The following is a 111,407-nucleotide window of genomic DNA, read 5'->3' on the forward strand; positions in this document are numbered from 1 at the left end:
GCCGTGCAGATGGGCCTGATCTACGTGAACCCCGAAGGTCCCAACGGCAATCCCGATCCGGTGGCCTCGGCCCATGACATTCGCGAAACCTTTGGCCGCATGGCCATGAACGACGAGGAAACCGTCGCCTTGATCGCCGGTGGCCACGCCTTCGGCAAGACCCACGGTGCGGGCCCGGCCACCAGCGTCGGTGCCGAGCCGGAAGCGGCCGACCTGGAACAGCAGGGCTTCGGCTGGCAGAACAGCTATGGCACCGGCAAGGGCGCCGACACCATCACCAGCGGCCTCGAAGTGACCTGGACCTCCACGCCGACCCGCTGGAGCAACGAATACTTCGAGAACATGTTCAAGTTCGAGTGGGAGCTGTTCAAGAGCCCGGCCGGTGCCCACCAGTGGCGGCCCAAGGACGGCGCTGGTGCCAATGCCGTGCCCGATGCCCACGATCCCAGCAAGCGTCACCAGCCGACCATGCTGACCTCGGACCTGGCGCTGCGCTTCGATCCGGCCTACGAGAAGATCTCCCGCCGCTTCCTGGAAAATCCGGACCAGCTGGCCGATGCCTTCGCCCGTGCCTGGTTCAAGCTGACCCACAGGGACATGGGGCCGCTGGCCCGTTACCTGGGCCCGGAAACCCCGGCCGAGGAGCTGCTCTGGCAGGACCCGCTGCCCAAGGCTGAAGGCGCGCCCCTGGGCGAGGCCGAGGTCAAGGCGCTCAAGGATAAGCTGGCCGCATCCGGCCTGAGCGTGTCCGAACTGGTCGGCACCGCCTGGGCGGCGGCTTCCACCTTCCGCGGTTCCGACAAGCGCGGCGGGGCCAATGGCGGCCGGCTGCGCCTGGCGCCGCAAAAGGACTGGGCCGTCAACCAGCCGGCGCAACTGGCCAAGGTGCTGGGTGTGCTGGAGGGTATCCAGCGTGACTTCCAAGGGCAGGGCAAGCAGGTGTCCATCGCCGACCTGATCGTGCTGGCCGGTAACGTCGGGGTGGAAAAGGCCGCCCAGGCGGCGGGGCACTCGATCAGCGTGCCCTTTACCCCGGGTCGCGTGGATGCCTCCCAGGAACAGACCGATGTGCAATCCTTCGGGCACCTGGAGCCCTGGGCCGACGGCTTCCGCAACTACGTGGGCGGGGAGTTCAAGGTCAAGCCGGAATTCCTGCTGGTGGACAAGGCGCATCTGCTGAATTTGACCGCGCCGGAACTGACGGTGCTGCTGGGCGGCCTGCGCGTGCTGGACATCAACGTGGGCGGCGCCAAGCACGGCGTCTTCACCCAGCGGCCGCAGACCCTGACCAACGACTTCTTCGTCAACCTGCTGGACATGGCCACCGAATGGAAGGCCACCGGTCCGGACAAGGCCACCTTCGAAGGTCGCGATCGCAAGACCGGGGCCGTGAAGTGGACCGGTACCCGGGTCGATCTGGTGTTCGGCTCCCACGCCCAGCTGCGCGCCCTGAGCGAGGTCTACGGCAGTGCCGACGCCCAGGAGAAGTTCGTCAAGGACTTCGTCAAGGTCTGGACCAAGGTGATGGAGCTGGATCGTTTCGATCTGCGCTGATCGCCATGCGGTGACGGAAAACGCCTCCTTCGGGAGGCGTTTTTTTTTGGCCTCGCCAGCGACCCGCCGTCCATCCCCGATCAGTGGCGAGTCTCGCGAAGGCCACAGCCTGGAGCCATTCCGGCGCCCCCAGCGCGAGGGGCCGCCAGCCTTAAGCAAACCCTAAGCGCCCCTTAAGGAGCGCGTAACCCGGGAGATACAAACTGCGCTAAACACCCAGAGGCTGTCCCCCATGGAAGCGCTTGCCGAACTCTCCCTCAGTCTGGTCGAAGGCCCCATCCGCCCCGATCTGTGCCGCGATGAAGTCCTCGCCGATCTGTTCGAGGCCACCGCGGCGCGGGCGCCGGAGCGACCCGCCCTGCTCGAAGGCGAGCGCAGCCTGAGCTACGGTGAACTGAACGCCTGGGCCGACCGCGCCGCCTCGCGGCTGCTGGCCGCCGGCGTCGGGCCCGGTCGCGTGGTCGGCCTCTGGCTGCCGCGCGGCATCGAGCTGCTGGTGATGCAGCTGGCCATCGCCAAGACCGGCGCCGCCTGGTTGCCCTGCGATGCCGAAACCCCGGCCGACCGCGTGGCCCTGTGCCTGGAAGACGCCCAGGCGGTAGGCGTGATCACCGGGGCGCCCTTCGCCGATCTGCTGGCGCGCCCCGGGTTGCACTGCTGGACCCCCGACGCGCTGAGCGTCGCCCTGGGCAGCGGCGAAACCCTACGCCGGCGCGGCCTGGTCTCTCCGGACAATCTGGCCTATCTGATCTACACCTCCGGCTCCACCGGCAAGCCCAAGGGCATCGGCATCCGCCAGGACAGCATCTGCCACTTCCTGCGCAGCGAGAATTCGCTGCTCGGTATCGAAGCCGGCGATCGGGTCTACCAGGGTTTCTCGGTGGCCTTCGACATGTCCTTCGAAGAGATCTGGATCAGCTACCTGGTGGGCGCCACCCTCTGGCTGGCCCCGCGCGAGATCACCGCCGATCCCGAGGCCCTGGCCCGCGCCCTGAGCGCCAATCGCATCAGCGTGCTGCACGTGGTGCCGACCCTGCTGGCGCTGCTGCCGGAAGACGTCCCCAGCCTGCGCCTGATCAACCTGGGCGGCGAGATGTGCCCCGAGCCCCTGGTGGCGCGCTGGAGCCGGCCGCAGCGGCGGCTGTTCAACACCTATGGCCCCAGCGAGGCCACTGTCTCGGCGAGTCTGGCGCAGCTGCAACCGGGCGAGCCGGTGACCATCGGCCGGCCGCTGCCCAACTACAGCCTGCTGGTGGTGCCTGCCGATGCCAGCCAGCCACTGGCGCTGCTGCCGCGCGACCAGGTGGGCGAACTCTGCATCACCGGTCCCGGCGTGGCCGATGGCTACCTGGGCCGCCCGGAGCTGACCGCCGAGAAATTCCTGCCCAATCCCTGGAGCACCGGCAGCCACGACCTCAAGCTCTATCGCACCGGTGACCTGGCGCGGGTCGACGAACACGGCCAGGTGCACTGCCTGGGCCGGGTCGATGACCAGGTGAAGATCCGTGGCTATCGCGTCGAGCTGGGCGAGATCGAAGCCACCCTGGCCCGGCAACCCGGGGTCGGGACCGTGGCCGTGGTGCTGCGCGAAGAGGCCGGCGTGGAGCAACTGGTGGCCTTCCTGGTCGGCGATGGCGGCCCGCTGCCACGCAGCGACCTGCTGCGCACCGAGCTGGCCGGCTGCCTGCCGCTGTACATGGTGCCCAGCCGCTTCGAATGGCTCGGCGAGATGCCACGGCTGAATTCCGGCAAGATCGATCGCAAGCAACTGCGGGCCCGGCCCCTGGCCATCGCTGCCGTGGCGCCGGTCGCTCCGGCCAGCGGCGCCCTGGGTGCGCTGCTGGCGGCCACCGCCGAACTCTTCCCCGGTCAGCCGCTGCACGCCGAGATGGATTTCTTCGACGACCTGGGCGGGCACTCGCTGTTCGCCGCCCGGCTGGTCTCGCGCCTGCGCCAGGATCCGCGCTATGCCAGTGCCACGGTCAAGGCGGTCTATGCCGGCCGCACCCTGGGCGCCATCGCCGAGGCCCTGGAGGCCGACGCCGCCGAAGCGGGCGCAACGACGGCCACCGAGGCCTGGGCGCCACCCAGCCGCTGGCGGCGCTGGCGCTGTGGCCTGGCCCAGGCGGTAGCCCTGCCGCCGCTGCTGACCCTGCGCCTGGGCCGCTGGCTGGCGCCCTTCCTGGCCTTCCCGCTGCTGATCCATTCCGGCACCGCGCTGCCCCTGGCGATGCTGACCGCCCTCAGTCTGTTCGTCCTGGCCATCGGCCTGGAATTCGCCGTGGCCGTGGTGGGCAAGCGCCTCACCGGCCGCCTGCAGCCCGGTCGCTATCCGCTCTGGGGACTGACCTACTACCGCTGGTGGCTGGGTGAGCGTTTCCTCGCTCTGGCGCCGGCCTACCTGCTCAGCGGCTCGCCCCTGGCGCGGGGCTGGCTGCGCCTGCTTGGCGCACGCGTCGGCGCCGAAGCCTTCGTCGGCACCCTGACCCTGCGCGTCCCCGAGTTGCTGACCCTGGGGCAGGGCGCCAGCCTGGGCAACGGCGTCAATTTCGAAAACGCCCGGGTGCTGCGCGGCGAATTGCTGCTCGGCGCCGTGACCCTGGGGCGCGAAGCCCAGGTCGGCTCCTATGCCATCCTCGAAGGCGACACCGCCCTCGGTGACGGTGCGCGCCTGCAGGCCCAATCCGCCCTGCGCAGCGGTCAGCGCATCCCGGCCGGCCGCCACTGGGGCGGCGCGCCGGCCCGCGATCAGGGTGCCGCCGGTGCCCGCGTGCTGCCGCCGGCCCCGGTGTCCCGTGCCCAGCGTGCCCTGCTCAAGGGCCTCTATGCCCTCAGCGGCCTGGTGGTCTCGGTGCTGTTCTTCATGCCGCTGTTTCCCCTGGCGCTGCTGATCGACGAACTGGAAAGCTTTGGTGGACTACCCTGGTGGCACACCTCTTCGCTGCTGCTCGATGCCCTGCAGTACGGCGTACTGGCCCTGCCGCTGGGCGTGGTCAGCGTCGCCCTGACCCTGCTCGGCTGCGCCCTGGCGCGGCGGCTGATCCTGCCACGCCTGGAAGAAGGCCAGTGGTCGATCGACAGCCTCTTCTACTGGCGCAAGTGGCTGGCCAACCTGATCCAGGAGTCGGCGCTGCAAAGCTTGCAGGGCCTCTATGCCACCGTCTATTCGGCGCTCTGGTATCGCCTGCTGGGTGCCCGGGTCGGTCGCGATGCCGAGATATCCACCGCCCAGGGTCCGGTCTCCTCGTTGCTGGAGCTGGGCGCCGAGACCTTTATCGCCGATGCCGTGATGCTCGGTGACGAACAGGTCGCCCAGGGCTGGATGACCCTCAGACGCACCTCCATCGCCCGGCGCAGTTTCGTCGGCAACGGCGCCTATGTCGCCGACGGCTGCCACATCCCCGAAGACGCCCTGATCGGTGTCCTGGGTCGACTCGACGAGGGTGTGCCCCTGCGCCAGGGCGAAACCTGGCTCGGCTCGCCGGCGGTCCGGCTGCCGGCGCGGGAAACCCTGACCGGCTACCCGGAAAGCCTGACCTTCCGCCCGGCCCCCTGGCGCCGGGTGGCGCGTGGCCTGATCGAAGCCCTGCGCATCGTGCTGCCCACCGGCTTCACCGTGGCCGCCGGCTGCGCCATCGCCGAGGCCTTGGTGCCGCTGTGGCAGCAGGGCGCCTGGCTGCAGCTGCTCGGCGAGACCCTGCTGGCCGGCAGCGCCTTCGCCCTGGCCAGCTTCCTGGTCGTGCTGGGGCTCAAGTGGCTGGTGGTGGGCCGTTATCGTCCGCGTTCGGCGCCCATGTGGACCTTTTTCGTCTGGCGCAGCGAAGCCATCACCAGCCTCTACGAAACCCTGGCGGTGCCCAATCTGCTCGGCACCCTGCGCGGCACGCCCTGGCTGCCGCTGGCGCTGCGCCTGCTCGGCGCCCGCCTGGGTCGCGGCACCTACCTGGATACCACCGACCTCACCGAATTCGACTGCGTGCGCCTCGGTGACTACGGCGAACTCAACGCCCTGGCCGGTCCCCAGACCCACCTGTTCGAAGACCGGGTGATGAAGGTCGGCGAGGTGGAGCTGGGCAAGGGCGTCAACCTGGGGCCGCGCAGCGTGGTGCTCTATGGCGCCCGCGTCGGCGACGACGTGGAACTGGGTCCGCTGTCGCTGGTGATGAAGGGCGAAACCCTGCCGGGTCGCTCGCGCTGGGAGGGTAACCCCGTTCAGCCCCGGCGCTAGCACTGTCACACAACCATAAAGACAGCCCCGGATACTCCGCCCCGTACAACAATGACGGGGCAAGGCGATGACGGCGTGGGTACGACGGATCAGGATCGGACGGACCGGCTGGCTGCTGGCCTTGGCGCTGCTGCTGGCACTGGGGGTGACCCAGGGCCTGCGCAGCAGCCATCTGGACAGCCAGTTGCTGTTCTGGCTCGGCCAGCAGTGGCAGAGCGAACCCCGAACCTCCCTGGAACTGGGTCGCTACCGGGTGGCGGTGGAAGCCAAGACGGTGGCCGGGGTCACCGAGAATCTGTCCGACCTCAGCTACGACCCGGAGCGGGATCGGCTCTGGGCGGTGGTCAACAATCCGCCGGAGTTGCTGGCCCTGAGCCGTGACGGCGAGCTGCTGCAACGCCATCGCCTGGAAGGCTTCGACGACGTCGAAGGCGTGACCTATCTGGGCAACGACCGCCTGCTACTGGCGGAAGAGGGCGCCAACGCCCTGACCCTGGTAGGCATCCCCGAAGGCGACGACGTGCTCCGGCGCAAGGACTATCGCAGCCTGACCCTGGATCTCTTCCCCCGCGCCAACCAGGGCTTCGAAGGCCTGGACTACGACGCCGCCCGCGATCGCCTGTTCGTGGTCAAGGAGCACTCGCCGCGCAAGCTCTATGAAATCCGGGGCCTGCTCAGGAGCTTCGACGGCGACTTCGCCCTGCGCTTCATCGATCGCCAGGCCTGGCTGGACCAGGCGCCCAGCACCGGCGACCTGTCCGCGGTCCATGTCGATCGCCGCACCGGCCACCTGCTGCTGCTCAGCGACGAGTCGCGGGTGCTGATCGAGCTCGATGACCAGGGCCATACCCTGGATACCCGTTCCCTGGTGGCGCCCTTCGGCGGCCTGTCACGGCGGATCCGCCAGCCCGAGGGCGTCACCCTGGATACCGCCGGCAACCTCTATGTGGTCAGCGAACCCAATCTGTTCTATCGCTACCAGAAGCGCTGATCAGACGCCGCCCAGTCGCTCCAGCACGGCAGGGGTGTCCTGGGCGCCCATGGCGCGGGCCACGCTCAGCGCCGTGTTGCCGGCGGCGTCCCGGGCCTTGGGGTCGGCGCCGCGGGCGACCAGCAATTCCACCATCTGCACGTGATTGAACATGGCCGCCATCATCAGTGCGGTCTTGCCGTCGGGCATGGCGCCCTCCACGGCGGCGCCGTGCTCCAGCAGCAGTTCGGCCATCGGCAGGTTGTTCTTGAAGGCCGCCCCGGCCAGGGGCGACTGGCCCATGTCGTTGGCGAGGTTCGGATCGGCCCGGTGCTCCAGCAGGACGCGACTGGTCTCCAGGTGACCGTGGTAGCTGGCCAGCATCAGCAGGCTGTCGCCCTTGTGATTGCGCAGATTGGGCGTCAGCCCCTTTTCCAGCACCAGGGCCAGCACCTCGGCATTGCCGGTGCGCGCGAGGTTGAACACCTCGGTGGCGAATTCCTGGGCTTCTTCATCGGTCATGCGCTGGGGACCGTCTGCGGTCATGGGGTTCTCCTGGGCTAAAGGCGGGCGGGACCCTCGGGGTCCCGGACGATAGGAGGGCAGACCCGAACGGCAGGAGGGAGTTCTCTCGCGGCGGCGAAACAAGGCCGCCGCAAGAGCATGAGTCGGTTATAAAGCGTCGCGAGCGGTTGTCAGACAGGTGTGTGCGGCGCGCAGGAACCGGACCGGGCTCGCGTACGAGTGTACGAGTAGTACATGAGGATTCCGAGCACCGCACGTGCCTGTATGGCGGACGCGCAGTAGTTTTATAAGCGGCTCTCAGCCGAAGGTGGCGTGGGTCTCGGCATAGGCCTGCAATTCCGCCACGCTGTAGTTGCCGACCATCAGCACCGGGCCATGGGCCGTGCCGATCTGCGCCGGCAGGGTGTCCAGAAAACCACCGGTAGGGGTCACCCCGAGGTTGGTGTATTCGGCGGCCGGCAGATGGAATTCGGCGATCAGGCGCGCCGCTTCGGCGATTCCGGCGGCCACGCTGAGCGGATGCAGGGCCGCCCCTAGCAGATTGACCTGGCCACCGTTGTCGCCGTTGAACAGATGGCCGACCTTGGCCGCCGCCTGGGTCAGGTCGTGCTGGTCGGCCTGGGCACCGATCAGGAACAGCGAGCCATAGTGCGGCAGGCTGCCGCCACCCTCGGCCTGGCTGACGAAGCTGGGCGCGAAGGGCTGTTCGCCGCGGATGTCGGAGCTGTAGTTGGCTACCGGATCGCCCAGGGTGACCACATTGACGAAATTGCCCCCATGGCCCACGGCCCGAGCATCGCGGGGAATGCCCGAGGCCTCGAAGCTGATGCCGCCGAGACCGGTCTGCTGGGCGACGTAGGCCGCCGAGATGCCACCCAGGGAGTGGCCGGTGACGAAGATGTCCTGGGTGCCATAACCCTGCTTGGCCGCCGCCTCGATCACCTGGTGGGCGAAGTCCAGCGACTGCCGCTGGGCGCTGGAGACCTGCTGGCCGAGGATCTGCAGATCGCTCAGCAGGCCACCGGCGGTAGAGAGGGGATCGATCAGCAGATTCTCGCCTCTGGTGGTGCCGGCATAGGTGATGAGCACCTGGTTCTCGGCGGTGATCCAGGTGTGGGCCGTGGCGCCGTTGAGCGAGTTGTGCAGCGTCAGCTGATGGCCATCGACGAGGAACGGCCGCATGCCGTCGGGCGTGCCACCCAGTACGTACTCGCTGATGGCGCCGTTGAGGAATTCGCTGACGGTGGGGGTGCTGGCCGAGTGGGTCTGCGCCAGCGGCGTGGCCGCGGCGCTCTTCAGCGTGTGCAGGTAGGTGAAGTTGCCGAGGCTGACGATGTCGCTGTTGTCGAGCAGGCCATCGCTGGCCCAGAGGGAGGATTTCTTGGACATGACGGCACCTTTGTTATTTTCGTGAGGTGGACGTGGTGGCCAGGGCCCTCCACGCCAGGACCGCGGCAGGTGGCTGGGAAGAGCCCGCGAAACCATCCTAGGACGGGCTCTGGCACGCGGCAAACCGGGAACCCGGGGGTCATTTCCGGACGCCCCGGGTCCGGGTTCGGGCCGCTCTCTCCCAGGGCGGGACGAGCCTGCGGCAGTCCGGCGCCCCTGGTCGACCCGCCGCGGGTTCGGGCTACACTGGGGGTCGACTCGACCCAAGAGGCTCCCATGACCGCCATCCGCCTGCCGTCCATCGACCGCCTGCTGCGCCATCCCGCTTCGCGTCCGCTGGAGGAACGCCACGGTCGCGAGCAGGTCCTTGGCGGCTATCGCTCGCTGCTGGACGATCTGCGCGAGGCCTTGAGGGCCGGCACCCTGACCGCGGTGGAGGTGGAGGAGGGCGTGCTGGCCGGGCGCCTGGGCGAGCGGCTGGCGTTGCACAGCCAGCCGCGGGTGCGGCGGGTGTTCAACCTCACCGGCACGGTGCTGCACACCAACCTGGGGCGGGCGCTGTTGGCGGAAGAGGCCATCGCCGCGGTAGCCGAGGCCGCGCGTCAGCCGATGAATCTGGAATTCGACCTGGCCACTGGCAAACGCGGCGATCGCGACGACCTGGTCGCCGACCTGGTGCGCGAACTCACCGGCGCCGAGGCGGTGACGGTGGTCAACAACAACGCCGCGGCGGTCCTGCTGGCCCTGCATGCCATAGGCGCACGCAAGGAAGGGGTGCTGTCCCGCGGCGAGCTGATCGAGATCGGTGGCGCCTTCCGCATCCCCGACATCATGGCCCGCGCCGGGGTCAAGCTGGTGGAGGTGGGCACCACCAACCGTACCCATGCCCGCGACTACGAAGCCGCCATCGGCCCGCGCACCGCGCTGCTGATGCGGGTGCACACCAGCAACTACAGCGTCCAGGGCTTTACCGCCAGCGTGGCTACGGCGGAGCTGGCCGCCATCGCCCGCGCCCATAAAGTGCCGCTGTTGGAAGACCTGGGCAGCGGCACCCTGGTGGACCTGACCCGTTGGGGACTGCCCGCCGAACCCACGGTGCAGCAGGCCCTGCGCGACGGCGCCGACCTGGTGACCTTCAGTGGCGACAAGCTGCTCGGCGGCCCCCAGTGCGGCCTCATCGTCGGTCGCCGCGACCTCATCGAGCGCATCAAGAAGAATCCGCTCAAGCGGGCGTTGCGGGTCGACAAGCTGACCCTGGCCGCCCTGGAGGCGACCCTGGCGCTCTATCGCGATCCGGATCGACTGGCCGAGCGGTTGCCCAGCCTGCGCCTGCTGTCGCGCCCGGCCGAGGCCATCACCACCCAGGCCGAGCGGCTGCTGCCGGCCTTCGCCGCCGTGCTGGGCACGACCTATGCGGTCAGCGTGGAGCCGGCGCTGGGCATGATCGGCAGTGGCGCCCAGCCGGTTGCCCGCCTGCCCGGGGCGGCGCTGTGCTGTCGCCCCCAGGTCAGCAAGCGCCTGCGTGGGCGCGCCTTGCGGCAACTGGAAGAAGGCCTGCGCCAGCTACCCATCCCGGTGGTGGGGCGCATCGACGCCGATGCGCTCTGGCTGGATCTGCGCCAGCTCGACGATGAAGCCGCCTTTCTCGCGCAATTGCCAGCGCTGCTGCTGCCGAAGATTCGTTAACGGACGACCCAGCGCTGCCGGGCCCAATTGCTCAGCAGATCCACGCCCAGCACCAGCACCAGCATGCCGAGGATCACGGTGGCGGCCTGGGCCTGCTGGAACAGGCTCAGGCTGAAGTACAGCTGCTGCCCCAGGCCACCGGCGCCGACGAAGCCGAGGATGCTGGCCATGCGGATATTGTTTTCCCAGCGATAGAGCAGATAGGCCAGCAACTGCGGCCAGACCGCCGGCAGGGTGCCGTAGAGAAAGGCCGCCAGCGCGCCACCGCCGGCCAGGCGAATGGCTTCGGCGGGGGCCTTGGGCGTGTTTTCCAGGGCTTCGGCGAACAGCCGGCCGAGCACCCCGGCGGTGTGCAGGGCCAGGGCCAGGGTACCGGCGTTGGGTCCCAGGCCGGCGGCCAGCACCATCAGCGCCGCCCAGACCAGTTCCGGCACGGCGCGCAGGGCATTGAGCAGCAGCCGCGCCAGCGCCAGGGCGCCCAGGCCTAGGCGCCCGGCCGCCGGCAGCGCCAGCAGGATGCCGAGCAGCCCGGCGAGCAGGGTACCCAGGGCCGACATGGCCAGGGTTTCCACCGTGCCGTGGGCCACGGCCGACAGCTGGGCGAGGGAGAAGTCCGGCTGGAGAAAGTCGGCCAGGAAGCTGCCCATCTGCGCCAGGGCGCGGGCGCTCAGCAATTCGCCGAAGGCGGTGCCCAGGTAGCTGGCGGACGCCACCAGGGCGGCGCCCATGGCCAGCACCGTCAGAGTGCCCCGGCCCCGGCCCTGACCGCGCTCCACCTGGCGCAGCAGGCGACTGAGCACATCGGCCAGGAGCACCAGCACCAGGAAGGTCAGCAGCAGGCTGGCCACCTCGCCACCGGCAAACATGCGCAGCGACAGATCGACCTGCTGGCCCAGGCCCCCGGCGCCGACGAAGCCCATCACCACCGAGGCGCGAACGGCGCACTCCCAGCGATAGACGCTGTAGGAAATCATCTCGCCCGCGGCGTTGGGCAGCACGCCATAGACGAAGGCCTGCAGGCGACCGGCGCCCTGCAGTAGCAGGGCCCGCGCCGGGCGGGGATCGACCGATTCGAAGATTTCCGCATAGACCTTGCCCAGCATGCCGCCGTAGGTGATGGAGATGGCCAGCACCCCGGCGGTGGGACCCAGGCCCACGGCGCGGACGAACAGCAGCGCCCAGACGATCTCCGGCACGCTGCGCAGGACGATCAGCACCCCGCGCACCAGTCCGCGGAGCAGGCGCGGCAGGCGGCCTGGACGTCCGCCGCGGGGCAGGGCGGAGATCGACAGGACACGGGTGGCGAGCAGGGCGGCGGGCAGGGCGATCAGCGCCGCCAGGGCCATGCCCAGGGTGGCGATGGCCAGGGTTTCCAGGGTGGCGCGCCCGAGCACGGCGAGAAAGTCGGCGTCATGGGCGGGCGGCCAGAAGCCGGCGAGAAAGTTGCCCATGGTGCGGGCGTTGTCGCCGGTGAAGAGACCCAGCAGATCGAATTCCGCCAGGCGCAGCGTCGGCCAGGCCAGCAGCAGGGCCAGCAGGGTGAGCAGCAGTCGGGACCGGGCGGCCGGGTCCTGGCGGGGTGAGGTCAGCATCGCGGCAGGTCGAGCGGTGTCTCGGCTGGGGCCGGGGCGGCAGGCTTGAGGGTGGTGCTCAGGCCTTCATTGGCATAAAGGTCGGCGAGGTCGGTCGGGGTGACCGCGCTGGCGGGCTTGTCCCACAGCAGCCGCCCGGCCCGCAGACCGAGGATGCGCGGAAAGCGCTGCAACGCCAGTTCGACGTTGTGCAGGCTGGTGACCAGGGTGGTGCCCTGGCGCGCCGCGGCGTCGCTCAGCACCTCCAGGGTATGGGCGGCCAGCACCGGGTCCATGGCCGACACGGGTTCGTCGGCGAGCAGCAGCTGCGGCTGCTGGTAGAGCGCCCGGGCGATGCCGATGCGCTGCAACTGGCCACCGGACAGCTGATCGCAGGAGGAGTAGAGGCGATCGGCGAGATCCAGCGGCGCCAGGGCCGCCGCGGCGCCGGCGCGATCCAGCGGATGCACCAGGCTGACCAGGCTGCGCGCCAGCGACCACTGGCCGAGACGGCCGGCAAGCACTGCGGTGATGACGCGCTGGCGCGCCGGCAAGGGCGGCGCCTGGTGGATCAGGCCGATACGGGCGCGCAACTGACGCCGCGCCCGGTTGCCCAGGCTCCAGGGCTGCTGGCCGAGCAGCTCCAGCTCACCCGCGAGCGGCCGCAGCCCGGTGGCCAGCAGGCGCAGCAGGCTGGTCTTGCCCGCCCCGGACGGACCGATCAGCGCGACCTGCTCACCCTGTTGCAGGTTGAGGTCGAGATCGGCCAGGGCGGGCGAGCCGTCGGCGTGTACCAGCGTCACGCCCCTGAGGGCGAGACTCACTTGAGCAGGCCGGCCGCCAGGGCGGAAGCCTCGATGCTCTTGTAGTTGTCCGGCGAGGTCGGCACGAAGCGGCTGGCCGCCTGCAGGTCGAGGATCGCCTTGTCGGCCGGCTTGGCCGGATCCAGGTCGAGGAAGGCCTGCTTGATCTTGGCCGCCAGTTGCGGATCCAGATTGCCGCGCACCGTCCAGTTGTAGTCGTAGTAGGCCGGGGTGGTGGAGATGACCCGGACCTTGCTGGTGTCGACCTTGCCGGCGTCGACCAGCTTCTTCCACACCGAGGCGTTGAGCACGCCGGCATCGGCCTTGCCCGCGGCGACCCAGGCGACGGTGGCGTCATGGGCGCCGGAATAGGCCACCCGCGAGAAGAACTGCTCGGGAACGATGCCGTCCTGCTGCATGAAGTAGCGCGGCATCAGGCTGCCTGAGGTGGAAGAGACCGAACCGAAGGCGAAGGTCTTGCCCTTGAGGTCCTGCAGGGTCTTCACGGCCGGGTCGGCGGTGATGAACTTGCTAGTGAACTGCTGATCTTCTGCGCGCTGCACCAGGGGGGTCATCGGCGCCTTGCGCTGCGCCTGGACGAAGGTGAAACCGCCGAACCAGGCCAGGTCCAGGCGATCCGAGGCCATGGCTTCCACCACGCCGGCATAGTCGGACACCGGGACGAATTTCACCGGCATGCCCAGGCGCTGCTCCAGGTATTCACCCAGCGGCTTGAACTTGCGGATCAGCTCGGTGGGCGCCTCGTCGGGAATGGCCGAGACGCGCAGTTCGTCGGCGGCGTGGGAGAGCAGGGAAGTCAGGGACAGGGCCAGGCCTGCTGCCAGGGCCAGCGAACGCTTGAGCATGGGTTTCTCCGGTTCAATAGCGGAAAAAAAGGGGCTGCAGTATAGGGGGTGGCGCTGTTTTGCGCAGCCGTCACGCGGCGGCAGGCCTTGCGGGATGCAGTTTGTCGAAAGGCGCGACGGCTCTGGGAAGCGGGCATGCAGCGGACGCGACTCGGCGTGCGGGTCCGCTGCGGTGGTGTCAGGACGGGTCGGCGAGCACTCAGGTCTCGTCGAAGAAACGCTCGTTCCAGTCCACCAGGGGTTGCGGCGAATTGAGCTTCTGCCCGTAGATCACCGCATAGGCCAGCACGTTCTGCACGTATTGCCGCGTCTCGTCGAAGGGAATGGTCTCCACCCAGACATCGAAGGCCAGGTGGCGGGCGCCCGTCAGCCAGCGCTTCACCCGCCCCGGGCCGGCGTTGTAGGCGGCCGAGGCCAGCACCCGGTTGCCGTTGAACTGGGCATGGACCATGGACAGATAGGCGGTGCCCAACTGGATGTTCTTCTCCGGGGTCAGCGCCTGTTGCGGCGAGGCCAGGGGAATGGCGAACTTGCTGGCGGTATGGCTGGCGGTGGCCGGCATCAGCTGCATCAACCCCATGGCGCCCACCCCGGAGCGTGCATCGGCCATGAAGCCGCTCTCCTGGCGGGTGATGGCGAACACCCAGCTGCTGTGCAGACCGCGGGTCTGGGCCTCGCGCACGAAGCTTTCGCGATAGGCGATGGGGAAGCGGATGTCCAGGTCGTCCCAGTACTTGGCCAGGCTGATGGTGCGAATCGCCGGGAAGTACCACTGCATGTCGTAGGCCATGCGGGCCTGGGCCACCAGTTCGTCACGGTTGAAGTGACGGCTGACATAGAACCACTCGCGGCGAGCATTGATCGGCTCGCCACGGGCGATGAATTCCAGGGCCCGCTGCACGCCGGGGGTGTTGCGCACCTTGCGCTTGAGGGCGTCGCTGAGCATCAGCGGCTTGTTGTTGAGCTGATAGGGCGCCTTGCTGCGGTCGGCGGCAAGGAAGCCATAGTAGTCGCGCTCGCGACTGACCTCGGCGTATTCCCGCAGCACCGCCGGACTCTGCGGCTGCATCAGCTCCAGGGTCCGGGCGCGCCAGTATTCCCAGCGATTGGCCTTGGCCAGGCTCGGCGGAAAGCGCTCGATCAGCGCATGGGCATCGCTCCAGCGACCCAGGCGCAGCAGCAGGCGGGCGCGCCATTCGCTGACGTCGTCGTCCCGCAACTCGGGATCATAGCGCTCCATCAGCGGCAGGGCGCGCGGATCGAAGTTCTTCGCCAGGGTCAGGCCGATCTGGCGGGCGATGGCGACCTTTTCATCGCGGGTGAAGGGCATGCGCTGGCTGTAGATTTCGAGCAGGCTCATGGCCTGTTCCGGATCCTGGCGCGCCAGCTTGCGCAGGCCCAGGCCGACCACGTCGGCGAGACTCTCGCTGGCCGGGGCGAAGGCCTGGACATTGGCGATCTGCTGCGGCTTCTGGGCCACGTCGATCAGCCGCTGGGCCTGGCCGGACAGCGTCGGCAACTGGGCGGACAGGGTGCGCACCAGGCCGTACTCGCCCTTGTCGGCGGCCAGCTTGGCACGCTCCCAGACGCGCTCCTCGGTGAGTTGCCCGCGCGCCGCCCAGGCCTGGAACAGGCCGTCGCAGGTGGTCGGCTGGGCCTTGCCCACCAGCCAGTATTTCTCCGCCAGTTTGAAGCCCTCGCTGGCATTGCCCTGGGCGATCAGGTACTGGCCGTGCAGGCAGTCCAGCTCGGTGAAGTTGAAGTCCGGCGAATAGTATTTCTCGAAGCGATTCCAGTCGCCGCGATCGGCCAGGCTGCGCAGCCAGCGCAGGCGCAGCCAGTTGGACTGCGGCAGATCGCCGTGCTCGGCGAGAAAGGTCTCGATCTCGGCATCGCTGGCCCCGGGAACGCGCTTGATCAGCTCGTCATAGGCCAGGTAAGGCTCCAGCGGATAGGTGCGCAATTCACCGCGATTGGCCAGGTAGACACTGGCATCGCCGCGGTCCAGCGCCGCCTTGGCCTGGTCGTAGAGTTGCCGCTGCTGCTCCAGGGGAGCGGCTTGCGAGGTGGTGGAGCCGATCAGGGGAGCGAGGAGCAGGGGCAGGATGACGAACAGGCGACCGCGCATGGGAATTCCGTAAAAGCTGGATGCGGAGGGGGCGGCGCGCACTGCGCAAGGCAAGCGGCCGACCGTCACGGGGCAGTCTAGCTTACGTGCCGGCGCCAGGCGGCGAAAGCGTCGGCCATGGCCTGCCGTCGGGCGGTCCGGGCGTTTCGCCGGCTCGTGTCGACCGGCGCCGGGGTGGGCGTCTCTGCTAGACTGGCTGGCCTTTTTCGCGGAGAAACCCATGGCGCTGCTCAAGTTCACCAACGTATCCCTGGCCTTTGGCGTCACCCCCTTGCTGGACGGGGTGTCCTGGCAGATCGAGCGGGGCGAGCGGGTATGCATCATCGGCCGCAACGGCACCGGCAAATCCAGCCTCCTGCGCATCGTCAAGGGCGAGCAGCAGGCCGATGACGGCGAGGTCTGGCGCGCCCCGGCGCTGAAGATCGGCGAACTGCCGCAGGAATTGCCGCGCGCCGACGACCGCTCGGTGTTCGACGTGGTGGCCGCGGGCCTGGCCGGCGTCGGCGAATTGCTCGCCGAGTACCATCACCTGACCCAGGACACCAGCGGCGAACTGGATATGGAGCGGCTCATGCACGTCCAGCAGGAGCTGGAGGCCCGCGATGGCTGGCGCCTGCAGCAACTGGTGGAAAGCACCCTGAGCCGGCTGCAGCTGCCGGCGGAAAAGACCCTCGCCGAACTGTCCGGCGGCTGGCGGCGGCGCGTGCTGCTGGCCCAGGCGCTGGTGGCCGAGCCGGATCTGCTGCTGCTCGACGAACCCACCAACCACTTGGACATCGGCGCCATCGCCTGGCTGGAAGACGCCCTGCGCGGCTATCCGGGCGCCGTGCTGTTCATCACCCACGACCGTGCCTTCCTCCAGGCCCTGGCCACCCGCATCCTCGAACTGGATCGCGGCAACCTGATCGACTGGCAGGGCGACTACGCCAGCTTCCTGGTGCACAAGGAGCAGCAACTGGCGGCCGAAGAGACCGCCAACGCCCTGTTCGACAAGCGCCTGGCCCAGGAAGAAGTCTGGATCCGCCAGGGCATCAAGGCCCGGCGTACCCGCAACGAAGGTCGGGTCCGTGCGCTCAAGGCCATGCGCAACGAACGTAGCGAGCGCCGCGAACGCCAGGGCAAGGCCAATCTGCTGCTGGAAACCGCCGACAAGTCCGGCAAGCAGGTCATCCTCGCCGAGCACATGAGCTATGCCCATCCCGGCGGCGAACCCCTGATCCGCGACCTGACCCTGCTGATCCAGCGCGGCGATCGCATCGGCCTGCTCGGTCCCAACGGCTCGGGCAAGACCACCCTGCTCAAGCTGCTGCTGGGTGACCTCCAGCCCACCGCCGGCAAGATCCAGTACGGCACCAAGCTGGAGATCGCCTATTTCGACCAGCTGCGCCTGCAACTGGAACCGGAAAAGACGGTGATCGACAACCTCGCCGAGGGTCGCGAATTCATCACCATCAACGGCCAGGATCGGCATGTGCTGAGCTACCTGGGCGACTTCCTGTTCAGCCCCCAGCGTGCCCGCACGCCGGTCAAGGCGCTGTCCGGTGGCGAACGCGCGCGCCTGCTGCTGGCCAAGCTGTTCAGCAAGCCGGCCAACCTGCTGGTGTTGGACGAACCCACCAACGACCTCGACGTCGAGACCCTGGAGCTGCTGGAAGAGGTGCTGCTGAGTTTCGAGGGCACGGTGCTGATGGTCAGCCACGACCGGGCCTTCCTCGACAACGTGGTGACCAGCACCCTGGTGTTCGAGGGGGAAGGGCGGGTCCGCGAATACGTCGGTGGCTACCAGGACTGGCTGCGCCAGGGCGGCTCGCCGCGTCTGCTCGGCGTGCAGACCCGGGAGGACAGCAAGCCGGCGCCGGCCAAGGCCGAACCCGCGTCCGCTGCGGCACCCGTGGCCGCTGCCGCCGCGCCGGCCAAGCGCAAGCTCAGCTACAAGGAACAGCGTGAGCTGGACGCCCTGCCAGGCGCCATCGAAACCGCGGAGATCGAATTGGAGGCCCTGCAGACCGCCATTGCCGATCCGGGCTTCTACCAGCTGCCGAACGAGGTCACCCAGGCCAAGCTCGCCCGAATGGATGCGCTGCAGGCCGAACTGGATCGCCTCATCGAACGCTGGGCCGAACTGGAATAATCCAGCCCGGCCGCGGGATCAGGCCTTATCTTTCTTCAAGGCTACCGCCAGGGTATCGCAGGGCGCGCCGTGCAGCAGGTCGTTGGACGTCGAGCCCAGCAGCAGCGCCAGGCCGTGACGACCGTGGCTGCCGACCACGATCAGGTCACAGCCCTGTTCCTTGGCCATGCGGTGGATTTCCTGGCGCGGTTGGCCGTAGGCCAGCACGCAATTGCCGGCCAGCTCCGCATACTGGGTAGTGAAACCGTCCAGTCGCTCGCGGGCCTGCTCGATCTGCTGCTGCTGCAGCGACGACAAGTCCATGGGCACGTCGCCGCCAAAGGCCATGGCCATGGGCTCGACCACGTGCACCAGCGACACCTTGCTGCCACAGCACTGACCCAGGGCAACCGCACGGCGGATCACCGGCTGGCAATCTTCGGTCAGGTCGACGGCAACCAATATGTGTTGGTAGGCCATACACATCTCTCCTTCATGATGGGGCGCCAGACCGTACCGTGGCTGGCGCTCGATTCGCAGGCTCTAGCCCACTTGTAGTTTCGACTCCAGGAGTCGGGGATAGCTCCACGGCTATCTTGCACAGAAGCGCGCCAAGCTCAAGCGCCCGCCACGCGAACCCCGCTCGCGCTTTCCCCGTGCGTCCCAATTGACAAGCGCCCGCTTTTGCCAGAAGGTTGTGCGAGCCGTTCAAACGGTTGTATGAATTTTCGCCCCGGCCCGGCCGGTGCCCTCCACAGAACAATATCGGGGCTGGCGATTCTCGGCTTCCACCCAAGCCGCCGCCCGCTTCGCGACCAGGACTCAAGGGAGACCCGCTGATGATTTTCGAAGGCAAAGCCCTTTCGGTGCGCGACGTGGAGGACGGCATCGCCGAACTTCGCTTCGACCTCCAAGGCGAATCGGTCAACAAGTTCAGCGCCATCACCCTGCGCGAATTCCGCCAGGCCGTGGATGCCCTGAAAGCCCACGCCGGCCTGCGCGGCGTCATCGTCACCAGCGGCAAGGACGTCTTCATCGTCGGCGCCGACATCACCGAATTCGTCGAGATGTTCGGTCGGCCGACCGAAGAGCTGCAGGCCGGCATCGCCGAGATCAACCGCATCTTCAACGATTTCGAAGACCTGCCGGTGCCCACCGTGGCCGCCGTGGGCGGCATCGCCCTGGGTGGCGGTTGCGAGATGACCCTGGCCGCCGACTACCGGGTGCTGAGTACCGCAGCGCGCATCGGCCTGCCGGAAGTCAAGCTGGGCATCTATCCGGGCTGGGGTGGTACCGTCCGCCTGCCGCGCCTGATCGGCAGCGACAACGCCATCGAGTGGATCGCGTCCGGCAAGGAAAACGACGCCGCCACCGCTCTCAAGGTCGGCGTGGCCGATGCCGTGGTCGCCCCCGAGCACCTGTTCGACGCCGCCCTGGACCTGGTCCGCCGCGCCGCCGCCGGCGAGCTGGACTACCGCGCCAAGCGCAAGCCCAAGCTGGAAAAGCTGCAGCTCAATGCCATCGAAGCCATGATGGCCTTCGAATCGGCCAAGGGCTTCGTCGCCAGCCAAGCCGGTCCGCACTATCCAGCACCGCTGGAAGCCATCAAGGCCATCCAGAAGTCCGCCAACTACGGCCGCGACAAGGCACTGGAAGTCGAAGGCGCCGGTTTCGCCAAGATGGCCCAGACCTCGGTCTCCGCCAGCCTGGTCGGCCTGTTCCTCAATGACCAGGCGCTCAAGCGCAAGGCCAAGGTGTTGGAGAAGCAGGCCGCGCCGGTCAAGCTGACCAGCGTGCTGGGCGCCGGCATCATGGGTGGCGGCATCGCCTACCAGTCCGCGCTCAAGGGCACCCCGATCCTGATGAAGGACATTCGCGACGAAGCCCTGGAGCTGGGGCTGAGCGAAGCCAGCAAGCTGCTAAACAAGCGCGTCGAGAAGGGCCGCCTGGAGCCGGCGAAGATGGCCGAGGCGCTCAATCGCATCCGCCCGACGCTGTCCTATGGCGACTTCAAGAGCGTCGACCTGGTGGTCGAAGCCGTGGTCGAGAATCCCAAGGTCAAGCAGGCCGTGCTGGCCGAGGTGGAAGGCCAGGTGCGCGAGGACGCCATCCTCACCTCCAACACCTCCACCATTTCCATCAGCCTGCTGGCCCAGGCGCTCAAGCGTCCGGAAAACTTCTGCGGCATGCACTTCTTCAACCCGGTGCACATGATGCCCCTGGTCGAGGTGATCCGCGGCGAGAAGACCAGCGAGAAGGCCATCGCCACCACCGTGGCCTATGCCCGCCAGATGGGCAAGAACCCCATCGTGGTCAACGACTGCCCCGGCTTCCTGGTCAATCGCATCCTCTTCCCGTACTTCGGCGGCTTCGCCGCGCTGCTGGCCCAGGGGGCCGATTTCCAGCGCGTCGACCGGCTGATGGAGAAGTTCGGCTGGCCCATGGGTCCGGCCTACCTGATGGACGTGGTCGGCATGGACACCGCCCACCACGCCCGCGACGTCATGGCCGAGGGTTTCCCCGAGCGCATGAAGGAAAGCCGCAAGACCGCGGTGGACGCCCTCTACGAAGCCCAGCGCTTCGGCCAGAAGAACGGCAAGGGCTTCTATGTCTACGAGACCGACAAGAAGGGCAAGCCGAAGAAGGTCGCCGACCCGGCCGTGGCCGAGGTGCTGGCACCGGTCACCTACGAGCAGCGTGAATTCACCGACGAGGAGATCGTCGAGCGGATGATGGTGCCGCTGTGCCTGGAAGCCGTTCGCTGCCTGGAGGACGGCATCGTCGAGAGCGCCGCCGAGGCCGACATGGGCCTGATCTACGGCATCGGCTTCCCGCCCTTCCGCGGCGGTGCGCTGCGCTACATCGACAGCCTGGGCGTGGCCGAATTCGTCGCCATGGCCGACAAGTACGCCGACCTCGGGCCGCTGTACCACCCGACCCCCAAACTCCGCGAAATGGCCGCCGCTGGCCAACGCTTCTTCGGTTGAGCCTGGAGTAAAGAAATGAGTCTGAATCCGAGAGACGTCGTCATCGTCGACTTCGCCCGCACGCCCATGGGTCGTTCCAAGGGCGGCATGCACCGCAACACCCGCGCCGAGACCCTGTCCGCGCGACTGATCGACGCGGTCCTCGACCGCAATCCCCAGGTCAATCCGGCCGAGGTGGAAGACGTGATCTGGGGCTGCGTCAACCAGACCCTGGAGCAGGGCTGGAACATCGCCCGCATGGCGTCGCTGCTGACCCGCATCCCGCACACCAGCGGCGCCCAGACGGTGAGTCGCCTGTGCGGCTCCTCCATGAGCGCCCTGCACACCGCCGCCCAGGCGATCCAGACCGGCAACGGCGACGTCTTCGTCGTCGGCGGGGTGGAGCACATGGGCCACGTCGGCATGATGCACGGCGTCGACCCGAATCCCCAGCTGTCGCTGCACGCCGCCAAGGCCTCCGGCATGATGGGCCTGACCGCCGAGATGCTGGGCAAGATGCACGGCATCACCCGCGAGGCCCAGGACCAGTTCGGCTATCGCTCGCACCAGCTGGCCTGGAAGGCCACCCAGGAAGGCAAGTTCAAGGACGAGATCATTCCCCTGGAAGGTCACGACGAGAACGGTTTCCTCAAGGTCTTCAGCCATGACGAGACCATCCGTCCGGAAACCACCCTCGAAGGCCTGGCGGCGCTGAAGCCGGCCTTCAACCCCAAGGGCGGTACCGTGACCGCCGGTACCTCTTCGCAGATCACCGACGGCGCCTCCTGCATGCTGGTCATGTCGGCCCAGCGCGCCCAGGACCTCGGCCTGCAGCCGCTGGCCAGGATCCGCGCCATGGCCGTGGCCGGTGTCGATCCGGCGATCATGGGCTACGGTCCGGTCCCGGCTTCGCAGAAGGCGCTCAAGCGCGCCGGTCTGACCATCGCCGACATCGATTTCATCGAACTCAACGAAGCCTTCGCGGCCCAGGCCCTGCCGGTGCTCAAGGACCTCAAGGTGCTCGACAAGATGGAGGAAAAGGTCAATCTGCATGGTGGTGCCATCGCCCTGGGTCACCCCTTCGGTTGCTCTGGCGCCAGAATTTCAGGCACGCTGTTAAATGTCATGAAACAGAATGACGGCACCTTCGGCCTGGCCACCATGTGCGTGGGTCTCGGCCAGGGCATCACCACGGTGTTCGAACGCCTGCGCTGATCCGCCGCAGCGTGCGTCATCCGACCGGGGCGCCCCCAGGGCTGCCCCGGTTTTCTTTTTTCGAGGTGGAACATGGCATTGCAGACGGGACTCTACCGGCACTACAAGGGTCAGCAGTATCGGGTACTGGGCGTGGCCCGGCATTCGGAGACCGAGGAAGAGCTGGTCATCTATCAGGCGCTGTACGGCGAATACGGGCTCTGGGCCCGGCCTCTGAGCATGTTTCGCGAGAGCGTCCAGGTCGATGGCGAGCAGGTGCCGCGCTTCGCACTGATCAGCGTCGAAGCCGATCCCTTGGGTCTGGATGCCACGCCGCAGCCTTGACCTTGCCGACATCGCCACTATATATAGCGGTGCCGCGTTGGCCGACCGCCCCCGGCGCACCAGACTGAAGACGTTCTGGTCCTCCATTCGCCGTTCCGGCGCTCGCCTTTCGCTCGCTCATCGCTTTCAAGCAGGAATCTGACTCTCCCATGGGTAAATCGCTGGTCATCGTGGAATCCCCGGCCAAGGCCAAGACCATCAACAAGTACCTGGGCAACCAGTACGTGGTGAAGTCGAGCATCGGCCACATCCGCGACCTTCCCACCAGCGGCGCCGGCACCGCCAAGGAGCCCGCCGCCAAGACGCGCAAGACCGCCGCCGAGGCGCCCGCGCTGTCACCCAAGGAAAAGGCCCGGCGCCAGCTGTTCGCCCGCATGGGCGTCGATCCCGAGCACGGCTGGAAGGCCCACTACGAGATCCTGCCCGGCAAGGAAAAGGTGATCGAGGAGCTGCGCCGCCTGGCCAAGGACGCCGACACCGTCTATCTCGCAACCGACTTGGACCGCGAAGGGGAGGCCATCGCCTGGCACCTGCGGGAAGCCATCGGTGGCGACGACTCGCGCTATAAGCGCGTGGTCTTCAACGAGATCACCAAGAAGGCCATTCAGGAAGCCTTCTCCCAGCCCGGCGAGCTGGACATCAATCGCGTTAACGCCCAGCAGGCGCGGCGCTTCCTCGACCGCGTGGTCGGCTACATGGTCTCGCCGCTGCTGTGGTCGAAGATCGCCCGTGGCCTGTCCGCCGGTCGGGTGCAGTCCGTCGCGGTCAAGCTGGTGGTAGAGCGCGAGCGCGAGATCCGCGCCTTCGTCCCCGAGGAATACTGGGAGATCCATGCCGACCTGGCCACGCCGAAAAAGGCCCAGGTGCGCTTCGAAGTGGTGCGCGAGAAGGGCGAAGCCTTCAAGCCGCTGAACGAAGCCCAGGCCAAGGCCGCCCTGGCCAAGCTGGAAAAGGCCGCCTATCGCATCGCCAAGCGCGAAGACAAGCCGACCAGCAGCCGGCCCTCGGCGCCCTTCATCACCTCCACCCTGCAGCAGGCGGCGAGCAATCGCCTGGGCTTCGGGGTGAAGAAGACCATGATGATGGCCCAGCGTCTCTATGAGGCCGGCTACATCACCTACATGCGTACCGACTCGACCAACCTGTCGGGCGATGCCATCGCCATGGCCCGCGGCTACATCGAGAGCGAATTCGGCAAGCAGTACCTGCCGGAAAAGGCCAATGTCTACGGCAGCCGCGAAGGCGCCCAGGAGGCGCACGAGGCCATCCGCCCGTCCGACGTCAACGTCAAGCCCAACAGCCTGTCGGGCATGGAACGTGACGCCGAGCGCCTGTACGAACTGATCTGGCGCCAGTTCCTGGCCTGCCAGATGCCGCCGGCCGAGTACCTGTCCACCACGGTGACCGCCGCGGCGGGTGACTTCGAGCTGCGTGCCCGCGGCCGCATCCTCAAGTTCGACGGCTACACCCGCGTCCTGCCGCAGCAGAGCAAGCCGGGCGACGACGACGTCCTGCCCGAGATGAAGCAGGGCGAGGACCTCGGCCTGGTCAAGCTCGACCCGAGCCAGCACTTCACCAAGCCGCCGGCCCGCTTCTCGGAAGCCAGCCTGGTCAAGGAACTGGAGAAGCGCGGCATCGGCCGACCCTCCACCTACGCGGCCATCATTTCCACCATCCAGGATCGTGGCTACGTGACGGTGCACAACCGCCGTTTCTATGCCGAGAAGATGGGCGACATCGTCACCGATCGCCTCAACGAAAGCTTTGCCAACCTGATGGACTTCAGCTTCACCGCCAACATGGAAGGCAACCTGGACAACGTTGCCCAGGGCGAGCGGGACTGGAAGAACCTGCTCGACGAATTCTATGGCGACTTCAAGCAGAAGCTGGAGACCGCCGAGGCCGGCGAGAAGGGCATGAGGGCCAACCAGCCCACCCTGACCGACATTCCCTGCCAGGTCTGCGGCCGGCCGATGATGATCCGCACCGCGTCCACCGGGGTGTTCCTAGGCTGCTCGGGCTATGCCCTGCCGCCCAAGGAACGCTGCAAGGCCACCATCAACCTGGTGCCGGGCGACGAGATTGCCGAAGACGACGAGGGCGAATCCGAGTCCCTGGTCCTGCGCGGCAAGCACCGTTGCCCCATCTGCAGTACGGCGATGGATGCCTACCTGATCGACGAGCACCGCAAGCTGCACGTCTGCGGCAACAACCCGGACTGCCCGGGCTACGAGATCGAAGAGGGCAGCTATCGCATCAAGGGCTATGAAGGCCCCTCGCTGGAATGCGACAAGTGCGGCAGCGAGATGCAGCTCAAGACCGGGCGCTTCGGCAAGTTCTTCGGCTGCACCAATCCGGCCTGCAAGAACACCCGCAAGCTGCTCAAGAACGGCGAGCCGGCCCCGCCGAAGATGGACGCCGTGCCCATGCCGGAGCTGCGCTGCGAAAAGGTCGACGACACCTATGTGCTGCGCGATGGCGCCTCGGGGCTGTTCCTGGCTGCCAGTGGCTTCCCGAAAAATCGCGAGACCCGCGCGCCGTTGGTCAGCGAATTGCTGCCCCATCGCGACGAGATCGATCCCAAGTACCATTATCTGCTCAGTGCCCCGGTGAAGGACTCTGAAGGCCGTCCGGCGGTGATCCGCTTCAGCCGCAAGACCAAGGAGCAGTACGTGCAGACCGAGGTCGAGGGCAAGCCCACCGGCTGGAAGGCCTTCTACGACGGCAAGAAGTGGCAGGTGGAAGAAAAGCGCTAGGAGTCCTGGCGCCAATGGCAGACAGGAGGCCGGCGTGAGCCGGCTCCAGGAGAAGGGCATGGCCAACGAGCGTTATACCCGCACCAACCAGAAGCTGTACTTTGCCGGTCTGGCCCTGGAAAGCTGGCGCCTGGCCCAGGCTGCGCCCGCCGCGCAAAGCCAGGGGCGCATCATGGCCGAGCGCGAAGCCTGCCTGTTCCACCTGCACGGCGCGCTGCTCGGTCTCTGCCAGGAGGTGGCGGGTTTTTACCGGCACCCCACCATGGAGGCCACTTCGCTGGCGGTGCTGCTCGCGCCCGCCGCCCTGGATGAGGCACCCAGCCCGGAGATGGGCGAGCTCGTCGAACTGGCCGGCAATCCGGAGACCTGGCTGGCGCGACTGATCGCCGAGTACCAGCGGCTGCTGCAGCCGCCCCAGGCACCCCGGCGACCCAAGCAGGATCCGACGCTGCCGTTGATCGAGGCGGTCAGCCTGGAGCCGGCCGAGCCGGAGCTGGGTCTCGAAGAGGTGGAAGCCTGGCGTGAAAGCCTCAAGCAGACGGCGCTCAGATTCCGCGGCGCCATGACCGAGTGGTAGGGTAGTTCTCGCTACAATGCCGTAGAGGCCGTCAGGACGATGGCCTTGCAGACCGTCGAAAAAGGCTCAGGCAAGTCAGCCTCTCAGACCCCACGCTGTTACACTGTCCGCTTAGCTGTGGAGATACTGAATGACTACTGCCTACCTGGAAATCGTTGAACTCTCCGATGGTCGCATCGTGTTGCGCCGTGCGGACGACGAGGAAGCCCTCGTCACTCTGGAGTTTTCCAGCGATGCCAAGGATTTCCTGCATGGACAGCAGATAGAGGTGGCCAAGGCCATGTTCAACCTGGGTGTGCAGATGGCCGGGCGCCTGGCCGAAGGCGATAGCCTCCAGCGCGACGATCAACCGCGCGTCCTGCACTGATTCTTTTCCAGATCCGGCATTCCGTCCTGGAATGCCGCCGCTACACCCCGTCCCGCCGCCTGCTTCCTACGCGAATCTGACGTTCAGACTCTGGCTGTTGCCCTGGGCCGCGGCACGTGCCAGCTGCTGCTTGCCCGCATCGCTCAGGTCGTGCAACCAGCTGATCACCGTATGGCTCTGCCCCTTGCGCAGCACCTCGCAGGCCAGTTGCAGCGTCTTGGCAGCGCTCGGCGTCTGCAGTAGCAGTACGCGCTCCGGATTCAGATGGGTACTGCGCAACCAGGCGTTGCTGAGCAGCGACGGCGGGGTGACCAGGGTCAGCCAGCGGGCATCGTCCTTGTCGCTCAGCTGGCGCAGGATGGGCGCCAGCAACTGCAGGCACTGTTCCTGGCTGCCGTGCAGGGACATCTCGCTGAAGGTGTCCGGCAGTGGAGCGGCGGGCAGTTCCCGGGCCGGCTTGCCAGGCTTGGGCAGAAAGGCGGTCAGCTCCTGCAGCAGGAACTCCGGTGCCAGATCCAGCTCTTGAACCGACGAGCGCGGCGCATCGAACATCAGGGGAAATTGCATGGCGACCTCCTGGAGGCGACTCGATCAAATCCACACGAGATCATGTACCACGGATACATGACGTCACCGTGCTCAGCCTGGTCTTGAGCGCTTTCCGGAGCGCGAACAGATACCCCCGATCAAGACTTCGGCGTAAGGCATAAAGGCGTGATAACGGCTGGCCCGAGGGCCAGCCTTAGACGTTAGCGGCGGATGACGCCAACGCTTAACCCTTCGATGGCGAATTCCTGGGTGGAAAGATCGACTTCGATAGGGGAGAACTCGGGATTTTCCGCCAGCAGAGTGACCTGGTTGCCCGAGCGCTTGAATCTCTTCACGGTGACTTCGTCGCCCACCCGGGCCACGACGATCTGGCCGTTGTGCACTTCGCGGGTCACATGGACGGCCAGCAGGTCGCCATCGAGGATGCCGACGTCTCTCATGCTCATGCCCTTGACCTTGAGCAGGTAGTCGGCACGCGGCTGAAAGAAGGCCGGGTTGATGGCGCAATTTTCCTCGACGTTCTGCTCGGCCAGGATGGGGGCGCCCGCAGCGACCCGACCGATGACCGGCAGGCTCTCGTCGGCCTTGCGCGAGGTGTCCAGACCCGGGATGCGGATGCCCCGGGAGGCGCCCGGCGTCATCTCGATGGCACCCTTGCGGGCCAGCGCCTTGAGGTGCTCCTCGGCCGCATTCGGCGATTTGAAACCAAGCTCCTGCGCGATCTCCGCGCGGGTAGGCGGAAAGCCATTGGCTTCGAGGCAACGCTTGATGAAGGCCAGGATCTCGGCTTGTCGCGGTGTCAGTTTCAGCATGATGCACGTCGCGTCGTCTAATGATGCTGTGATTATATACAGTAACTCCGGGTGGTAGGCAAGGCCGCCGACCTCGACTTGGGACGATAGGCCGCGATCGTGACCAAAAGCCCGCAGAGGGTGGAAAGCCACGGCTTCCAGGCCTTCAGCTGGCCGCTCGCCGGCCGAACCGCGATTGACTTCGATAGCGTTTGAAACATATGTTTCAAACGGAATTCATCTATCGGGGAAGGTCATGGCGCAGTCGGATACCGTGGAGCGCATTTTGGATGCGGCCGAGCAACTGTTCGCCGAGCGCGGCTTTGCCGAGACCTCGCTGCGACTCATCACCACCAGAGCCGGGGTCAACCTGGCGGCGGTCAACTATCACTTCGGTTCCAAGAAGGCCCTGATCCAGGCGGTGTTCTCGCGCTTTCTCGATCCCTTCTGCTTCAACCTGGAGCGGGATCTGGATCAGTGGCAGCCCAGGAATGGCGAGGAGGTGAGCCTGGAGGCGCTGCTGAATCTGCTGGTGGATCACTCCCTGGCCATCAAGCCGCGGCATGGCAATGACCTCTCGGTGTTCATGCGGCTGCTGGGCCTGGCGTTCAGCCAGAGCCAAGGGCACCTGCGCAAATACCTGGAGCAGACCTATGGCCGCGCCTTCCGCCGCTTCCTGCTGCTGGTGAATCGGGCCGTTCCCGAGATTCCGCCCCTGGAGCTGTTCTGGCGCGCCCACTTCATGCTGGGGGCGGCGGTGTTCAGCATGTCCGGCATCAAGGCGCTGCGGGCGATTGGCGAGAACGACTTCGGCGTCGATACCCACACCGACCAGGTGCTGCGGCTGATGGTGCCCTTCCTCGCCACCGGCATGCGGGCGCCCACGGCGATGCACGCACCGGAACTGGCCCAGGCCCAGTATCGGCCGCGGCGGCCGGTCGCCGTGGAGACGGCCGAGACCTACTAGGCTGCGGCATCAAGGGTGGCTGGGGTAAGCTTGCGTCCCTTTCACGGCGCCGTGCGCCGGAGCATTCGGACGAGGTACCCATGCAAGGCTCCCTGATGGTCGATATCGCTGGCACCTGGCTCACCGCCGAGGATCGCCAGCTGCTGCGTCAGCCGGAGGTGGGCGGACTGATCCTGTTCGCCCGCAACATCGAAACCCCGGGCCAGGTTCGCGAGCTATGCCGTGCCATCCGCGCCCTGCGGCCGGAACTGCTGCTGGCCGTGGACCAGGAAGGCGGTCGCGTGCAGCGCCTGCGCCGCGATGTGGTGCGGCTGCCGGCCATGGGGCAACTGGGCGGTCGCGCGGACAGCACGGAACTGGCCCGCCTCTGCGGCTGGCTGATGGCGACCGAGATCCTGGCGGTGGGGCTGGACTTCAGCTTCGCCCCGGTGCTGGACGTCGACCATGGACGCAGTCAGGTCATAGGCGCACGCTCCTTCGGCAAGGCCGAGCAGGTGATCGAACTGGGTGGTGCCTTCATCGCCGGCATGGGCGACGCCGGTATGGCCGCGACCGGGAAGCATTTCCCCGGCCACGGCTGGGCCGAAGCCGATTCCCACTATGCCATTCCCACCGACGAGCGCGATCTGGACACCCTGCTGCGCACCGACCTGCGCCCCTTCCAGGCCCTGTTGCCGACCCTGGGTGCGGTGATGCCCGCTCATGTCATCTATCCCGCGGTGGATCCCCAGCCGGCCGGCTTTTCCCGGCGCTGGCTGCAGGACATCCTGCGCGGCGAACTGGATTACCAGGGCGTGATCTTCAGTGACGACCTGTCGATGGCGGGCGCCCACGTGGCGGGCGATGCCGGCCAGCGCGTCGAGGCCGCGCTCAGCGCCGGCTGCGACATGGGGCTGGTGTGCAATGACCGCGCAGCGGCCGAGCTGGCCCTGACGCGGGTGCAGCAACTGGGCGTCTCGCCCGCGCCGCGGCTGGCCAGCATGAGGGCCCGCCGTCACGTCGATCTCGATTACCGGCAGCAACCGCAGTGGAGTCTTGCCCTGCGGCGGTTGCGCCAGGCTGACCTCATCTAAAGGACATTCCCATGACTACCTACGCCATCATCGGCGGTACCGGCCTCACCGCGCTCGCGGGTCTGGAGCTGGACCAGGCTCAGACCTTCGAGACGCCCTGGGGCGCGCCCTCGGCGCCCGTGCAGCGCGGCCACTATGCCGGGCGCCCGGTGCTGTTCCTGGCGCGCCATGGCCATCCCCATCGCATTCCGCCGCATCAGGTCAACTACCGCGCCAATCTCTGGGCGCTCAAGGAGGCCGGTGCCGAGGCCATCGTCGCGGTGAACGCCGTGGGCGGTATCCATGCCGCCATGGGCAGCGGCCATCTGTGCGTGCCCCATCAACTGGTGGACTACACCTGGGGGCGCGGCCATACCTTCTTCGAAGGGACAGACCTCGAGCACGTCACCCACATCGACTTCAGCTTTCCCTACGATGAGCCCCTGCGGCAGCGTCTGCTCGGCGCACTGCGCAGGCTGCAACTGCCGCACAGCGACCATGGCGTCTATGCCGCGACTCAGGGGCCGCGCCTGGAGACGGCGGGGGAGATCGTCCGGCTGGAGCGCGACGGCTGCGACATCGTCGGTATGACCGGGATGCCGGAGGCGGCCCTGGCCCGCGAATTGGGCCTGCCCTACGCCTGCCTGGCGCTGGTGGTGAATCCGGCGGCCGGCAAGGTGCAGCGGGAAATCACCATGGCCGAGATCGAAGCCGTCCTGGCCAGCGGCATCGACGAGGTGCGGCAGGTGCTGGCCGAGGTGCTGGCGGACTGATAGCGCTCAAGCCGCTCCCGGGATTGACCGGGAGCGGCTCTTCGATCAGCTGGCGGCGGGCGTCAGGCGGTCGAACAGGGCTTCCAGGACGTTGAAGCGCTCTTCCGCCCGCTCCATGGGTACCTGGAACTTGAACAGGGTCGCGCCTTCCAGCCGGTACTTCTTCGGCTGCGCCTGGATCATCTTCACCAGCACCAGCGGATCCACCTGGGTGTCGGCGGCGAATTCCAGCCGTCCGCCCTGAGGCCCGGCATCCACCTTGACGATGCCCAGGCCTTCCGCACGCAGCTTGAGCAGCGTCAGGCGCACCAGGTTCTTGGTCGGTTCCGGCAGGAGCCCGAAGCGGTCGATCATCTCCACCTGCAATTCCTTGAGGGCGTCTTCGTCCGCCGCCGAGGCGATGCGCTTGTAGAGGATCAGCCGCGCATGGACGTCGGGCAGGTAGTCTTCCGGGATCAGCGCGGGCACGCGCATGTTGATGTCCGGACCGCCGCCCAAGGGTTGCTCCAGGTTGGGCTGCTCGCCCTTGCGGATGGCCTTGACCGCGCGCTCCAGCATTTCCATGTAGAGGGTGAAGCCGACCGCCTGGATCTGGCCGCTCTGGCCTTCGCCGAGCAGTTCGCCGGCGCCGCGGATCTCCAGGTCGTGGGTCGCCAGGATGAAGCCTGCCCCCAGGTCCTGGGCACCGGCGATGGCTTCCAGGCGCTTCTCGGCGTCCGGCGTCATGCCCTTGCGCGGCGGGGTGAGCAGATAGGCATAGGCCTGGTGGTGACTACGGCCGACGCGGCCGCGCAGCTGGTGCAGCTGGGCCAGACCGAACTTGTCGGCGCGCTCGATGATGATGGTGTTGGCATTGGGCACGTCGATGCCGGTCTCGATGATGGTCGAGGCTACCAGCACGTTGAATCTCTTGTGGTAGAAATCGCTCATCACCTGTTCGAGATCGCGTTCGCGCATCTGTCCGTGGCCGATGCCGACGCGGGCCTCCGGCACCAGCTCGGCCAGTTCGCGGGCCCGCTTCTCGATGGTCTTGACCTCGTTGTGCAGGAAGTACACCTGGCCGCCGCGCAGCAGTTCGCGCAGCAGGGCTTCCTTGATCACCGCGTTCTGCTCCTCCATGACGAAGGTGCGCACCGAGAGACGCCGAGCCGGCGGGGTGGCGATGATGGACAGGTCGCGCATGCCGGCCACGGCCATGTTCAGGGTGCGCGGGATCGGCGTGGCGGTGAGGGTGAGGATGTCCACCTCGCTGCGCAGCGACTTGAGCTGTTCCTTCTGGCGCACCCCGAAGCGGTGCTCTTCGTCGATGATGGCCAGGCCCAGGTCCTTGAACTTCACGTCGCCCTGCAACAGCTTGTGGGTGCCGATGATGATGTCGATCTTGCCTTCGGCCAGCTCGCGTGCGGCAGCGGCGACTTCCTGGGCCGACTTGAAGCGGCTCATCACCTCGACACGTACCGGCCAGTCGGCGAAGCGATCGCGGAAGCTGTTGTAGTGCTGCTGGGCGAGGAGGGTGGTGGGTACCAGCACCGCCACCTGGCGGCCACCGTGCACGGCGATGAAAGCCGCGCGCATGGCCACCTCGGTCTTGCCGAAGCCCACGTCGCCGCAGACCAGGCGATCCATGGGCGTGCCCGCCAGCATGTCCTTGTGCACCGCCTCGATGGCGGCCTGCTGGTCCGGTGTCTCCTCGAAGGGGAAGCCGGCGGAGAAGGTGGCGTAGTCCGCCGCCGGGTCCTTGAAGGCATAGCCCTTGCGCGCGGCGCGCCGGGCATAGATGTCGAGCAGTTCGGCAGCCACGTCGCGCACCTGTTCGGCGGCCTTGCGCTTGGCCTTCTGCCAGGTCTCGGACCCCAGCTTGTGCAGCGGCGCCAGGGCGTCGTCGGTGCCCGAGTAGCGGGCGATCAGGTGCAGGTTGGCCACCGGCACATAGAGCTTGGCGTCGTCGGCGTATTCGAGCAGCAGGAATTCCTGGGGCTGGTCGTCCAGCTCCAGGGTGATCAGGCCCATGTAGCGGCCGACGCCATGGTCGATGTGCACCACCGGCGCGCCTTCGCGCAGCTCGGTGAGGTTCTTGATGACATTCTCGCCGGCGTCACGGCCCTTCTCGCGCCGGCGGCGCTGCATGATGCGCTGGCCGAACAGCGGATTCTCCGGAATCAGGGCGACGCCGGCGTTATCCAGCACCAGGCCTTCGTCCAGCGGCGCCAGGGCGATGGCGATGCGCTCGGCGCTGGCCTGGAAGGCTGCCCAGCCGTCGACCTGGCCAGGGCGCAGGTTCAGTCGGGCGAGCAGCTCCAGCAGCACCTCGCGGCGACCGGCGCTTTCCGCGGTGAACAGCACGCGACCGGGGAAATCGGTGATGAAGTGCTCCAGGGCCGCCAGCGGCTGGCTGGCCTTGGCGTCGATGGCCAGGTCCGGCAGGGCGCGTGCGGCGAAGCGCTCGCGGCCCACGCCGGCTTCCAGGTCGTCCGCGCCGATGACCACCCGCGGCCAGGCCTTCAGCCGGGCGAAGCAGTCTTCCACCGGCAGGAAGACATCGGCCGGCGGCAGCAGCGGCCGCTCCGGATCGACCCGGCGGTCTTCGTAGCGATTACGGACATCGGTCCAGAATTGCTCGGCGGCCTGTTCGATACCCGGCAGGGAAAACACCTGGGTGTTGGCCGGCAGATAGTCGAAGAGGGTCGAGGTCTCGTCGAAGAACAGCGGCAGGTAGTACTCGATGCCTGCCGGGGTGATGCCGCTGGCCAGATCCTGATAGATGGGGCAGCGGCGATAGTCCACGTCGAATCTTTCGCGGAATCGCGCACGAAAACCGGTCACCGCCTCTTTATGCAGCGGGAATTCCCGCGCCGGCAGGAGACGGATGCTGTCGACCTTGTCGATGGATCTCTGCGTTTCCGGATCGAAGGTACGCAGCGTCTCGATCTCGTCGTCGAACAGGTCGATCCGGTAAGGCAGGTTGCTGCCCATGGGAAAGAGATCGATCAGGGCGCCGCGCACGGCGAATTCGCCGTGTTCGTACACCGTATCCACATATCTATAGCCGGCCGCTTCCAGGCGCGCGCGGGTGGCTTCCACGTCCAGCCGCTGGCCGACGTCCAGCACCAGGCTGCTGCCGAGCAGGAAGCGCGTGGGCGCCAGGCGGTGTAGGGCAGTCGCCAGAGGGACTACCAAAATGCCGTGGGACAGCTCCGGCAGCCGATAAAGGGTGGCGACACGCTGGGAGATGATGTCCTGGTGGGGCGAGAAGACATCGTAGGGTAGCGTCTCCCAATCGGGAAAATTCAGTACCGGAAGTTCAGGGGCGAAGAAGCGCAGTTCCTGCTCCAGGCGATCAGCGGTCTGGCTGTCCTGGGTGATCAGCAGGGTGAAGCGGCGGGTCGCGGCCTTGGCGGCTTCAGCGATGGCGAGGGCTAGCGCGGCGCCGGGCAGATTGCCCCACTGCTGGCGGCCGGCGGTTTCAGGAATTGACGGGGTACGCAAAACTGACACGCGGGCGGAACTCCGGTGGATTTCGGGAGGGTTGGGATTGTAACGACCGGGCTTTCACGCTGTCAGTGCAGCGACGCGCGTAGATTGCCTGGGACAGGCAGCGCGGTCATAATGTAGTTCCTTTTTTCAGCTCCTACATAGGGAAGGATTTGTCGTGAGTCAGAAGCCTGAGCAGTGCCTTGAAGAATGGATCGATCGCGAAGCGCTCGCCGAGGCCATGATTCCCCTGATTGGTCAGCTGTACCGTAACAACAATGTTGTGACCTCCATTTACGGTCGCGGTTTGGTCAACCGTTCGGTGATCTCCATTCTCAAGGCCCACCGGTTCGCCCGCCAGATCGACAACGTCGAGCTGTCCGTGCAGGACACCTACCCGCTGGTGAAGGCCCTGAGCGAGCTGGAACTGGGCGCCGCCTCCATCGACCTCGCCCGCTTGAGCCTGAAATTCAAGGCCGAAGGCGCCGGTCGCGACCTCAAGGACTTCCTGCGCAGCGAGCTGTCCGCCGTGGTCGGCAAGCAGGGCGTCGAGCAGCGCAAGGGCAAGGACGTCGTCCTCTACGGCTTCGGTCGCATCGGCCGCCTGCTGGCGCGCATCCTCATCGAGCACCAGGGTAGCGGCGACGGCCTGCGCCTGCGCGCCATCGTCGTGCGCAAGGGCGCCGACAACGATCTGGTCAAGCGTGCCAGCCTGCTGCGTCGCGACTCCGTGCACGGTTCCTTCGACGGCACCATCACCGTCGACGAAGCCAATAGCACCCTGTGTGCCAACGGCACCCTGATCAAGGTGATCTACTCCAACGATCCCACCACCGTCGACTACACCCAGTACGGCATCCAGGATGCCATCGTGGTCGACAACACCGGCAAGTGGCGCGATGCCGAAGGCCTGGGCCAGCACCTCAAGTGCAAGGGCGTTTCCCGCGTGGTGCTGACCGCACCCGGCAAGGGCAGCCTGAAGAACATCGTGCATGGCATCAACCATGACACCATCACCGCCGAAGACACCATCGTCACCGCGGCCTCCTGCACCACCAACGCCATCGTGCCGATCCTGAAGGCGGTCAACGACAAGTACGGCATCGTCAACGGTCACGTCGAGACCGTGCACTCGTACACCAACGACCAGAACCTGATCGACAACTTCCACAAGGGCGATCGCCGTGGCCGCAGCGCCGCGCTGAACATGGTCATCACCGAGACCGGCGCCGCCAAGGCCGTGGCCAAGGCACTGCCGGAACTGGCTGGCAAGCTGACCGGCAACGCCATCCGCGTGCCGACGCCCAACGTCTCCATGGCGATCCTCAACCTGAACCTGGAAAACGCCACCAGCAAGGACGAGATCAACGAGTACCTGCGCGAGATGGCGCTGCACTCGCCGCTGCACAAGCAGATCGACTTCGTGAACTCGCCGGAAGTGGTGTCCAGCGACTTCGTCGGCTCCCGCCATGCGGGTGTGGTCGATGCCGGTGCCACCATCGTCAGCGACAACCGTGTCGTCCTCTACGTCTGGTACGACAACGAGTTCGGCTACAGCTGCCAGGTCGTGCGGGTGCTGGAAGAGATGGCGGGCGTCAATCCGCCGGCCTTCCCGGCCTGAGTCTTGCGTCCTAGGCAAGGCTGACTTGCAAGAAAAAACGGGAGCCCGCGTGGCTCCCGTTTTCGTTTTGACCGGGTTTTGCGCCACAATAGCGACCCGTGACAAGAGGTCGCAGCCCCCTGGGGCGATCTCGCGCCGGATCCGACCTCTCGCGAGGCGGTCCGGCTCCAGCCGTCGCCTGCGGACGGCTAACCTTCTGAGGAGAAAGCATGGCGGTCTATAGCTACGACGTGGTGGTACTGGGTTCGGGACCGGCAGGCGAGGGCGCGGCGATGAACGCCGCAAAGAATGGCCGTCGCGTGGCGGTGGTGGACAATCGCCAGGTGGTCGGCGGCAACTGCACCCACCTGGGCACCATTCCCTCCAAGGCGCTGCGTCATTCGGTCAAGCAGATCATCCAGTTCAACACCAACGAGATGTTCCGCTCCATCGGCGAGCCACGCTGGTTCTCCTTTCCCGACGTGCTGCGCAGCGCCGAGCGGGTGATCGCCCGCCAGGTGTCGTCCCGCACCAGCTACTACGCGCGCAATCGCGTCGACCTGTTCTTTGGCACCGCCAGCTTCGCCGACGAGAACACCATCGAGATCGTCAACCTGCGTGGCGATCTGGAGCGCCTGGTGGCCAAGCAGGTCGTCATCGCCACCGGCTCGCGACCCTATCGCCCGGTGGACGTAGACTTCAGCCATCCGCGCATCTACGACAGCGACACCATCCTGTCGCTGACCCATACCCCGCGCCGGCTGATCATCTATGGCGCCGGGGTGATCGGCAGCGAGTACGCCTCCATCTTCAGCGGCCTCGGCGTGCTGGTGGACCTGATCGACAACCGCGACCAGCTGCTCAGCTTCCTCGACGACGAGATCTCCGACGCCCTGAGCTATCACCTGCAGAACAACAATGTGCTCATTCGTCACAATGAGGAATACGAGCGCATCGAAGGCCAGGAAAACGGCGTCGTCCTGCACCTGAAGTCCGGCAAGAAGCTGCGCGCCGATGCCCTGCTGTGGTGTAACGGCCGGACCGGCAACACCGACCAGCTGGGCCTGCAGAACGTGGGCATCTCGGTCAACAGCCGGGGCCAGGTCACCGTCGACGAGAACTACCGGACCTCGGTCGCCAACATCTATGCGGCGGGCGACGTCATCGGCTGGCCAAGCCTGGCCAGTGCCGCCTACGACCAGGGGCGTTCGGCCTCGGACAATATCCTGCATGACAACAACGGGCGGGTGGTCAACGACATTCCCACCGGCATTTACACCATTCCCGAGATCAGTTCGCTGGGCAAGACCGAGCGCGAGCTGACCCAGGAGCGGGTGCCCTACGAGGTCGGCAAGGCCTTCTTCAAGAGCATGGCGCGGGCGCAGATCTCCGGCGAACCGGTGGGCATGCTGAAGATCCTCTTCCACCGCGAGACCCTGCAGGTGCTGGGCGTGCACTGCTTCGGCGACCAGGCCTCGGAGATCCTGCACATCGGCCAGGCGATCATGAACCAGGAAGGCGAGGCGAACAGCATCCGCTATTTCGTCAACACCACCTTCAATTACCCGACCATGGCCGAGGCCTACCGGGTAGCGGCTTTCGATGGCTTGAATCGGTTGTTTTGAGTCGGCCCAGGTTGAGCGGACGGAGGCGAATGTCCGCTCGGCTAGCCCCCCTCTCCCCTCGGGAGAGGGCTGGGGTGAGGGTGCTCCCCGTAGCAGTCTCCAGTGGAAAAGGCTGCGCCGTTTTCCACGCTACGGAGTCGGCTCGCATCACGGCCATGGCGGTCCACCGCTGCGGCCGCTCCTACGGGTGTTTGCCTAGAGGTAGGAGCGCGGTCTTTATCGCGGTCATGGGCCGCTCCTACGGTTACATCGAGCCTGTAGGAGCGGCCCATGGCCGCGATCAGTGAAGCATCAGAGTCCCGCAGAGGCGGCCGCAGCGACGGACCCCATGGCCGCGACTGCTGGGGCAGGCAGGAGCCTACCCCAGCGTTCGCCGCGCCAGGCTCGGAAAATCGGTGATCAGACTGTCCGCGCCGAAGTCGGCCAGGCGGCGCATCAGGCTGGCGTCGTTCACCGTCCAGACCGAGACGTGCAGGCCCTGGCGCTGAGCCTTGAGCAGCCGTTCCGGGGTGCACAGCGTCCAGTTCAGCGCCAGCAGGTGGCAGTCGTAGTGAGCGGCCACCTTGAGCGGATCCAGCCAGGCGTATTCCGCCACCAGTCCACGCGCCAGCTGTGGGGTGTCGCGCTGCAGGGCGCGCAGGACCTCGCGCGAGGAACTGGTGACGGTCACCTTGTCCTGCAGGCCGAATTCCTCGACCAGCTGGGCGATGGCTCTCACGGTCTGCGCCGCCCGCACTCGCGAGGCGCTCTTCACCTCCAGCTGCCAGTGTTCGAAGGAACACTTCTCGAACAGCTCGCGCAGGGTCGGGATGGGGCAGGGGCGCGGCCACACCGGTCCGCCCTGGCGGGCATCCAGGGCGATTAGATCGGCGACCGCCTTTTCGCTGACCTTGCCGCCACGACCGGTGGTGCGTTTCAGGGTCGGGTCGTGGATCACCACCAGCTCGCCGTCCCGGGAGAGGTGCAGGTCCAGCTCGCAGCGCGTGACGCCCAGTTCCAGGCACAGCTCGAAACCAGCCAGGGTGTTTTCTGGGGCTTCGCCGCGGGCGCCGCGGTGTCCGTAAATAAGGGTCATGAGGGCTCCTTGGCGCTAGGGTGAGGGGACCGGGCGCCGCGGTTCGCGTACCGCGTCCAGCACCCGGTCGTTTTCGAAATAGACGCTGAAATCTCTGTAGTCCCAGCGGCGGATGGGCGGCCGACCGACCGGCGGGTGCTCCTGATCGGGCAGGCCGAAGCGTTCCAGGACCTGGCTGCGGCTGTCGCCGCGCAGGGGTAGCGGGGTACTGCCATCGCCCTGCTGGCCCAGCGGGATCTGCAGGGTCTCGGCCCAGCCGGGCAGGGCGGCGCCGAGCAGCAGGAGCGCCAGCCAGGGGCGTTTCACGCCTCGTCTCCGCGGTCGGCGCGGCGCACCCGGGCCTGCTGGCGCAGGACGTGGCGCGCCAGCAGCTGGCGCTGGGCATCTTCCAGGTCGATGAAACTGGTGCCGATCTCGTACCCGCCCTTGACGGCCTGGCAACCGGTCACCTCGGCCAGCACCTGCAGGCCCAGGCCCTGGGGCGGCAGTGCCATGCGCAGGTCGAGGCGGGTGCCCAGGGCATAGGGCTCGGCATCGACGAAGGCCAGGCCGCCTTCGGACAGCACCACGTCGCGGGTGGCGCCGCTGTCGTGCAGGAGATTCCAGGTAAAGGCCTGGCCGAGCAGGTCCAGGCGCTTGTGCACCAGGCGCAGGCAGGCGGTGACGGCGCGGTCGCGCTCGTCCAGATTGCGCAGCAGGTGACGGGATTCGAATTCCAGCTGATGCAGTTCGCTCAGGAGTGCGAACAGCGGCGCGGTCTCGCCGGGGACCCCGTCGGCAGGGCTGATTTGCAGTGCGATACGGTCGGTGATGCGATAGTATTCCCGCCGTTCACGCGCGTCTGGGGTGGTCATGTCGGGCCGCTCCGTGGGTGATGGCCCCGAGTGTAGCCGGCGAGCCGGCACGGTGTCGCCGTCCAACCCGCAGGGCGCCTACGTCTTTCCGCCGTGCAAGCGAGCCTATGTTCAGACCCCTGCCGATCTACCTTGGCCTGCGTTACGTCCGCGCCAAGCGCCGCAACCATTTCGTCTCCTTCATCTCGCTCACCTCCATGATCGGCCTGGCCCTCGGCGTGGTCGTGATGATCGTGGTGCTGTCGGTCATGAACGGCTTCGACCGCGAGATGCGCGATCGCGTCCTCGGCATGATTCCCCATGCGACGGTGGAGTCCTACCAGCCGGTCAACGACTGGCGCAGCGTGCGCGAATTGGCGCTGCAGAACAGCCAGGTGGCCGCGGTGGCGCCCTTCACCCAGTTGCAGGGCATGCTGGCCCACGACAAGGCGGTGCAGACGGTATTGCTCAACGCCATCGATCCGGCCGAGGAGCCCAAGGTCTCGATCATCCCCAGCTTCATGCGCGAGGGCCGGCTCGACGACCTCAAGCCGGGCGAATTCGGCATCATCATCGGCTCTCTGGCCGCCGAGAAACTGGGCGTCAAGGTCGGCGACAAGCTCACCTATATCGCCCCGGAAGTGGCCGTGACCCCGGCCGGCATGTTTCCGCGCATGAAGAGATTCACCGTGGTGGGCATCTTCAGCGTCGGCGCCGGCGAGCTGGACGGCTCGGTGGGCCTGATCGACATCGAGGACGCCGCGCGGCTGCAGCGCTGGCCGGCGAACGCGGTGCAGGGCGTGCGCCTCAAGCTGCACGACCTGTTCCAGGCGCCGGACGTGTCCTGGAACATCGCTCGCCAGCTGCCGGGCAACGACTGGTACGCCCGCGACTGGACCCGCACCCACGGCAATCTCTACCAGGCCATCGGCATGGAAAAGACCATGATCGGCCTGCTCCTGCTGCTGATCGTCGCCGTGGCCGCCTTCAACATCGTCTCCACCCTGGTGATGGTGGTGACCGACAAGAAATCCGACATCGCCATCCTGCGCACCCTGGGCGCCACGCCCCGGCAGATCATGGCGGTGTTCATGGTCCAGGGGACCTTCATCGGCGTCATCGGCACCGCCATCGGCTGCCTGCTGGGCGTGCTCGCCGCGCTCAACGTCAGCGCCGCCCTGGCCTGGGTGCAGCGGGTCACCGGGCACCAGTTCCTCAACGCCGAGGTGTACTTCATCGACTACCTGCCGGCGCAGCTGCAGCTGCACGACGTCCTGCTGGTCTGCGGCGCGTCCTTTGCCCTGAGCTTCCTGGCCACGCTCTATCCCTCCTGGAGCGCCGCCCGTACCCAACCCGCCGAGGCCCTGCGTTATGAATGATCGAGCCGTTTTGCGTTGCCAGGACCTGGGCAAGCGCTACGAGGAAGGCCCCCAGACCGTCGAGGTGCTGAGCAACGTCCAGCTGACCCTGCAACCGGGCGAGCGGGTGTCCATCGTCGGCAGTTCGGGGTCGGGCAAGACCACCCTGCTGAACCTGCTCGGCGGCCTGGATACCCCCAGCAGCGGCAGTGTCTGGCTCGACGGCGAGGAGCTGTCGGCGCTCAACGAGAAGGCCCGCGGCCTCCTGCGCAATCGCGCCATGGGCTTCGTCTACCAGTTCCACCACCTGCTGCCCGAATTCAGCGCCCTGGAAAACGTCTGCATGCCTCTGCTGATCGGCAAGGCCTCCATCGGCGAGGCCCGCGAGCGCGCCGCCAAGCTGCTGGAGCGGGTCGGTCTCGGCCATCGCCTGGGCCACAAGCCGGCCGAGCTGTCCGGTGGCGAGCGCCAGCGCGTGGCCATCGCCCGGGCGCTGGTCAACCAGCCCAAGCTGGTGCTGCTCGACGAACCCACCGGCAACCTCGACCAGCACACCGCCCACGGCATCCAGGATCTGATGCTGGAGCTGTCCACCTCGCTGCGCACCGCCTTCCTGGTGGTGACCCACGACCAGGTGCTGGCCGGCCAGATGGACCGGATGCTGCGCCTGGACGAAGGCCATCTGGTCGACGCCACGCCGGCCCGGCAGGTCTGAGGTCGCCATGTTCAGACCGCTTTCGCTGTTCATCGGCCTGAGATACACCCGCGCCAAGCGGCGCAAGTCGTTCATCTCCTTCTTCTCGCTGGTCTCCATGTTCGGCCTGGCGCTGGGCGTGCTGGCCATGATCCTGGTGCTGTCGGTGATGAACGGCTTCCAGGAGGAAATGCGTGGCCGCATCCTTGGCATGGTGCCCCATGCCTTCATCAGCGCGGCCCAGCCGCTGGACGACTGGCGCCCGCTGGCGGCCAAGGCCGAGCAGCAGCCCCATGTGCTGGCGGCGGTGCCCTATACCCAGTTGCAGGGCATGCTCTCGGTACGGGGGCGCATGCAGCCGCTGCTGGTGGACGGCATCGATCCCGCCCAGGAAAAACGCGTGTCCATCGTCGGCGAGCGCATGACCCAGGGCAGTCTTGACGCCCTCAAGCCCGGCGAATTCGGCATCGTGCTGGGCGAGATCGCCGCGCGGCGCTTCCAGCTGGAGCTGGGCAGCCAGGTCACGGTGATCATCCCCGAGGTCGGCGCCACCGGCAGCATCACCCCGCGGCTGCGGCGCTTCACCGTGGTCGGCACCTTCAAGGTCGGCGCCGAACTGGATGCCTCCCTGGCGCTGATCAACGTCGCCGATGCCGCGCCGCTCAAGGGCTGGCAGCCGGGCCAGGTGGAAAGCATCCGCCTGGCGCTGGACGATCTGTTCCAGGCGCCGCGCATTTCCCGTGACGTGGCCAAGGCCCTCGGCGACGGCTACCAGGCGCGCGACTGGACGATCTCCCAGGGCAGCCTGTTCCAGGCCATGCAGATGGAAAAGACCATGATCGGCCTGCTGCTCTTGCTGATCGTCGCCGTGGCCGCCTTCAACATCATCGCCACCCTGATCATGGTGGTGGCCGACAAGAAGGCCGACATCGCCATCCTGCGCACCCTGGGCGCTACGCCCGGGCAGATCATGGCGGTGTTCATGGTGCAGGGCACGGTGATCGGCCTGGTCGGTACCCTGATCGGCGGCGTGCTGGGCGTCATCGCGGCGCTCAACGTCAGCAGCTGGATCGCCGCCCTAGAGCGCCTGGTCGGCCACAAGCTGTTTGGCGGCGACATGTACTTCATCAGCAACCTGCCGTCGCGGCTGGAGCTGGAAGACGTGGTGCTGATCGCCGTGGCCGCCCTGAGCATGAGTTTCCTGGCGACCCTCTATCCCGCCTGGCGCGCCTCGCGCACCTCACCGGCCGAAGCCCTGCGCTACGACTGATTCCTGCCGGGCCAGGTGGCGCCATGCCCCTGGTCCTGTAGTGTCCAAACTGCTCTAATCCGCGCTTCTGAAGCCCTTTCGGCTCTCCATGGATGGAGTCCTGATGCGCGCCGCTCTGCTGTCCTTTGCCCTGGGCGTGCTGCTCCTGCGCGCCTTCGCCACGCTGCCGTCGCTACCGCTGCTGGCGGCCCTCGCGGCCGTGGCCCTGGTGCTGCTGTTCACCCGCCTCCTGGCGCTCGGTGCCCTCGGGCTGGGTCTGGCCTGGGCGTTGCTCAATGGCCACTGGGCGCTGGACGATCGCCTGGATCCGGCGCTGGAACAGCGGGTGCTGTGGATCGACGGCCAGATCAGCGGGCTGCCCACGGTGGACGCCGATTCGGTGAGTTTCGTGCTCGCCGGGGCGACCAGCCGCCGCGCGTTTGAGCTGCCGGCGCGGATCCGCCTGAGCTGGCACGGCGGGCCGCGCCCGCTGGCCGGCGAACGCTGGCGCCTGGCCGCGGAATTGCGCGGCCCCGCCGGTCTGGTCAACCCCCTCGGCCAGGATCGCGAAGCCTGGCTGCTGGCCCAAGGCATAGGCGCCACCGGCAGCGTCAAGGATGGCCAGCGCCTGGCCGCCGCCAGTGGCCTGGCGACCTGGCGCGACGGCATCCGGCAATACCTGCAGAGGCGCGATCCGGCCGGGCAGGGCGGGCTGCTCGCCGCCCTGGTGGTGGGCGACGGCTCGGGCATCACCGATGCCCAGTGGCAGCTGTTCCAGGACACCGGCACCGTGCACCTGATGGTCATCTCCGGGCAGCACATCGGCCTGATCGCCCTGGGCGTCTATGCCGGAGTGGTCCTCCTGGCGCGGCATGGCTGCTGGCCGCGCCGGCTGCCCTGGCGCCTGTCCGCGGCGGCGCTGACCATCGCCACCGCGCTGGGCTACGGACTGCTGGCCGGCTTCGAGGTGCCGGTGCAGCGGGCCTGCGTCATGGTCACCCTGGGCCTGGTCTGGCAACTCGGGCGCCAGCAGGTGCGGCTGGCGGATGCCGTGCTGCTGGCCCTGGTGCTGGTGCTGGCCGCCAATCCGCTGGTCAGTCTGCTGCCTGGATTCTGGCTGTCCTTTGGCGCCGTTCTGTTGCTGCTGTGGAGCTTTGCTGGCCGCCTGGGCCGCCTGCCCTGGTGGCTCACCCTCGGACGCGCCCAGTGGTGCATGGCCGTGGGCCTGGCGCCGCTGCTGCTGGCGCTGGGCCTGCCCCTGAGTCTGAGCGGCCCGCTGGCCAATGCCCTGGCCGTGCCGCTGATGGACCTGGCCATCGTGCCCCTGGCCCTGGCGGGGACGCTGCTGTCCCTGCTCTGGTCGCCGCTGGGAACTCCGGCCTTGCTGCTGGCGGGTGGCCTGCTGCAGGGACTGCTTTGGCTGCTGGGCGGCGTGGCGCACCTGGGGGCGGCCTGGCAACCGGTATTGGCACCGACTTGGGCGCTATGGCTGGCGGGGCTGGGCGCGCTGCTGGCCCTGCTGCCCGCGGGGGTGCCGCTGCGAGTCTTCGGCGCGCTGCTGATGCTGCCGGGGCTGTTTCCCCCGCCACCGCTACCCGCGGAGGGCCTGGCACGGATCACCGTGCTGGACGTGGGGCAGGGCCTGGCAGTGCTGGTCCGCACCCGTGACCATGCACTGCTCTATGATGCCGGTCCGCGCCAGGGCAGCTACGACAGCGGCGCCCGGGTCGTCCTGCCCAACCTGAAGGCCTTCGGCATCGGCAGCCTGGACGTCATGCTGCTCAGTCATGCCGATGCCGACCACGCCGGTGGTGCGCCGGCCGTGGCCAGGGAACTGCCGCCAGGACAGGTGCTCAGTGGCGAGGCGGGACGCCTCACGCCGGAACTGCACGCCCGGGACTGCACGGATGGGGCCGAGTGGCGCTGGAACGAGGTCGCATTCATCACCTGGTGGCATCCCGCTGCGGATTCCAACGCGTCCTCCTGCGTGCTCAGCGTCGTGGCCAGGGGCGAGCGCCTGTTGCTGACCGGCGACATCGACGCCCGCCGTGAAGCCGAACTGCTGGCCAGCGGTGTGCCCGTGGCGGCGGAATGGCTGGTCGCGCCGCACCACGGCAGTCGCAGCGGCTCCAGCGCCGCCTTCATCGACGCCGTCCAGCCACGTGGCGTGCTCATCTCCCGAGGGCTGAACAATCGCTATGGCCATCCCCATCCCCAGGTACTGGCGCGCTATCGCGAGCGCGGCGTGCTGCCCTACGACACCGCCGAGCGGGGCGCCCTGAGCTGGACCCTGGGTCGCTGGGAGGCACCACGCGGGCAACGCCAGGTGCGGCATTGGTGGCGGATAAGCCCGCCGACACCCTGATAGCCTATTCAAAGGCTGCTGCGCGTCGGCCAAACCGCGTTGAAAAGACCTTCGGAATGCTCATTTACCATTCGTAAACTCCGCTTCCTCAGGTCTTGTCGCCTTGTTTGTCTCTAGCTCGCGAGCCCTTGAACAGGCTCTCCGGCGTTCGTGCTAGAGTGGCCGCATTTTGCGGCAGGGGTAACGGTCTCGTGTTCGAAATGGTCAAAGCGGGCGGCTGGATGATGCTGCCGATCATTCTCAGTTCCATCCTGGCCACGGCCATCATCGCCGAGCGGCTGTGGACCCTCAGGCGCAGCCGGGTCGCACCGCCGACGCTGCTCGCCCAGGTCTGGCGCTGGATCCAGGACAAGCAGCTCAATGCCGAGCGGCTGCGCGAATTGCGCGCCGGATCGCCCTTGGGCGACATCCTCGCCGCGGGCCTGGCCAATTCCCGCCATGGCCGCGACATCATGAAGGAAGCCATCGAGGAAGCCGGCAGCCGCGTGGTGCACGATCTCGAGCGCTACCTCAACACCCTCGGCAGCATCGCCGCCCTGGCGCCCCTGATGGGTCTGCTGGGTACGGTGTTCGGCATGATCGACATCTTCAGCGCCTTCATGAACGACGGCATGGCCAATGCGCCCATCCTCGCCGGTGGCATCTCCAAGGCCCTGGTCACCACCGCCACCGGCCTGCTGGTGGCGATTCCCGCGGTGTTCTTCCATCGCTACCTGCTGCGCCGGGTCGATGAGCTGGTGGTGGGCATGGAGCAGGAAGCGGTCAAGCTGGTGGACATCCTTCACGGCGATCGCGAGGTGGACGTCCGCGAAGGAGCCCCGGCGTGAAATTCCGTCGCCGCGCCGGGGGCGCCGCTCGCGAAGAGGTCTATATCAACCTGGCGTCCTTCATCGACGTCATCTTCGTCCTGCTGCTGTTCTTCGTGGTGACCGCCACCTTCAGCAAGCCCAGCCAGCTGAAGATCGAACTGCCCGAGGCCGATAGCGCCGCCGCGGCCGCCAATCAGGGCAAAATCCTGGAAATCAGCATCACCGCCGAAGGCCAGATGGCGCTCAACGGCCAGACCCTGGCGCGCAACGACCTGACCGGCCTGACCACCGCGCTGCAGCGGGAATCCGGCGGCGACAACAGCCTGCCGCTGGTGATCACCGCCGATGGCCGCGCCACCCACCAGGCGGTGGTCATGGCCATGGACGCCGCCGGCAAGCTGGGTTTCAGCCAGTTGCGCATCACCACCCTCGAGGCCCAGGCGAAACGGCCGTGAGCCTGGGCGAGCGCCTGGTCCGCGCCTGGTACCAGGGGCATCCGGCCCTGGGCCTGCTGGCGCCGCTCGAAGCCCTCTATCGCCGGGTCGCCCGGCGCAAGCGCCAGCGTTTCCTGGCGGGGCAGGGCAGCATCCATCGCGCGCCGGTGCCGGTCATCGTGGTGGGCAATCTCACCGTGGGCGGTACCGGCAAGACGCCCATGATCCTCTGGCTGATCGGCCACCTGCGCGCCCGTGGGCTCAAGGTCGGGGTGGTCAGCCGCGGCTATGGCGCCACGCCGCCGAGTCTGCCCTGGCGGGTCCGGGCCAGCGACACCGCCGCCGTCGCCGGCGACGAGCCGCTGCTGATCGTGCAGCGCACCGGGGTGGCGCTGGTGACGGATCCCGACCGCGGTCGCGCCGTCGAACGCCTGCTCGCCGAAGAATCGCTCGACGTCATCCTCAGCGACGACGGCCTGCAGCACTATCGCCTGGCCCGCGACCTGGAGCTGGTGATGGTCGATGCGGCGCGCGGCTTCGGCAACGGTCGCTGCCTGCCGGCCGGCCCCCTGCGCGAACCCCTGGAGCGCCTGGCCGAGGTGGACGCCGTGATCCACAACGGCGCCGCGGTCGATCCGGCCGACGGCTTCGGCCTGACCCTGCAGCCCAGTGCCCTGGTCAATCTGCGCAGCGGCGAGACGCGACCGCTGGATTTCTTTCCGCCGGGGCAGCGCCTGCACGCCCTGGCCGGCATCGGCAACCCCGGGCGTTTCTTCGCCACCCTCGAAGGACTACACTGGCAGCCGTTGCCCCATGCCTTCGCCGATCACGCCACCTACAGCGCCGCGGACCTGACCTTCACCCCCGCGCTGCCGCTGGTGATGACCGAGAAGGACGCGGTCAAGTGCCGGTCCTTCGCCGCCGCCGACTGGTGGTACCTGGCGGTGGACGCCCAGCCCTCGGCCGCCTTCGTCGCCTGGCTGGACGGGCGTCTCGACCGACTCCTGCCCGAACACTCTCACTGACGGAACCTCTGCCCATGGATCTCAAGCTGCTGGACATCCTCGCCTGCCCCCTGACCAAGAGCCCGCTAATCTTGAGCGACGACAAGACCGAGCTCATCAGCAAGGCCGCCGGCCTGGCGTTCCCGATTCGCGACGGCATCCCGGTGATGCTGGAAAGCGAGGCGCGCATCATCACCACGGACGAGCGTCTGGATAAATGAGCGCCGCCTTCACCGTCGTCATTCCGGCGCGACTGGCCAGCACCCGGCTGCCCAACAAGCCGCTGCTCGACATCGCCGGCAAGCCGATGATCCATTACGTCTGGGAGCAGGCCCGCCGCAGCGGCGCCGAGCAGGTGGTGGTGGCGACCGACCACGACGACATCCTGCGTGCCTGCGAAGGCTTTGGCGCCCGGGTCCTGCTGACCCGCGCCGACCATGCCTCGGGCACCGATCGCCTGGCCGAGGTGGCCGAATTGCTCGGCCTGGCCAGCGAGGCCCTGGTGGTCAACGTCCAGGGCGACGAGCCGCTGATCCCGCCGGCGGTGATCGACCAGGTGGCGGGCAATCTCGCTGCCCATCCCGAAGCCGGCGTGGCCACCCTGGCCGAGCCGATCAGTGACGTCGACAGCCTGTTCAATCCCAATGTCGTCAAGGTGAGCACCGACGTGAACGGCCTGGCACTGACCTTCAGCCGGGCACCGCTGCCTTGGGCGCGCAACGCCTTCGCCAGCGATCGCGCGCAGCTGCCCCAGGGCTTTCCCTATCGTCGCCACATCGGCATCTACGCCTACCGCGCCGGCTTCCTCGCCGATTTCGTCAGCTGGGGTCCCTGCGCCCTGGAAGAGACCGAAGCCCTGGAGCAATTGCGCGCCCTCTGGCACGGCGTGCGCATCCATGTCGCCGATGCCCTGGAAGCGCCCCAGGCCGGCGTGGATACCCTGGAAGACCTCGAGCGCGTCCGTCGCCTGCTGGGAGCCTAGATGACCCTGCGCATCCTGTTCGTCTGCATGGGCAACATCTGCCGCTCGCCCACCGCCGAAGGCATCCTCAGGGCCAAGCTGGACGCCGCCGGCCTTGCCGAGGCTGTGGAGCTGGACTCGGCCGGCACCGGCGACTGGCATGTCGGCAAGGCACCGGATTCCCGGGCCATCCAGGCCGCGGCCGGTCGCGGCTATGACATCGCCGACCTGCGCGCGCGCCAGGTCGCTGAGGACGATTTCCAGCGCTTCGACCTGATCCTGGCCATGGACCAGGACAACCTCGCCTGGCTGGAGCAGCTGCGTCCGGGTGCGGGCGCGGTGCCCGAACTCTTCCTGGCGCGCCAGGGCCTGGCGGTGGACGAGGTGCCCGATCCCTATTACGGCGGCGCAGCCGGCTTCGAGCGGGTCCTCGACCTGCTGGAAAGTGCCTGCGATGGCCTGGTCGCCGAGGTGGCTACCCGTCATGGTCGCTGAGCTGCAACAGCAGGTCCCGCTGCAGGGGCTCAATACCTTCGGCCTGGTGGCAGAAGCCGACCGCTATCTGGAAGCCGCCAGTGACGTCGAGGTCCGCGAGGCCCTGGCGCTGGCCCGGCAGTTGGGCGTGCCCCTGCGGGTGCTGGGCGGTGGCAGCAATCTGGTCCTGCCCGAGCGGGTCGAGGGCCTGGTAGTGCGACTGACCTCGCGCGGCATCCGTCTGCTGGCGGAGGAGGGCGATGCCCTGCTGGTGGAAGCCGAAGCCGGCGAGCCCTGGCACCCCTTCGTCATGGCCACCCTGGCCAATGGCTGGTACGGCCTGGAAAATCTCAGCCTGATCCCGGGCACCGTGGGCGCCTCGCCGATCCAGAACATCGGCGCCTATGGCGTCGAACTGAAGGACAGATGTGCGGGCGTCACGGCGCTCGACCGCCACAGCGGCGAACTCCATGACCTCAACCCGGCCGATTGCGCCTTCGCCTACCGCGAGAGTCGCTTCAAGGCCGAGACTGGTCGCTGGATCGTGCTGCGGGTGCGCTTCCACCTCAGTCGTAAGCCGCAGCTGGTGCTGGACTACGGCCCGGTGCGCCAGGCCCTGACCGAGGCGGGCGTCACGCAGCCGACCCCCGAGGCCGTCAGCGCGGCCATCTGCAGCATCCGCCAGAGCAAACTGCCCGACCCGGCGGTGCTGGGCAATGCCGGCAGCTTCTTCAAGAATCCGGTGGTGACCGCTGCCGAAGCCGCCGCGCTGCAGGGCCGCTATCCAGGTCTGCCGACCTATCCGCAGGCCGATGGCAGCGTCAAGCTGGCCGCCGGCTGGCTCATCGACCAGGCCGGCTGGCGCGGTCATCGCGATGGCGCCGTGGGGGTGCATGCCGCCCAGGCGCTGGTGCTGGTCAACTTCGGCGGCGCTCGCAGTCGCGACGTCCTGGCCCTGGCCGAGCGCATCCGCGCTTCGGTGCGCGAGCGCTTCGGCGTGACGCTGGAGATGGAGCCGGGAAGCCTGACGTGACCGACGATGCCCCCGATACCCAACGCCGCCGCCTGCTGATCGCCACCACCTCCGCCGTCGGCGGCCTGGGACTGGTGGCGGGTAGCGTGCCCTTCGTCTGCGCCCTGCGGCCCAGTCGTTCGGCGGAGGTGGCGGCGGCGCCGGTCGAGGTGGATCTCAAAACCCTGCGCGAAGGCGAGCAACTCACGGTGCAGTGGCGCGGCCAGCCAGTCTGCGTGCTGCGCCGCAGCGCGGCGGACCAGGCCCGGCTGTTGGCCGACCAGGCCGGCCTCGCCGACCCGGATTCCCGGGAATCCAGCCAGCCACCCTATGTCGATCCACGGCTGAGATCGCGGCGGCCGGACATCTTCGTGGTCACCGCTATCTGCACCCACCTGGGCTGTATTCCCTCCCTGGACACCGCAACGACGAACCAAGGCTATCTCTGTCCCTGCCATGGCTCCCATTTCGATCTCGCTGGGCGGGTCTATCGCGACCAGCCGGCACCCCTGAATCTGGCCGTGCCTCCCTATCACTTCAAAGGCGAGAGCCTGCTGGTGATCGGCAGCGACGGGGAGGGCGTGGCATGAGGGACAGGGAGCCCGGCTGGCTGGAGCGACGGCTGCCGATCGGCGCCTTCTGGCGCCGGCACCTCAGCGACTACCGGGTGCCGCGCAACCTCAACGTCTTCTATCTGTTCGGCTCGCTATTGCTCTTCATCCTGGCGCTGCAGGTGCTGACCGGACTCTGGCTACTGTTCGGCTATGAACCCACCGTGAAGGGTGCCTTCGCCTCGGTCCAGCTGTTCATGCGCGAGGTGCCCTTCGGCTGGCTGATCCGCTATCTGCATGCGGTGGGCGCCTCGGCGCTGTTCGTCTGCCTCTATCTGCACATGCTGCGCGGCCTGCTCTATGGCTCCTATCGCGCGCCACGGGAGCTGGTCTGGAGCTTTGGCGTGCTGCTCTATCTGCTCCTGCTGGCCCAGGCCTTCTTCGGCTATCTGCTGCCCTGGGGACAACTTTCCTACTGGGGCGCCCAGGTGTCCCTCAGTGCCGTCGAGGGCGTGCCCCTGATCGGCCCGACCCTGGCCGACCTGCTGCGCGGCGGGATAGTGCTGTCCGATGCCAGCCTGCGCCGCTTCCAGGCCCTGCATGTGGTCGGGCTGCCACTGCTGATCCTTGCACTGGTGAGCCTGCACGTCGTCGCCCTGCGCCAGACCGGCTCGAACAATCCCGAGGGTAACGAGCGCGAGGTAAGCGGTGCCGCCGGGGTGCCTTTCCATCCCTATCTGACGCTCAAGGACCTCTGCGGCCTGGCGGTCTTCCTGCTGGTCTTTCTCGCCGTGGTGCTGCTGGCGCCGGACCTGGGCGGACTGGTGCTGGAACCGGCCAACCAGCAGCCGGCCGATCCGCTGGTGACTCCCGCACATATCGCGCCGCCCTGGTACCTGGCCCCCTTCTATGCGCTGCTGCGCGCGGTGCCGAGCAAGGCCGGCGGTCTCGGCCTGGCGGCCCTGGCCATCGCCCTGCTGTTCGTCTTGCCCTGGCTGGATCGCAGTCCGGTCCGCTCGGTCCGCCGCAAGGCCTGGCCGGCGCGACTGGGGCTGTACCTGGCCTGCCTGGCCTTTGTCGCCCTGGGCGTGCTGGGCGTGGTCGCCCTGACCGATGGGCGCCTGCTGCTGGCGCGTCTGGCGGCGGGTGTCTATTTCATCGGCCTGCTGGGCATGCCCTGGTACAGCAGGCTGGGTCGTCCGCGTACGCCAGCGGAGTCCCGGTCATGAGTCGCGTTCTGCTGCTGGTCCTGCTGCTGTGCAGTGGTCTGGCCATGGGCACCGAAGGCGATCCCCGGGCCGGTGCCATCAGCTTCGGCCGCTATTGCCTGGCCTGCCATGGCCAGGAGTACCAGCGCTTCGACCGGGTCGCCGCCGATCTTCACCTCGACCTCGCCAGCTGGGCGCCCGGACGCACCCCCAGCGCGCCCATGCTCGGCCTGCTCAAGCCCGAGGACGCCCGGCGTGCCTTTGGCAGCGTGCCGCCGGATCTCACCCTGATCGCCGCGGTGCGCGGCGAGGCCTGGCTACGCGCCTTCCTGCAGGAATTCTATGTGGCGCCCGGGCGGCCGCTCGGGGTCGACAACCTCAGGGCACCCGGCACGCGCATGCCCGATGTCCTGGCCACCCTGCGCGGCCGCCAGGTGCGCGACTGCAGCGCGGGGCGTTGCGTGCTGCGCCTGGAACCCGGCAGCGGCGCCCAGACGCCCGAGCAGTTCGCGCGCACCGTCGACGATCTGGTCGCCTACCTCGGTTATTCCGCCGCGCCCGAGCGCAGCCTGGCCTGGCGCCTCGCGCCCTGGGTGCTGGGCTATCTGCTGCTGTTCGCCGTCCTGGCCTTCTGGCTCAAGCGCGAATTCTGGCGGCGATTGCCCGACAGTGAGCGATGAGACTAGGTGGCGGGCGGCAAGGTGCGAGATAATCCCTCCTTTGCAGCTTCGCCCCCAACGGGGGAGGGACCCATGGGCGCCATAACCCGCCTGACCTGTTTCCATGATCCCGAGGATCACTACAGCCATCGGATCCGTCTGATCCTGGCGGAAAAGAACGTCGAGTGCGAGCTGATCGCCGTGCGCCGGGGCGAGTGTCCGCGGCAGCTGGCCGAGCACAATCCCTATGGCACCGTGCCGACGCTGATGGATCGCGACCTGGTGCTCTATGGCACCGAGGTGCTCATGGAGTACCTCGAGGAACGCTATCCGCATCCGCCGCTGCTGCCGGCCTATCCGGTCACCCGTGGCCAGTCGCGACTGCTGATGCACCGCATCGGCCGTGACTGGTGCAGCCTGGTGGACGCCATCCTGCAGGCCGCGCCGGGCGCCGACCTCGCCACCGCACGCAAGGAATTGCGGGAGAGCCTGACCGGCGTGGCGCCGATCTTCGCGGAAAAACCCTTTTTCCTGAGCGACGACTTTTCCCTGGTGGACTGTTGCCTGCTCCCCCTCCTGTGGCGCCTGCCGCGCCTGGGCGTCGAATTGCCCCGGGCCGCCAAGCCGCTGCAGGACTACATGGATCGCATGTTCGCGCGCGACAGTTTCCGATCCAGTCTTTCGGTCACCGAGCGTGAGATGCGCTAGAGGAGAACCCCATGAATTCCAGTCGCCCCTACCTGGTCCGCGCGCTCTACGAGTGGATCGTGGACAACGACTGCACGCCCCATCTGCTGGTCAATGCCGACTACGCCGAGGTGCGCGTGCCGCCGGGCTATGCCAACGACGGCCAGATCGTGCTGAACGCCTCGCCCAGTGCCGTGCGCGACCTGCACATGGACAACGAGGCGGTGAGCTTCAATGGCCGCTTCGGCGGCGTGGCCTACAACCTCTACGTCCCGATCGGCGCCATCCTGGCCATCTACGCCCGGGAGAACGGCCAGGGCATGGTCTTCGACAGCGAGCCCAGCCCGCCGGATGACCAGGGTCCGGACACTGGCGGCAGCAAGCCCGAGGCGCCCAAGCCGGCACCGGCGCGGCCGAGTCTGAAAGTGGTCAAGTGATCCTGCCGGCCTGCCGCGAAGTCTCTTTGCGGCAGGCAAGAAAAAGCCCCTGTCGGCATTGCCGGCAGGGGCTTTTTCGTAAGCCAGGCGAACTCAGCGCTTGAGCGAGGCCGGCAGGTGCGGCTGGATCTGGGTCAGCAGGCCGCGGAAGCACTTGGGGTTGCCGGCGACGATGTGGCCCTTCTCGAGGAAGTCGTGGCCGCCGTTGAAGTCACCGATCAGGCCACCGGCTTCCTGCACCAGCAGGGCGCCTGCGGCCATGTCCCACTCCGACAGACCCATTTCCCAGAAGGCGTCGAAACGACCGGCGGCGACATAGGCCAGGTCCAGGGCGGCGGAGCCGGCGCGGCGGATGCCGGCGGTCTGACCGATCAGGCTGCGGAACATGCCCAGGTAGTTGTCCAGGTGATCGATGTCATTGGCACGGAAGGGGAAGCCGGTACCCAGCAGGGCACCTTCCAGGCTGCGCCGGTTGGTGACGCGGATGCGGCGACCGTTCAGGGCGGCACCGCGGCCACGGCTGGCGGTGAATTCTTCCTGACGCACCGGATCCAGGACCACGGCGTGCTCCAGGCGGCCCTTGTACTTGCAGGCGATGCTCACCGAGAAGTGCGGGACGCCACGGAGGAAGTTGGTGGTGCCGTCCAGCGGGTCGACGATCCAGACGTAGTCGGCGCCTTTGCCTTCGCCCGCCAGGTAGCCGGATTCCTCACCGTAGAAACCATGGGTGGGGTAGGCCTTGCGCAGGGTGGCGAGGATGGTCTGCTCGGCGGCCCGGTCGACTTCGGAGACGAAGTCGTTGGCGCCTTTTTCGTCGACGGCGATCACGTCCAGGCGCTCAATCGAACGGAAAATCAGTTCACCGGCGCTGCGGGCCGCGCGCAGTGCGATGTTCAGCATGGGCTGCATGGATAAATCACCTGGGTTGTATAAGGAAAGCCGGCAATGATAGCAGACTTCGCGGCACTGGAAGGGGTATTCGTGGCAAGCGGGCGCGTGTGGGCGTAGTATACGGCGCCGATTTCCCGCGTCCGCTCGAGGATAGCCACGTGCTGAACAACATCCGCGTCGTTCTGGTCAATACCAGCCATCCCGGCAACATCGGCGGTGCCGCCCGGGCAATGAAGAACATGGGCCTGTCGCGCCTCTATCTGGTCGATCCCGAGGACTTTCCCAGCGGCGAGGCCAATGCCCGCGCCTCCGGGGCCAACGACGTGCTCGACGCCGCCATCGTCGTCGACACCCTGGAAGAGGCCCTGGCCGGCTGCAGTCTGGTGCTGGGCACCAGCGCCCGCGATCGCCGCATCCCCTGGCCGCTGCTGGATCCGCGCGAATGCGCCACCACCTCCCTGGCCCAGGTGGAGCAGGGCGGCGAGGTGGCCCTGGTTTTCGGTCGCGAATACGCCGGCCTCACCAACGAGGAGCTGCAGCGCTGCCACTACCATGTGCACATCCCCTCGGACCCGGCCTTCGGCTCGCTCAACCTCGCCGCAGCGGTCCAGGTGCTGGTGTACGAGGTGCGCATGGCCTGGCTCGCGGCGCAGAACCAGCCGACCAAGATGAACAAGGTCGAGGCCACCGCCATGCTCAACACCCAGCCGGTGACGGTGGAGGAGCTGGAGCTCTATTACGAGCACCTGGAGCAGACCCTGGTGGAGATCGGCTTCCTCGATCCGGCCAAGCCGCGTCACCTGATGAGTCGCCTCCGCCGCCTCTATGGCCGGGCCGGCATCAGCAAGCTGGAGATGAACATCCTGCGCGGCATCCTCACCGAAACCCAGAAGGCCGCCCGGGGCGAATCTCATCCGCGGACTATCCCCCCGATAGATAATGCCTGAGTGATTTGGTCGGTTTTAAAGTTGACCTTTTTTGTCGGGAATCCGATAATCGGGGTCATCCGATGCAACCCGCTCGAGTTCGTCATGAGACTGACCACCAAAGGCCGCTATGCCGTAACCGCCATGCTCGACCTGGCGCTGCATGCCCAGCGGGGCCCGGTGTCGCTGGCCGACATTTCCGAGCGGCAGGGTATTTCGCTGTCCTATCTGGAGCAGCTGTTTGCCCGGCTGCGCCGCGGCTCGCTGGTCAACAGCGTACGCGGTCCCGGCGGCGGCTATCAGCTGGCGCGCGACATGGGCGGTATCCATGTCGCCCAGGTGATCGATGCCGTCAACGAATCCGTGGATGCCACCCGCTGCCAGGGCAGCGGGGGGTGTCACCAGGGTGATACCTGCCTGACCCACCACCTCTGGTGCGACCTGAGCGATCAGATCCACACCTTCCTCAGTGGCATCACCCTGGCCGACCTGGTCGCCCGCAACGAGATCCAGCAGGTTGCCAAGCGTCAGGACACCAAGGTCTGTGCCAGCAAGCAATCGCCTTTAACGGTCGAAAAAATCGAAGCGTCCACCATCGACTGAGCAGAGACGCCCGTCTGATTAGGAGTAACCGATGAAATTGCCGATCTACCTAGACTATTCCGCCACCACGCCCGTCGATCCGCGCGTCGCTCAGAAGATGAGCGAGTGCCTGCTGGTGGACGGCAACTTTGGCAACCCCGCATCGCGCTCCCACCTGTTCGGCTGGAAGGCCGAGGAAGCCGTGGAAAACGCCCGTCGTCAGGTGGCCGAACTGGTCAATGCCGACCCGCGCGAGATCGTCTGGACTTCCGGTGCCACCGAGTCCGACAACCTGGCCATCAAGGGCGCCGCGCACTTCTACCAGAACAAGGGCAAGCACCTGATCACCTCCAAGATCGAGCACAAGGCGGTGCTGGACACCACCCGCCAGCTCGAGCGCGAAGGCTTCGAGGTCACCTACCTCGAGCCGGGCGAAGATGGCCTGATCACCCCCGAGATGGTCGCGGCGGCCCTGCGTGACGACACCACCCTGGTGTCCATCATGCACGTCAACAACGAGATCGGTACCGTCAACGACATCGCCGCCATCGGCGAGCTGACCCGCTCCCGTGGCGTGCTCTTCCACGTCGATGCCGCCCAGTCCACCGGCAAGGTCGAGATCGATCTGGAAAAGCTCAAGGTCGACATGATGTCCTTCTCGGCGCACAAGACCTACGGTCCCAAGGGCATCGGCGCTCTTTACGTCCGCCGCAAGCCGCGCGTGCGTATCGAGGCCCAGACCCATGGTGGCGGTCATGAGCGTGGCATGCGTTCGGGTACCCTGGCGACCCACCAGATCGTCGGCATGGGCGAAGCCTTCCGCATCGCCAAGGAAGAGATGGTCCAGGAAAATGCCCGCATCAAGGCCCTGAGCGATCGCTTCTACCGGCAGTTCGAAGGCCTGGAAGAGGTCTACCTGAACGGCAGCCTGATCCACCGTGTGCCGCACAACCTGAACCTGAGCTTCAACTACGTCGAAGGCGAGTCGCTGATCATGGCGCTCAAGGACCTGGCGGTCTCGTCCGGTTCGGCCTGTACCTCGGCCTCCCTGGAGCCGTCCTACGTCCTGCGCGCCCTGGGCCGCAACGACGAGCTGGCGCACAGCTCCATCCGCTTCACCTTCGGTCGCTTCACCACCGAAGAAGACGTCGACTATGCCGCGAGCAAGGTCACCGAAGCCGTCAACAAGTTGCGTGAATTGTCTCCGCTGTGGGACATGTTCAAAGAAGGCGTAGACCTGAGTCAGGTCGAGTGGCAAGCCCACTGACCCACCCCCTGATGAGTGAGGATTGAACCATGGCATACAGTGAAAAGGTCATCGACCACTACGAAAATCCGCGCAACGTCGGCAAGTTCGACGCGGCTGATCCGGATGTCGGCACCGGCATGGTCGGCGCTCCCGCGTGCGGCGACGTGATGCGCCTGCAGATCAAGGTCAACGAGCAGGGCATCATCGAAGATGCCAAGTTCAAGACCTACGGCTGCGGCTCCGCCATCGCCTCCAGCTCCCTGGCCACCGAGTGGATGAAGGGCAAGAGCATCGAGGAAGCGGCGTCGATCAAGAACAGCATGATCGCCGAAGAACTGGCCCTGCCGCCGGTGAAGATCCACTGCTCGGTACTCGCCGAAGACGCCATCAAGGCGGCGGTCAGCGACTACAAGCAGAAGAAAGGCCTGCTCTGAGGAGGAACCATGGCGATCAGCATGACCGAGTCCGCCGCCCGCCACGTGCAGCGTTCCCTCGACGGACGCGGCAAGGGTGAGGGCATCCGCCTGGGCGTTCGTACCACGGGCTGCTCGGGACTGGCCTACGTACTCGAGTTCGTCGATGAATTCGCGGCCGAGGACCAGGTGTTCGAAAGCCATGGCGTCAAGGTCATCATCGACCCCAAGAGCCTGGTCTACCTGGACGGCACCGAGCTGGATTTCGTGCGTGAAGGCCTCAACGAGGGCTTCAAGTTCAACAATCCCAACGTGCGTGGCGAGTGTGGCTGCGGCGAAAGCTTCAACATCTGAGGCCCGCCATGGGTAAGCCCTGTCACTTCGCCCTGTTCGAGATCAGGCCCGCCTTCGAGATCGATCAGGCGGGTCTGGCCTCGCGCTATCGCGATCTGGCCCGCACGGTCCATCCGGATCGCTTCGCCGATGCGCCGGAGCGCGAACGGCGCCAGGCGCTGGAGCGGTCGGCCGAGCTCAACGAGGCTTATCACGTGCTGCGCGCTCCGTCGCGCCGCGCGCGCTATCTGCTGGAGCTCGAAGGGCACGAGATGCCGCTCGAGGCGACCATTCAGGACACCGACTTCCTCATGCAGCAATTGCAGTGGCGCGAGGAGTTGGAAGACCTGCAGGACGCCGGCGACAGCGCGGGCATTCCCGCCTTCCGCCAGCGCCTCAAGGATGCGCAACGTGACATCGAGCAGGCCTTCGCCGCGATCTGGCAGGATCCCGCCCAGCGCGAGTCTGCCGAGCGCCTGGTCCGTCGCATGCAGTTTCTCGACAAGCTGGCCAGCGAGATCCGCCAGCTCGAAGAGCGTCTGGACGATTAATCACAGGTGTCGCTCCGGCACCGACAACCATAAGCCGACTAGCCAATGGCTCTATTGCAGATAGCCGAACCCGGAATGGCGCCCAAGCCGCACCAGCGCAAGCTGGCGGTGGGCATCGATCTGGGCACCACAAATTCCCTCGTGGCCGCCGTCCGCAGTGGCGTGGCCGAGACCCTGCCCGATCTGCAGGGCGAGGTGATCCTGCCGTCCGCCGTGCGCTACGCCGCCGCTGGCGTGGAGGTGGGGGCGGGCGCCAAGGCCGCTGCCGCCCATGACCCCTTCAATACCATTCTTTCCGTCAAGCGCCTCATGGGGCGTGGCATCGCCGACGTCAAGCAGCTGGGCGAGCAGTTGCCCTATCGCTTCGTCGCCGGTGAATCGGAAATGCCCTTCATCGATACCGCTGCCGGGCGCAAGAGTCCGGTAGAGGTCTCCGCCGACATCCTGCGGGTGCTGCGCGAGCGCGCCGAAGCTACCCTGGGTGGCGAGCTGGTCGGCGCCGTCATCACCGTGCCGGCCTACTTCGACGACGCCCAGCGCCAGGCGACCAAGGACGCGGCCCGCTTCGCCGGCCTGAATGTCCTGCGCCTGCTCAACGAACCCACCGCGGCGGCCGTGGCCTATGGCCTGGATCGGGGCGAGGAGGGCGTGGTCGCCATCTACGACCTGGGTGGCGGCACCTTCGACATCTCCATCCTGCGCCTGACCCGTGGCGTCTTCGAAGTCATGGCCACCGGTGGCGACAGCGCACTGGGCGGTGACGACTTCGATCACGCCATCGCCGGCTGGATCGTGCAGCAGGCCGGGCTGTCCAGCGATCTGGATCCGGGCACCCAGCGCCGCCTGCTGCAGAGCGCCTGCGCCGCCAAGGAAGCCCTGTCGGCCGCCGAGCGCGTCGAGGTCAGCCACGGCGACTGGTTGGGCGTGCTGGAACGCAGCACCTTCCAGGCACTCATCGCACCCCTGGTCGCGCGCAGCCTCAAGGCCTGTCGCCGTGCCCTGCGCGATGCGGACGTGGAGCCGGCGGATATCCGCGCCGTGGTCATGGTCGGCGGTTCCACCCGCGTGCCCTATGTCCGTGAGGCCGTGGGCGAGCTGTTCGACTGCGCCCCGCTCACCGACATCGATCCGGATCGCGTGGTCGCCATCGGCGCCGCCCTGCAGGCCGATTCCCTGGCCGGCAACCGCGCCGGCGAAGAACTGCTGCTGCTGGACGTCATCCCGCTGTCCCTGGGACTCGAGACCATGGGCGGCCTGATGGAAAAGATCATTCCGCGCAACACCACCATCCCGGTGGCGCGAGGTCAGGATTTCACCACCTATCGCGACGGCCAGACCGCCATGCTGGTGCATGTGCTGCAGGGCGAGCGCGAGCTGGTCAAGGACGCCCGCTCCCTGGCGCGCTTCGAGCTGCGCGGCTTCCCGCCCATGGTCGCCGGGGCCGCCAAGATCCGCGTCACCTTCCAGGTCGATGCCGACGGCCTGCTTGGCGTCAGCGCCCGCGAGCTGTCCAGCGGCGTGGAAGCCAGCGTCCAGGTCAAGCCGTCCTATGGCCTGACCGATGGCGAGATCGCCAACATGCTGCAGGATTCCTTCCGCCATGCCGGAGACGACATGCAGGCCCGCGCGCTACGCGAGCAGCAGGTCGAGGCCCGGCGGCTGATCGAGGCGGTCACCGCCGCGCTGGCCGCCGATGGCGAGCGCCTGCTGGACGCCGAGGAGCGTCAGGTGATCGAGCTGGAAATCGGCCGGCTGGCCGAGTTGCTGGACGCCACCGACGTCCAGGCGCTCGAAGACCAGACCAAGCGTCTTTCTCACGTGACCGATGCCTTCGCCGCCCGGCGGATGAACGCCTCGGTCAAGGCGGCCCTGGCGGGTCGCCGTCTCAACGATATCGAGGAGTAGTTCCATCATGCCGCAGATCACCCTGCTGCCCCACGCCGAGCACTGCCCCGAGGGCGCGGTCTTCGAAGCCAGCGAAGGCGAAACCATCATCGCCGCGGCCCTGCGCAACGGTATCGACATCGAGCACGCCTGCGAGATGTCCTGTGCCTGCACCACCTGCCACGTGGTCATCCAGGAGGGCTTCGACTCCCTCGAGCCTTCCGATGAACTCGAGGACGACATGCTGGACAAGGCCTGGGGCCTGGAGATGCGTTCGCGCCTGTCCTGCCAGGCGGTAGTTGGCAGCGAAGACCTGGTGGTGGAGATTCCGCGCTACACCATCAACCAGGTTTCCGAAGGTCACTGAGGACAGCTGTCATGGCACTGAAATGGACCGATGTGCTGGATATCGCCATCGAACTCAACGACGCCCATCCCGACGTGGATCCGCGCTACGTGAATTTCCTCAAGCTGCGCAACTGGGTCGTGGAGCTGCCGGAATTCGACGACGATCCCCAGCGGGGTGGCGAGAAGGTGCTGGAGGCCATCCAGGCCGCCTGGATCGAAGAGTCCGCCTGACGCATCGCCCGTACCGCGCTACGCTTTTCACCGGGACCCGCGTATAATCCGCGGGTTTCGTTTTTGCTCTATTCCCACATTCGGAGTTCACATGTCTGTTCAACGTACCCTGTCGATCATCAAGCCCGATGCCGTATCCAAGAATGTCGTCGGTGAGATCGTCACCCGCTTCGAGAAGGCTGGCCTGCGCGTCGTCGCTGCCAAGATGGTCCAGCTGTCCGAGCGCGAAGCCGGTGGCTTCTACGCCGAACACAAAGAGCGTCCCTTCTTCAAGGACCTGGTCTCCTTCATGACCTCCGGTCCGGTCGTGGTCCAGGTGCTGGAAGGCGACAACGCCATCGCCAAGAACCGTGAGCTGATGGGCGCCACCGATCCCAAGAAGGCCGACGCCGGTACCATCCGTGCCGACTTCGCCGTCTCCATCGACGAGAACGCCGTCCACGGTTCGGACTCCGAAGCGTCCGCCGCTCGCGAGATCTCCTACTTCTTCGCAGCCACCGAAGTCTGCGAGCGCATCCGCTAAGGATGAGCGCTGGCCAGGGAAGCGGCCAGCCCGCCTTCCTGGCACCGCCCGCGCCCTGCGCGGGCTTCAAACAGATTTCGTCGAGGTGATCCCATGACCACAGCCACCGATAAGGTCAATCTGCTGGGCCTGACCCAGCCGCAACTCGAGTCGTTCTTCGAGTCCATCGGGGAGAAGCGCTTTCGCGCCGGCCAGGTCATGAAGTGGATCCATCACTTCGGCATCGATGATTTCGACGCCATGAGCAACCTGGGCAAGGCGCTCAAGGAAAAGCTCAAGGCCGCCGCGGAGATCCGTGGCCCCGAGATCGTCAGCGAGGACATCTCCCGCGACGGCACCCGCAAGTGGGTGATCCGCGTCGCCTCCGGCAGCTGCGTCGAGACCGTCTACATTCCGCAGAACGGCCGCGGCACCCTGTGCGTGTCGTCCCAGGCCGGTTGCGCGCTGGACTGCAGCTTCTGCTCCACCGGCAAGCAGGGCTTCAACAGCAACCTCACCGCCGCCGAGGTGATCGGCCAGGTGTGGATCGCCAACAAGTCCTTTGGCAGCGTGCCCGCCAAGATCGACCGTGCCATCACCAACGTGGTGATGATGGGCATGGGCGAGCCCCTGCTGAACTTCGACAACGTCGTTGCCGCCATGCGCATCATGATGGACGACCTCGGCTACGGCATCTCCAAGCGCAAGGTGACCCTGTCCACCTCGGGCGTGGTGCCGATGATCGAAGAGCTGGCCAAGCAGATCGACGTCTCCCTGGCGCTGTCGCTGCACGCGCCCAACGACGAGCTGCGCAACGAGCTGGTGCCGATCAACCGCAAGTATCCCCTGGCCATGCTGCTCGACGCCTGCCAGAGATACATCGGCCAACTGGGCGAGAAACGCGTCCTGACCATCGAGTACACCCTGCTCAAGGACGTCAACGATCTGCCCGAGCACGCCCTGCAGATGATCGAGCTGCTGCGCAACGTGCCCTGCAAGATCAACCTGATTCCCTTCAATCCCTTCCCGCACTCCGGGTACGAGCGGCCGAGCAAGAACGCCACCCGCCGTTTCCAGGAGCTGCTGCAGCAGGCCGGTTTCAACGTCACGGTGCGCACCACCCGGGGTGACGACATCGACGCCGCCTGCGGCCAGCTGGTGGGCCAGGTCATGGACCGCACCCGCCGCAGCCAGCGCTATATCGCCGTTCGCCAGCTCGACGGTGCCGAAACCGTAACGCCGCTCCAGGGCTGAGGGCGCGACCATGGCGATCACGCGCTTTGCGGCTGTCGCGCTCGCCCTGGTGGTCGGCGGCCTCGCCGGCTGCGTGACCGAGGGCGACCGCAATCCCATGGATACCCGCCAGGGGCGGATGCAGGCCCGTGATGCCTACATCCAGCTCGGCCTCGGTTATGTCCAGCAGGGCAACACCGAACAGGCCAAGGTGCCGCTGAAGAAGGCGCTGGAACTGGACTCGTCCAGCGCCGACGCCCATGCCGCCCTCGGGCTGGTGTTCCAGGCCCAGGGCGAGACCGACCTGGCCGATCAGGAATACCGCCTGGCCCTGCGCGAGCGGCCCCGCGATGCCCGCATCCTCAACAACTATGGCAGCTTCCTCTATGAGCAGGGGCGCTACAAGGATGCCTACGAACGTTTCACCCAGGCCGCCGAAGACAGTCTCTACCCCGAGCGCGCCCGGGTGTTCGAGAATCTCGGCCTGACCGCCCTGCGACTCAATCAGGTCGACTTGGGCAAGGAAAATCTGGAAAAATCCCTGCGGCTGGATCGCAATCAGCCCAGGGCCCTGTTCGAATTGGCTCAACTGGCCTACCAGACGCGCGACTATGTGCCGTCCCGGAGCTATTACCAGGCCTTCAGCCAGCTCAGTCCCCAGGATGCCCGCAGCCTGTTGCTCGGGATCCGCCTCGCCGAGGTGTTCAATGATCGCAACACCGCCGCGAGCTATGCCCTGCAGCTGAAGCGCCTCTACCCGAACTCACCTGAATATCGTCAACTTCAGTCGGAGCAGAAATGACCGCAGTGCAATCCGAAGCGGTACACGCCGGACGGGGCAATCCCGGTGAGATCTTGCGTCAGAAGCGCCTGTCGCTTGGCTGGAGCCAGGCCCAGGTCGCCCAGAATCTCAACCTCAGCGAGCGCATCATCGAGCAGCTCGAGTCCGGCAACTATCAGCAGATGCCGGGGCACACCTTTGCCCGCGGCTATACCAAGGCCTATGGCAAGCTGCTCGGCCTGGATCAGGTCGAATTGGTGCGGACCTTCGACGGCTACACCGGCACCGATGCCAAGGGCAGCACCGTGCACAGCCTGGGGCGTCTCGACGAGCCGGTGCGGTTGTCGCGCAATGTCCTGAGATTCGTCAGTTTCATCCTGGTGGTGCTGATCATCGCCATGGGCCTGTTCTGGTGGCAGGAGCGCAGTCGCCAGGCCTCCAGCGCCAGTGCCGTGAGCATGGAGCATGTCGAGGTCGAGGGCGCCGACGGCAAGACCGAGATCCATCCCATCGACGAGCCGGAAGAACAGCCCCCGGTCACCGCCCAGCAGCCGGCCGCCACCCTGCCGTCCCCGGTGGGCACGCCGACGCCGGATGCCAATGCCGTCGCCGCCATGACCGCCCCGACCGCCGCGCCCACCCCGGCCCCGGTAACGGGTTCGACCTCGCCAGCGCCCACGGCACCCGCCGCCGCGACCCCGGCCGCGCCGACCAGCGCCCCTGCCGCGGCGCCCGTCGCCGGCAGCGACAGCCTGAACATCCGCTTCAGCGCCAATTGCTGGACGCAGGTCAGCGACGGTAGCGGCAAGATCCTCTTCAGCGGCGTGAAGAAAGGCGGCGAGAGCCTCGAATACGCCTCGATCAAGGCGCCGGTGAACATCCGTCTCGGCTTTGCCCGCGGTGCCCAGATCTCCTACAACGGCCAGGTCGTCGACCTCGCGCCTTACACCAAGGGCGAGACCGCCCGCATCAAACTCGGTCAGACCGGACAATGACGTCCGGCGACCCCATGGGAAACCAGCATGCATAGCGAATCGCCCATCAAACGTCGGTTGTCCCGCAAGATCTGGGTCGGCTCGGTGCCGGTCGGCGGCGATGCCCCCATCGCCGTGCAGAGCATGACCAACACCGAAACCTGCGACGTCGACGCCACCGTGGCGCAGATCCAGCGCCTGCAGGACGCCGGTGCCGACATCGTGCGCGTCTCGGTGCCCGACATGGACGCCGCCGAAGCCTTCGGTCGCATCAAGCAGCGAGTCAGCCTGCCGCTGGTGGCCGACATCCACTTCGACTACAAGATCGCCCTGCGCGTGGCCGAACTGGGCGTGGACTGCCTGCGCATCAACCCCGGCAACATCGGTCGCGAAGACCGGGTCCGGGCGGTGGTCGACGCGGCCCGCGAGCGCGGCATTCCGATCCGCATCGGCGTCAACGCCGGTTCGCTGGAAAAGGACCTGCAGAAGAAATACGGCGAGCCCACCCCGGAAGCCCTGGTGGAATCGGCCATGCGCCACGTCGACCACCTGGAGAAGCTGGACTATCCGGACTTCAAGGTCAGCGTGAAGGCCAGCGACGTCTTCATGGCCGTGGCCGCCTACCGCCAGTTGGCCACCCGCATCGAGCAGCCGCTGCACCTGGGCATCACCGAAGCCGGTGGCCTGCGTTCGGGTACGGTGAAGTCCGCCGTGGGCCTGGGCATGTTGCTGGCCGAAGGCATCGGCGACACCATCCGCATCTCGCTCGCGGCCGATCCGGTCGAGGAGATCAAGGTCGGTTTCGACATCCTGAAATCCCTGCGCCTGCGTTCGCGCGGCATCAACTTCATCGCCTGCCCGAGCTGCTCGCGGCAGAACTTCGATGTGGTCAAGACCATGAACGAGCTGGAAGGGCGCCTGGAGGACCTGCTGGTGCCGCTGGACGTCGCGGTGATCGGCTGCGTGGTCAACGGCCCCGGCGAAGCCAAGGAGGCCCATGTCGGCCTGACCGGGGGTACGCCCAACAACCTGGTGTACATCGACGGCAAGCCCGCCTCCAAGCTGAACAACGACAATCTGGTGGACGAGCTGGAAGGGCTCATCCGCCGCAAGGCGGCCGAAAAGGCCGAAGCGGATGCCGCGCTCATCGCGCGCAGCTGAAAGATCAAGGAATAAGGCCCTTTCGTGAGCAAGTCCCTGCAAGCCATCCGTGGCATGAACGATATCCTGCCGGAGCAGACCCCGGCCTGGCGCTACCTGGAACGTACCTTCGCGACGCTGCTCGACGGCTATGGCTACCACGAGATCCGTCTGCCCATCATGGAGTTCACCGAACTCTTCGCCCGCGGCATCGGCGAGGGCACCGACGTGGTGGACAAGGAGATGTACACCTTCCTCGACCGCAACGAAGAGTCCCTGACCCTGAGGCCGGAAGGCACCGCGGGTTGCGTGCGGGCCGTGCTCGAACACGGCATGACCGGCGGTGGCCAGGTGCAGAAGCTCTGGTACGCCGGCCCGATGTTCCGCTACGAGAAGCCGCAGAAGGGTCGCTATCGCCAGTTCCACCAGATCGGCGTGGAGGTGTTCAACCTGCCCGGTCCGGACATTGACGCCGAACTGATCGTGCTCACCGCGCGCCTCTGGCAGCGTCTGGGGCTGACCGACGCCGTCACCCTGCAGCTCAACAGCCTGGGTTCCAGCGCCGATCGCGCGCGCTATCGCGAAGCCCTGGTGGCCTATCTGCAGGAACGCTTCGAGCAACTCGACGAAGACAGCCAGCGCCGCCTGACCACCAATCCGCTGCGCATCCTCGACAGCAAGAACGCCCAGACCCAGGCGCTGCTGCAGGACGCCCCGACCCTGGCGGACTACCTGGACGACGAATCCCGCGCCCACTTCGATGGCCTCAAGGCCCGCCTGGACGCCGCCGGCATCCGCTACCAGATCAATCCCAAGCTGGTGCGTGGCCTGGACTACTACGGCCGGACCGTCTTCGAGTGGGTCACCGACAAGCTGGGTGCTCAGGGCACCGTCTGCGCCGGGGGCCGCTACGACGGCCTGATCACCCAGTTCGGCGGCAAGCCCACCCCGGGTGTCGGCTTCGCCATGGGCGTCGAGCGCCTGGTGCTGCTGCTGGAAACCCTGGAGTGCCTGCCCGGTGATCTGCAGCGCCCCGCCGATCTCTATCTCTGCGCCTTTGGCGAGGCGGCCGAACTGGCCGGCCTCAAGCTGGCCGAGCAGCTGCGCGATGCCCGTCCCGACCTGCGTCTGCTGGTCAACGCCGGCGCCGGCAGCTTCAAGAGCCAGTTCAAGAAGGCCGACAAGAGCGGCGCGCTCTGGGCGATGATCCTGGGTGAGGACGAACTGGCCGCGCAACAGGTGGCGCTCAAGCCCCTGCGTGGCGAGGCGCCCCAGGAAAAGGTCGATTTCGCGGCCCTGGCCGCTCGTCTGGACGAGATTTTGCCCCCGGCCGGTTCCGGTCGCGGGAATTGAGGAGAACGGATTTGAGTTCCATCGACGACGACAATCTGGTGGTCGCCAAGGCCTGGTGGCAGCGTAACGGCAAGCCGCTGGTGGCCGGTGGCGTCATCGCCCTGGTGGCGGTACTCGGCTGGCAGGGCTGGCAGCGCTATCAGAACAACCAGGCGCAAGGCGCCTCGGTGCTCTATCAGCAGCTGGTGGAAGCCGCGCTGGCGCCCGGTGGCAAGGTCGACACCGCGCGGGTGACCGATACCTACGGCAAGCTCAAGCAGGATTATTCCGGCACCGCCTACGCGCAGTACGGCAGTCTCTTCGTCGCCAAGGTGGCGGTGGAGAACAATCGCCTGGACGACGCCGCCGCCGAACTCAAGGCCGTGGTGGACAAGCCCCACGATGCCGAACTCGGCGAGCTGGCGCGGCAGCGTCTGGCCCGGGTGCTGGCGGCCGAGGGCAAGGCCGAAGAGGGCCTCAAGCTGCTGGATGGCGACGCGCCCAAGGCCTATGTCGCCAACCGCGAAGAATTGCGGGGCGATCTGCTGGTGGCGCTGAAGAAGCCGACCGAGGCCCGCGCCGCCTACGAAAAAGCCCGCGCCGCGCTGCCCAACGATGCAGCCGAAGGCGTGCTGCAGATGAAACTCGATGATCTCGCCAAAGGAGACGCCTGATGTTGCGCTGGAAGCCTATCGCGGTACTGGGTCTCGCCCTTGCGGTCGTCGGGTGCAGCAGCACCGGCAAGAAGGAATTGCCGCCGGCCGAGCTGAAGGACATCAAGGCCGAGGTCCGGCTGGATGAAGTCTGGAGTCGCTCGGTGGGCGATGGCCAGGGCAAGGAATACAACCGCCTGGTCCCGGCCGTGGACGGCCAGACCATCTTTGCCGCCGATGCCGATGGCCGGGTCATGGCGATGAATCGCGAGACCGGTGCGGTGCTGTGGAAGAAGGACCTGGACCTGCCGGTCTCCGGCGGCGTCGGAGTCGGCTCCGGTCTGGTGCTGGTCGGTACCCTGCGTGGCCAGGTCATCGCCCTCGACGCCGGCAGCGGCGACGAGAAGTGGCGCGCCCAGGCCTCCAGCGAGGTGCTGTCCGCTCCGGTCGTCAACAACGACGTGGTGGTGGTGCAGTCCCAGGACGACAAGCTGCAGGCCTTCGAGCTGGGCAGCGGTACCCGTCGCTGGATCTACGAAGACACCCAGCCGGTGCTGAGTCTGAGGGGCACCGGTGCCCCTCTGGTCACCAACCAGGTGGTGATGGCCGGTTTCGCCAGCGGCAAGGTGGTCGCCCTGGACGTGCAGCGTGGCCTGCCGCTGTGGGAACAGCAGATCGCCGTGCCCAAGGGCCGTTCCGAACTGGAGCGCATCGTCGACGTGGATGGCGGCCTGTCGCTGTCGGGCGACACCCTCTATGTGGTCAGCTACAACGGCCGCGTGGTCGCACTCAATCCGGCCAACGGCCAGATCCTCTGGCAGCGTGACGCTTCCAGCTACGACGGCGTGGCCGAAGGCTTCGGCAACGTCTACCTGAGTCTGGACAACGGCACCGTGGAAGCCGTCGAGGAATCCTCGACCTCCGCGCTCTGGACCAATGCCGATCTGGCCCGTCGCCAGCTCACCGGGCCGGTGGTCTGGTCGAGCAACGTGGTGGTGGGCGACTACGCCGGCTACATCCACCTGCTGAGCCAGGTCGATGGGCGTTTCGTCGGTCGCACCAAGGTCGACGGTGACGGCGTCCGGGTACGGCCACTGGTCGTCGGCGATATGCTCTACGTTTACGGCAATGGCGGTAAACTCGTCGCCTATCGTCTGCGCTAGAAACTATTATCCTCAACCGATGGCCGCTACCGTGAAGTTCGGTAGCGGCCATCGTGTTTTCTGCTCTGGGAGAGCCGCATGGTTCCCGTAATTGCCCTGGTGGGGCGGCCGAACGTCGGCAAATCCACGCTTTTCAACCGCCTGACCAAGACCCGGGACGCCATCGTCGCCGACTTCGCCGGCCTGACCCGCGATCGCAAGTACGGCGAAGCCAAGTGGCAGGGACGCACCTACATCGTGGTCGACACCGGCGGTATCTCCGGTGACGAGGAAGGCATCGACCTGAAGATGGCCGAGCAGTCGCTGCAGGCCATCGAAGAATCCGATGCGGTGCTGTTCCTGGTGGACTCCCGCGACGGCATGACCGTCGCCGACCAGATGATCGCCGAGCACCTGCGCAAGAGAAACAAGCGCACCTTCCTGGTGGCCAACAAGGTCGACACCGTCGATCCCGAAATCGCCCGGGCGGAATTCAGCCCGCTGGCCATCGGCGACGCCTTTCCCATCGCGGCGGCCCACGGCCGTGGCGTGAACAACCTGCTGGAAGCCGCCCTGGGCGTCTTCCCCAAGGACGAGGTCGAGGTCGAGGAACTCTCCGAGGAGCAGGTGCGGGCGGCCGCGGAAGAGGGCGGTGACGTCTTCCGCCGCGTGCAGGGCATCGACGAGACCACCGGCATCAAGATCGCCGTGATCGGTCGACCCAACGTCGGCAAGTCGACCCTGGTCAACCGCATGCTCGGCGAAGAGCGGGTGATCGTCTATGACCAGGCCGGCACCACGCGCGACAGCATCTACATCCCCTTCGAGCGCAACGAAGAACGCTACACCCTGATCGACACCGCTGGGGTACGCCGGCGCGGAAAGGTCTTCGAGGCGGTCGAGAAGTTCTCGGTGGTCAAGACGCTGCAGGCGATCCAGGACGCCAACGTAGTGATCTTTGTCATGGACGCCCGCGAAGGCGTGGTCGAGCACGACCTCAACCTGCTCGGCTTCGTGCTGGAGACCGGTCGTGCCCTGGTGATCGCCCTCAACAAGTGGGACGGCATGGAGTCCGGCGAGCGCGACTACGTCAAGACCGAGCTGGAACGCCGGCTGTTGTTCGTCGACTTCGCCGACATCCACTTCATCTCGGCGCTGCATGGCACCGGCGTGGGCCATCTGTACAAGTCGGTGCAGCAGTCCTTCGCCTCGGCCACCACCCGCTGGCCCACCAGCCGCCTGACCCAGATCCTCGAGGACGCGGTGCAGGAGCACCAGCCGCCGATGGTCAGCGGGCGCCGCATCAAGCTGCGCTATGCCCACCTGGGCGGCGCCAACCCGCCGCTGATCGTCATCCACGGCAACCAGACGGAAGCGGTGCCCAAGTCCTATACCCGCTACCTGGAAAAGACCTATCGCCGGGTGCTCAAGCTGGTGGGGACGCCGATCCGCATCGAATACCGCGGTGGCGAGAACCCCTTCGAGGGCAAGAAGAACACCCTCACCGAGCGCCAGGTCAACAAGAAGCGCCGGTTGATGAGCCACCACAAGAAGGCCGAGAAGAAGCGCAAGGACAAGCGGCGGTAAGCCGGTCGGGCGTTGTGAAGGAAAGGGGGCTAATAGCCCCCTTTCTCTTTGTTAGCGGATTCTGGCGAGGAGGCTCCTCGCACACCGAACTTCCCCCTCTCCTTTTGGGAGAGGGTTGGGGTGAGGGTGATCCCTGCGACGGCCTAGCAGTGAAAAAGATCGTAGCCTTGTCCCCTTCGCGTCGCCAAGGGGTGACCTGACTGCCAGCGGTTGCCCTCACCCTGGCCCTCTCCCGGAGGGAGAGGGGATATTCGGATCAGGCCTTGTACCCAGGCTATGCCTAGACCGCTGGCTGGCTGATCGGCTTAGCACTACTTGCCCTCTCGCACAAAAAATCGCAGTCTGCCGATCTCCTTCCAGCCAGACCTGTGCCCGCGCGATGATCCAGAGCAAGCTTCCCGGCCTCGCCGTCACCATCTTTACCCGCATGTCCCAGCTCGCCGCCCAGACCGGTGCGCTGAATCTGTCCCAGGGCTTTCCCGATTTCGATGGCCCGGCCGAGTTGCTCGCGGCGGTCGGTCGCCATGTCGCGGCCGGCCACAACCAGTACGCGCCCATGACCGGGCTGCCGGCGCTGCGCCAGCAGGTGGCAGCCAAGGTCGCCGCCTTCTATGGCCGAGAGGTGGATGCCGAGACCGAGGTCACCATCGTCCCCGGCGCCACCCAGGGCCTGTTCTGCGCCCTGCAGACGCTGGTGCGGCCAGGTGACGAGGTGATCGTCTTCGATCCCTGCTACGACAGCTATGAACCCTCGGTGCAACTGGCCGGCGGGCGCTGCGTGCACGTGCCCCTGGCGCTGCCGGGCTTTGGTATCGACTGGCCGGCGCTGGAGGCGGCCCTGAGTCCGCGCACCCGTGCCATCGTGCTCAATACCCCGCACAACCCCAGTGGCGCCCTGGTCAGCGCCGCCGAGCTGGATCGTCTGGCCGCGCTGATCCGCGGGCGCGATCTCTATCTGGTCAGCGACGAGGTCTATGAGCACCTGGTCTACGACGGCGAGCGCCATGCCAGCGTCATCGCCCACGACGAACTCTATGCCCGCGCCTTCGTGGTCAGCTCCTTTGGCAAGACCTATCACGTCACCGGCTGGAAGACCGGCTACGTGGTGGCGCCGCCGGCGCTGTCGGCCGAGTTGCGCAAGGTGCACCAGTACGTGAGCTTCTGCGGGGTGACGCCGATCCAGGGCGCCCTGGCCGACTTCATGGCCGCCCATCCCGAGCACCTCAGCGAGCTGCCGGGCTTCTACCAGGCCAAGCGCGACCTCTTCTGCGATCTGCTGGGCAACTCGCGCTTCACCTTCCAGCGCGCCGCCGGCACCTATTTCCAGGTGGTCGACTATTCCGCCATCCGCCCGGAGCTGGACGACGTGGCCATGGCCGAATGGCTGACCCGCGAGCATGGCGTCGCCGCCATTCCGCTGTCGGTGTTCTACCAGACGCCGCCCGCGGACCTGCGCCTGGTGCGCTTCTGCTTTGCCAAGCGCGAAGACACCCTGCGCCAGGCAGCGGAGCGGCTATGCGCGATCTGACCCCCATCCAGGACCTGCGCCTGGCGCTGGTACAGAGCGAACTGGCCTGGCACGACCCGGCCGCCAACCGTGCCCATTTCGAGGCGCTGTTGAGGGACGTGGGCGAGACCGACCTGATCATCCTGCCGGAGATGTTCACCACCGGCTTTTCCATGGAATCGGCCGCGCTCGCCGAGCCCGTGGAGGGTCCGACAGCGGCCTGGATGAGCGAACAGGCGCAGCGGCTCGGCGCGGTGGTCACCGGCAGCCTGATCGTGCGGGACGCGGCTGGACAGCACCGCAATCGCCTGCTGTGGGCGACGCCGGATGGCGAGTTGCAGCACTATGACAAGCGCCATCTGTTTCGCATGGCCGGCGAGCACGAGCACTATGCACCGGGCGAGCAGCGACTGCGGGTGACGCTCAAGGGATGGCGGATCCGCCCGCTGATCTGCTACGACCTGAGATTCCCGGTCTGGAGTCGCGCCCAGGACGACACCGACCTGCTGCTTTATGTGGCCAACTGGCCGGCGCCGCGGCGCGGTCACTGGAATCGCCTGCTGCCGGCACGGGCCATCGAGAATCTCTGCTATGTCGCCGCGGTGAATCGCATCGGCAGTGACGGCAACGGTCATCCCTATGCCGGTGACAGCCAGGTGCTGGACTTCCAGGGGGAGCCCCTGATCGACGCCGGCGTGGAATCCGGCATCTTCCACACCACGCTGTCGGCCGCAGCCCTCACGGCCTATCGCGAGCGCTTTCCGGCGCAGCGCGATGCCGATGCCTTCCGCCTGGACTGATCAGGCCCAGAAGGGCGCTGGCTGGGCGGCATGCTGGTGGATCAGGGCAATGGCCTGGTCCACGTCCGCCGCGGTGGTGTAGCGACCCAGGCTGAATCTGTAGCTGCGTGCCGCCTGTTCGGCGGTCAGGCCGAGGCCCAGGAGCACATGGGAGGGCGCCGCCTTGGCCGAACTGCAGGCCGAGGTGGTCGAGAAGGCCAGCTGCCGCTGCAGCGCCGCGGTGTCCAGCGGCGTGGCGAAGGTCAGATTCAGGGTGTGGGGAATGCGCTGCCGGGCGCAGCCATTGAGCCGCATGCCGTTCAGGGTTTGTACCCCGGCCAGGAATCGCTCGCGTAACTGGCCGAGACGCTCGTTCTCTCGCGCCATGGCCTGGCCGGCGAGGGCGAAAGCGGTCCCCATGCCGACGATCTGGTGGGTGGCCAGGGTGCCGGAACGCAGCCCGCGCTCATGGCCGCCACCGTGGATCTGCGCCTGCAGGGCACCCTCGGCGCGCGGACCGACATAGAGGGCGCCGATGCCCTTGGGCCCATAGGTCTTGTGCGCGGAAAAGGACATCAGATCGACTTCCAGGCCGGCCAGGTCGATGGCGACCTTGCCGGTGGCCTGGGCGGCGTCCACGTGGAAGAGGGCGCCCCGGACGCGCACCAGCCGGCCGATGGCGTCGATATCGGTCAGGGTACCCAGCTCGTTGTTCACCATCATCAGCGAGACCAGGCAAGTGTCCGCTCGCCAGACCTGGGCGACGGCCTCAGGGGTGATGAGGCCTGCCGCGTCCGGCGCCAGGTAGGTGACGGTGAAGCCCTCGGCTTCCAGCTGGGCGGCGGTATCCAGTACCGCCCGGTGCTCCAGGCAACTGGTGATCAGATGGCCATGCCCGCGACGCCGGGCGACGCCGAGCAGCGCGAGATTGTTGGATTCGGTGGCACCGGAGGTCCAGATCAGCTGCTCGGGCCGGGCGCCGACCAGGTCGGCCACCTGCTGGCGGGCGGTGTCCACGGCGCGCTGGGCGTCGTTGCCGAAGGCATGGCCGCGAGAGGCGGGATTGCCGAAGACGCCCTGGCGCCCCATGCAACCCAGCATGGCTTCGATGACGACATCGTCGACAGGGGTGGTAGCGGCGTAATCGAAATACAGGGGATAAGCGTCCATGGCGGCCTCGGGCATTTGAATGGACCTAGGCTAACGCTGGCGTACGTGAAGAAATTTGCTTTTTTATCGCTCATTGAGCTTTCGAGCGGAATAGAATTCTCTCTGATAGCCGTTGTAGAGAAAATGAATTCATGGATCGCTTCGATCGTGCCATTCTCGAGATCTTGCAGCAGGACAGCACCCGACCGGTGGCCGATATCGCCGAGCGCATCGGCCTGGGTACCACGGCCTGTTGGCGGCGTATCCAGAAGCTGGAGGAGCAGGGCGTGATCCGCGCCCGGGTGGCGCTGCTCGATCCCCGTGAGCTCAACGTGGGGGTGACGGTCTTCGTTTCCGTGCGCACCAATCAGCACGCCATGGACTGGCTGCAGCGTTTCCATGAGGCGGTGGCGGCCATTCCGGAGGTGGTCGAGCTCTATCGCATGGCCGGCGATACCGACTACCTGATGCGCATCGTGGTGCCGGACATCGCCGCCTACGACGGCGTCTACAAGCGGCTGATCCAGGTACCGGGATTGCTGGACGTCAGCTCCAGCTTCGCCATGGAGCAGATCAAGTACAGCACCGCCTTGCCGCTGGATTATGTGCGGTAGGAGGATTGGGCTATCGCGGCTATGGGCCGCTCCTACGGGGTATGGATCAGGCCTGTAGGAGCGGCCCCTGGCCGCGACACCTCAGCGATAGGCGCTGACCTGATCCAGCAGGGTGATGTCGTCGGCCGGTAGTTGCAGCCGGGTGGCGGCCACCAGGTCGTCGAGCTGGGTCTGGGAGGTGGCGCTGGCGATCGGCGCGGTGATGCTGGGGCGGGCGATCAGCCAGGCCAGGGCGACCTGGGCCGGGGTGGCGTCGTGCTTCTCGGCGATCTCGTCGAGGCCGGCCAGGATGGCCATGCCGCGTTCGTCCAGGTAGCGCTTGACCATCTCCGCGCGCGACCCCTGCAGATCGTCCTTGGTGCGGTACTTGCCCGTCAGGAAGCCGCTGGCCAGGGAGAAATAGCTGATCACGCCCAGGCCGAGTTCCTTGACCACGGGTTCCAGCTCGGTCTCGTAGTCCTGGCGGGCATGCAGGTTGTAGTGGGGCTGCAGGCTCTGGTAGGCCGGCACGCCCAGGCGTTCGGCGACCTGGGCCGCTTCGCGCAGGCGCTGGCCGCTGTAGTTGGAGGCGCCGATCACCCGCACCTTGCCCTGTTCCACCAGCCGCGCGAAGGCGCCCAGGGTTTCCTCAAGCGGGGTGTCCTCGTCGTCGCAGTGCGCCTGATAGAGGTCGATGCGATCGGTCTGCAGGCGCTTGAGCGAGGCTTCCACTGCCTGCTGCACATAGCTGGCCTTGAGGCCCTTGCGACCCTCACCCATGTCCATGCCCAGCTTGGTTCCCAGGATCACCTGGTCGCGCTTGCCGCTGCGGGCGAACCACTTGCCCAGCAAGGTCTCGGATTCGCCCCCGCTGTTGCCCGGTGCCCAGCGCGAATAGACGTCGGCGGTGTCGATGAAGGTCAGGCCCGCCTCGAGCAGGGCATCCAGCATGCGAAAGGACTGGGCTTCGTCCAGGGTCCAGCCAAAGACATTGCCACCAAAGCAGAGTGGGGGCACCTGGAGATCTGAGTGGCCAAGGGTACGAGTGTGCATGGAATCCTCATCCGGTTGGGGGAGTCATGCAGGTTACGACCGATGGCTGCGGCTCAAGGTTCGAGGCGCGTAGGCCCGGGCCACTCCCGCAGGGGGAGGGGTTTGCCGAGGGCATAGCCCTGGGCGTAGTCCACGCCGATGGTGCCGAGCAATTCGAAGGTGGCCTGGGACTCGACGAATTCGGCGATGGTCTCGGCGCCGAGGTGGTGGGCGACCTGGTTGATGGATTCGACGATGGCGCGATCCAGCGGATCCTGGTCGAGGCTGCGGATGAAGCTGCCGTCGATCTTCACGTAGTCGACGCGGAAGTGCTTGAGGTAGGCGAAGGAGCTGAGGCCGGCGCCGAAATCATCCAGGGCGATGCGGCAGCCGCGTTCGCGGACCTGGCTGATGAGCGCCGAGGCCACCGAGAGCTTGTTGATCACCGCGGTCTCGGTCAGCTCGAAGAGCAGGCGCTGCGGATCCAGCGGCGAGGCCGCGATCAGCTCCAGCAATTCGGGCAGGAAGTCGGGATCGCTCAGGCTGTTGCCCGAGAGATTGATGCCCACGTGCAGCCCGGGTCGTTCCTGCAGCCAGGGCACCAGCTCGACCAGCACCTGACGCACCACCCAGCGGTCGATGCTGCTCATCAGGCCGAAGCGCTCGGCGGCCGGGATGAAGGTGGCTGGCGAGATCAGCTGGCCTTGGACATCGCGCAGGCGCAGCAGCAACTCGACATGCTGCGCCGCGCCGCCGCGGCTCCGGGTGGGGACGATGGTCTGGGCGTGCAGTTCGAAGCGATGCTGCTCCAGGGCCTCGCGCAGGCCGCTGGCCATGAGGATCTCGCGGTGCTGGCGCTCGACGTCCTCGCTGCCGGCGCGATAGAGCGCCGCGCGATTGCGCCCGGCGTGCTTGGCGGTGTAGCAGGCCACGTCGGCCTGACTCATCAATTCGGCCGGGCTCGGGGTTTCGGCGGTGATGGCGACGATGCCAGCGCTGGCGCCGACGTCATAGATCCGGCTCTGCCAGTTGAAGCGCACGGCGCCGATGCTGGCGATGAGCTTTTCGGCGACGGCCTCGGCCTGCACCAGATCGCAGTCGCGCAGCAGCAGGGCGAATTCGTCGCCGCCGATCCGGGCCACGGCATCCGAGCCGCGCAGGGAGTCGCGCAGCAAGGTGCCCAGTTCGCGCAGTAGCAGATCGCCGGCGGCATGGCCGGCGGAATCGTTGACTACCTTGAAGCGATCGAGGTCGATGAAGCACAGCGCGTGCTGGACGGTCCCGGCCTGGGCCTGCTGCCAGGCGGCGTCCAGCTCCTGCTCGAACTTCAGGCGGTTGTAGAGGCCGGTCAGGGCGTCGTGGGAGGCGTTGTAGCTCAGCTCGCGCTGCAGATTGCGGGCATGGGTGACATTCTGGAACACCAGCACCGCGCCGATGATGCGGCCATCCACCGTACGCACTGGCGCGGCCGAATCCTGCACCTCGTGCCTGTCACCCTGGCGGCTGAGCAGTACCGCGCCCTCGTCCAGGGAGGTGATGGTCTGCTCGCGCAGGCAGCGGGTCACCGGACTGGGCAGGACCTCGTCGCTCTGGCTGTCGTGGATGAGGAACACCTCTTCGTGGGGCCGGCCCCGGGCATCCGCCAGCGACCAGCCGGTGAGCTGCTCGGCGACCGGATTGAGAAAGAGGATGCGCCCATCCATGTCGGTGGTCAGCACGGCGTCGGCGATGGAGGCCAGGGTGACCTGCAGCCGTTCCTTTTCCTCGTAGAGCGCCGTGGTCAGCTGGTGGTGCTCGGTGACGTCGCTGTTGCTGCCGACCAGGCGTACATGGCCGTCGGCCTCGACCACCGAGATCAGCTCGGAGCGGATATGGCGCACCTCGCCGCCGGGGCCGCCGCGGTTGATGCGGAAGTTGAAGGTGTAGAACATCGACTCGCTGGCGACCTTGTCGAACACCTCCAGCGAACGCGCCTTGTCGTCCGGGTGGATGAAGGTGAGCCAGAAGTCCATGTCCCGACTGAGATTGTCGGGGGCAATGCCGTAGAGATCTCTCAGCCGCGCATCGGCATTGAAACCCGGACTGCGGGTATCCCACTCCCAGATCCCCACGTTGCTGGCGCGAATGGCCAGTTGCAGTCGCTCGCGGAGCCGGGCGTTGGTCGCCTCGGCCCGGCGCTGGGCGTCGATGTCGCGGGCCTGCAGTAGATAGCCGGTGAGCAGGTCGCCATCATCATGGTCGGGCGACAGGGCCAGTTGCATCCACAGTCCCTGGCCGTCGCGGTGCAGCAGCCGGCGGGTCTGCTCGCCTTCCTCGATCGTCAGGGGTTCTTCGCTATCGGCGATCAACTCCTTGAGCGACCGGCCGTCGAGGCTGTGGCGCGGATAGCCGAGCATGGCCTCCAGGGCAGCATTCACCTGACTCAGACGGCCCTCCACCGACAGCAGCGCCATGCCATAGGGCGCGGCGCTCAGGGCATGGCGAAAGCGTGCCTCGTTGCGCGCCAGGCGCTGGTTGTGGTGACGGCTCTGCTGCACGGCGGCGGCCAGCAGCAGCGGAGGAATCTGCATCAGGGCCACGGGAATGTAGGTCAGGGCTTCCTGCACCAGGGTGGCGCCGCGAACGCCGAGCAGATAACCGTGGGCCACCAGGTAGGTGAAGATCAGGATGTTCAGGCCGCCGACCACCGCGGTACCCAGGGCAGTGAGCCTCAGGGTCAGCAGCAGCAGCAGGGTGGAGACGTAGACGAAGGGGTAGGGCACATAGGCCAGCAGGCCGAGCACCAGCACGGGGCTGATCAGCAGCAGGACGATGAACTCACGGGCACCCTGACGACTGAATTGCCGCCACTGCAGCGGGCGGCCGAGAAAGGCGAGGGGCATCATCACCAGCAGGCCGAGGGCGTCGCCGAGGTACCAGTGCAGGGCCACCCGCAGCAGCTCGGGATTGCCCTGCTGAGCGGCGATCAGGGTGCCCAGGGCGGTACCGGCCAGGGGCGTCACCAGCACCCCGTAGAACAGCAGTCGGCCCATGGCCGCGACATTGCGTTCGGGATGGAGGATGCGGCCATGCAGCAGCCAGGCGCCGAACAGGATCTCGGCCAGATTGGGTAGGGAATAGAGCGCGCCGATGGCCGGGTCCCCACTGAAGGGCAATTCGGCCAGGGCGCCGGCCAGCCAGACCGCCAGCAGTTGCAGCGGCCAGCGCCGGGGCGCCGAGCGCAGCAGCCAGGCGATCGCCAGGCCATTGGGCAACCAGAGGGTGGCCACGGTGGAGGACGCCTGGCGGGTGAAGAGGATGCACAGGACCGAACTGATCAGGAACAGCAGCGCCAGCGCGGTGGCGTCACGCAGCAGAGAGGTGTTTCGCGACAGAGTGAAGGTCATTGCCTATCCAGACAAGCTGCCCGGCTGGCCGAAGCGGGCAGGCGAGACGATCCCTAGGAAGCGGGGAGTATCTCCGCTGATTCGCCATAAAAAAAGGGAACACCGACAGGTATTCCCTTTGGTTTGACGAATGTCAGTTTCAGGCGGCCTTGGCCTGGGCCTGGGTCACCGCGCGATTCAGGGCGCTGAGCAGGGCGCGGAAGCTGGCGGTGGTGATGTTCTCGTCGATGCCGATGCCATGCAGCGGACGCTGACCTTCCAGGCGGACCTCGATGTAGGAAGCGGCTTTGGCGTTGGCGCCGGCGCCGATGGAGTGCTCGTGGTAGTCCATGATCTCCACCGCCTGCGGCAGGCTGGCGACCAGAGCTTCCAGCGGACCCTTGGCGGTGCCGTGCCAGTGCTCGGTACGACCTTCGACGGCGACCTTGATGTCGACGGTGGAGGTGCCGTCTTCCTCGCGCAGCTTGTGGCTGACCAGGGCGTAGGGGCTCTTGGCCTGCAGGTATTCCTGTTCGAGCAGGGCGTGGATCTGCGCCGCTGTCATCTCCAGGCCCAGGCGATCGGTTTCGCGCTGCACCACCTGGCTGAATTCGATCTGCATGCGGCGCGGCAGGCTGATGCCGTATTCCTGTTCCAGCAGGAAGGCGATACCGCCTTTGCCCGACTGGCTGTTGACGCGGATGACCGCCTCGTAGTCGCGGCCGATGTCGGCCGGGTCGATGGGCAGGTAGGGCACTTCCCAGAGGGCGTCCGGCTTCTGCTGGGCGAAGCCCTTGCGGATGGCGTCCTGGTGGGAACCGGAGAAGGCGGTGTGGACCAGATCGCCGACATAGGGATGGCGCGGGTGCACCGGCAGCTGGTTGCACTCCTCGACGGTCTTGCGCACGGCGTCGATGTCGGAGAAGTCCAGCTCGGGGTCGACGCCCTGGGTGTAGAGGTTGAGCGCCAGGGTCACCAGGCAGACGTTGCCGGTGCGCTCGCCATTGCCGAACAGGCAGCCTTCGACGCGATCGGCGCCGGCCATCACCGCCAGTTCCGAGGCAGCGACGCCGGTGCCGCGGTCGTTATGGGTGTGGACGCTGATCAGCACGCTGTCGCGGCGGTCGATGTGGCGACCGAACCATTCGATCTGGTCGGCGTAGTTGTTGGGCGTGGCGCACTCGATGGTGGCCGGCAGGTTGAGGATCAGCTTGTTGGCCGGGGTCGGTGCGAACACCGCGATCACCGCGTTGCACACCTCGACGGCGAAGTCGGTCTCGGTGGAGCTGAACACCTCGGGGGAGTACTCGAAGCCCCACTGGGTCTCCGGCCGCTCGGCGGCCAGGCGCACGATGGTCTGGCCGGCGGCCACGGCGATGGCCTTGACGCCGGCCTTGTCCTGGCCGAAGACGATGCGGCGGAAACTCGGCGCGCAGGCGTTGTAGTAGTGGACGATGGCGCGCTTGGCGCCCTTGAGCGATTCGAAGGTGCGCTCGATGAGGTCGTCACGGGCCTGGGTCAGCACCTGGATGGTGACGTCGTCGGGGATGTGACCGCCCTCGATCAGCTCGCGGACGAAGTCGAAGTCGGTCTGGGAGGCAGAGGGGAAGCCCACCTCGATCTCCTTCAGACCCACGGCGACCAGGCACTTGAAGAAGGCCATCTTCTTCTCGGCGTCCATCGGCTCGATCAGCGACTGGTTGCCGTCGCGCAGGTCGGTGGACAGCCAGATCGGCGCCTTGTCGATGACCTTGTCCGGCCAGGTGCGGTCGGGCAGGGCGACGGGCGTGAAGGGACGGTACTTCTGCGAGGGGTCTTTGAGCATGGTCATGGCGATTCTTTCCTTGGGCGTGGTCGGGACTTACGAAGCGAGCGCGGTCGAGCTTCGCAGTCGTGGACTGACCAGTCGCAGGCAGCGGTGCTGCCGGAGGAGGATAAGGGTATGGGCGTTGTGCATGGCGCTTACGTTAGTCCGCCCAGGCCAGGTCTCGCAATGTTCTTTTTGAAATTGGCAGGAATGTTCGATCAGGGCGATTTGGTGATGATTTATTGCTGGACGGGGCTGGTTATTGGTGATTTCTAAAAGAGCGGGTTTGTGTTTTTTGTGTAACCCGAAATCGCCGGGGCGATCCCTGGCGTCGGGTTGGGGTCAATGCTGGACGATTCCCGGCAACCGAACGGAAGGAAGGCGTCCATGAAGACTCTGGTGCTGGCAGGGCTGGCGACCACCCTGATCGCCGGCTTGGCGTCGGCGGCCCAGGCCGCCGACAACCCCCTGGAGGCGGAACGCTGGAAGACGCGGCCGCTGATCCTGGTGGCGCCGACGGCGAAGGATCCCCAGGTCGCGAAGCTTCGCGAAGAACTGGCGCAGCCGGCCAATCGCGAAGCCTTCGTCGAACGGGAAATGGTGCTCTATACGGTGGCGGGTGACGCCGGCAGCCGCAACGACGAGCCGCTGCGGCCGGAGCAGACCCGGGCGCTGCTCAAGGCGCTGGACGCCCGTGCCGGCCAGCCGGCAACGCTCTATCTGGTGGGCAAGGACGGCGGGGTCAAGGTGCGGGAGCAGCAGGATTGGTCGCTCAAGGCGCTGTTCGGCACCATCGACCGGATGCCGATGCGGCGGTAGTCGTGGCTTTCTCACCCCGGCCCTCTCCCAAGGGGGGAGAGGGGGTTCTCCGAGGCCATCCGGACGGCGGGTAGGGTGGACAACGGCGCAGCCTTGTCCACGTGGGAGCGCCGAGCCACCGGAAACATTGCGGGCTGAGTGCCTGAGCTGATCGCGGCCATGGGCCGCTCCTACAGGCTCCGATGTGACCATAGGAGCGGCCGCATCGGCGGACCGCCATGGCCGCGATAAGTAAGGTGGCGTGCCGTCAGTGGAAAACGCTGGCGCGGTTTTCCACGCTACGGGGCTGGGTTTTTCCCTCACCCCAGCCCTCTCCCAAAGGGAGAGGGGGTTTTCCTAGGCCATCCGGACGGCGTGTAGGGTGGACAACGGCGCAGCCTTGTCCACGCGGGTAAGGGGCCGTGCCGTCAGTGGAAAACGCTGGCGCAGTTTTCCACGCTACGGGGTTGCAGTTTTCCCTCACCCCAGCCCTCTCCCGAAGGGGGAGGGGGCCTGTCGAGGCAGCCGGATGCAGCGTAGGTTGGATTGGGCTTCAGCGATGTGGCTACTTCAACCCAACCTACTGCGTGAGGATATAGGCGTCCGAGCCTTCAGGCGTAGACGTAGGGCCCACCCTGCTCTAATGCCCGCTGATAAGCCGGACGCGCATGGATGCGCTTGAGGAAGTCCACCAGCTTGGGGCGCTTGCCGTTGTCCAGGCCGGCGCGGCTGGCGGCGGCTTCCAGGGGGAAGCTGAGCTGGATGTCGGCCGCGGTGAAGCTATCGCCGACGAACCAGCCGCTTGCGGCCAGCTGGCTTTCCAGGTAGTCCAGGTGCAGGTCGAGCTGGGGCTGGATGAAGCTGGCCGTAGCCTTGGCGGCGATGCCCTTGGCGATGGGCCTGGCAAAGAAGGGCATGGGCGAGCTAGCGATGCGGTCGAACACCAGCTTGAGCAGCAGCGGGGTCATGGCCGAGCCTTCGGCATAGTGCAGCCAGTAGGTGTAGCGCACGAACTCCGGGCTGTCCTGGGCGGGCAGCAATTGCGGGCCGTAGCGCCGCGCCAGGTAGTCGACGATGGCGCCGGATTCGGCCAGGGTCAGGTCGCCGTCGACGATCACCGGCGACTTGCCCAGCGGATGCACCTTGCGCAACTCCGGCGGGGCGAACAGGCCGCCCGCTGCTCGCTCGTAGCGTTGCACCCGATATTCGATACCGAGCTCTTCGAGCAGCCAGAGCACCCGCTGGGAGCGGGAGTTGTTCAGGTGGTGGACGACGATCATGGTCTTTCCTTAGGCCTGGAGCGGGCGGGTCAGGGCGCCGGGGTGCCCGGTTCGCCGAGGGAGGTCATGGCCTCGGTTGGCTCCAGCCGCATGCGGAAATCGCGTCCGCTCGGGTGCTGGAACACATGGAGGCCGAATTCCGGGAGGATGGAGAGCAGGTGGTCGAAGATGTCCCCCTGGATGCCCTCATATTGCGCCCACACCGTGGTGTTGGTGAAGCAGTAGATCTCCACCGGCAGACCCTCGCTGGAGAGCGGCATCTGGCGCACCAGCAGGGTCATGCCCTGGTGCACCCCGGGATGGGCGCGCAGATAGCGCTCCACATAGGCGCGAAAGGTGCCCAGGTTGGTGACCCGGCGGGTGTTGACCGGCTCCTGGCCGCGTTTTTCCAGCTTGCGATTCCAGTCCGCCAGTTCCTGTTCCTTGGCGGTGAGGTAGTCGTCCAGCAGGTTGAAGCGGTGCAGGTGCTCGCGCTCGGCGTCGCTGAGGAAGTGCACGCTGTTCTGGTCGATGTTGAGCGCGCGCTTGATCCGTCGGCCACCGGCTTCCTGCATGCCGCGGTAGTTGCGGAAGGAGTCGGTGATGAATCTCTTGGTGGGGATGGTGGTGATGGTCTTGTCGAAGTTCTGCACCTTGACCGTGTGCAGGGCGATGTCGATGACGTCGCCGTCGGCGTTGAGCTGGGGCATCTCGATCCAGTCGCCGACGCGGATGATGTCGTTGCTGGAGATCTGCACGCTGGCCACCAGGGAGAGCAGGGTGTCCTGGAAGATCAGCAGCAGCACCGCGGCCATGGCGCCGAGGCCGGAGAGCAGAATCAGCGGCGAGCGGTCGATCAGGGTGGCGATCATCAGGATGACCGCGATGGCGTAGATGACGATCTTGCTGACCTGGACGTAGCCCTTGATCGGCTTGAGCCGCGCCGAGGGCCGGCGCGAATAGAGCACGTTGACCACGTTCAGGGCGCTGCCCAGGGCCAGGGCGATGGTCAGCACGATGAAGGCGCTGCAGACGTTCTGCACCACGGTGACCAGGGCCTCGGGACGCCCGGGCACCAGTTCGATGCCGATCGACAGCACCAGGGCCGGGACGATGTTGGCCAGCCGGCCGATGACGCGGTGGTGATTGAGCTCCTGGTCCTGACCGAAGGAGGTGCTGCGTAGCAGGCGATAGAAGCCGCGCACCAGGATGCGCTTGACGATCCAGTTGAGCACCCAGGCCGCCAGCAGCAGGCCGAGGCAGGCGACCAGGGTGAGCAGTTGCGGGTGTTTTTCGAGGTCGTCGATCAGGTTGGTCAGGGCCGTGGGCATAGGGGGTCTCTTGACGGGATACTACGGGCGCCACGTTAGCAAAGCTGCGCCCAGCATGCCGTATTCGGCGCCCGTGGTCGGTCCAAGGTTCAGCCCTTCCAGGAAAATTTCCATGCGCGTTCTCCCTGCCTTTTTCACCCTCGTCGCCGTGCTGCTGCTCGCCGGTTGCGCCGGACGTCCCTTCGGACCGCCGACCCTGGACGATCGCCTGGCCGACCTCGGCTATCGGCAGGGCGCGGCCATGGACACCATCCTGGGCTTCGATCTGTCCGGCTGGCACTACCTGGACACCCGGCACCTGGCGCTGGGCACCGGGTTGGGCCGCGCCTACCTGGTGGACTTCACCGTGCCCTGCCGCAATCTGGCCGCTGGCAATCGCCTCGGCTATCGCTCGCGGGCTGCCGGCCTGCGCCCGGGTGACGTCCTCGTCTCCACCGATGCCCGGGGCAACCGTATGGAGTGCCCCATCGGCGGGCTGTATCGCCTCGATCCCTGGCGCTGAAATCCCATGATCCTGACCCTCGGTCATTCCAATCATCCGCTGGCGCGCTATGTCGAGCTGCTGCAGGCGCAGGGGGTGACGGCAGTGGCCGATGTGCGCTCCCAACCCTATAGCCGCCATGTGCCCCAGTATCGCCGCGAGGCCCTGCGCGACGGTCTGGCCGCGGCGGGGATCGCCTATGTGTTCTTGGGCCGGGAGCTGGGCGCGCGCAGCCCGGACCCAGCGCATTACGAGGACGGACAGCTGCGCTATGACCGCCTGGCCGCCAGCGCGCCGTTCCAGCAGGGATTGCTGCGGCTGGAGCAGGGCCAGGCCCGCTGGCGCATCGCCCTGCTCTGCGCCGAGCGCGATCCCCTGACCTGTCATCGTGGCCTGCTGGTGGCGCCCTGCCTGGTGCGGCGGGGCCTGGCAGTGACCCATATCCATGCGGACGGTCGGTTGGAATCCCAGGCCGAGCTGGAGGACCGGCTACTGGCCGCGACTGGGCTGGCGGATGGCGATCTGTTCAGCTCGCGAGAGGAGCGGCTGCAGCAGGCCTATGCGCGCCATGGCTGGGGCTAGGAAAGAAAAGCGAATTTAGCGCTCGACCGGCTCGCGCTTCTTCCACCAGCCGGCATAGAGGCCGATGGGATAGACACTGACCAGCACGGCGTATACCACCCAGGTGCGCCAGGACCAGGCCGACAGCACGAACCCCTGGGAGAAGCCGACCAGCAGGTAGCAGGCCGCTGCGACCAGCAGGATGCTGCCGAGGGCACTGCCGAAGCGGGGTTTCTCAGTCATGGCGTCGGCTCCAGGCCCGGGCGGCCGCAGGAAAGAAAGGGCGTTCCTTTTAAGCCGAAGCCGGCTGTCTGGCAATGCCTGCGACTGCTACCAATTGTTTGCCACTGTTCAGGGCTTGAAGGCACCGATGAAGATGCTCGGATCGACGCGCACGTCGTTGAGGCTGACGTTCCAGTGCAGGTGCGGCCCGGTCGCGCGCCCGGTGCTGCCGACGCGACCGACCACGCCGCCGCGGGCCACCTCCTGGCCGACCTGGACGTCGACGCGGGAGAGGTGGCAGAACATGCTGATCAGTCCCTGGCCGTGGTCGACGAACACCGTCCTGCCATTGAAGAAGTAGTCGCCCACCAGCACCACCTTGCCGGCCGCGGGCGCCTTGACCGGGGTGCCGGCGGGCACCGCGAAGTCCAGGCCGGAATGCGGATTGCGCTCCTGGCCATTGAAGAAGCGACGCAGGCCGAAGGGGCTGGAGAGCGGGCCATCCACCGGCTTGTCGAGGAGCAGATTGCTGGGCTGGTTCGGCGAGAACAGCCGGTAGGCGGCCTGCTGTTCGGCCAGTTCCCGCTCGAAGCGCTTGAGGTCTTCGGGGTTGGGGGTGACCTGGCGCTGGTTCTTCAGGGTGATGCGCTGCTCGGCATAGTGGCGGCTACCGACCGTGAAGGCCTGGGGTGCTGCGCCGGCGACCTCCAGCGGCTGGCGACCCGCGGCGGTGCCCAGGGGGATGCCGACGATGGCCATCCAGCCGTTGCCGTCCTTGACCACCAGCACCGGCTTGCCCTGGTAGCGCACCCGCGGCGCCGCGTCGCCGGGGATCGGCACCACGGCGACACCACCCGGCACGGGCTTGTCCAGCAGGCGTTGCAGGTAGGTACCGGCGTGGGCGGGCAGGGCGAGGAACAGGCAGCAGAGCAGGGGCAGCAGGCGGGACATGGGGTTTTCCAACGGCGAAAACGCCCATGCTGGAGCAGGCGAGGGCCGCAGGGCAAGGCGCCCGCAGCCCGCTTCGTCAGTTGGGCACGATCTTGTAGAGCACGGTTTCCAGGGCCGGCTTCTGCTTGGGATCGAAGAAGCTCATCTCGGGGATGCGCGAATCCGTGACATAGACGGTGCCATCCGGTCCGCGGCCGAAGGTGTCCGGCCAGATCAGCTTCTTGTCCTGCACCAGGGTGGTGAGCTGGCCGTTCTCGCGGATCTTCACCGCATGGTCTTCCACCGCGCTGACATAGAGGCGCCCTTGCGGGTCCATCAGCAGGCCATCGGCCGGACCGTTCTCGCCGACCTTTTCCACCTTGGCCGGCAGGCTGGCGAGGTCGTCGCCCTGCAGCGCCGCGGTGGCGATGCGGTAGAGGGTATTGCCCTTGACCGCCTGCCAGTAGAGGTAGTCGCCTGCCGGGGAGAGGGCGATGCCGTCGGCGGAGAATTCCACGCCGCGGCCATCCGGACGCACCAGCGGCTCGCCATCGGCCTTGACCTTGACGCCCTTCTCGGCCTGGGTACTCGGATCGCCATCCAGGGCGCGCCGTGCCTTGCCGCTTTCCAGATCCAGAACCACCAGGGCGCCGCGGGCACCGGAATCGGTGATATAGGCGTAGCGACCGTCCGGGCTGAATCTCACGTCGTTGAGGTAGCTGCCCTGGGGCGCCACGCTCTCGTCCAGCGCATAGACCTTGCTCACCTGGTTGCTGGCCAGGTCGATCTTGACCAGCTTGGGTGCGCCGGGCACCACCAGCGCCTGGGCCGGAGCGCCCGGATCGATCACCCAGAGACTGCCGCGACCGTCGGCCACCACGGATTGCACGCAGACCCAGTGGTTGCCCGGGGTCAGCTCGTCGCGCTTGGCATTGCGCCAGCCGTTCCACGCCGGGTCCGGATAGGGCACCAGGCTGCCATCGGGCTTGAGTTCAGCGACCGAGACCTCGCTGTCTTCGGTCCAGCGGGGGAAGTTGACGAAGATCCGTCCGCTCTCGCTGACGGTGACGCCGGTGACCTGGTGATCGAAGCTGGCGACCTTTTCCAGTTTGGCGCTGGATTCGGCGGCCAGGGCGGCCGGTGCCAGGGGCAGGGCGGTCAGCAGGGTGGCCAGGGCGAGGCGGGAGAGGGCGGGTCTGGGCATGGCGGATTCCTGATGGGTGACCGGAAGGGCCGGTCCTGCAGGTACGACTGCGCCAGCCGCCCGGAAGATCGCCGGGGCCGACGGCCGGCCGGCCCTGGCCCCAGGCGGGAACGTCCGTGGAAATCCCGGGGTCCTCCTTCAAACCCCCAGGGAGAAGACCATGCCTCGTCTCATCACCAGCAGCCTGGCCCTGCTGACCCTCGGCGCTCTGCTCGCCGGTTGCGACAAGTCGCCGGAAACGCCACCACCCCAGCGCAGCGAGGTGGTGCAAAAGAGCGCGCCGGGCAGCGATCCGGCTACCCAGTCACCCGAGCGAACCGTGGAGCAGCCCCGCCAGTAGGGCTCAGCTCGCCGGCACGCCCTGCTGCCAGACGTCCCAGTGTTCGACGATCTCCTGCACCAGCGGATTGCCGGTGCGATAGAGATTTTCCAGCGCCGGGGCGAAGCCGCCCTGCTTGGCGTAGTCGAGCAGGTTGTCGACCTCGGAGGCGCCCTTGGCCGGACGGTCGAAGTCCGAGCCGGCACGGACCACCGCCAGGCGTTGCAGGTCCACCTTGCCCAGGCGGCTGGCGCGCAGCAGGGCCTCGTAGGTGGCGTTGTCCTCCTGCTGGGTGGTGCAGTAGCGGCCCTGGCCGTTGGTGAGCAGGCGGGTCCATTCCTCGGCGCGTTCGGAGAGGCGGGTGCCGGAATACCAGGTGTCGCCGGCCAGGGTGTCGCAGCGGGTCACCACCGGCGGCTGGTTGGCCGGGGCGTAATCGTAGCGTTGGCGCCAGGCCTTGGATTCCGCGCTCTCGGTCAGCTCGGCCTGGCGGGACAGGGCATAGGCCTTGTCCCTCAGCCGCACATTGAGTTCGAACACCTCGGTCTTGTAGTCCAGCGGCGGTTTCTCGCCCGGCCCCCGGGTGTTGATGCCCAGGTAGCCGGTGGGCCAGTCCTTGGGCACGTCGCGGGGATCGAGCTCCCACTGGATGCCGAAGTCCACCAGGTAGCGCGCCCAGGCGGTGGTGCCCAGGGTGCCTTCCTTGGGACTGATCCCGGCGATGCCGGCGATCAGGAAGTAGGTGTGTTTGAGGTCGAACTTGGGCGACAGGGTCAGCGCCAGGGTCGAGGCGGCGGCGTTGGCGTGCCCCATTCCAGTGGTCATCAGGCACACCCGTGCCTCATTGCAGAGCACATCCGGATAGTCGGCGGAGAGCCCGTCGACGGCGACCTTATGGGTGAGCTTGAGGCGATCGATCCAGGTCTGGGCCTCGGGGGCGAACATCGCCACGAGCATGACCTTGGGTTGCAGCGGCGCGGCGGGCGGGGTCGCGGCCTGGGCCGCGCCGGCCAGCAGGGCGGTGGTGAGGGGAAACAGGGAAGCGCGCAGAAGGGAATGCATGGAGGGCCTCGGTAGGGGGAAATCCTGACCGAGGGTTCAAGATACATGCCACCATCGGTCCGGGTTGGACCGATTAGTCCAACAGAGACAGAGTGGTGGGTTCTTGGTGATTGTCCAGTACCCGCACCGCCAGTTCGCCCTCGGCGAGGCGGGCAATGAGCTTTTGCCCATTGGCGACCTCGGCGGCGGACCGCACGGCATGGCCCCGCTCGTCGAGCAGGATGCTGTAGCCGCGACCCAGGGTCGCCAGGGGGCTGACGATCTGCAGCGTCTGCACGGTGCCGGCCAGGCGCTGCTGGCGCTCCTTCAACTGGCGCTGCATGACCCGGGGCAGCCGCTCGGCCAGTTGCTCCAGGCGCTGGCGCAACAGAGCCAGCTGGCGCCCGGGATGCTGGCCGGCCAGGCGGGTGTCCAGGTGCGCCAGGCGATCGCGACGGCGATTCTGGGCGATGACATAGGCACGGCGCAGGCGCAGGTCCAGGTCGTCCAGCCGCTGGGCCTGCTGACGCAGTCGTTCGCCAGGGTGACGCAGACGACGGCTGCAGGCTTCCAGACGCAGGCGCTCGCGGGCCAGGCGCTCGCGCATGCGCAGGAGCAACTGGCGATGCAGACCGTCCAGGCGCTGGCGCAGGTCGGCGCTGTGGGGCGCCAGCAACTCCGCGGCCGCCGACGGGGTAGGGGCACGGACATCGGCGACGAAGTCGGCGATGGAGACATCGGTCTCGTGGCCGACGGCGCTCACCACCGGGGTCTGGCAGGCGGCCAGGGCGCGGGCCACGGGTTCTTCGTTGAAGCACCAGAGGTCTTCCAGAGAGCCACCGCCCCGGGCCAGGATCAGCGCATCGAAGCCCTGGCGGTCGGCCAGTTGCAGGGCGCGGACGATCTGGGCGGTGGCCTCGCGGCCCTGCACCGCGGTGGGGATCAGGGTCAGCTCCACCTGGGGCGCGCGTCTCTTGAAGACGCTGACGATGTCGCGGATCACCGCGCCGGTCGGCGAGGAGACGATGCCGATGCGCTGCGGATGGGCGGGCAGCGGGCGCTTGCGTTCGGCGGCGAACAGGCCCTCGGCGGCCAGCCGCTCCTTGAGTGCCTCGAAGGCCAGGCGCAGGGCACCGTCGCCGGCCGGTTCGACGCTGTCGAGGATCAGCTGGTAGTCGCCGCGGCCTTCGAACAGCGAGACCTTGCCGCGCACCTTGACCGCCAGGCCGTCGCGCAGGGCCTGGCGCACCCGGTTGGCGTGCTGGCGGAACAGCGCGCAACGCACCTGGGCCTGGCCGTCCTTGAGGGTGAAATAGAGATGGCCGGACGCCGGCTTGGCCAGGTTGGAGATCTCGCCCTCGACCCAGACCTGGGCGAAGACGTCCTCCAGCAGCACCCGGGCGCGGCTGTTGAGCTGGCTGACGCTGAGCACCTCGCGGTCGAGACCGAGGCGGGCGAAGGGGTCCTTGAACATGGGGCGCTTTCTATGGCTTTCGTCGGCCTCACCTTAGCAGCTATGGGCGCGCGGCGAGCAGCGGATTAAGCTGCGCGCCCCATTCTTCGAGACCCGCGTTCCATGACCCTGCGCCAGACCATCCTCGCTCCCCGCATTTCCAGCCATCCACGGGTGGAGCGCACCGCCGTGGAGATCCTTGGCTGGCTCGCCGCCAGCGGCGTGGTCCGGGCCGAGGCCTCGCCCTGCCTGCCCAGCCGCGGCCGGCGGGGCCATGCGCCGGGTCCGCGACTGACCGAGGTGCTGCGCCTGGCGCCGGGCATGGACGATCCGCGCGACTATGCCGATGGCGGTCTGGAGATCGTCACCGAGCGCTGCATCTTCACCCCGCTGGACGGCTTCGAGGGGCGGGCGCGTTGCCCTGCCTGCCGTCGCGAGATCGGTGAAGCGCTGTTCGAGCACCTGGAGGTGTGGATGCCGGCGGAAAGCGACAACTTCGCCTGCCCGGAATGCGATCACGAAGACGACATCAACGGCTTCGACTTCCCCCAGCCCTGCGCCTTTTCCGACCTGGGCTTCATCTTCAACCACTGGCCGGCACGGGCCTTCGCTCCGGCCTTCCTGGAGGAATTCCGGAGAAGGCTGGGGCAGCCGTTGGCGGTGGTGGAGGTCTAAGGGTTTTTAGGATGTTTATCGCGGCCATGGGCCGCTCCTACAGGCTCCGATTCATCTGTAGGAGCGGCCCATGGCCGCGATAGAGCGATAGATCCTTAGCGTGGAAAACCGCGTAGCGTTTTCCACCGGGCACGGTGCTTGATGGTAGGTTGGGTTGAGAGGGCTTTTTCGTCGAAGCCCAACAGGCACGCGCGGCTGGATGTGTGGGGTGTTGGGCTTTGCTGCGCTCAACCCAACCTACGTCTCTTATGCCTGCAACTTGCGCAACCACTCCAGCCCGGCCGAGGTATCGCCGCGCGGGCGGTACTCGCAGCCGATCCAGCCGTCGTAGCCGAGGGCGTCGAAGCGCTCGAACAGGTAGGGGTAATGGAGCTCCCCCAGGTCCGGTTCGTGGCGGTCGGGCACCCCGGCGATCTGCACGTGGCCGATGCCGGCGAAGTCGCGCTCGAAGGTCTTGCTGACATCGCCCTCGACGATCTGGCAGTGGTAGCAATCGAATTGCACCTTCAGATTGTCAGCGCCTATGGTCTGGCGGATGGCCTGGGCGTCGTCCTGGCGATTGAGGAAATAGCCGGGCATGTCGCGCGGGTTGATCGGCTCGATGAGGATCGTCACCCCGGCCTTGGCCGCCTGCTCGGCGGCATGGGCCAGGTTGCCCAGGTAGGTGTCGCGGGCGCGGGCCCGGTCGACCCCGGCGGGCAGCAGGCCGGCCATCACGTGCACCAGGCGATTGCCCAGCACGGCGGCGTAGTCCAGGGCGCGGTCGATGCCGGCGCGGCACTCGGCCTCGCGACCGGGCAGGGCGGCCAGGCCGCGCTCGCCAGCGGCCCAGTCACCGGGTGGCGCGTTGAACAGCACCTGGGTCAGGCCGGCGGCGTCCAGCCGGGCCTTGATCTCGGCGGCACTGTGCTCGTAGGGAAAGAGGTATTCCACGGCCTGGAAGCCGTCCGCCGCGGCAGCGGCGAAGCGGTCGAGGAAGGCCTGCTCGGGATAGAGCATGCTGAGGTTGGCGGCGAAACGGGGCATGGCGATTTCCTAAGTCAGACGAAGGGCCAGAGCAGCAGGGTGATGGCGAAGCCCAGGCACCCCAGCAGGGTGGTCAGGACGGTCCAGGTACGCAAGCCGTCGGCGACGCTCAGGCCGACCAGCTTGGTGAAGATCCAGTAGCCGGCGTCGTTGATGTGCGACACGGCCAGACCGCCGGCGCCCATGGCCAGGCACAGCAGGGCCATGTGGTTGGCCGAGAGGTCCAGGGTGGCGATCAGCGGGCCGAGGATGCCGGCGGTGGTGACCAGGGCCACGGTGGTGGAGCCCTGGACCGCACGCAGCAGCAGGGTCAGCACGAAGCCCAGCGCCAGCACCGGCAGGCCGGTGGCGCGCAGCAGCTCCGAGACCACCGCGCCGATGCCGGTGTCCACCAGCACCTTGCCGAAGACGCCGCCGGCACCGGCGATGAGGATGACCATGGCGACGCCGGGCAGCGCCGAGCCGATGACGTCCGAGACCTGCTCGCGCGACCAGCCGCGGCGGAAGCCCAGCACATAGGCGCACAGCAGGGTGTCGATCAGCAGGGCCACCAGGGGCGCGCCGACCACGGTGAGGATGTCGCGCAGCAGGTTGCCGGCGGGCAGCCAGCTAGTGGCCAGGGTACCCAGCAGGATCAGCACGATGGGCAGCAGGATCAGGGTCACTACCAGACCGAAGCCGGGCGCCGGGGCGGGCGGCAGACCGGCGGCGAGGCCGGCCGGGGTCTCGTCGACCTTGACCGCAGCGGCGCCGAGGCTGGGCAGGCCGGGGGCCATGTCCTGGCCGCGGCCCCACTGCTGCAGGTGGGTGTCGGTGATCTGCGGACCATAGACGTCACTGCGGATATCGTCGGTCATGGGGTAGTGACGACGGGTCATGCGCCCGGCCACCCACCAGCCGATCAGGGCCAGCACGGCGGTGATCGGCAGGCCGAACAGCAGCACCCGACCCAGGTCGGCGCCCAGCTGGCCGGCGGCGGCCACGGCGCCCGGGTGGGGCGGCAGCATGGCGTGCACGGTGAGCATGGTGGCGCACATCGGCAGGGCAAAGACGATCAGCGGCTTGCGCGCGGTACGGGCGATGCCATAGGCCAGCGGCATCAGCACGATCACGCCGACCTCGAAGAACACCGGGATGCCGACCAGGAAGCCGGCCAGGGTCAGCGCCAGCGGCGTGCGTCTGTTGCCGAAGCGCTCGATCAGCGTCTTGGCCAGGGCCTCGGCGCCACCGGAGAGTTCGATGATGCGCCCGATCATGGCGCCCAGGGCGATGATGATGGCGATGTGGCCGAGGATCTTGCCCATGCCGCCTTCGATGGTCGCCACCAGCTTGGACGGCTCGACCCCGGCGGCCAGGGCCACCAGGATGCTCACCAGCATCAGCGCCACGAAGGGCTGGAATTTGTACTTGAGAACCAGGAACAGCAGCAGGGCGATGCCCGCCGCGGCGATGAGGACCAGCAGCAACGGACTCATGAACGGGACTCCGGGCGGGTGGGGCTAACGACGTGGGACATGGCACTTTCCTCGCTATTGTTGTTTTTCCAGGGCAAGCCGATCCCGCGACGGCCAACGAGGGCCATCGTGGGGGTATTGCGGTAACGCGGGCTTCAGGTCACCAGACGGCGCCGAAGGTCTCCGCCAGTTCGGCCAGCGCGGCGGCATCCAGCGGCGCCGGGCGCGGCTCGGTCAGCAGCCACAGCCGCGCGGTTTCTTCCAGCTCCTCCAGGGCGAAGCTGGCCTTGCTCACGCTGCTTTCCCAGACCACCGGACCGAGGCGTTCGAGCATCACACCGCGGACCCGGTTGGCCAGTTGCGCCACCTGCTCGGCGACGCTGGCGGCGCCGGGGCGGGCGTAGGGGATCAGCGGGATATGACCGACCTTCATCACCTGGTAGGGGGTGATGGGCGGCAGGATGTCGTCCGGGCGCCAGACGCCGGCCAGGGTCAGGGCCACCAGATGGGTGGAGTGGGTATGCACCACGCCGCCCACGCCGGGATTGCGGTCATAGACCTGGCGATGCAGGGCCAGGGTCTTGGACGGCTTGTCGCCGGAGACCCAGTCGCCGTTCAGGCCGACCTTGGCGATGGCGGCCGGATCGAGGCGACCGAGGCAGGCATCGGTGGGGGTGATCAGCCAGCCGTCTTCCAGGCGGGCGCTGATGTTGCCGGCGCTGCCCACGGTGTAGCCGCGGGCATAGAGGCTGGCGCCGACGGTACAGATTTCTTCGCGCAGCCGGGCTTCGACGCTCATGGCTGTTCTCCCGCCAGTTGGCGCAGGGCCTTGGCGAAGAAGTCGCGACTGCCGAAATTGCCGGACTTGAGCGCCAAGGCCAGGGGTTCGCCCTGCACCTGGCCGAGGGTGGCCGGCACGCCCGGATCGATCTGGGCGCCGATGCGCAGGGCCTGTACGCCCAGGGCCTGGACCACGGCGCCGGAGGTCTCGCCACCGGCCACCACCAGACGGCGTACGCCGCTGTCGAACAGGCCGCGGGCGATCAGGCCCAGGGCACGCTCCACCAGCTCACCGGCGCGCGCCACGCCTAGCTCGCGCTGGATGGCCTTGACCTCGTCGGCGGGGCTGGTGGCATAGATCAGCACGGCCTGGTCCTGCTCGCGCGCCCAGGCGAGGGCGGCGTCGATGGTGTCGTCACCCTGGGCAAGGGCTAGGGGGTCGAGGCGCAGGGCCGGGCGACCGGCGTCCAGCCAGGCAGCGACCTGGCCATTGGTGGCCTGGGACGCACTGCCGGCCAGCACGGCTTCGCCACCGGTGGGCAACTTTAGGGCGGCGGCGTCGTGCGCCTGCAGTAGACCGGCGCGGCGGAAATTCTCCGGCAGGCCCTGGGCGATGCCCGAACCACCGGTGACCAGGGGCAGCTCGGCACAGGCCGCGCCCAGGGTGTGCAGATCGGCATCGGAAAGGGCATCGGCGATGGCCAGACGATGACCCGAAGTCCGGAGCTCGGCGATGGCCGCGCGCACGGCCTCGGGGCCCTTGGCGACCTGGTCGTAGCGCAGCAGCCCTACCTTGCCGCGACTCTGGGCTTGCAGCACCCGCACCAGGTTGGCATCGCTCATGGGCGTCAGCGGGTGGTGCTGCATGCCGGATTCGCTGAGCAGCTGGTCCTGTACGAACAGGTGACCGCGAAACAGGGTGCGCCCGGTCTCCGGGAAGGCCGGGCAGGCCAGGGTGAAGTCGCAGTCCAGCGCCTCCTGCAGGGCCTCGGCCACCGGGCCGATGTTGCCTTCCGCGGTGGAGTCGAAGGTGGAGCAGTACTTGAAGAAGAACTGCCGGCAGCCACGCTGGCGCAGCCAGGCGAGGGCGGCCAGGGATTCGCTCACCGCCTCGGCCGCCGGCGTGGTGCGGGATTTCAGCGCCACTACCACGGCGTCGGCGGCTTCCAGTTCGGCGTCGGCCGCGGGCACGCCGATCACCTGCACGGTGCGCATGCCGCCGCGCACCAGCATGTTGGCGAGATCGGTGGCGCCGGTGAAGTCGTCGGCGATGCAGCCCAGCAGCGGGCGGGTCTCGGTCGCGCTCATCGGTCTCACTCCGCGGCCTTGGGCAGCTCGATGCCCGGGAAGATCTTGATCACGGCCGAGTCGTCTTCACGCCCGTAGCCGGCAGTGGAGGCCTGCATGAACATCTGGTGGGCGGTGGCCGACAGCGGCAGCGGGAATTTCGAGGTGCGCGCGGTATCCAGCACCAGGCCCAGGTCCTTGACGAAGATGTCCACGGCGGACAGCGGGGTGTAGTCGGCCTTGAGGATGTGCGGCACGCGATTCTCGAACATCCAGGAATTGCCGGCGCTGTGGGTGATGACCTCGTAGAGGGCCTCCGGATCGACGCCTTCGCGCAGGCCCAGGGCCATGGCCTCGGCGGAGGCGGCGATGTGCACCCCGGCCAGGAGCTGGTTGATGATCTTGACCTTGGAACCCTGGCCGGGCGCATCGCCCAGGCGATAGACCTTGCCGGCCATGGCGGCCAGGACTGCCTCGCCCTTGGCATAGGCCTCCGCGGTGCCGGAGGTCATCATGGTCATCTCGCCGCTGGCGGCCTTGGCGGCGCCCCCGGACAGCGGGGCGTCCAGCAGCAGGATGCCGCGCTCGGCCAGGCGCTCGCCCAGCTCCACGGCGTAGGCCGGGGCCACGGTGGCGCAGGCGATCACCAGGCTGCCCGGACGCAGGGCAGAGGCGGCGCCGCTTTCACCGAACAGCACGGCTTCGGTCTGCTCGGCGTTGACCACCACGGTGATGAGGATGTCGCAGCTGTCGGCAAGGGCCGCCGGCGAGGTGCAGGCCACGCCGCCTTCGCTGGCGAAGGCTTCCAGCACGCTGGCGCGCACGTCGCAGGCATGCACGGCGAAGCCGGCCCGCAGCAGCGAACGGGCGACGCCCAGACCCATGGCCCCGAGGCCGATGACACCGACGTTGTCTTGCATCTTGTTGTTCTCCGTAAAAGGTCAGGCGAAGCCGGCCTGCCGCAGGCGGCGGGCGGCGTTGTAGATGTGCTGGCGGGCGGCGTTGGCGGCGGCCAGGGGATCGCCGAGGCGAATGGCGGCGACGATGGCCTGGTGTTCTTCGTGCACCTGACGGGAGAAGTCCTCGCGCCGCGCCTCGTTGGTGCGGGTGATGCGGGTGGCCGTCTCCAGGTACTGGCTGACGAATTCCAGGGTCCTGATGAAGTAGGGATTGCCGGTGGCCTGGGCGATGGTGCGATGGAAGGCCACGTCGGCGCGTACGCCGTCATGGCCGTCGGCGACCTCTTCGTCGATGGCGGCCAGGGCCTCGTCGATGGCGACCAGATCGGTCTCGCTGCGGTTGATGGCGGCTTCGGAGGCGATTTCGGCCTCGATGGCGCGACGCAGGTCCAGCAGGTGGAAGACGCTGCCGGGCAGGCTGGCTTCGTCGGCGTCGATACGCAGCGGACGGATGCTGGCGTGAGCGGTGACGAAGATGCCGCGACCCTGCTGGGGCTGCAGCACGCCTTCGTTCTTCAGCCGCGAGATGGCCTCGCGCACCACGGTACGGCTGACGCCGAAGGCTTCGGAGAGCAGGGCTTCGCTGGGGATCTTGCTGCCGGGGGCGAAGACGCCGGCTTCGATCTTGTCCAGCAGCTGCTGAGCGACACTGTCGCTCAGGACATTGGCGGGAACCTTGGCGAACATGGAGACCTGCTTATGTGGTTGTAAGGTTGTCATACAGGTTGTAGCGCTACTTTCGCACAGGCTTTTGCCTTTGTGTAGTGGTTTGGGCTGAGGCACTACGGAATTTTTGTGATGGATTCTACGGCTGGCAGGGGCGGGCTAGAGCGGCTATTAAGTGTTATAATATAACATTTGCGGATGGAGGGCTGGTCGATGACCGCTGAAGAACTGCTGGCGCTACCTGCCGCGGACTACATGAACGAGGTCCAGCGCGCATTCTTTCGCCAGTTGCTGCTGACCCAGCGTGGCGATCTGCAGCGTCTGATCGACGAGCAGGTGGAAGATCTGCGCGGCCTGGACACCCACGGCGATCCGGCCGACGTCGGCAATGCCGAGCAGGAACGCCAGTGGCAACTGCGCCAGCTGGAACGGGAAAAGAAGCTGCTGGACAAGATCGACGCCGCCCTGGAGCGTCTGGCCCGCGACGACTACGGCTGGTGCCAGGAGACCGGCGAACCTATCGGCCTCGCGCGGCTGCTGCTGAGACCCACCGCGACCCTCAGCGTGGAAGCCAAGGAGCGCCAGGAACAGCGGGAGCGGCATCTGCAGTCGTCGTGAGGGATTCGCGGTTGGGCTTCCCTCACCCCAACCCTCTCCCTGGGGGAGAGGGGGCGGTATGGAGCGGCGGAGGACCCTGCAAGGGGCGTAGGGTGGAAAACCGCGCAGCGTTTTCCACGCGTTCAAGGGCTCAGGCGTGAAGGGTTGCCCGCACCCCAACCCTCTCCCGGGGGGAGAGGGGGCGGTATGGAGCGGCGGAGAACCCTGCAAGGGGCGTAGGGTGGCAGACCGCGCAGCGTTTTCCACGTGCTCAAGGGCTCAGGCGTGAAGGGTTGCCCGCACCCCCACCCTCTCCCGGGGGGAGAGGGGGCGGTATGGAGCGGCGGAGGACCCTGCAAGGGGCGTAGGGTGGAAAACCGCGCAGCGTTTTCCACGCGCTCAAGGGCTCAGGCGTGAAGGGTTGCCCTCACCCCAACCCTCTCCCGGGGGAGAGGGGGCGGTATGGAGCGGCGGAGGACCCTGCAAGGGGCGTAGGGTGGCAGACCGCGCAGCGTTTTCCACGCGCTCAAGGGCTCAGGCGCGAAGGGCTTCCCTCACCCCAATCCTCTCCCAGGAGGAGAGGGGGCAAAGCGGATTGGTAGGTTGGGTTGTGACGGCTGCACCGTCGAAGCCCAACAGCGCCCGGCACCCTTGGGCTTCGCTGGCGCTCAACCCATCTAAGGCAGCCGCTGCGCCTCGAACAACTCGCCGGGTCGCACGATCTGCTCGCGGGCGGCGATCAGCGGCAGGTCGCGGCTGCCGGGGGCGGTGCGGGCGACCAGGGCGTAGAGGGCGCTGACCGCATGGGACGCCGCGGCGGGCGTGGACTGGCCGTTGAGCAGCTGGCCCAGCAGCACCGCGGAAAAAACGTCGCCCATGCCGTTGGGCAGCGGCTGCAGATCCAGGTAGGGCGTCTGCACCAGCCAGGCGTCCGCAGCCTCAACCACCAGGGTGCTGAGGACGTCGGTCGGCAGATCCGAGGTGCGCAGGCTGGTGATGACGATGGTCTTGGGGCCCGGTTGACCAGGGCGGCCGAGCAGCAAGCGGGCAGCGGCCACGGCGTCGGCGGTGTCGGCCAGTGGCTGGCCGTGCAGCAACTCGAATTCGTACTGGTTGGGGGTGATCAGGCTGGCCTGCTCGATGGCGCGGCGGCGCAGGAAGTCGGGAATGCCGGGGCGCACGAAGATGCCGCGGCCGACGTCGCCCATCACCGGATCGCAGAGATACTGCAGGTCGCCGCGCTGACGACGGATCTCCTGCACCACGCCGAGGATCACCTCGCCGATGGCGGCGTCGCCCAGGTAGCCGGAGAGCACCGCCACGCAGCGCTCCAGCACGCCGCGGGCGCGCAGGCCGTCGAGCACGTCGTGGATGTGTTCGGGCGGAAAGACCTGGCCCTTGAATTCGCCGTAGCCGGTGTGATTGGAGAATTGCACCGTGTTGACCACCACCGGCTGCAGGCCGAGCAGTTGCAGCGGCAGGGTAGCGGCGGCGTTGCCGACGTGGCCGTAGGCGACATGGGACTGGATGGACAGCACCAGCGGCGGCTGGGCGGGCAGGGCGGCGGGCATGGCGATCTCTCGGGCGGCGGGCTCGGGGTCAGGAGCCGGAAGGGTGGAGGCCTGCAGCTTACCCCAGCGCTTCCGGCGAACCCTAACCCGCCTGTGGCGGTCTGCATCGGCAGTGCAGATCGCTCCCGGCGCTGGCTACACTGGAGCGGCTGTCATTCACCTCTGGCCCCAAGGAGAAACGGGGAATGTCCGAGCTTCGCTTCGCACGTCTGGTGTTGGGTCTGCAGGCCCTGGTCTGGTTTGGACTCGCCCTGGCGCATTGGTTCTATCCCTATGAGATGGCCAATGCCCGCGGCATGGTGCTGATGGATTCGGCCTCGGTGGCCGAGGCGCGGGTCTGGTACGGCGGCATGCAATTCGCCCTGGCGCTGTTCGCGGTCCTGGCCTTTCGCCGGGCGGAATGGCTGTCGGCCGGCCTGCTGCTGGTGGCCTTCGTGCAGCTGACGCTGTTCGTGGTGCGCCTGATCAGCGGCGTACTGGGCGAGTCGGCCACCGCCGAGCTGGATCTCTATTCCCAGGGTTATCGCCTGGTGATCGGCGTCCTGGCGCTGCTGGCGTTGCGCGCCCACCGCCGCCACGAGCAGCGGGAGCTGGAGAATCGCCGGATCTACCAGGGCCAGTGACTAGCGCCCGGGCCGGGGCCGCGCGGTGTCGATCTGATCGCTACGGGCGAGGCCCAGGGTCAGCTGGCGACAGAGGTCGAGGAATTCGACCATGGCCCCGGTCTGGTACTTCTGCTTGTGCCAGATGAAGCAGAACTGGCGGCGCAGATCCAGGGTCGGGGTCGCGATGGGCACCAGGGTGCCGCGGGCGAAGGCGTCTCTCAGCGCCAGCCGCGACAGGCAGCCGATGCCCAGTCCCGATTCCACCGCGCGCAGGATGGCCTCGGTGTGTTCCAGCTCCAGCCGCACGTCCAGCGGCTGGGCGTGATGGCGCATGGCCTGGTCGAAGGTCAGGCGGGTGCCGGAACCCTGTTCGCGCAGGATCCAGGCCTGGGCTTCCAGTTCGGCCTGGGTGGCGTCCCTGCCTGCCAGGACGTGTCCGGGCGCGCAGAACACCACCAGCTCATCCTCGATCCAGGGCTGCACCTCCAGATCCGGATGCTGGCAATCGCCTTCGATCAGGCCGAGGTCGATGTCATGGTTGGCGATGCGTTGCACCACGCTGGCGGTGTTGTGCACGTGCAGTCGCACCCGGCAGTCGGGATGGCGCTGCATGAAGTCGCCCAGCAGCAGGGTGGCCAGGTAGTTGCCGATGGTGAGGGTGGCGCCGACCTCCAGGGAGCCGAAGCCGGTCTTGCCGCGCAGCAGATTTTCCACCTCGGCGCTGCGGTCGAGCAGGGCCACCGCCTTGGGCAGCAATTGCCGGCCCAGGGCGTTGAGCGTCAAACGCTTGCCCGCGCGGTCGAATACCCGGCAGTCGAATTGCCGCTCCAGTTCGCCCAGGGCGGTGCTGGTAGCCGACTGCGACAGACTGAGCGCCTCGGCCGCCCGGGAAACGCTTTCCTGGCGCGCCACGGCGACGAAGACCTCGAGTTGACGCAACGTGAATCTCATATCTGCCTTTTGGATAACCTATATTCGAATTATTCATTTCACGGATATTTTCCCCCTCTATAAACTGTCGCGCAATTTCTATCCAGCCCCGGGCTGTACCGATTTTTCCTGGAGTCATCGATGAGCAACCTGTACACCGAGCGCGTCCTGAGCGTTCATCACTGGAACGACACCCTGTTCAGCTTCAAGACCACCCGCAACGCGGGCCTGCGTTTCGAGAACGGTCAGTTCGTGATGATCGGCCTGGAAACCGAAGGCGGTCGTCCGCTGATGCGCGCCTACAGCATCGCCAGCCCCAACTACGAAGAGCACCTGGAGTTCTTCAGCATCAAGGTGCCGGACGGCCCCCTGACCTCGCGCCTGCAGCACCTCAAGGAAGGCGACAACCTGATGGTCAGCCGCAAGCCCACCGGCACCCTGATCCTCAGCGACCTCAAGCCCGCCAAGCACCTCTATCTGCTGAGCACCGGCACCGGCATGGCGCCCTTCCTGAGCACCATCCAGGATCCGGAAACCTACGAGCGCTTCGAAAAGGTGATCCTGGTCCATGGTGTGCGCTACGTGAACGAGCTGGCCTATGCCGACTTCATCACCAAGACCCTGCCGGAGCACGAGTTCATCGGCGATCTGGTGCGCGAGAAGCTGATCTACTATCCCCTGGTGACCCGCGAGGAATTCCGCAACCAGGGTCGTCAGACCGACCTGATGCGCAGTGGCAAGCTGTTCGCGGACATCGGCCTGCCGCCGATCAATCCGCAGGATGACCGCGCCATGATCTGCGGCAGCCCGAGCATGCTGGACGAGACCAGCGCCGTGCTGAACGAATTCGGCCTGACCATCTCGCCGCGCATGGGCGATCCGGGCGACTACCTAATCGAGCGCGCCTTCGTCGAGAAATAACGCGAGCAGGCTCCCCGAAAACCCGCCCTCCGGCGGGTTTTTCGTTTCCGCGGCCCGGCGGGCTGAACTCCCCCGGCGCCGGACCGGTCGGTTGCTGCAAGGCGTGTCATGGCGACACGCCACTGCCGGGAGTCCCCATGAAGCCCTATGTGATCTGCCATATGATGTCGTCGGTCGACGGTCACGCCCTCACCGATGGCTGGGATCGCGCCGTCAAGAAACAGGCCGATACCACCTACGAGCGCCTGGCCGAGCGCTTCGCCTTCGATGCCTGGGCCTGTGGCCGGGTGACCATGGAAGAGATCGCCCACGGCGAGGGCTATCCCACCGGCGTCGCCCAGGCGCCCATCCCGCGCACTCACCATTTCGCCAAGCGCGATGCCGCCAAGTACGCCATCGCCATCGATCCCCAGGGCAAGGTGGCCTGGAAAAAGAACGAGGCCCTGGATTCCCACGTGGTGGCGGTGCTGACCGAAGGCGTCAGCGACGACTACCTGACGCACCTGCAGAACATCGGTGCCTCCTACGTCTTCGGTGGCAAGGACGAACTGGATCTGGCAGCGGTGCTGGAATTGCTCAACGCAGAACTGGGCATCGAGCGGCTGGTGGTGGAGGGTGGTCCCCATGTCAGCGGCTCCTTTGTCGCCGCCGGCCTGGTGGACGAGATCAGCGTGCTGATCATCCCGCTGGTGGACGGCCGCGGCGCCCATCCGGCCTCCTTCGAGATTGCCGAGCAGGCCTGGCAGCAGCCGCTGTACCTCAAGCTGGATACGGCCGAAGCCCAGGACGACGGCAGCGTCTGGCTGCGCTATCGGCGCGGCTAGCCGAGCGCCCTGGCCAGCGCCAGGGCGTCGGCATCCACCTCCGCCTGGGCCTGCAGTGGGCAGACCCCGCTGGCATAGCGGGCGATCACCTCGGGCACCTGGGCCAGGGGGACCGGTCGGCTGATGTGATAGCCCTGGATGAAGTCGCAGCCCAGGGCGCACAGCAGCCGCAGCTGCTCCAGATGCTCGACGCCCTCGGCGGTGACCTTGAGCTTGAGCGGCCGGGCCATGCCGATGATGGCCTGGACGATCTGGTGATCGGCATTGCCCTCGGCCAGCCCGGTGACGAAGGAGCGGTCGATCTTCACGGTGTCGATCGGCAGGCGCTTGAGGTAGGCGAGCGAGGAGTAACCGGTGCCGAAGTCGTCGATGGACACCGTCACGCCCAGGTCGCGAATGCGTTGCAAGAGCTCGGCGGTGGGCTGCACGTTCTTGACCAGGGCATTTTCGGTCACCTCCAGTTCCAGGCGCCGCGGCGACAGTTGGTGGTCGTCCAGTCGCCAGGCGATCTGCCCGGGGAGGGCGTCGTTGCTCAGGCTCAGCGCCGAGCAGTTGACGGCGATGCGCAGCTCCGTGAGGCCAGCGGCGGTCAGCTCGGCCAGGTCCTTGCAGGCCCGCCGGAGTACCCAGGCGTCCAGCTCTTCGACGAAGCCATTGGCCTCGGCCACGCCGAGAAAGTGGTTAGGCGCCAGCATGCCGAGGCGGGGATGGTCCCAGCGGATCAGGGCTTCGGCCTTGTCCAGCTGACCGCTGGCGACGTCGAGGATGGGCTGGTAGTAGAGCTGCAGACCGCGCTCCTCGACCAGGGCTTCGCGTAGTTCGGCCTCCAGCTCCAGTTGCAGCGAGATCTTCTCGCGCAGGGTCTCGTCGAAGAAGCTGAAGGTGTTGCGGCCATTGCCTTTGGACAGATAGAGCGCGAGATCCGCGCTCTTGAGCAGCTCTTCGCAGCAGCCGCCGTCGCGGGGATAGAGGCTGATGCCGATGCTGGTGGTCATCACCAGGGTGCGGTTGCCGATGGTGACCGGATTGCGCAGGCGCTCCAGGATGCGCTGGGCCAGGTGCCGGGCCTCGTCGGGTCCGGCGAGGCTGGCCAGGATGCAGAATTCGTCGCCACCGAAGCGAGCCACCAGATCGCCGTCACGCACCGCCTCGCGAATGATCTTGGCCATGGCCACCAGCAACTGGTCGCCGGCGTCGTGGCCTAGGCTGTCGTTGATGCGCTTGAAGTGATCGATGTCGAGAAACATCACCCCCAGGCTGCGCCCCTGCTGGGCATGGCGCTCGAGGATCTCGGCGAAGGCCTGATTGAAGGCGCGGCGATTGTGCAGGTCGGTGAGGGGATCGTAGTGCGCGGCCTGCTGCAGCGAGGCGCGCGCCTCGTCGAGCTGGCCGACCAGGGAATTGACTCGCTCCAGGTCGTTTTCCTTGCGCTGCAGCTGGCGATCGGCCCAGGCCGCGCCCAGGCCACCTACCACCAGCAGCAGGGCGATGATGGCGATGCCCACCCCCAGCTGCCAGGAATTGCTGGCGCCCTGCAGGGCGTCTGCGGTCTCGGCCGGGGCGACCAGCACCATGGACCACATGCCGGTGAAGTGCATGGCGGCGATCGCCAGGCCCATCACCAGGGCGGTGGCGATGCGCAGCCAGCGATAGATGCCGGTGTAGTGGCGACGAAAGATCTGGATCAGCTGCAGGGCGGCGAAGCTCGCCCCCACGGCGATGCCGATCGACAGCAGGAAGGGCAGCGGGCGATAGAGCACCATGGCCTCGGTGTGCACCGCGGCCATGCCGGTGTAGTGCATGAGCACGATGCCCACGCTCAGTACCGTGCCGGCCTTGAGCCGCTGGCCCAGGGTGAGGTCGGGCTGGCTGAGGGCTGGCATGGCCATGAGTCCGGCCAGCACCACGATCAGCAGCGAGGCCAGGGTGATGAAGAGGTCGTAGTGCACCCGGGTGGGCACGGTAAAGGCCAGCATGGCGATGAAGTGCATGCCCCAGACGCCGAAGCCGAAGCTCAGGGCGCCCATCAGGCTCCAGGCGCGCCGCCGGGCCAGGGTGCGGGTCTGGCCGATGCGCTCGGCGAACACCAGGGTGACATAGCAGGCGCTGACCGCCACCAGATAGGCGAGGGCGACCAGCCAGCCATTGTGCTGGCCGTGCAGGTGCACCTGCTCTTGGGCGAGAGGGGCGACGAGAAAGTCGAGTCCCAGCCAGTTGTTCATTCCGTGGCCTCGGCAGGAAGTCTGGCGCGGCTGGAGGAAGACGGCCCGGCGGGATCTCCGCCCGGGTAGATTTCACTACGGCAACCTGCGCTCTGAGATTAGCTTGCCTTGCCCTATCGGCGTGGTGAAGAGGGGCTTTAACGCGGAGCCATGCAGTTAGCGCGCAAGGTTTTTTCAGCGCGGCAAAGTGACTTCCATCACCCTCCGGACGCGAATCAGCGAAGCGCTCTGGATAGCTGGCTAGCGACTTTTTGATATCACCTGGCTAGCATCATGACCGTTCGTCGAACAGGATGTGGACGAACGGTCATGACGGGAGGAAATCGGCCAAAAAGGCCAACGTGAAAGGATTCAGCTGACCACGCGATAGCAGGGCTCGTAGGCCGCGCCGCCGGGCAGCTTCATCCGGTGCTGCTCGACGAAGGCCTGCAGCAGCCGATCCAGCGGCCGCATGATGTCGGGATCGCCATGGATCTCGTAGGGCCCCCGTTCCTCGATCAGCTGGATGCCCTTGGCCTTGACGTTGCCGGCGACGATGCCGGAAAAGGCGCGGCGCAGGTTGGCGGCCAGCTCGTGCGGTGGCACGGCATGGGTCAGCTGCAAGGCGGCCATGTTCTCGTGGGTGGGATCGAAGGGGCGCTGGAAGCCTTCCTCGATGCGCAGCAGCCAGTTGAAGTGGAAGGCGTCGTGGCGCTCGCGGCGGAACTGCTTGACCGCCTTGAGGCCCTGGGCCATCTGCCGGGCCACCTCGACCGGATCGTTGACCACGATCTGGTAGTGGCGCTGGGCGGCTTCGCCCAGGGTGGCGCCGATGAAGGCATGCAGCTGCTCGAGATAGGGCGCGGCGCTCTGCGGCCCGGTGAGCACCACCGGGAAGGGGATGTCCCGGTTGTCCGGGTGCATGAGGATGCCCAGCAGGTAGAGAAATTCCTCCGCCGTGCCGGCGCCGCCCGGGAAGATGATGATGCCGTGGCCGACGCGGACGAAGGCCTCCAGGCGCTTCTCGATGTCGGGCAGAATCACCAGTTCGTTGACGATGGGATTGGGCGCCTCGGCGGCGATGATGCCGGGCTCGGTGAGGCCCAGGTAGCGGCCGCCCTGAATGCGCTGCTTGGCGTGGGCGATGGTGGCGCCCTTCATCGGGCCCTTCATCACGCCCGGGCCGCAGCCGGTGCAGATGTCCAGGCTGCGCAGGCCGAGTTCGTGACCGACCTTCTTGGTGTACTTGTATTCCTCGGTGCTGATGGAGTGACCGCCCCAGCAGACCACCATCTTCGGCTCCATGCCGGCGCGCAGGGTGCGGGCGTTGCGCAGCAGGTGGAAGACGTAGTCGGTGATGCCCTCGGAGCTCTCCAGATCGATGCGCAGGCTGCTCTGTTCGCTCTCGGTGTAGACGATGTCGCGCAGGGCGCTGAACAGCATCTCGCGGGTGCTGGCGATCATCTCGCCGTCGACGAAGGCGTCGGCCGGGGCGTTGATCAGTTCCAGGCGCACGCCACGGTCCTGCTGGTGGATGAGTATCTCGAAGTCCTGGTAGGCCTCGAGGATGGTCTTGGCGTTGTCGCTGTGGGCGCCGGTGTTGAGGATGGCCAGGGCGCACTGGCGAAAGAGCTGGTAGAGGTTGCCCGAGCCGGCGGCACTGAGTTGCTGGACCTCGCGCTGGGAAAGGGTCTCCAGGCTGCCCTTGGGGCTGACCTGAGCGTTGATGACCTGTCTGCTTGGAGCCATAGATGCTTCCCTATCGGTGATACGGCCGAACGGCGGCCGTAGCCGGGTGCGGACCGCCTCATGCGATCCGGCAATGTCATTGTTGGGGCCTTGGCCGCCGGAATGCAAACCGGGCGGCATCAGGACGCCGCGGTCACGTCCAGTACCCGGATCTGTTCCGCGGTCGGATAGTGCCAGTGCACCTCGACGTCCCAGAGGCGCACGCCATAGCGGCGCTCGGGCGTGGGCGCCTGGTAGGCCGGGCGCGGATCCTGGGCCAGGCACTGCTCGATCAGCTCGGCCAGGGGTTCGCCCAGGCGCTGGCCATGGGCCTCGGCCTGGACGCGCGCCGCGTCCGCCCAACTCACCACCAGCGCCGGTGGCGGCGCCTCGGCGATGGCGTTGTGGGCGCCCAGCGGGCTGTCGGCGTAGGGCACATAGGGCTTGATGTCCAGCACCGGGGTGCCGTCGAGCAGGTCGATGCCCGAGAGCAGCAGCCGTCCCGGTTCGAGGCCGTCCAGCCGGACCACCGACTGGCCGATGCCATTGGGTCTGTGGGTGGCGCGGGTGGCGAACACCCCCAGGTAGCGATTGCCGCCCAGGCGCGGCGGCCGTACCCGCAGGCGCGGCTGGCTCTCCAGCGCCTGGTGGAAGAGAAACAGCAGCCAGACATGGCTGACGCCTTCCAGCCCTTCGACCGCCTCGGGCCGATCGAAGGGCGGCAACAGTTCCAGCACGCCACGGGCGGCCGGCGCCAGGGCGGGCTGCCGGGGAATGGCGAATTTCTCCTTGAAGCAGGAGCGGACGTGGCCGATGGGGGTGACGCTGTGCTGCATGGGCGGGGCCGTCTGACGCAGGGCTGGTCATTATGCCCTGCCCGAGACCTCGGCGGCGGCGGGCGTCTCGTCGGCGTTGCGGCGCACGCCGCGCAGATTCATCGCTGCCAGGCCCAGCTGCAGCACGATCAGGGCATAGGCCTCGGCCTGCAGGCCCCAGGCGATCCACAGGGCATTGCTCAGCAGGAACACCCAGAAACCCAGGCTGCGCCGGCCCTGGCGCTGGGAGGCCACCAGCCAGGCGGCGAGCAGGGTGATGGCCATGGCCGGCCATTGCAGCAGATCGAGCGCTTCCATGGAAAACCTTCAAAAGATTGACTAATGAAGGTGAGCCTTGGAAGGCGCCTCGAGTTCCAGACGCTGGATTCAGGACGCCGGATGGCGCGCCCGGGCGTAGGCGATGAAGCCGTCGATATCGGCGCTGCACAGGTATTCGCCGGCGGCGAGAATCTCCGCCTCGGGCCAGTCCCACCAGGCGATGTCGAGTAGCGCCTGGCAGGTGGCTTCGGGAAACCGCCACTTGATGAAGCGTGCCGGATTGCCGCCCACCACCGCATAGGGCGGCACGTCGCGGGTAACCACGGCGCCGGCGGCCACCACGGCGCCATGGCCGATGGTGACGCCAGAGAGGATCAGCGCATCGGTGCAGATCCAGCAGTCGCTACCGATCACCACGTCGCCACGGGTGCCGCCGTAGTCCTTGATGTGGGCCAGGTCGTCGACGAAGGCGGGAAAGGGATAGGTGGTCACCCAGTCCAGCCGGTGCAGGCCGCCAAGCAGGATGCGCACCCCTTCGGCGATGGAGGTGTAGCGCCCCAGGCGCAGGGTGGCGCCTTCCTTGAGATCGAACACCCTGGGCGCGCCATAGGTGCCGGCGCCGATCTCGTAATCGGGCAGCTCGCGGCGCAGGCGCGCCGTGCGCTGGTGCAGGCGGGGCAGGGCGGCCAGGGCCTGGCGTTCACGTTTCTTGCGCAGCTTGTCGAGAAAACCCATGGCGGTGCCCTGGCGAAAAGTATCCGGCAGGATACAGAAGCGCCCGGGCCGCGCTCAATCGCCGGGCTCGGCCCGCTCGCCCTCCATCGCCGGCAGGCCGAGCTGGTCGGCGAGATCCTGGAGGTCGCTCGCTTCCAGATCCCAGCCGCCTGCGGAGACTTCGCCACCGGCCGGGCCCCTTTCCCGCGGGCGCTGGATGAAGGCGGTGGCCAGGCCCAACTCCTTGGCCGCCTGCAGGTCGCCATTGTGGGCGGCGCAGAGCATTACCTGTTCCGGTTCCAGGTCGAGCAGGGTGCAGGCACCCAGGTAGACCTCCGCGGCCGGCTTGTAGCGCTGGAAGAGATCGGCGCCAAAGAGCATGTCCCAGGGCAGCCCGGCATGGCGGGCCATGTCCAGCAGCAGACTGACGTTGCCATTGGACAGGGCACAGACCGGATAGCCCTGGCGCAGCCGCGTGAGACCCGGCACGGCGTCGGGCCAGGGGGTCAGCTGATGCCAGAGTCTATTGATCCAGGCCACCTCGGCGGTGGTCAGGCCGACCAGGCCGTAACGGGGGAGCAATTCGTCCAGTGCCAGCCGATGCACCTCGTCGAGGGGCAGCCAGGGCAGGCTGCGGGCCTCGATCTGCGGCAGGATGGCCTCGTAGGCTTCGGCGCGCCAGGCATCGGCCAGCCGCTCCCAGTCGCCCTGGACGCCGTGCTTGGCGGACAGTCCCTGCAAGCCCTCGACCAGGCTGCCACGCCAGTCCACCACGGTGCCGAAGACATCGAAAAGTAGCGCCCGGACGGTCGTCGTCATGGGTAGACTCCTGCAGAAGGTTGTCTCCACCAGACGGAGCACGGGTGACGGGGGTTCCCCCGGAGTGCCCGAAGGTCACCTCTCGCCAAAGGATCCCTGCATGACACTGCGTCACCTCAGCCACTGGGTGTTCGACCTGGACGGCACCCTGACCCTGGCGGTACACGACTTCGCCGCCATTCGCCGGCATCTGGGCATCCCCGAACAGGCCGACATCCTCCACCACCTGGCCGAGTTGCCGGCCACCGAGCGCGAGGCCAAGCACGCCTGGCTGTTCGAGCACGAGCGCGAACTGGCCGTCGCTGCCCGCCCGGCACCGGGTGCGGTCGCCCTCATCCGGCGCCTGCACGAGGACGGTCGCCAGCTGGGCATCCTCACCCGCAATGCCCGCGATCTGGCGCTGCTGACCCTGGCCGCCATCGGTCTGGAAGACTGCTTCGCGCCCGCCGCGGTGCTGGGGCGCGACGAGGCGCCGCCCAAGCCCGATCCGGGTGGCCTGCTGCGGCTGGCCGAACTCTGGCAGGTGGCGCCTGACAGCCTGGTGATGATCGGCGATCACCGCTACGACCTGGAGTGCGGGCGGGCCGTGGGCTGCCGGACGCTGCAGGTCAATCAGCCGGGCGATCCCTGGCCGGCGGCGCGGGACCAGCGCTTCGAGACCTGCACCGAGATCCTGGCGGCGCTCTGACGCCAGGAAATTGCCCGTCAGGCGCAAATAGTCTGTTGTTTGCCGGGCCACTGGCTAAGATGCCGGCTTCGGATCCATCTCAGGCCAGCCCTATGAGCCTCCACGCCCCATCCAGCGACCAGCCGTCCTCCAGCGATCTGCGTCAGTACGAGCGCCAGACGCTGGAAAGCCTTGCCACCGGGCTGCCTCTGACCAGCGTGCTGCACGCGCTGCTGCAGCGGGTGGAGGCCCTGGCCCAGGTTCGCCTGCATGCCTGCATCCTGTTGCTCAGCGAGGATGGCCGCTATCTGCAGGACGGCATCGCGCCCAGTCTGCCGGAAGCCTACAGCCGCGATCTCGGGCGGTTGGAGATCGGCCCGCTGGCGGGCTCCTGTGGCACCGCCGCCTACCGGCGCGAAGCCGTCTATGTCGAGGACATCGCCTGCGATCCGCTGTGGGCGGGCGCCCGTGACCTGGCGCTGCGCTACGGCCTGCGGGCCTGCTGGTCGATGCCGCTGCTGGCCCTGGATGGCCGGCTGCTGGGCACCTTCGCCAATTACTATCTGGAGCCACGGCGCCCTCTGGTCGCCGAGCGCGACGCCTTCCGCCTGGTCACCGAGACCGCCGCCCTGGCCATCGAGCGCCACCAGGCGGATCTGCAGCTGCGCGAAAGCGAAGACCACTATCGGCATCTGGTGGAGCTCAATCCCCAGTACACCTGGACCTGCGATCCCGACGGCGGGCGGATGGTCTTTTCGCCGCGCTGGCAGCAACTGACCGGCCAGCCGGCGCTGCACGCCGATACCTTCTGGACGCTGCTGCATCCGGACGACCGCCAGGCGACCCGGCAGGCCTGGGACGCGGCGCGCCGCGCCGGTCGGGCCTACGACCAGGAGCACCGGGTACGGGTGGCGGATGGCAGCCACTGCTGGCTGCGCACCCGCGCCTATCCGCGGCGCGATGAAGCGGGCGCCGTGATCCGCTGGTACGGCACCAGCGAAGACATCGATGACCGCCGCGAGGCCGAAGAGGCCCTGCGCCGCGAGCGCGCCACCCTGGAGGTCCAGGTGCAGGCGCGGACCGCCGAACTGGAGGAGAGCAATCGCCAGCTGCGCGAGGAGATGCACAGTCGCGCCCAGGCCGAGGAGCTGCTGCGCCAGGCGCAGAAGATGGAAGCCGTGGGCCAGCTCACCGGCGGCATCGCCCACGATTTCAACAACCTGCTGGCCGGCATCCAGGCCAGCCTGGATCTCCTGCGCCGCCGCCTGGCGCCGGAGGTCCTGGCCGGGGTCGGCAGTCTGCTCGACACCGCCACCCAGTCGGTCGGGCGGGGCGCCAGTCTCACCCATCGACTGCTGGCCTTTTCCCGTCGCCAGACGCTCAATCCCCAGGCGGTCGACGTCGCCCGGCTGATCGGCGGCTTCCAGGAATTGCTGCTGCACAGCCTGGGACCGCAGATCCGCTGCCAGCTCGAACTGGATGCCGGACTCTGGCCGGTCGACGTCGATCCGCACCAGCTGGAAAACGCCCTGCTGAATCTGGCCATCAACAGCCGCGATGCCATGCCGGCGGGTGGCACCCTGACCATCCGCGCGCGCAACTGGGTGCAGTCCGACGCCGATCCGGGTCTGCCGGCGGGCGACTACCTCTTGATCGAGGTCGGCGACGATGGCGTGGGCATGGCGCCGGAGGTGCTGGAGCGGGTCTTCGAACCCTTCTTCACCACCAAGCCGGTGGGCCAGGGCTCGGGGTTGGGACTGTCCATGATCTATGGCTTCGTCCGCCAGTCGCGCGGCCAGGTGAGCGTGACCAGCGCGCCGGGGCAGGGCTGTCGGGTGAGTCTGCTGCTGCCGCGTCATCCGGCCCTGGCCGCCCAGGCACCCCAGCCGGTCGCCAGTGCCCCGACCGCTCGCGTCCTGCCCGGCGTCCGGGTGCTGCTGGTGGAAGACGATGCGGTCATCCGCGAATTGCTGGTGCAGGTGTTCGTCGACCTGGGCTGGGAGTATCGCGACGCCGTGGATGCCGAGTCGGCGCTGGCGGCCCTGCGCGAAGGCGAGGGCTTCGACCTGCTGATCACCGATGTCGGCCTGCCGGGGCTGAACGGCCGCTTGCTGGCCGGCGCGGCCCGTACCCTCAGGCCGCACCTGCCGATCCTCTTCATCACCGGTTATGCGGCGGGCAACGAGCCGCCCGTCCCGCTGGTCGGCGAGCGCATGGCGGTGCTGGGCAAGCCCTTCACCCTGGAAGCCTTCGTCGCCTGGGTGCAGGAGCTACTGGACGCGCCCGCCGCCCTGGCGCGCTGAAGCCTGGTCGCCGGCGCCGAACAGTGCTTGGCGGCCTGCGGGCGAGGTAAAGATGGCGTCACCGTTGTGGCCCACGCCGGGGACCTCGATCAGCGCCTGGCGCAGCCCCGGATGGCGGCCCTGGAGATAGCGGTAGTAATTCAGCCCGCGGGCCAGGCGATAGGGGCCCTGGGCCTCGGCGGCGCAGCCCTTGTCCAGCGCCGGATGGTTGGGATTGGTGTCTTCGGCGCCCAGCAGATAGGTCAGGTCGAGTCCCGCATAGTGCTCTTCCAGGCTGGCGGCCGTGCGACCCGCGGCATAGGCCGGCAGGCCCTGCATGCCGTATTTCCA

General features: G+C 67.2%; 104 protein-coding genes and 1 pseudogene (2 of these 105 running past the window's edge). 64 read left to right on the forward strand and 41 right to left on the reverse strand.

Translation table 11 applies throughout. From position 1 onward, the window contains the following. The 3 genes from katG to ACZ5R1_RS05725 form a co-directional block, all read left to right on the forward strand. Positions 1-1,554: the 3' portion of a catalase/peroxidase HPI gene (gene katG, locus ACZ5R1_RS05715; RefSeq protein ID WP_464712859.1), read on the forward strand. 708 nt of this gene lie to the left of the window's left edge; the window shows 1,554 of its 2,262 coding nt (coding positions 709-2,262); the start codon falls outside the window, past its left edge; the stop codon is at positions 1,552-1,554. Positions 1,555-1,786: 232 nt separating this feature from the next. Continuing rightward, entirely contained in the window at positions 1,787-5,782 is a 3,996-nt protein-coding gene (locus ACZ5R1_RS05720; RefSeq protein WP_464712860.1) for a Pls/PosA family non-ribosomal peptide synthetase, read from the forward strand. A 67-nt stretch (positions 5,783-5,849) separates the two neighbouring features. Next, on the forward strand, positions 5,850-6,773 hold the full coding sequence (locus tag ACZ5R1_RS05725) for an SdiA-regulated domain-containing protein (protein WP_464712861.1): 924 nt from the start codon (positions 5,850-5,852) through the stop codon (positions 6,771-6,773). Here ACZ5R1_RS05725 and ACZ5R1_RS05730 read toward each other — a convergent pair whose 3' ends face one another. Together ACZ5R1_RS05730 and ACZ5R1_RS05735 are read right to left on the reverse strand one after the other, a co-directional pair. Continuing rightward, entirely contained in the window at positions 6,774-7,298 is a 525-nt protein-coding gene (locus ACZ5R1_RS05730; protein WP_340245700.1) for an ankyrin repeat domain-containing protein, read from the reverse strand. 276 nt (positions 7,299-7,574) lie between these two features. Beyond that, on the reverse strand, positions 7,575-8,666 hold the full coding sequence (locus tag ACZ5R1_RS05735; RefSeq protein WP_464712862.1) for a hypothetical protein: 1,092 nt from the start codon (positions 8,664-8,666) through the stop codon (positions 7,575-7,577). Positions 8,667-8,942: 276 nt separating this feature from the next. Between ACZ5R1_RS05735 and selA the strand changes: the two genes are divergently transcribed. After that, complete coding sequence (selA, locus tag ACZ5R1_RS05740; protein ID WP_464712863.1) at positions 8,943-10,352, forward strand: L-seryl-tRNA(Sec) selenium transferase; 1,410 nt, start codon at positions 8,943-8,945, stop codon at positions 10,350-10,352. Here the strand turns inward: selA and phnE are convergent. The 5 genes and pseudogenes from phnE to ACZ5R1_RS05765 all read right to left on the reverse strand — a co-directional run bounded on the left by phnE (position 10,349) and on the right by ACZ5R1_RS05765 (position 15,720). Then, positions 10,349-11,080 (reverse strand): phosphonate ABC transporter, permease protein PhnE, encoded by a 732-nt coding sequence (gene phnE / locus ACZ5R1_RS05745; protein WP_241808625.1) that lies wholly within the window; start codon positions 11,078-11,080, stop codon positions 10,349-10,351. The genes selA and phnE overlap by 4 nt on opposite strands. Before the next feature lie 51 nt (positions 11,081-11,131). After that, positions 11,132-11,944 (reverse strand): annotated as a pseudogene (locus ACZ5R1_RS05750) (PhnE/PtxC family ABC transporter permease); the annotation flags it as partial. After that, positions 11,938-12,747, reverse strand: a complete 810-nt coding sequence (locus ACZ5R1_RS05755) for a phosphonate ABC transporter ATP-binding protein (RefSeq protein WP_042138135.1) — start codon at positions 12,745-12,747, stop codon at positions 11,938-11,940. The pseudogene ACZ5R1_RS05750 and the gene ACZ5R1_RS05755, both read right to left, overlap by 7 nt. Continuing rightward, entirely contained in the window at positions 12,744-13,592 is an 849-nt protein-coding gene (locus ACZ5R1_RS05760) for a putative selenate ABC transporter substrate-binding protein (protein ID WP_007162378.1), read from the reverse strand. Before ACZ5R1_RS05760 ends, ACZ5R1_RS05755 begins: the two co-directional genes overlap by 4 nt. Before the next feature lie 199 nt (positions 13,593-13,791). Beyond that, on the reverse strand, positions 13,792-15,720 hold the full coding sequence (locus tag ACZ5R1_RS05765; protein WP_027598374.1) for a transglycosylase SLT domain-containing protein: 1,929 nt from the start codon (positions 15,718-15,720) through the stop codon (positions 13,792-13,794). A 220-nt stretch (positions 15,721-15,940) separates the two neighbouring features. On the opposite strand from ACZ5R1_RS05765, the gene ACZ5R1_RS05770 reads away from it, so the two are divergent. Further along, positions 15,941-17,851, forward strand: a complete 1,911-nt coding sequence (locus tag ACZ5R1_RS05770) for an ATP-binding cassette domain-containing protein (RefSeq protein WP_027598373.1) — start codon at positions 15,941-15,943, stop codon at positions 17,849-17,851. Positions 17,852-17,869: 18 nt separating this feature from the next. On the opposite strand, the gene ACZ5R1_RS05775 is transcribed toward ACZ5R1_RS05770, so the two are convergent. Continuing rightward, on the reverse strand, positions 17,870-18,310 hold the full coding sequence (locus ACZ5R1_RS05775) for a universal stress protein (RefSeq protein WP_007162381.1): 441 nt from the start codon (positions 18,308-18,310) through the stop codon (positions 17,870-17,872). Positions 18,311-18,669: 359 nt separating this feature from the next. Here ACZ5R1_RS05775 and fadB point away from each other — a divergent pair, with 359 nt between their 5' ends. From fadB to ACZ5R1_RS05805, 6 genes are all read left to right on the forward strand, one after another. Beyond that, positions 18,670-20,817 carry a fatty acid oxidation complex subunit alpha FadB gene (gene fadB, locus ACZ5R1_RS05780; RefSeq protein ID WP_027598372.1) on the forward strand — a complete coding sequence of 716 codons (2,148 nt, stop codon included), beginning with the start codon at positions 18,670-18,672 and terminating at the stop codon, positions 20,815-20,817. Between the two features lie 15 nt (positions 20,818-20,832). After that, positions 20,833-22,011 (forward strand): acetyl-CoA C-acyltransferase FadA, encoded by a 1,179-nt coding sequence (fadA, locus tag ACZ5R1_RS05785; protein ID WP_007162383.1) that lies wholly within the window; start codon positions 20,833-20,835, stop codon positions 22,009-22,011. 72 nt (positions 22,012-22,083) lie between these two features. Continuing rightward, a complete protein-coding gene (locus tag ACZ5R1_RS05790) occupies positions 22,084-22,335 on the forward strand; it encodes a DUF1653 domain-containing protein (protein WP_027598370.1) in 252 nt (83 codons plus the stop codon). A gap of 149 nt (positions 22,336-22,484) precedes the next feature. Further along, entirely contained in the window at positions 22,485-25,091 is a 2,607-nt protein-coding gene (gene topA / locus ACZ5R1_RS05795; protein WP_027598369.1) for a type I DNA topoisomerase, read from the forward strand. Between the two features lie 58 nt (positions 25,092-25,149). Next, positions 25,150-25,668 carry a DUF6586 family protein gene (locus ACZ5R1_RS05800; RefSeq protein ID WP_027601460.1) on the forward strand — a complete coding sequence of 173 codons (519 nt, stop codon included), beginning with the start codon at positions 25,150-25,152 and terminating at the stop codon, positions 25,666-25,668. Between the two features lie 130 nt (positions 25,669-25,798). Further along, positions 25,799-26,035, forward strand: coding sequence for a hypothetical protein (locus ACZ5R1_RS05805; RefSeq protein ID WP_007162387.1), 237 nt, complete (start codon positions 25,799-25,801; stop codon positions 26,033-26,035). A gap of 66 nt (positions 26,036-26,101) precedes the next feature. Here ACZ5R1_RS05805 and sulA read toward each other — a convergent pair whose 3' ends face one another. Next, entirely contained in the window at positions 26,102-26,602 is a 501-nt protein-coding gene (sulA, locus tag ACZ5R1_RS05810) for an SOS-induced cell division inhibitor SulA (protein ID WP_007162388.1), read from the reverse strand. Positions 26,603-26,784: 182 nt separating this feature from the next. After that, positions 26,785-27,396: a transcriptional repressor LexA gene (gene lexA, locus ACZ5R1_RS05815; protein WP_007162389.1), complete on the reverse strand. Its 612-nt coding sequence runs from the start codon at positions 27,394-27,396 to the stop codon at positions 26,785-26,787. Between the two features lie 235 nt (positions 27,397-27,631). Here lexA and ACZ5R1_RS05820 point away from each other — a divergent pair, with 235 nt between their 5' ends. From ACZ5R1_RS05820 to ACZ5R1_RS05830, 3 genes are all read left to right on the forward strand, one after another. Continuing rightward, on the forward strand, positions 27,632-28,342 hold the full coding sequence (locus ACZ5R1_RS05820) for a TetR/AcrR family transcriptional regulator (protein ID WP_007162390.1): 711 nt from the start codon (positions 27,632-27,634) through the stop codon (positions 28,340-28,342). An 80-nt stretch (positions 28,343-28,422) separates the two neighbouring features. Continuing rightward, positions 28,423-29,415 carry a beta-N-acetylhexosaminidase gene (gene nagZ, locus ACZ5R1_RS05825; protein ID WP_464712864.1) on the forward strand — a complete coding sequence of 331 codons (993 nt, stop codon included), beginning with the start codon at positions 28,423-28,425 and terminating at the stop codon, positions 29,413-29,415. An 11-nt stretch (positions 29,416-29,426) separates the two neighbouring features. Then, on the forward strand, positions 29,427-30,167 hold the full coding sequence (locus ACZ5R1_RS05830) for an S-methyl-5'-thioinosine phosphorylase (RefSeq protein ID WP_464712865.1): 741 nt from the start codon (positions 29,427-29,429) through the stop codon (positions 30,165-30,167). 45 nt (positions 30,168-30,212) lie between these two features. Here ACZ5R1_RS05830 and mfd read toward each other — a convergent pair whose 3' ends face one another. Further along, positions 30,213-33,662 carry a transcription-repair coupling factor gene (mfd, locus tag ACZ5R1_RS05835; RefSeq protein ID WP_464712866.1) on the reverse strand — a complete coding sequence of 1,150 codons (3,450 nt, stop codon included), beginning with the start codon at positions 33,660-33,662 and terminating at the stop codon, positions 30,213-30,215. A gap of 154 nt (positions 33,663-33,816) precedes the next feature. On the opposite strand from mfd, the gene ACZ5R1_RS05840 reads away from it, so the two are divergent. After that, on the forward strand, positions 33,817-35,259 hold the full coding sequence (locus tag ACZ5R1_RS05840) for a glyceraldehyde-3-phosphate dehydrogenase (RefSeq protein WP_007162394.1): 1,443 nt from the start codon (positions 33,817-33,819) through the stop codon (positions 35,257-35,259). 209 nt (positions 35,260-35,468) lie between these two features. Further along, entirely contained in the window at positions 35,469-36,863 is a 1,395-nt protein-coding gene (gene sthA / locus ACZ5R1_RS05845; protein WP_027598363.1) for a Si-specific NAD(P)(+) transhydrogenase, read from the forward strand. Positions 36,864-37,221: 358 nt separating this feature from the next. Here the strand turns inward: sthA and ACZ5R1_RS05850 are convergent, their stop codons facing one another. From ACZ5R1_RS05850 to ACZ5R1_RS05860, 3 genes are read right to left on the reverse strand one after another with little or no spacing between them, the layout of a single operon-like run. Then, positions 37,222-37,938 carry a glycerophosphodiester phosphodiesterase gene (locus ACZ5R1_RS05850; RefSeq protein WP_074584748.1) on the reverse strand — a complete coding sequence of 239 codons (717 nt, stop codon included), beginning with the start codon at positions 37,936-37,938 and terminating at the stop codon, positions 37,222-37,224. A 15-nt stretch (positions 37,939-37,953) separates the two neighbouring features. Next, entirely contained in the window at positions 37,954-38,244 is a 291-nt protein-coding gene (locus tag ACZ5R1_RS05855; RefSeq protein WP_027598361.1) for a phosphodiesterase, read from the reverse strand. Beyond that, complete coding sequence (locus ACZ5R1_RS05860; RefSeq protein ID WP_027598360.1) at positions 38,241-38,792, reverse strand: PilZ domain-containing protein; 552 nt, start codon at positions 38,790-38,792, stop codon at positions 38,241-38,243. Before ACZ5R1_RS05860 ends, ACZ5R1_RS05855 begins: the two co-directional genes overlap by 4 nt. 107 nt (positions 38,793-38,899) lie before the next feature. Here ACZ5R1_RS05860 and ACZ5R1_RS05865 point away from each other — a divergent pair, with 107 nt between their 5' ends. The 16 genes from ACZ5R1_RS05865 (at position 38,900) to ACZ5R1_RS05940 (ending at position 52,673) form a co-directional block, all read left to right on the forward strand. Then, on the forward strand, positions 38,900-40,150 hold the full coding sequence (locus ACZ5R1_RS05865) for a lipoprotein-releasing ABC transporter permease subunit (protein ID WP_027598359.1): 1,251 nt from the start codon (positions 38,900-38,902) through the stop codon (positions 40,148-40,150). After that, positions 40,143-40,844 (forward strand): lipoprotein-releasing ABC transporter ATP-binding protein LolD, encoded by a 702-nt coding sequence (gene lolD, locus ACZ5R1_RS05870; RefSeq protein ID WP_026083696.1) that lies wholly within the window; start codon positions 40,143-40,145, stop codon positions 40,842-40,844. The genes ACZ5R1_RS05865 and lolD overlap by 8 nt, the downstream gene beginning before the upstream one ends. Before the next feature lie 7 nt (positions 40,845-40,851). Then, complete coding sequence (locus ACZ5R1_RS05875; protein WP_027598358.1) at positions 40,852-42,093, forward strand: lipoprotein-releasing ABC transporter permease subunit; 1,242 nt, start codon at positions 40,852-40,854, stop codon at positions 42,091-42,093. A 103-nt stretch (positions 42,094-42,196) separates the two neighbouring features. After that, positions 42,197-44,437, forward strand: a complete 2,241-nt coding sequence (locus ACZ5R1_RS05880; RefSeq protein WP_464712867.1) for a DNA internalization-related competence protein ComEC/Rec2 — start codon at positions 42,197-42,199, stop codon at positions 44,435-44,437. Positions 44,438-44,628: 191 nt separating this feature from the next. Continuing rightward, on the forward strand, positions 44,629-45,264 hold the full coding sequence (locus ACZ5R1_RS05885) for a MotA/TolQ/ExbB proton channel family protein (protein ID WP_007162403.1): 636 nt from the start codon (positions 44,629-44,631) through the stop codon (positions 45,262-45,264). Continuing rightward, on the forward strand, positions 45,261-45,701 hold the full coding sequence (locus ACZ5R1_RS05890) for an ExbD/TolR family protein (RefSeq protein WP_007162404.1): 441 nt from the start codon (positions 45,261-45,263) through the stop codon (positions 45,699-45,701). Before ACZ5R1_RS05885 ends, ACZ5R1_RS05890 begins: the two co-directional genes overlap by 4 nt. After that, a complete protein-coding gene (gene lpxK / locus ACZ5R1_RS05895) occupies positions 45,698-46,705 on the forward strand; it encodes a tetraacyldisaccharide 4'-kinase (RefSeq protein WP_042138166.1) in 1,008 nt (335 codons plus the stop codon). Before ACZ5R1_RS05890 ends, lpxK begins: the two co-directional genes overlap by 4 nt. Before the next feature lie 14 nt (positions 46,706-46,719). After that, on the forward strand, positions 46,720-46,905 hold the full coding sequence (locus ACZ5R1_RS05900; RefSeq protein ID WP_007162406.1) for a Trm112 family protein: 186 nt from the start codon (positions 46,720-46,722) through the stop codon (positions 46,903-46,905). Beyond that, positions 46,902-47,666, forward strand: a complete 765-nt coding sequence (gene kdsB / locus ACZ5R1_RS05905) for a 3-deoxy-manno-octulosonate cytidylyltransferase (protein WP_464712868.1) — start codon at positions 46,902-46,904, stop codon at positions 47,664-47,666. The genes ACZ5R1_RS05900 and kdsB overlap by 4 nt, the downstream gene beginning before the upstream one ends. Beyond that, positions 47,667-48,140 (forward strand): low molecular weight protein-tyrosine-phosphatase, encoded by a 474-nt coding sequence (locus tag ACZ5R1_RS05910; protein WP_464712869.1) that lies wholly within the window; start codon positions 47,667-47,669, stop codon positions 48,138-48,140. It abuts the gene before it with no gap. Further along, positions 48,130-49,152 (forward strand): UDP-N-acetylmuramate dehydrogenase, encoded by a 1,023-nt coding sequence (murB, locus tag ACZ5R1_RS05915; RefSeq protein ID WP_314587191.1) that lies wholly within the window; start codon positions 48,130-48,132, stop codon positions 49,150-49,152. The genes ACZ5R1_RS05910 and murB overlap by 11 nt, the downstream gene beginning before the upstream one ends. After that, complete coding sequence (petA, locus tag ACZ5R1_RS05920; RefSeq protein ID WP_267401397.1) at positions 49,149-49,721, forward strand: ubiquinol-cytochrome c reductase iron-sulfur subunit; 573 nt, start codon at positions 49,149-49,151, stop codon at positions 49,719-49,721. The genes murB and petA overlap by 4 nt, the downstream gene beginning before the upstream one ends. Then, positions 49,718-50,911, forward strand: coding sequence for a cytochrome b (locus ACZ5R1_RS05925; protein ID WP_464712870.1), 1,194 nt, complete (start codon positions 49,718-49,720; stop codon positions 50,909-50,911). The genes petA and ACZ5R1_RS05925 overlap by 4 nt, the downstream gene beginning before the upstream one ends. Further along, the gene (locus tag ACZ5R1_RS05930) at positions 50,908-51,570 is read left to right on the forward strand and encodes a cytochrome c1 (protein WP_464712871.1); all 663 of its coding nucleotides are present in this window, start codon (positions 50,908-50,910) and stop codon (positions 51,568-51,570) included. The genes ACZ5R1_RS05925 and ACZ5R1_RS05930 overlap by 4 nt, the downstream gene beginning before the upstream one ends. Before the next feature lie 72 nt (positions 51,571-51,642). After that, positions 51,643-52,257 (forward strand): glutathione S-transferase N-terminal domain-containing protein, encoded by a 615-nt coding sequence (locus ACZ5R1_RS05935; RefSeq protein ID WP_027598348.1) that lies wholly within the window; start codon positions 51,643-51,645, stop codon positions 52,255-52,257. Positions 52,258-52,268: 11 nt separating this feature from the next. After that, positions 52,269-52,673: a ClpXP protease specificity-enhancing factor gene (locus ACZ5R1_RS05940; RefSeq protein WP_007162414.1), complete on the forward strand. Its 405-nt coding sequence runs from the start codon at positions 52,269-52,271 to the stop codon at positions 52,671-52,673. 93 nt (positions 52,674-52,766) lie between these two features. On the opposite strand, the gene suhB is transcribed toward ACZ5R1_RS05940, so the two are convergent. Continuing rightward, positions 52,767-53,582, reverse strand: a complete 816-nt coding sequence (suhB, locus tag ACZ5R1_RS05945; RefSeq protein ID WP_464712872.1) for a type III secretion system regulator SuhB — start codon at positions 53,580-53,582, stop codon at positions 52,767-52,769. 140 nt (positions 53,583-53,722) lie between these two features. Here suhB and trmJ point away from each other — a divergent pair, with 140 nt between their 5' ends. The 20 genes from trmJ to ACZ5R1_RS06045 all read left to right on the forward strand — a co-directional run bounded on the left by trmJ (position 53,723) and on the right by ACZ5R1_RS06045 (position 71,732). Further along, positions 53,723-54,511 carry a tRNA (cytosine(32)/uridine(32)-2'-O)-methyltransferase TrmJ gene (gene trmJ, locus ACZ5R1_RS05950; RefSeq protein ID WP_042138184.1) on the forward strand — a complete coding sequence of 263 codons (789 nt, stop codon included), beginning with the start codon at positions 53,723-53,725 and terminating at the stop codon, positions 54,509-54,511. Between the two features lie 84 nt (positions 54,512-54,595). Further along, positions 54,596-55,093 (forward strand): Fe-S cluster assembly transcriptional regulator IscR, encoded by a 498-nt coding sequence (gene iscR, locus ACZ5R1_RS05955; protein WP_464712873.1) that lies wholly within the window; start codon positions 54,596-54,598, stop codon positions 55,091-55,093. 31 nt (positions 55,094-55,124) lie between these two features. Further along, on the forward strand, positions 55,125-56,339 hold the full coding sequence (locus ACZ5R1_RS05960) for an IscS subfamily cysteine desulfurase (protein WP_144948228.1): 1,215 nt from the start codon (positions 55,125-55,127) through the stop codon (positions 56,337-56,339). 29 nt (positions 56,340-56,368) lie between these two features. Beyond that, positions 56,369-56,755 (forward strand): Fe-S cluster assembly scaffold IscU, encoded by a 387-nt coding sequence (gene iscU / locus ACZ5R1_RS05965; RefSeq protein WP_007162419.1) that lies wholly within the window; start codon positions 56,369-56,371, stop codon positions 56,753-56,755. 9 nt (positions 56,756-56,764) lie between these two features. Beyond that, positions 56,765-57,088, forward strand: a complete 324-nt coding sequence (gene iscA, locus ACZ5R1_RS05970; protein WP_007162420.1) for an iron-sulfur cluster assembly protein IscA — start codon at positions 56,765-56,767, stop codon at positions 57,086-57,088. 8 nt (positions 57,089-57,096) lie between these two features. Further along, positions 57,097-57,618, forward strand: coding sequence for a co-chaperone HscB (hscB, locus tag ACZ5R1_RS05975; protein WP_027598344.1), 522 nt, complete (start codon positions 57,097-57,099; stop codon positions 57,616-57,618). A gap of 45 nt (positions 57,619-57,663) precedes the next feature. Further along, positions 57,664-59,523: a Fe-S protein assembly chaperone HscA gene (gene hscA, locus ACZ5R1_RS05980; RefSeq protein ID WP_464712874.1), complete on the forward strand. Its 1,860-nt coding sequence runs from the start codon at positions 57,664-57,666 to the stop codon at positions 59,521-59,523. Between the two features lie 7 nt (positions 59,524-59,530). Next, entirely contained in the window at positions 59,531-59,869 is a 339-nt protein-coding gene (gene fdx, locus ACZ5R1_RS05985) for an ISC system 2Fe-2S type ferredoxin (protein WP_007162423.1), read from the forward strand. Positions 59,870-59,880: 11 nt separating this feature from the next. Next, positions 59,881-60,081 carry a Fe-S cluster assembly protein IscX gene (iscX, locus tag ACZ5R1_RS05990; RefSeq protein ID WP_007162424.1) on the forward strand — a complete coding sequence of 67 codons (201 nt, stop codon included), beginning with the start codon at positions 59,881-59,883 and terminating at the stop codon, positions 60,079-60,081. Between the two features lie 91 nt (positions 60,082-60,172). Beyond that, a complete protein-coding gene (gene ndk / locus ACZ5R1_RS05995) occupies positions 60,173-60,604 on the forward strand; it encodes a nucleoside-diphosphate kinase (protein ID WP_007162425.1) in 432 nt (143 codons plus the stop codon). Between the two features lie 93 nt (positions 60,605-60,697). Next, entirely contained in the window at positions 60,698-61,837 is a 1,140-nt protein-coding gene (rlmN, locus tag ACZ5R1_RS06000) for a dual-specificity RNA methyltransferase RlmN (protein ID WP_007162426.1), read from the forward strand. Positions 61,838-61,847: 10 nt separating this feature from the next. Further along, positions 61,848-62,618, forward strand: a complete 771-nt coding sequence (pilW, locus tag ACZ5R1_RS06005) for a type IV pilus biogenesis/stability protein PilW (protein ID WP_007162427.1) — start codon at positions 61,848-61,850, stop codon at positions 62,616-62,618. Then, a complete protein-coding gene (locus tag ACZ5R1_RS06010; RefSeq protein ID WP_464712875.1) occupies positions 62,615-63,592 on the forward strand; it encodes a RodZ domain-containing protein in 978 nt (325 codons plus the stop codon). Before pilW ends, ACZ5R1_RS06010 begins: the two co-directional genes overlap by 4 nt. Before the next feature lie 27 nt (positions 63,593-63,619). Beyond that, entirely contained in the window at positions 63,620-64,732 is a 1,113-nt protein-coding gene (ispG, locus tag ACZ5R1_RS06015) for a flavodoxin-dependent (E)-4-hydroxy-3-methylbut-2-enyl-diphosphate synthase (protein ID WP_007162429.1), read from the forward strand. Positions 64,733-64,756: 24 nt separating this feature from the next. Further along, positions 64,757-66,064 (forward strand): histidine--tRNA ligase, encoded by a 1,308-nt coding sequence (gene hisS / locus ACZ5R1_RS06020; protein ID WP_007162430.1) that lies wholly within the window; start codon positions 64,757-64,759, stop codon positions 66,062-66,064. A gap of 11 nt (positions 66,065-66,075) precedes the next feature. Then, on the forward strand, positions 66,076-66,717 hold the full coding sequence (locus ACZ5R1_RS06025; protein WP_074584762.1) for a tetratricopeptide repeat protein: 642 nt from the start codon (positions 66,076-66,078) through the stop codon (positions 66,715-66,717). Then, positions 66,717-67,859 (forward strand): outer membrane protein assembly factor BamB, encoded by a 1,143-nt coding sequence (gene bamB, locus ACZ5R1_RS06030; RefSeq protein WP_027601482.1) that lies wholly within the window; start codon positions 66,717-66,719, stop codon positions 67,857-67,859. The genes ACZ5R1_RS06025 and bamB overlap by 1 nt, the downstream gene beginning before the upstream one ends. 78 nt (positions 67,860-67,937) lie before the next feature. Next, the gene (gene der / locus ACZ5R1_RS06035; protein WP_007162433.1) at positions 67,938-69,425 is read left to right on the forward strand and encodes a ribosome biogenesis GTPase Der; all 1,488 of its coding nucleotides are present in this window, start codon (positions 67,938-67,940) and stop codon (positions 69,423-69,425) included. Between the two features lie 379 nt (positions 69,426-69,804). Beyond that, the gene (locus tag ACZ5R1_RS06040) at positions 69,805-70,953 is read left to right on the forward strand and encodes a pyridoxal phosphate-dependent aminotransferase (RefSeq protein ID WP_464712876.1); all 1,149 of its coding nucleotides are present in this window, start codon (positions 69,805-69,807) and stop codon (positions 70,951-70,953) included. Continuing rightward, a complete protein-coding gene (locus ACZ5R1_RS06045) occupies positions 70,941-71,732 on the forward strand; it encodes an amidohydrolase (RefSeq protein WP_288407373.1) in 792 nt (263 codons plus the stop codon). The genes ACZ5R1_RS06040 and ACZ5R1_RS06045 overlap by 13 nt, the downstream gene beginning before the upstream one ends. On the opposite strand, the gene ACZ5R1_RS06050 is transcribed toward ACZ5R1_RS06045, so the two are convergent. Then, positions 71,733-72,881 carry an aminotransferase class V-fold PLP-dependent enzyme gene (locus ACZ5R1_RS06050; protein ID WP_464712877.1) on the reverse strand — a complete coding sequence of 383 codons (1,149 nt, stop codon included), beginning with the start codon at positions 72,879-72,881 and terminating at the stop codon, positions 71,733-71,735. A gap of 131 nt (positions 72,882-73,012) precedes the next feature. Here ACZ5R1_RS06050 and ACZ5R1_RS06055 point away from each other — a divergent pair, with 131 nt between their 5' ends. Continuing rightward, on the forward strand, positions 73,013-73,474 hold the full coding sequence (locus ACZ5R1_RS06055; RefSeq protein ID WP_007162437.1) for an Lrp/AsnC family transcriptional regulator: 462 nt from the start codon (positions 73,013-73,015) through the stop codon (positions 73,472-73,474). 81 nt (positions 73,475-73,555) lie between these two features. Here ACZ5R1_RS06055 and ACZ5R1_RS06060 read toward each other — a convergent pair whose 3' ends face one another. From ACZ5R1_RS06060 to leuA, 3 genes are all read right to left on the reverse strand, one after another. After that, entirely contained in the window at positions 73,556-74,506 is a 951-nt protein-coding gene (locus ACZ5R1_RS06060) for an aldo/keto reductase (RefSeq protein WP_288407377.1), read from the reverse strand. A 53-nt stretch (positions 74,507-74,559) separates the two neighbouring features. Next, positions 74,560-77,871 carry an EAL domain-containing protein gene (locus tag ACZ5R1_RS06065; RefSeq protein ID WP_464712878.1) on the reverse strand — a complete coding sequence of 1,104 codons (3,312 nt, stop codon included), beginning with the start codon at positions 77,869-77,871 and terminating at the stop codon, positions 74,560-74,562. A gap of 139 nt (positions 77,872-78,010) precedes the next feature. Then, the gene (gene leuA / locus ACZ5R1_RS06070; protein WP_007162440.1) at positions 78,011-79,681 is read right to left on the reverse strand and encodes a 2-isopropylmalate synthase; all 1,671 of its coding nucleotides are present in this window, start codon (positions 79,679-79,681) and stop codon (positions 78,011-78,013) included. Positions 79,682-80,044: 363 nt separating this feature from the next. Between leuA and ACZ5R1_RS06075 the strand changes: the two genes are divergently transcribed. Then, positions 80,045-80,476, forward strand: a complete 432-nt coding sequence (locus ACZ5R1_RS06075; protein ID WP_464712879.1) for a DUF4174 domain-containing protein — start codon at positions 80,045-80,047, stop codon at positions 80,474-80,476. Positions 80,477-81,066: 590 nt separating this feature from the next. Here ACZ5R1_RS06075 and ACZ5R1_RS06080 read toward each other — a convergent pair. Together ACZ5R1_RS06080 and ACZ5R1_RS06085 are read right to left on the reverse strand one after the other, a co-directional pair. Then, entirely contained in the window at positions 81,067-81,735 is a 669-nt protein-coding gene (locus tag ACZ5R1_RS06080; protein WP_197851507.1) for a glutathione S-transferase family protein, read from the reverse strand. A gap of 29 nt (positions 81,736-81,764) precedes the next feature. Then, the gene (locus tag ACZ5R1_RS06085) at positions 81,765-83,045 is read right to left on the reverse strand and encodes a mechanosensitive ion channel family protein (protein WP_027598333.1); all 1,281 of its coding nucleotides are present in this window, start codon (positions 83,043-83,045) and stop codon (positions 81,765-81,767) included. A gap of 112 nt (positions 83,046-83,157) precedes the next feature. On the opposite strand from ACZ5R1_RS06085, the gene ACZ5R1_RS06090 reads away from it, so the two are divergent. Beyond that, a complete protein-coding gene (locus ACZ5R1_RS06090) occupies positions 83,158-83,547 on the forward strand; it encodes a DUF6491 family protein (RefSeq protein WP_042138562.1) in 390 nt (129 codons plus the stop codon). A 6-nt stretch (positions 83,548-83,553) separates the two neighbouring features. After that, positions 83,554-84,108, forward strand: coding sequence for a DUF488 domain-containing protein (locus tag ACZ5R1_RS06095; protein WP_042138560.1), 555 nt, complete (start codon positions 83,554-83,556; stop codon positions 84,106-84,108). A 15-nt stretch (positions 84,109-84,123) separates the two neighbouring features. Here ACZ5R1_RS06095 and ACZ5R1_RS06100 read toward each other — a convergent pair whose 3' ends face one another. The 3 genes from ACZ5R1_RS06100 to ACZ5R1_RS06110 form a co-directional block, all read right to left on the reverse strand. Beyond that, positions 84,124-84,330, reverse strand: coding sequence for a hypothetical protein (locus ACZ5R1_RS06100; protein WP_042138558.1), 207 nt, complete (start codon positions 84,328-84,330; stop codon positions 84,124-84,126). A 108-nt stretch (positions 84,331-84,438) separates the two neighbouring features. Next, entirely contained in the window at positions 84,439-85,260 is an 822-nt protein-coding gene (locus tag ACZ5R1_RS06105) for a peptidoglycan DD-metalloendopeptidase family protein (RefSeq protein WP_464712880.1), read from the reverse strand. 76 nt (positions 85,261-85,336) lie between these two features. Beyond that, positions 85,337-86,443 carry an L-dopachrome tautomerase-related protein gene (locus ACZ5R1_RS06110; RefSeq protein WP_464712881.1) on the reverse strand — a complete coding sequence of 369 codons (1,107 nt, stop codon included), beginning with the start codon at positions 86,441-86,443 and terminating at the stop codon, positions 85,337-85,339. A gap of 160 nt (positions 86,444-86,603) precedes the next feature. Between ACZ5R1_RS06110 and ACZ5R1_RS06115 the strand changes: the two genes are divergently transcribed. Then, the gene (locus ACZ5R1_RS06115; RefSeq protein ID WP_027598327.1) at positions 86,604-86,783 is read left to right on the forward strand and encodes a hypothetical protein; all 180 of its coding nucleotides are present in this window, start codon (positions 86,604-86,606) and stop codon (positions 86,781-86,783) included. 3 nt (positions 86,784-86,786) lie between these two features. On the opposite strand, the gene ACZ5R1_RS06120 is transcribed toward ACZ5R1_RS06115, so the two are convergent. Both ACZ5R1_RS06120 and xseA read right to left on the reverse strand, forming a co-directional pair. Continuing rightward, positions 86,787-87,824 carry a purine-nucleoside phosphorylase gene (locus ACZ5R1_RS06120; protein WP_007163077.1) on the reverse strand — a complete coding sequence of 346 codons (1,038 nt, stop codon included), beginning with the start codon at positions 87,822-87,824 and terminating at the stop codon, positions 86,787-86,789. A gap of 73 nt (positions 87,825-87,897) precedes the next feature. Beyond that, positions 87,898-89,277 (reverse strand): exodeoxyribonuclease VII large subunit, encoded by a 1,380-nt coding sequence (xseA, locus tag ACZ5R1_RS06125; protein ID WP_464712882.1) that lies wholly within the window; start codon positions 89,275-89,277, stop codon positions 87,898-87,900. Between the two features lie 102 nt (positions 89,278-89,379). Here xseA and ACZ5R1_RS06130 point away from each other — a divergent pair, with 102 nt between their 5' ends. Beyond that, positions 89,380-89,931, forward strand: coding sequence for a hypothetical protein (locus ACZ5R1_RS06130; protein ID WP_027601495.1), 552 nt, complete (start codon positions 89,380-89,382; stop codon positions 89,929-89,931). 246 nt (positions 89,932-90,177) lie between these two features. On the opposite strand, the gene otnI is transcribed toward ACZ5R1_RS06130, so the two are convergent. The 6 genes from otnI to ACZ5R1_RS06160 form a co-directional block, all read right to left on the reverse strand. Then, complete coding sequence (otnI, locus tag ACZ5R1_RS06135) at positions 90,178-90,957, reverse strand: 2-oxo-tetronate isomerase (protein ID WP_464712883.1); 780 nt, start codon at positions 90,955-90,957, stop codon at positions 90,178-90,180. 14 nt (positions 90,958-90,971) lie between these two features. Further along, the gene (locus tag ACZ5R1_RS06140) at positions 90,972-92,432 is read right to left on the reverse strand and encodes a GntT/GntP/DsdX family permease (protein ID WP_027601498.1); all 1,461 of its coding nucleotides are present in this window, start codon (positions 92,430-92,432) and stop codon (positions 90,972-90,974) included. Between the two features lie 139 nt (positions 92,433-92,571). Then, positions 92,572-93,210: a 3-oxo-tetronate 4-phosphate decarboxylase gene (gene otnC, locus ACZ5R1_RS06145; protein WP_042138545.1), complete on the reverse strand. Its 639-nt coding sequence runs from the start codon at positions 93,208-93,210 to the stop codon at positions 92,572-92,574. Next, positions 93,207-94,499 (reverse strand): 3-oxo-tetronate kinase, encoded by a 1,293-nt coding sequence (otnK, locus tag ACZ5R1_RS06150; protein WP_464712884.1) that lies wholly within the window; start codon positions 94,497-94,499, stop codon positions 93,207-93,209. Before otnK ends, otnC begins: the two co-directional genes overlap by 4 nt. A gap of 5 nt (positions 94,500-94,504) precedes the next feature. Beyond that, entirely contained in the window at positions 94,505-95,398 is an 894-nt protein-coding gene (gene ltnD, locus ACZ5R1_RS06155) for an L-threonate dehydrogenase (protein WP_042138541.1), read from the reverse strand. Between the two features lie 21 nt (positions 95,399-95,419). After that, the gene (locus ACZ5R1_RS06160) at positions 95,420-96,124 is read right to left on the reverse strand and encodes a FadR/GntR family transcriptional regulator (protein WP_044341678.1); all 705 of its coding nucleotides are present in this window, start codon (positions 96,122-96,124) and stop codon (positions 95,420-95,422) included. A gap of 192 nt (positions 96,125-96,316) precedes the next feature. Between ACZ5R1_RS06160 and dksA the strand changes: the two genes are divergently transcribed. After that, on the forward strand, positions 96,317-96,721 hold the full coding sequence (gene dksA, locus ACZ5R1_RS06165) for an RNA polymerase-binding protein DksA (protein WP_044341679.1): 405 nt from the start codon (positions 96,317-96,319) through the stop codon (positions 96,719-96,721). Between the two features lie 656 nt (positions 96,722-97,377). Here the strand turns inward: dksA and pdxY are convergent. Continuing rightward, a complete protein-coding gene (pdxY, locus tag ACZ5R1_RS06170; protein ID WP_464712885.1) occupies positions 97,378-98,271 on the reverse strand; it encodes a pyridoxal kinase PdxY in 894 nt (297 codons plus the stop codon). A 185-nt stretch (positions 98,272-98,456) separates the two neighbouring features. On the opposite strand from pdxY, the gene ACZ5R1_RS06175 reads away from it, so the two are divergent. Beyond that, entirely contained in the window at positions 98,457-98,894 is a 438-nt protein-coding gene (locus tag ACZ5R1_RS06175) for a DUF4345 family protein (protein WP_017638634.1), read from the forward strand. Here the strand turns inward: ACZ5R1_RS06175 and ACZ5R1_RS06180 are convergent, their stop codons facing one another. Further along, a complete protein-coding gene (locus ACZ5R1_RS06180; protein ID WP_027598315.1) occupies positions 98,895-99,827 on the reverse strand; it encodes a LysR family transcriptional regulator in 933 nt (310 codons plus the stop codon). A 120-nt stretch (positions 99,828-99,947) separates the two neighbouring features. Here ACZ5R1_RS06180 and fpr point away from each other — a divergent pair, with 120 nt between their 5' ends. Both fpr and ACZ5R1_RS06190 read left to right on the forward strand, forming a co-directional pair. Continuing rightward, positions 99,948-100,727: a ferredoxin-NADP reductase gene (gene fpr / locus ACZ5R1_RS06185; protein WP_007160677.1), complete on the forward strand. Its 780-nt coding sequence runs from the start codon at positions 99,948-99,950 to the stop codon at positions 100,725-100,727. 137 nt (positions 100,728-100,864) lie between these two features. After that, positions 100,865-101,551: a dihydrofolate reductase family protein gene (locus ACZ5R1_RS06190; RefSeq protein WP_027601505.1), complete on the forward strand. Its 687-nt coding sequence runs from the start codon at positions 100,865-100,867 to the stop codon at positions 101,549-101,551. Here ACZ5R1_RS06190 and ACZ5R1_RS06195 read toward each other — a convergent pair. From ACZ5R1_RS06195 to ACZ5R1_RS06220, 6 genes are all read right to left on the reverse strand, one after another. After that, complete coding sequence (locus tag ACZ5R1_RS06195) at positions 101,548-103,773, reverse strand: putative bifunctional diguanylate cyclase/phosphodiesterase (protein ID WP_077172297.1); 2,226 nt, start codon at positions 103,771-103,773, stop codon at positions 101,548-101,550. The two genes, ACZ5R1_RS06190 and ACZ5R1_RS06195, sit on opposite strands and share 4 nt — an antisense overlap. A 351-nt stretch (positions 103,774-104,124) precedes the next feature. Beyond that, on the reverse strand, positions 104,125-105,501 hold the full coding sequence (gene ppnN, locus ACZ5R1_RS06200; protein WP_007160674.1) for a nucleotide 5'-monophosphate nucleosidase PpnN: 1,377 nt from the start codon (positions 105,499-105,501) through the stop codon (positions 104,125-104,127). A gap of 119 nt (positions 105,502-105,620) precedes the next feature. Next, positions 105,621-106,316: a tRNA (N6-threonylcarbamoyladenosine(37)-N6)-methyltransferase TrmO gene (tsaA, locus tag ACZ5R1_RS06205; protein WP_044341682.1), complete on the reverse strand. Its 696-nt coding sequence runs from the start codon at positions 106,314-106,316 to the stop codon at positions 105,621-105,623. Between the two features lie 30 nt (positions 106,317-106,346). Next, positions 106,347-106,613 (reverse strand): hypothetical protein, encoded by a 267-nt coding sequence (locus ACZ5R1_RS06210; RefSeq protein WP_464712886.1) that lies wholly within the window; start codon positions 106,611-106,613, stop codon positions 106,347-106,349. Positions 106,614-106,682: 69 nt separating this feature from the next. Continuing rightward, the gene (locus tag ACZ5R1_RS06215; RefSeq protein WP_027598311.1) at positions 106,683-107,309 is read right to left on the reverse strand and encodes a CatB-related O-acetyltransferase; all 627 of its coding nucleotides are present in this window, start codon (positions 107,307-107,309) and stop codon (positions 106,683-106,685) included. Between the two features lie 54 nt (positions 107,310-107,363). Then, positions 107,364-108,107 carry a haloacid dehalogenase type II gene (locus ACZ5R1_RS06220; RefSeq protein WP_044341684.1) on the reverse strand — a complete coding sequence of 248 codons (744 nt, stop codon included), beginning with the start codon at positions 108,105-108,107 and terminating at the stop codon, positions 107,364-107,366. A 100-nt stretch (positions 108,108-108,207) separates the two neighbouring features. Between ACZ5R1_RS06220 and ACZ5R1_RS06225 the strand changes: the two genes are divergently transcribed. Both ACZ5R1_RS06225 and ACZ5R1_RS06230 read left to right on the forward strand, forming a co-directional pair. Next, a complete protein-coding gene (locus tag ACZ5R1_RS06225; protein WP_007160669.1) occupies positions 108,208-108,795 on the forward strand; it encodes an HAD family hydrolase in 588 nt (195 codons plus the stop codon). 92 nt (positions 108,796-108,887) lie between these two features. Then, entirely contained in the window at positions 108,888-111,077 is a 2,190-nt protein-coding gene (locus ACZ5R1_RS06230; protein WP_464712887.1) for an ATP-binding protein, read from the forward strand. Here the strand turns inward: ACZ5R1_RS06230 and ACZ5R1_RS06235 are convergent. Then, positions 111,045-111,407 carry the end of an alpha/beta hydrolase gene (locus ACZ5R1_RS06235; protein ID WP_464712888.1) on the reverse strand. 675 nt of this gene lie beyond the right edge of the window, so only the last 363 of its 1,038 coding nucleotides appear in the window; its start codon lies beyond the right edge, outside the window; the stop codon is at positions 111,045-111,047. The two genes, ACZ5R1_RS06230 and ACZ5R1_RS06235, sit on opposite strands and share 33 nt — an antisense overlap.

The organism is Pseudomonas sp. Pso3, from assembly GCF_055393275.1.

What these genes read in the sequence shown, in the direction of transcription:
- sulA (WP_007162388.1), bottom strand. Translation starts at nt 26,602, where the DNA reads ATGCAATTTCCCCTGATGTTCGATGCGCCGCGCTCGTCGGTTCAAGAG.
- ACZ5R1_RS06110 (WP_464712881.1), bottom strand. Translation starts at nt 86,443, where the DNA reads ATGCCCAGACCCGCCCTCTCCCGCCTCGCCCTGGCCACCCTGCTGACC.
- fadB (WP_027598372.1), top strand. Translation starts at nt 18,670, where the DNA reads ATGATTTTCGAAGGCAAAGCCCTTTCGGTGCGCGACGTGGAGGACGGC.
- ppnN (WP_007160674.1), bottom strand. Translation starts at nt 105,501, where the DNA reads ATGGCTCCAAGCAGACAGGTCATCAACGCTCAGGTCAGCCCCAAGGGC.
- ACZ5R1_RS06230 (WP_464712887.1), top strand. Translation starts at nt 108,888, where the DNA reads ATGAGCCTCCACGCCCCATCCAGCGACCAGCCGTCCTCCAGCGATCTG.
- topA (WP_027598369.1), top strand. Translation starts at nt 22,485, where the DNA reads ATGGGTAAATCGCTGGTCATCGTGGAATCCCCGGCCAAGGCCAAGACC.
- ACZ5R1_RS05800 (WP_027601460.1), top strand. Translation starts at nt 25,150, where the DNA reads ATGGCCAACGAGCGTTATACCCGCACCAACCAGAAGCTGTACTTTGCC.
- ACZ5R1_RS06130 (WP_027601495.1), top strand. Translation starts at nt 89,380, where the DNA reads ATGACCCTGCGCCAGACCATCCTCGCTCCCCGCATTTCCAGCCATCCA.
- iscR (WP_464712873.1), top strand. Translation starts at nt 54,596, where the DNA reads ATGAGACTGACCACCAAAGGCCGCTATGCCGTAACCGCCATGCTCGAC.
- ACZ5R1_RS06140 (WP_027601498.1), bottom strand. Translation starts at nt 92,432, where the DNA reads ATGAGTCCGTTGCTGCTGGTCCTCATCGCCGCGGCGGGCATCGCCCTG.
- ACZ5R1_RS06045 (WP_288407373.1), top strand. Translation starts at nt 70,941, where the DNA reads ATGCGCGATCTGACCCCCATCCAGGACCTGCGCCTGGCGCTGGTACAG.
- fdx (WP_007162423.1), top strand. Translation starts at nt 59,531, where the DNA reads ATGCCGCAGATCACCCTGCTGCCCCACGCCGAGCACTGCCCCGAGGGC.
- ACZ5R1_RS05765 (WP_027598374.1), bottom strand. Translation starts at nt 15,720, where the DNA reads ATGCGCGGTCGCCTGTTCGTCATCCTGCCCCTGCTCCTCGCTCCCCTG.
- murB (WP_314587191.1), top strand. Translation starts at nt 48,130, where the DNA reads ATGGTCGCTGAGCTGCAACAGCAGGTCCCGCTGCAGGGGCTCAATACC.
- ACZ5R1_RS06050 (WP_464712877.1), bottom strand. Translation starts at nt 72,881, where the DNA reads ATGGACGCTTATCCCCTGTATTTCGATTACGCCGCTACCACCCCTGTC.
- ACZ5R1_RS06190 (WP_027601505.1), top strand. Translation starts at nt 100,865, where the DNA reads ATGAAGCCCTATGTGATCTGCCATATGATGTCGTCGGTCGACGGTCAC.
- kdsB (WP_464712868.1), top strand. Translation starts at nt 46,902, where the DNA reads ATGAGCGCCGCCTTCACCGTCGTCATTCCGGCGCGACTGGCCAGCACC.
- ACZ5R1_RS05820 (WP_007162390.1), top strand. Translation starts at nt 27,632, where the DNA reads ATGGCGCAGTCGGATACCGTGGAGCGCATTTTGGATGCGGCCGAGCAA.
- ACZ5R1_RS05730 (WP_340245700.1), bottom strand. Translation starts at nt 7,298, where the DNA reads ATGACCGCAGACGGTCCCCAGCGCATGACCGATGAAGAAGCCCAGGAA.
- ACZ5R1_RS06115 (WP_027598327.1), top strand. Translation starts at nt 86,604, where the DNA reads ATGCCTCGTCTCATCACCAGCAGCCTGGCCCTGCTGACCCTCGGCGCT.
- iscX (WP_007162424.1), top strand. Translation starts at nt 59,881, where the DNA reads ATGGCACTGAAATGGACCGATGTGCTGGATATCGCCATCGAACTCAAC.
- ACZ5R1_RS05960 (WP_144948228.1), top strand. Translation starts at nt 55,125, where the DNA reads ATGAAATTGCCGATCTACCTAGACTATTCCGCCACCACGCCCGTCGAT.
- iscA (WP_007162420.1), top strand. Translation starts at nt 56,765, where the DNA reads ATGGCGATCAGCATGACCGAGTCCGCCGCCCGCCACGTGCAGCGTTCC.
- lexA (WP_007162389.1), bottom strand. Translation starts at nt 27,396, where the DNA reads ATGCTGAAACTGACACCGCGACAAGCCGAGATCCTGGCCTTCATCAAG.
- ACZ5R1_RS05930 (WP_464712871.1), top strand. Translation starts at nt 50,908, where the DNA reads ATGAGTCGCGTTCTGCTGCTGGTCCTGCTGCTGTGCAGTGGTCTGGCC.
- ACZ5R1_RS05770 (WP_027598373.1), top strand. Translation starts at nt 15,941, where the DNA reads ATGGCGCTGCTCAAGTTCACCAACGTATCCCTGGCCTTTGGCGTCACC.
- ACZ5R1_RS05720 (WP_464712860.1), top strand. Translation starts at nt 1,787, where the DNA reads ATGGAAGCGCTTGCCGAACTCTCCCTCAGTCTGGTCGAAGGCCCCATC.
- ACZ5R1_RS05850 (WP_074584748.1), bottom strand. Translation starts at nt 37,938, where the DNA reads ATGACCCTTATTTACGGACACCGCGGCGCCCGCGGCGAAGCCCCAGAA.
- rlmN (WP_007162426.1), top strand. Translation starts at nt 60,698, where the DNA reads ATGACCACAGCCACCGATAAGGTCAATCTGCTGGGCCTGACCCAGCCG.
- sthA (WP_027598363.1), top strand. Translation starts at nt 35,469, where the DNA reads ATGGCGGTCTATAGCTACGACGTGGTGGTACTGGGTTCGGGACCGGCA.
- ACZ5R1_RS05900 (WP_007162406.1), top strand. Translation starts at nt 46,720, where the DNA reads ATGGATCTCAAGCTGCTGGACATCCTCGCCTGCCCCCTGACCAAGAGC.
- selA (WP_464712863.1), top strand. Translation starts at nt 8,943, where the DNA reads ATGACCGCCATCCGCCTGCCGTCCATCGACCGCCTGCTGCGCCATCCC.
- ltnD (WP_042138541.1), bottom strand. Translation starts at nt 95,398, where the DNA reads ATGCAAGACAACGTCGGTGTCATCGGCCTCGGGGCCATGGGTCTGGGC.
- ACZ5R1_RS05830 (WP_464712865.1), top strand. Translation starts at nt 29,427, where the DNA reads ATGACTACCTACGCCATCATCGGCGGTACCGGCCTCACCGCGCTCGCG.
- ACZ5R1_RS05865 (WP_027598359.1), top strand. Translation starts at nt 38,900, where the DNA reads ATGTTCAGACCCCTGCCGATCTACCTTGGCCTGCGTTACGTCCGCGCC.
- ACZ5R1_RS06095 (WP_042138560.1), top strand. Translation starts at nt 83,554, where the DNA reads ATGATCCTGACCCTCGGTCATTCCAATCATCCGCTGGCGCGCTATGTC.
- ACZ5R1_RS05910 (WP_464712869.1), top strand. Translation starts at nt 47,667, where the DNA reads ATGACCCTGCGCATCCTGTTCGTCTGCATGGGCAACATCTGCCGCTCG.
- ACZ5R1_RS06080 (WP_197851507.1), bottom strand. Translation starts at nt 81,735, where the DNA reads ATGATCGTCGTCCACCACCTGAACAACTCCCGCTCCCAGCGGGTGCTC.
- ACZ5R1_RS06215 (WP_027598311.1), bottom strand. Translation starts at nt 107,309, where the DNA reads ATGGGTTTTCTCGACAAGCTGCGCAAGAAACGTGAACGCCAGGCCCTG.
- xseA (WP_464712882.1), bottom strand. Translation starts at nt 89,277, where the DNA reads ATGTTCAAGGACCCCTTCGCCCGCCTCGGTCTCGACCGCGAGGTGCTC.
- ACZ5R1_RS06055 (WP_007162437.1), top strand. Translation starts at nt 73,013, where the DNA reads ATGGATCGCTTCGATCGTGCCATTCTCGAGATCTTGCAGCAGGACAGC.
- tsaA (WP_044341682.1), bottom strand. Translation starts at nt 106,316, where the DNA reads ATGCAGCACAGCGTCACCCCCATCGGCCACGTCCGCTCCTGCTTCAAG.
- ACZ5R1_RS05790 (WP_027598370.1), top strand. Translation starts at nt 22,084, where the DNA reads ATGGCATTGCAGACGGGACTCTACCGGCACTACAAGGGTCAGCAGTAT.
- ACZ5R1_RS06090 (WP_042138562.1), top strand. Translation starts at nt 83,158, where the DNA reads ATGCGCGTTCTCCCTGCCTTTTTCACCCTCGTCGCCGTGCTGCTGCTC.
- ACZ5R1_RS06195 (WP_077172297.1), bottom strand. Translation starts at nt 103,773, where the DNA reads ATGAACAACTGGCTGGGACTCGACTTTCTCGTCGCCCCTCTCGCCCAA.
- ACZ5R1_RS05725 (WP_464712861.1), top strand. Translation starts at nt 5,850, where the DNA reads ATGACGGCGTGGGTACGACGGATCAGGATCGGACGGACCGGCTGGCTG.
- iscU (WP_007162419.1), top strand. Translation starts at nt 56,369, where the DNA reads ATGGCATACAGTGAAAAGGTCATCGACCACTACGAAAATCCGCGCAAC.
- ACZ5R1_RS06040 (WP_464712876.1), top strand. Translation starts at nt 69,805, where the DNA reads ATGATCCAGAGCAAGCTTCCCGGCCTCGCCGTCACCATCTTTACCCGC.
- hscB (WP_027598344.1), top strand. Translation starts at nt 57,097, where the DNA reads ATGGGTAAGCCCTGTCACTTCGCCCTGTTCGAGATCAGGCCCGCCTTC.
- ACZ5R1_RS05925 (WP_464712870.1), top strand. Translation starts at nt 49,718, where the DNA reads ATGAGGGACAGGGAGCCCGGCTGGCTGGAGCGACGGCTGCCGATCGGC.
- ACZ5R1_RS05760 (WP_007162378.1), bottom strand. Translation starts at nt 13,592, where the DNA reads ATGCTCAAGCGTTCGCTGGCCCTGGCAGCAGGCCTGGCCCTGTCCCTG.
- ACZ5R1_RS05875 (WP_027598358.1), top strand. Translation starts at nt 40,852, where the DNA reads ATGTTCAGACCGCTTTCGCTGTTCATCGGCCTGAGATACACCCGCGCC.
- ACZ5R1_RS05860 (WP_027598360.1), bottom strand. Translation starts at nt 38,792, where the DNA reads ATGACCACCCCAGACGCGCGTGAACGGCGGGAATACTATCGCATCACC.
- otnC (WP_042138545.1), bottom strand. Translation starts at nt 93,210, where the DNA reads ATGAGCGTCGAAGCCCGGCTGCGCGAAGAAATCTGTACCGTCGGCGCC.
- bamB (WP_027601482.1), top strand. Translation starts at nt 66,717, where the DNA reads ATGTTGCGCTGGAAGCCTATCGCGGTACTGGGTCTCGCCCTTGCGGTC.
- leuA (WP_007162440.1), bottom strand. Translation starts at nt 79,681, where the DNA reads ATGACCATGCTCAAAGACCCCTCGCAGAAGTACCGTCCCTTCACGCCC.
- ACZ5R1_RS05935 (WP_027598348.1), top strand. Translation starts at nt 51,643, where the DNA reads ATGGGCGCCATAACCCGCCTGACCTGTTTCCATGATCCCGAGGATCAC.
- ACZ5R1_RS06175 (WP_017638634.1), top strand. Translation starts at nt 98,457, where the DNA reads ATGTCCGAGCTTCGCTTCGCACGTCTGGTGTTGGGTCTGCAGGCCCTG.
- otnK (WP_464712884.1), bottom strand. Translation starts at nt 94,499, where the DNA reads ATGAGCGCGACCGAGACCCGCCCGCTGCTGGGCTGCATCGCCGACGAC.
- dksA (WP_044341679.1), top strand. Translation starts at nt 96,317, where the DNA reads ATGACCGCTGAAGAACTGCTGGCGCTACCTGCCGCGGACTACATGAAC.
- ACZ5R1_RS06085 (WP_027598333.1), bottom strand. Translation starts at nt 83,045, where the DNA reads ATGCCCACGGCCCTGACCAACCTGATCGACGACCTCGAAAAACACCCG.
- ACZ5R1_RS06075 (WP_464712879.1), top strand. Translation starts at nt 80,045, where the DNA reads ATGAAGACTCTGGTGCTGGCAGGGCTGGCGACCACCCTGATCGCCGGC.
- der (WP_007162433.1), top strand. Translation starts at nt 67,938, where the DNA reads ATGGTTCCCGTAATTGCCCTGGTGGGGCGGCCGAACGTCGGCAAATCC.
- pilW (WP_007162427.1), top strand. Translation starts at nt 61,848, where the DNA reads ATGGCGATCACGCGCTTTGCGGCTGTCGCGCTCGCCCTGGTGGTCGGC.
- ACZ5R1_RS06210 (WP_464712886.1), bottom strand. Translation starts at nt 106,613, where the DNA reads ATGGAAGCGCTCGATCTGCTGCAATGGCCGGCCATGGCCATCACCCTG.
- nagZ (WP_464712864.1), top strand. Translation starts at nt 28,423, where the DNA reads ATGCAAGGCTCCCTGATGGTCGATATCGCTGGCACCTGGCTCACCGCC.
- ACZ5R1_RS05880 (WP_464712867.1), top strand. Translation starts at nt 42,197, where the DNA reads ATGCGCGCCGCTCTGCTGTCCTTTGCCCTGGGCGTGCTGCTCCTGCGC.
- ACZ5R1_RS06180 (WP_027598315.1), bottom strand. Translation starts at nt 99,827, where the DNA reads ATGAGATTCACGTTGCGTCAACTCGAGGTCTTCGTCGCCGTGGCGCGC.
- ndk (WP_007162425.1), top strand. Translation starts at nt 60,173, where the DNA reads ATGTCTGTTCAACGTACCCTGTCGATCATCAAGCCCGATGCCGTATCC.
- ACZ5R1_RS06220 (WP_044341684.1), bottom strand. Translation starts at nt 108,107, where the DNA reads ATGACGACGACCGTCCGGGCGCTACTTTTCGATGTCTTCGGCACCGTG.
- ACZ5R1_RS05805 (WP_007162387.1), top strand. Translation starts at nt 25,799, where the DNA reads ATGACTACTGCCTACCTGGAAATCGTTGAACTCTCCGATGGTCGCATC.
- fadA (WP_007162383.1), top strand. Translation starts at nt 20,833, where the DNA reads ATGAGTCTGAATCCGAGAGACGTCGTCATCGTCGACTTCGCCCGCACG.
- suhB (WP_464712872.1), bottom strand. Translation starts at nt 53,582, where the DNA reads ATGCAGCCCATGCTGAACATCGCACTGCGCGCGGCCCGCAGCGCCGGT.
- ispG (WP_007162429.1), top strand. Translation starts at nt 63,620, where the DNA reads ATGCATAGCGAATCGCCCATCAAACGTCGGTTGTCCCGCAAGATCTGG.
- ACZ5R1_RS06065 (WP_464712878.1), bottom strand. Translation starts at nt 77,871, where the DNA reads ATGACCTTCACTCTGTCGCGAAACACCTCTCTGCTGCGTGACGCCACC.
- ACZ5R1_RS06225 (WP_007160669.1), top strand. Translation starts at nt 108,208, where the DNA reads ATGACACTGCGTCACCTCAGCCACTGGGTGTTCGACCTGGACGGCACC.
- pdxY (WP_464712885.1), bottom strand. Translation starts at nt 98,271, where the DNA reads ATGCCCGCCGCCCTGCCCGCCCAGCCGCCGCTGGTGCTGTCCATCCAG.
- ACZ5R1_RS06010 (WP_464712875.1), top strand. Translation starts at nt 62,615, where the DNA reads ATGACCGCAGTGCAATCCGAAGCGGTACACGCCGGACGGGGCAATCCC.
- ACZ5R1_RS06060 (WP_288407377.1), bottom strand. Translation starts at nt 74,506, where the DNA reads ATGCACACTCGTACCCTTGGCCACTCAGATCTCCAGGTGCCCCCACTC.
- fpr (WP_007160677.1), top strand. Translation starts at nt 99,948, where the DNA reads ATGAGCAACCTGTACACCGAGCGCGTCCTGAGCGTTCATCACTGGAAC.
- ACZ5R1_RS05775 (WP_007162381.1), bottom strand. Translation starts at nt 18,310, where the DNA reads ATGGCCTACCAACACATATTGGTTGCCGTCGACCTGACCGAAGATTGC.
- ACZ5R1_RS06105 (WP_464712880.1), bottom strand. Translation starts at nt 85,260, where the DNA reads ATGTCCCGCCTGCTGCCCCTGCTCTGCTGCCTGTTCCTCGCCCTGCCC.
- ACZ5R1_RS06100 (WP_042138558.1), bottom strand. Translation starts at nt 84,330, where the DNA reads ATGACTGAGAAACCCCGCTTCGGCAGTGCCCTCGGCAGCATCCTGCTG.
- ACZ5R1_RS05735 (WP_464712862.1), bottom strand. Translation starts at nt 8,666, where the DNA reads ATGTCCAAGAAATCCTCCCTCTGGGCCAGCGATGGCCTGCTCGACAAC.
- ACZ5R1_RS06120 (WP_007163077.1), bottom strand. Translation starts at nt 87,824, where the DNA reads ATGCATTCCCTTCTGCGCGCTTCCCTGTTTCCCCTCACCACCGCCCTG.
- phnE (WP_241808625.1), bottom strand. Translation starts at nt 11,080, where the DNA reads ATGGGCGCCGCCCTGGTGGCGTCCGCCAGCTACCTGGGCACCGCCTTC.
- lolD (WP_026083696.1), top strand. Translation starts at nt 40,143, where the DNA reads ATGAATGATCGAGCCGTTTTGCGTTGCCAGGACCTGGGCAAGCGCTAC.
- ACZ5R1_RS05940 (WP_007162414.1), top strand. Translation starts at nt 52,269, where the DNA reads ATGAATTCCAGTCGCCCCTACCTGGTCCGCGCGCTCTACGAGTGGATC.
- otnI (WP_464712883.1), bottom strand. Translation starts at nt 90,957, where the DNA reads ATGCCCCGTTTCGCCGCCAACCTCAGCATGCTCTATCCCGAGCAGGCC.
- ACZ5R1_RS06160 (WP_044341678.1), bottom strand. Translation starts at nt 96,124, where the DNA reads ATGTTCGCCAAGGTTCCCGCCAATGTCCTGAGCGACAGTGTCGCTCAG.
- hscA (WP_464712874.1), top strand. Translation starts at nt 57,664, where the DNA reads ATGGCTCTATTGCAGATAGCCGAACCCGGAATGGCGCCCAAGCCGCAC.